The sequence below is a fragment of the Leptospira sp. WS58.C1 genome (assembly GCF_040833995.1).
Taxonomy (GTDB): domain Bacteria; phylum Spirochaetota; class Leptospiria; order Leptospirales; family Leptospiraceae; genus Leptospira_B; species Leptospira_B cinconiae.
This window is the reverse complement of sequence record NZ_CP162137.1, coordinates 757,501-872,843: the sequence shown is the minus strand read 5'-3', so window position 1 is coordinate 872,843 and position 115,343 is coordinate 757,501. Positions and strand designations below refer to the sequence as shown.

General features: G+C 41.7%; 101 protein-coding genes and 2 tRNA genes (2 of these 103 only partly in view). 61 read left to right on the top strand and 42 right to left on the bottom strand.

Translation table 11 applies throughout. The annotated features are described in order from the left end of the window. The 4 genes in view from AB3N61_RS04035 to AB3N61_RS04020 are tightly spaced (at most 29 nt apart) and all read left to right on the top strand, a layout consistent with a single transcriptional unit that may run on beyond the window. A protein-coding gene (locus tag AB3N61_RS04035; RefSeq protein ID WP_367898538.1) for a protein kinase domain-containing protein crosses the window boundary here: on the top strand, nt 1-130 show its final stretch. It extends 5,246 nt beyond the left edge of the window; the window shows 130 of its 5,376 coding nt (coding positions 5,247-5,376); its start codon lies beyond the left edge, outside the window; it ends in the stop codon at nt 128-130. A gap of 29 nt (nt 131-159) precedes the next feature. Further along, the gene (locus AB3N61_RS04030; RefSeq protein ID WP_020771108.1) at nt 160-714 is read left to right on the top strand and encodes a SiaB family protein kinase; all 555 of its coding nucleotides are present in this window, start codon (nt 160-162) and stop codon (nt 712-714) included. A 2-nt stretch (nt 715-716) separates the two neighbouring features. Continuing rightward, nucleotides 717-1,091 carry a DUF1987 domain-containing protein gene (locus tag AB3N61_RS04025; protein ID WP_020771230.1) on the top strand — a complete coding sequence of 125 codons (375 nt, stop codon included), beginning with the start codon at nt 717-719 and terminating at the stop codon, nt 1,089-1,091. Nucleotides 1,092-1,111: 20 nt separating this feature from the next. Continuing rightward, nucleotides 1,112-2,584 carry an adenylate/guanylate cyclase domain-containing protein gene (locus AB3N61_RS04020; RefSeq protein WP_367898537.1) on the top strand — a complete coding sequence of 491 codons (1,473 nt, stop codon included), beginning with the start codon at nt 1,112-1,114 and terminating at the stop codon, nt 2,582-2,584. Between the two features lie 49 nt (nt 2,585-2,633). Here the strand turns inward: AB3N61_RS04020 and AB3N61_RS04015 are convergent, their stop codons facing one another. Beyond that, complete coding sequence (locus AB3N61_RS04015) at nt 2,634-3,092, bottom strand: VOC family protein (protein ID WP_020771485.1); 459 nt, start codon at nt 3,090-3,092, stop codon at nt 2,634-2,636. Between the two features lie 72 nt (nt 3,093-3,164). After that, nucleotides 3,165-4,250, bottom strand: a complete 1,086-nt coding sequence (locus AB3N61_RS04010; protein ID WP_367898536.1) for an endonuclease/exonuclease/phosphatase family protein — start codon at nt 4,248-4,250, stop codon at nt 3,165-3,167. 150 nt (nt 4,251-4,400) lie between these two features. Here AB3N61_RS04010 and AB3N61_RS04005 point away from each other — a divergent pair, with 150 nt between their 5' ends. Next, nucleotides 4,401-5,435, top strand: coding sequence for a hypothetical protein (locus AB3N61_RS04005; protein WP_367898535.1), 1,035 nt, complete (start codon nt 4,401-4,403; stop codon nt 5,433-5,435). Nucleotides 5,436-5,556: 121 nt separating this feature from the next. On the opposite strand, the gene AB3N61_RS04000 is transcribed toward AB3N61_RS04005, so the two are convergent. Continuing rightward, on the bottom strand, nt 5,557-6,507 hold the full coding sequence (locus AB3N61_RS04000; RefSeq protein WP_020771525.1) for an alpha/beta hydrolase: 951 nt from the start codon (nt 6,505-6,507) through the stop codon (nt 5,557-5,559). Between the two features lie 193 nt (nt 6,508-6,700). Here AB3N61_RS04000 and AB3N61_RS03995 point away from each other — a divergent pair, with 193 nt between their 5' ends. From AB3N61_RS03995 to AB3N61_RS03985, 3 genes are all read left to right on the top strand, one after another. Continuing rightward, entirely contained in the window at nt 6,701-8,095 is a 1,395-nt protein-coding gene (locus AB3N61_RS03995; protein WP_020771357.1) for an MFS transporter, read from the top strand. Further along, the gene (mtnC, locus tag AB3N61_RS03990) at nt 8,096-8,800 is read left to right on the top strand and encodes an acireductone synthase (RefSeq protein WP_367898534.1); all 705 of its coding nucleotides are present in this window, start codon (nt 8,096-8,098) and stop codon (nt 8,798-8,800) included. A 274-nt stretch (nt 8,801-9,074) separates the two neighbouring features. Next, nucleotides 9,075-10,352 carry a tetratricopeptide repeat protein gene (locus AB3N61_RS03985; protein WP_020771085.1) on the top strand — a complete coding sequence of 426 codons (1,278 nt, stop codon included), beginning with the start codon at nt 9,075-9,077 and terminating at the stop codon, nt 10,350-10,352. Between the two features lie 175 nt (nt 10,353-10,527). On the opposite strand, the gene AB3N61_RS03980 is transcribed toward AB3N61_RS03985, so the two are convergent. Then, nucleotides 10,528-11,664, bottom strand: coding sequence for a putative glycoside hydrolase (locus AB3N61_RS03980; protein ID WP_020771261.1), 1,137 nt, complete (start codon nt 11,662-11,664; stop codon nt 10,528-10,530). Nucleotides 11,665-11,756: 92 nt separating this feature from the next. On the opposite strand from AB3N61_RS03980, the gene AB3N61_RS03975 reads away from it, so the two are divergent. The 8 genes from AB3N61_RS03975 to zigA all read left to right on the top strand — a co-directional run bounded on the left by AB3N61_RS03975 (nt 11,757) and on the right by zigA (nt 22,563). After that, entirely contained in the window at nt 11,757-12,683 is a 927-nt protein-coding gene (locus AB3N61_RS03975; RefSeq protein WP_020771501.1) for a histone deacetylase, read from the top strand. Nucleotides 12,684-12,767: 84 nt separating this feature from the next. Next, entirely contained in the window at nt 12,768-12,998 is a 231-nt protein-coding gene (locus AB3N61_RS03970) for a hypothetical protein (protein WP_020771154.1), read from the top strand. A 353-nt stretch (nt 12,999-13,351) separates the two neighbouring features. Continuing rightward, a complete protein-coding gene (locus AB3N61_RS03965; protein WP_367898533.1) occupies nt 13,352-15,391 on the top strand; it encodes a 6-bladed beta-propeller in 2,040 nt (679 codons plus the stop codon). Then, a complete protein-coding gene (locus tag AB3N61_RS03960; protein WP_367898532.1) occupies nt 15,388-17,409 on the top strand; it encodes a tetratricopeptide repeat protein in 2,022 nt (673 codons plus the stop codon). Before AB3N61_RS03965 ends, AB3N61_RS03960 begins: the two co-directional genes overlap by 4 nt. Nucleotides 17,410-17,443: 34 nt before the next feature. After that, nucleotides 17,444-17,938: an SRPBCC family protein gene (locus AB3N61_RS03955; protein WP_020771325.1), complete on the top strand. Its 495-nt coding sequence runs from the start codon at nt 17,444-17,446 to the stop codon at nt 17,936-17,938. A 533-nt stretch (nt 17,939-18,471) separates the two neighbouring features. Beyond that, nucleotides 18,472-20,880 (top strand): TonB-dependent receptor, encoded by a 2,409-nt coding sequence (locus AB3N61_RS03950; protein ID WP_367898531.1) that lies wholly within the window; start codon nt 18,472-18,474, stop codon nt 20,878-20,880. 9 nt (nt 20,881-20,889) lie between these two features. Then, entirely contained in the window at nt 20,890-21,279 is a 390-nt protein-coding gene (locus tag AB3N61_RS03945) for a hypothetical protein (RefSeq protein WP_020771099.1), read from the top strand. Nucleotides 21,280-21,366: 87 nt separating this feature from the next. Then, nucleotides 21,367-22,563 (top strand): zinc metallochaperone GTPase ZigA, encoded by a 1,197-nt coding sequence (gene zigA / locus AB3N61_RS03940; protein WP_367898530.1) that lies wholly within the window; start codon nt 21,367-21,369, stop codon nt 22,561-22,563. A gap of 66 nt (nt 22,564-22,629) precedes the next feature. Here the strand turns inward: zigA and AB3N61_RS03935 are convergent, their stop codons facing one another. Further along, entirely contained in the window at nt 22,630-23,076 is a 447-nt protein-coding gene (locus AB3N61_RS03935; protein WP_020771240.1) for a methylglyoxal synthase, read from the bottom strand. A 93-nt stretch (nt 23,077-23,169) separates the two neighbouring features. Here AB3N61_RS03935 and AB3N61_RS03930 point away from each other — a divergent pair, with 93 nt between their 5' ends. Then, complete coding sequence (locus AB3N61_RS03930) at nt 23,170-23,976, top strand: FcpA-related putative periplasmic flagellar protein (protein WP_232421092.1); 807 nt, start codon at nt 23,170-23,172, stop codon at nt 23,974-23,976. Between the two features lie 171 nt (nt 23,977-24,147). Here the strand turns inward: AB3N61_RS03930 and AB3N61_RS03925 are convergent, their stop codons facing one another. The 3 genes from AB3N61_RS03925 to miaB all read right to left on the bottom strand — a co-directional run bounded on the left by AB3N61_RS03925 (nt 24,148) and on the right by miaB (nt 28,186). Then, entirely contained in the window at nt 24,148-24,984 is an 837-nt protein-coding gene (locus AB3N61_RS03925; RefSeq protein WP_036090808.1) for a hypothetical protein, read from the bottom strand. Nucleotides 24,985-25,070: 86 nt separating this feature from the next. Then, a complete protein-coding gene (locus AB3N61_RS03920) occupies nt 25,071-26,840 on the bottom strand; it encodes an LptF/LptG family permease (RefSeq protein WP_020771445.1) in 1,770 nt (589 codons plus the stop codon). Beyond that, the gene (gene miaB / locus AB3N61_RS03915) at nt 26,837-28,186 is read right to left on the bottom strand and encodes a tRNA (N6-isopentenyl adenosine(37)-C2)-methylthiotransferase MiaB (RefSeq protein WP_036090804.1); all 1,350 of its coding nucleotides are present in this window, start codon (nt 28,184-28,186) and stop codon (nt 26,837-26,839) included. Before miaB ends, AB3N61_RS03920 begins: the two co-directional genes overlap by 4 nt. 118 nt (nt 28,187-28,304) lie before the next feature. On the opposite strand from miaB, the gene AB3N61_RS03910 reads away from it, so the two are divergent. Continuing rightward, nucleotides 28,305-28,949 carry a hypothetical protein gene (locus AB3N61_RS03910; protein WP_020771254.1) on the top strand — a complete coding sequence of 215 codons (645 nt, stop codon included), beginning with the start codon at nt 28,305-28,307 and terminating at the stop codon, nt 28,947-28,949. Next, nucleotides 28,921-29,562 (top strand): hypothetical protein, encoded by a 642-nt coding sequence (locus AB3N61_RS03905; RefSeq protein ID WP_367898529.1) that lies wholly within the window; start codon nt 28,921-28,923, stop codon nt 29,560-29,562. Before AB3N61_RS03910 ends, AB3N61_RS03905 begins: the two co-directional genes overlap by 29 nt. Nucleotides 29,563-29,727: 165 nt before the next feature. Here the strand turns inward: AB3N61_RS03905 and AB3N61_RS03900 are convergent, their stop codons facing one another. From AB3N61_RS03900 to ribE, 5 genes are all read right to left on the bottom strand, one after another. After that, a complete protein-coding gene (locus AB3N61_RS03900) occupies nt 29,728-30,363 on the bottom strand; it encodes a hypothetical protein (RefSeq protein WP_367898528.1) in 636 nt (211 codons plus the stop codon). Nucleotides 30,364-30,434: 71 nt separating this feature from the next. Next, nucleotides 30,435-31,715, bottom strand: a complete 1,281-nt coding sequence (locus AB3N61_RS03895) for a HEAT repeat domain-containing protein (protein ID WP_412758403.1) — start codon at nt 31,713-31,715, stop codon at nt 30,435-30,437. Between the two features lie 56 nt (nt 31,716-31,771). Further along, nucleotides 31,772-33,841 carry a tetratricopeptide repeat protein gene (locus AB3N61_RS03890; protein WP_036090799.1) on the bottom strand — a complete coding sequence of 690 codons (2,070 nt, stop codon included), beginning with the start codon at nt 33,839-33,841 and terminating at the stop codon, nt 31,772-31,774. Continuing rightward, nucleotides 33,789-34,214: a transcription antitermination factor NusB gene (gene nusB / locus AB3N61_RS03885; RefSeq protein ID WP_036090993.1), complete on the bottom strand. Its 426-nt coding sequence runs from the start codon at nt 34,212-34,214 to the stop codon at nt 33,789-33,791. Before nusB ends, AB3N61_RS03890 begins: the two co-directional genes overlap by 53 nt. Nucleotides 34,215-34,255: 41 nt before the next feature. Continuing rightward, nucleotides 34,256-34,717 (bottom strand): 6,7-dimethyl-8-ribityllumazine synthase, encoded by a 462-nt coding sequence (gene ribE / locus AB3N61_RS03880; protein ID WP_020771361.1) that lies wholly within the window; start codon nt 34,715-34,717, stop codon nt 34,256-34,258. A 47-nt stretch (nt 34,718-34,764) separates the two neighbouring features. Here ribE and AB3N61_RS03875 point away from each other — a divergent pair, with 47 nt between their 5' ends. Both AB3N61_RS03875 and AB3N61_RS03870 read left to right on the top strand, forming a co-directional pair. Beyond that, nucleotides 34,765-35,568, top strand: coding sequence for a hypothetical protein (locus tag AB3N61_RS03875; protein ID WP_020771296.1), 804 nt, complete (start codon nt 34,765-34,767; stop codon nt 35,566-35,568). A gap of 95 nt (nt 35,569-35,663) precedes the next feature. After that, nucleotides 35,664-36,050: a GxxExxY protein gene (locus AB3N61_RS03870; RefSeq protein WP_367898527.1), complete on the top strand. Its 387-nt coding sequence runs from the start codon at nt 35,664-35,666 to the stop codon at nt 36,048-36,050. 82 nt (nt 36,051-36,132) lie between these two features. Here AB3N61_RS03870 and AB3N61_RS03865 read toward each other — a convergent pair whose 3' ends face one another. Further along, nucleotides 36,133-36,303 carry a hypothetical protein gene (locus AB3N61_RS03865; protein WP_157186931.1) on the bottom strand — a complete coding sequence of 57 codons (171 nt, stop codon included), beginning with the start codon at nt 36,301-36,303 and terminating at the stop codon, nt 36,133-36,135. A gap of 73 nt (nt 36,304-36,376) precedes the next feature. On the opposite strand from AB3N61_RS03865, the gene AB3N61_RS03860 reads away from it, so the two are divergent. Further along, nucleotides 36,377-36,955: a hypothetical protein gene (locus AB3N61_RS03860; RefSeq protein WP_367898526.1), complete on the top strand. Its 579-nt coding sequence runs from the start codon at nt 36,377-36,379 to the stop codon at nt 36,953-36,955. Beyond that, complete coding sequence (locus AB3N61_RS03855; protein ID WP_412758386.1) at nt 36,949-38,283, top strand: N-acetylmuramoyl-L-alanine amidase; 1,335 nt, start codon at nt 36,949-36,951, stop codon at nt 38,281-38,283. Before AB3N61_RS03860 ends, AB3N61_RS03855 begins: the two co-directional genes overlap by 7 nt. Here the strand turns inward: AB3N61_RS03855 and AB3N61_RS03850 are convergent. Continuing rightward, nucleotides 38,264-39,481, bottom strand: coding sequence for a helix-turn-helix domain-containing protein (locus tag AB3N61_RS03850; RefSeq protein ID WP_020771214.1), 1,218 nt, complete (start codon nt 39,479-39,481; stop codon nt 38,264-38,266). The genes AB3N61_RS03855 and AB3N61_RS03850 overlap by 20 nt on opposite strands. 324 nt (nt 39,482-39,805) lie before the next feature. On the opposite strand from AB3N61_RS03850, the gene AB3N61_RS03845 reads away from it, so the two are divergent. Then, on the top strand, nt 39,806-42,109 hold the full coding sequence (locus AB3N61_RS03845) for a hypothetical protein (protein WP_367898525.1): 2,304 nt from the start codon (nt 39,806-39,808) through the stop codon (nt 42,107-42,109). A 106-nt stretch (nt 42,110-42,215) separates the two neighbouring features. Here the strand turns inward: AB3N61_RS03845 and AB3N61_RS03840 are convergent, their stop codons facing one another. The 4 genes from AB3N61_RS03840 to lon form a co-directional block, all read right to left on the bottom strand. Further along, on the bottom strand, nt 42,216-42,683 hold the full coding sequence (locus AB3N61_RS03840) for a Dps family protein (protein ID WP_020771404.1): 468 nt from the start codon (nt 42,681-42,683) through the stop codon (nt 42,216-42,218). A gap of 256 nt (nt 42,684-42,939) precedes the next feature. Further along, complete coding sequence (locus AB3N61_RS03835) at nt 42,940-43,332, bottom strand: TIGR04452 family lipoprotein (RefSeq protein WP_367898524.1); 393 nt, start codon at nt 43,330-43,332, stop codon at nt 42,940-42,942. 225 nt (nt 43,333-43,557) lie between these two features. Further along, entirely contained in the window at nt 43,558-44,679 is a 1,122-nt protein-coding gene (locus AB3N61_RS03830) for a DegT/DnrJ/EryC1/StrS family aminotransferase (RefSeq protein ID WP_367898523.1), read from the bottom strand. A gap of 96 nt (nt 44,680-44,775) precedes the next feature. Then, nucleotides 44,776-47,217: an endopeptidase La gene (lon, locus tag AB3N61_RS03825; RefSeq protein WP_367899054.1), complete on the bottom strand. Its 2,442-nt coding sequence runs from the start codon at nt 47,215-47,217 to the stop codon at nt 44,776-44,778. Nucleotides 47,218-47,412: 195 nt separating this feature from the next. On the opposite strand from lon, the gene AB3N61_RS03820 reads away from it, so the two are divergent. Then, nucleotides 47,413-48,843 carry a pectin acetylesterase-family hydrolase gene (locus AB3N61_RS03820; protein ID WP_020771275.1) on the top strand — a complete coding sequence of 477 codons (1,431 nt, stop codon included), beginning with the start codon at nt 47,413-47,415 and terminating at the stop codon, nt 48,841-48,843. Nucleotides 48,844-48,974: 131 nt separating this feature from the next. After that, nucleotides 48,975-50,492 (top strand): pectin acetylesterase-family hydrolase, encoded by a 1,518-nt coding sequence (locus tag AB3N61_RS03815; protein ID WP_367898522.1) that lies wholly within the window; start codon nt 48,975-48,977, stop codon nt 50,490-50,492. 4 nt (nt 50,493-50,496) lie between these two features. Here AB3N61_RS03815 and AB3N61_RS03810 read toward each other — a convergent pair whose 3' ends face one another. Next, the gene (locus AB3N61_RS03810; protein ID WP_232421087.1) at nt 50,497-51,048 is read right to left on the bottom strand and encodes an O-acetyl-ADP-ribose deacetylase; all 552 of its coding nucleotides are present in this window, start codon (nt 51,046-51,048) and stop codon (nt 50,497-50,499) included. A gap of 339 nt (nt 51,049-51,387) precedes the next feature. Between AB3N61_RS03810 and tmpT the strand changes: the two genes are divergently transcribed. Beyond that, the gene (tmpT, locus tag AB3N61_RS03805; RefSeq protein ID WP_367898521.1) at nt 51,388-52,017 is read left to right on the top strand and encodes a thiopurine S-methyltransferase; all 630 of its coding nucleotides are present in this window, start codon (nt 51,388-51,390) and stop codon (nt 52,015-52,017) included. Nucleotides 52,018-52,119: 102 nt separating this feature from the next. Here the strand turns inward: tmpT and AB3N61_RS03800 are convergent, their stop codons facing one another. Beyond that, a complete protein-coding gene (locus AB3N61_RS03800; protein ID WP_020771286.1) occupies nt 52,120-53,619 on the bottom strand; it encodes a hypothetical protein in 1,500 nt (499 codons plus the stop codon). Nucleotides 53,620-53,949: 330 nt separating this feature from the next. Between AB3N61_RS03800 and AB3N61_RS03795 the strand changes: the two genes are divergently transcribed. Then, nucleotides 53,950-55,662, top strand: coding sequence for a methyl-accepting chemotaxis protein (locus AB3N61_RS03795; protein WP_020771434.1), 1,713 nt, complete (start codon nt 53,950-53,952; stop codon nt 55,660-55,662). On the opposite strand, the gene AB3N61_RS03790 is transcribed toward AB3N61_RS03795, so the two are convergent. Then, complete coding sequence (locus AB3N61_RS03790) at nt 55,659-56,393, bottom strand: hypothetical protein (protein ID WP_020771120.1); 735 nt, start codon at nt 56,391-56,393, stop codon at nt 55,659-55,661. The two genes, AB3N61_RS03795 and AB3N61_RS03790, sit on opposite strands and share 4 nt — an antisense overlap. 63 nt (nt 56,394-56,456) lie before the next feature. Further along, nucleotides 56,457-57,494 (bottom strand): zinc-binding dehydrogenase, encoded by a 1,038-nt coding sequence (locus tag AB3N61_RS03785; protein WP_367898520.1) that lies wholly within the window; start codon nt 57,492-57,494, stop codon nt 56,457-56,459. A gap of 196 nt (nt 57,495-57,690) precedes the next feature. Here AB3N61_RS03785 and AB3N61_RS03780 point away from each other — a divergent pair, with 196 nt between their 5' ends. The 3 genes from AB3N61_RS03780 to AB3N61_RS03770 all read left to right on the top strand — a co-directional run bounded on the left by AB3N61_RS03780 (nt 57,691) and on the right by AB3N61_RS03770 (nt 59,514). Beyond that, complete coding sequence (locus AB3N61_RS03780) at nt 57,691-58,269, top strand: PaaI family thioesterase (protein WP_020771089.1); 579 nt, start codon at nt 57,691-57,693, stop codon at nt 58,267-58,269. 76 nt (nt 58,270-58,345) lie between these two features. Further along, nucleotides 58,346-58,777 (top strand): MAPEG family protein, encoded by a 432-nt coding sequence (locus AB3N61_RS03775; RefSeq protein ID WP_020771374.1) that lies wholly within the window; start codon nt 58,346-58,348, stop codon nt 58,775-58,777. A 119-nt stretch (nt 58,778-58,896) separates the two neighbouring features. After that, the gene (locus AB3N61_RS03770; protein ID WP_020771388.1) at nt 58,897-59,514 is read left to right on the top strand and encodes a glutathione S-transferase family protein; all 618 of its coding nucleotides are present in this window, start codon (nt 58,897-58,899) and stop codon (nt 59,512-59,514) included. Nucleotides 59,515-59,595: 81 nt separating this feature from the next. Here AB3N61_RS03770 and AB3N61_RS03765 read toward each other — a convergent pair whose 3' ends face one another. From AB3N61_RS03765 to AB3N61_RS03735, 7 genes are all read right to left on the bottom strand, one after another. Next, nucleotides 59,596-61,497, bottom strand: a complete 1,902-nt coding sequence (locus AB3N61_RS03765) for a PAS domain S-box protein (RefSeq protein ID WP_367898519.1) — start codon at nt 61,495-61,497, stop codon at nt 59,596-59,598. Nucleotides 61,498-61,562: 65 nt separating this feature from the next. Continuing rightward, nucleotides 61,563-63,674: an ATP-binding protein gene (locus tag AB3N61_RS03760; protein ID WP_020771246.1), complete on the bottom strand. Its 2,112-nt coding sequence runs from the start codon at nt 63,672-63,674 to the stop codon at nt 61,563-61,565. Nucleotides 63,675-63,824: 150 nt separating this feature from the next. After that, nucleotides 63,825-64,553 carry a histidine phosphatase family protein gene (locus AB3N61_RS03755; protein ID WP_367898518.1) on the bottom strand — a complete coding sequence of 243 codons (729 nt, stop codon included), beginning with the start codon at nt 64,551-64,553 and terminating at the stop codon, nt 63,825-63,827. Between the two features lie 2 nt (nt 64,554-64,555). Beyond that, a complete protein-coding gene (locus tag AB3N61_RS03750; protein WP_020771129.1) occupies nt 64,556-64,951 on the bottom strand; it encodes a DUF6285 domain-containing protein in 396 nt (131 codons plus the stop codon). Between the two features lie 10 nt (nt 64,952-64,961). Beyond that, nucleotides 64,962-66,005, bottom strand: a complete 1,044-nt coding sequence (locus AB3N61_RS03745) for a phosphotransferase family protein (RefSeq protein WP_367898517.1) — start codon at nt 66,003-66,005, stop codon at nt 64,962-64,964. A gap of 2 nt (nt 66,006-66,007) precedes the next feature. Next, entirely contained in the window at nt 66,008-67,183 is a 1,176-nt protein-coding gene (locus tag AB3N61_RS03740; RefSeq protein ID WP_367898516.1) for an acyl-CoA dehydrogenase family protein, read from the bottom strand. A 21-nt stretch (nt 67,184-67,204) separates the two neighbouring features. Beyond that, nucleotides 67,205-68,425 carry an SMP-30/gluconolactonase/LRE family protein gene (locus AB3N61_RS03735; protein WP_367898515.1) on the bottom strand — a complete coding sequence of 407 codons (1,221 nt, stop codon included), beginning with the start codon at nt 68,423-68,425 and terminating at the stop codon, nt 67,205-67,207. Nucleotides 68,426-68,457: 32 nt separating this feature from the next. Here AB3N61_RS03735 and AB3N61_RS03730 point away from each other — a divergent pair, with 32 nt between their 5' ends. From AB3N61_RS03730 to AB3N61_RS03715, 4 genes are all read left to right on the top strand, one after another. Then, nucleotides 68,458-69,090, top strand: a complete 633-nt coding sequence (locus tag AB3N61_RS03730) for a Crp/Fnr family transcriptional regulator (protein WP_020771226.1) — start codon at nt 68,458-68,460, stop codon at nt 69,088-69,090. A 3-nt stretch (nt 69,091-69,093) separates the two neighbouring features. After that, nucleotides 69,094-70,293, top strand: coding sequence for an acyltransferase family protein (locus AB3N61_RS03725; protein ID WP_367898514.1), 1,200 nt, complete (start codon nt 69,094-69,096; stop codon nt 70,291-70,293). 320 nt (nt 70,294-70,613) lie between these two features. Next, nucleotides 70,614-71,600: a hypothetical protein gene (locus AB3N61_RS03720; protein ID WP_020771235.1), complete on the top strand. Its 987-nt coding sequence runs from the start codon at nt 70,614-70,616 to the stop codon at nt 71,598-71,600. A gap of 91 nt (nt 71,601-71,691) precedes the next feature. After that, complete coding sequence (locus AB3N61_RS03715) at nt 71,692-72,345, top strand: response regulator (protein WP_306819251.1); 654 nt, start codon at nt 71,692-71,694, stop codon at nt 72,343-72,345. On the opposite strand, the gene AB3N61_RS03710 is transcribed toward AB3N61_RS03715, so the two are convergent. Next, the gene (locus AB3N61_RS03710; protein ID WP_367898513.1) at nt 72,342-74,603 is read right to left on the bottom strand and encodes a sensor histidine kinase; all 2,262 of its coding nucleotides are present in this window, start codon (nt 74,601-74,603) and stop codon (nt 72,342-72,344) included. The genes AB3N61_RS03715 and AB3N61_RS03710 overlap by 4 nt on opposite strands. A 173-nt stretch (nt 74,604-74,776) precedes the next feature. Between AB3N61_RS03710 and AB3N61_RS03705 the strand changes: the two genes are divergently transcribed. The 4 genes from AB3N61_RS03705 (at nt 74,777) to AB3N61_RS03690 (ending at nt 76,940) form a co-directional block, all read left to right on the top strand. Continuing rightward, nucleotides 74,777-74,850 (top strand) — tRNA-Ile (locus AB3N61_RS03705). An 84-nt stretch (nt 74,851-74,934) separates the two neighbouring features. Continuing rightward, nucleotides 74,935-75,007: transfer RNA gene (locus AB3N61_RS03700), tRNA-Ala, on the top strand. 65 nt (nt 75,008-75,072) lie between these two features. Next, nucleotides 75,073-76,329, top strand: a complete 1,257-nt coding sequence (locus tag AB3N61_RS03695) for a PQQ-dependent sugar dehydrogenase (protein WP_367898512.1) — start codon at nt 75,073-75,075, stop codon at nt 76,327-76,329. Further along, nucleotides 76,329-76,940, top strand: a complete 612-nt coding sequence (locus AB3N61_RS03690) for an FMN-binding negative transcriptional regulator (protein ID WP_367898511.1) — start codon at nt 76,329-76,331, stop codon at nt 76,938-76,940. The genes AB3N61_RS03695 and AB3N61_RS03690 overlap by 1 nt, the downstream gene beginning before the upstream one ends. On the opposite strand, the gene AB3N61_RS03685 is transcribed toward AB3N61_RS03690, so the two are convergent. Further along, nucleotides 76,937-78,292, bottom strand: coding sequence for a hypothetical protein (locus AB3N61_RS03685; RefSeq protein WP_367898510.1), 1,356 nt, complete (start codon nt 78,290-78,292; stop codon nt 76,937-76,939). The two genes, AB3N61_RS03690 and AB3N61_RS03685, sit on opposite strands and share 4 nt — an antisense overlap. 348 nt (nt 78,293-78,640) lie before the next feature. On the opposite strand from AB3N61_RS03685, the gene AB3N61_RS03680 reads away from it, so the two are divergent. The 5 genes from AB3N61_RS03680 (at nt 78,641) to AB3N61_RS03660 (ending at nt 86,365) form a co-directional block, all read left to right on the top strand. After that, the gene (locus AB3N61_RS03680; RefSeq protein ID WP_367898509.1) at nt 78,641-80,905 is read left to right on the top strand and encodes an NAD(P)-binding domain-containing protein; all 2,265 of its coding nucleotides are present in this window, start codon (nt 78,641-78,643) and stop codon (nt 80,903-80,905) included. Nucleotides 80,906-80,989: 84 nt separating this feature from the next. Beyond that, on the top strand, nt 80,990-81,505 hold the full coding sequence (locus AB3N61_RS03675) for a TfoX/Sxy family protein (protein ID WP_367898508.1): 516 nt from the start codon (nt 80,990-80,992) through the stop codon (nt 81,503-81,505). A 95-nt stretch (nt 81,506-81,600) separates the two neighbouring features. Then, nucleotides 81,601-81,960 carry a hypothetical protein gene (locus AB3N61_RS03670; protein WP_232421081.1) on the top strand — a complete coding sequence of 120 codons (360 nt, stop codon included), beginning with the start codon at nt 81,601-81,603 and terminating at the stop codon, nt 81,958-81,960. A gap of 147 nt (nt 81,961-82,107) precedes the next feature. Then, a complete protein-coding gene (locus AB3N61_RS03665; RefSeq protein ID WP_412758402.1) occupies nt 82,108-83,292 on the top strand; it encodes a TolC family protein in 1,185 nt (394 codons plus the stop codon). Then, nucleotides 83,258-86,365, top strand: coding sequence for an efflux RND transporter permease subunit (locus AB3N61_RS03660; RefSeq protein ID WP_367898506.1), 3,108 nt, complete (start codon nt 83,258-83,260; stop codon nt 86,363-86,365). Before AB3N61_RS03665 ends, AB3N61_RS03660 begins: the two co-directional genes overlap by 35 nt. Before the next feature lie 6 nt (nt 86,366-86,371). Here the strand turns inward: AB3N61_RS03660 and AB3N61_RS03655 are convergent, their stop codons facing one another. After that, the gene (locus tag AB3N61_RS03655) at nt 86,372-87,568 is read right to left on the bottom strand and encodes a DUF3095 domain-containing protein (protein ID WP_367898505.1); all 1,197 of its coding nucleotides are present in this window, start codon (nt 87,566-87,568) and stop codon (nt 86,372-86,374) included. Nucleotides 87,569-87,744: 176 nt separating this feature from the next. Between AB3N61_RS03655 and AB3N61_RS03650 the strand changes: the two genes are divergently transcribed. The 4 genes from AB3N61_RS03650 (at nt 87,745) to AB3N61_RS03635 (ending at nt 92,470) form a co-directional block, all read left to right on the top strand. Beyond that, nucleotides 87,745-89,133, top strand: a complete 1,389-nt coding sequence (locus tag AB3N61_RS03650) for a proline dehydrogenase family protein (RefSeq protein WP_367898504.1) — start codon at nt 87,745-87,747, stop codon at nt 89,131-89,133. Then, nucleotides 89,130-90,710, top strand: a complete 1,581-nt coding sequence (locus AB3N61_RS03645; RefSeq protein ID WP_367898503.1) for an aldehyde dehydrogenase family protein — start codon at nt 89,130-89,132, stop codon at nt 90,708-90,710. The genes AB3N61_RS03650 and AB3N61_RS03645 overlap by 4 nt, the downstream gene beginning before the upstream one ends. Before the next feature lie 99 nt (nt 90,711-90,809). After that, the gene (locus AB3N61_RS03640; RefSeq protein ID WP_367898502.1) at nt 90,810-91,544 is read left to right on the top strand and encodes a hypothetical protein; all 735 of its coding nucleotides are present in this window, start codon (nt 90,810-90,812) and stop codon (nt 91,542-91,544) included. 71 nt (nt 91,545-91,615) lie between these two features. Next, complete coding sequence (locus AB3N61_RS03635) at nt 91,616-92,470, top strand: alpha/beta fold hydrolase (protein ID WP_367898501.1); 855 nt, start codon at nt 91,616-91,618, stop codon at nt 92,468-92,470. Nucleotide 92,471: 1 nt separating this feature from the next. Here AB3N61_RS03635 and AB3N61_RS03630 read toward each other — a convergent pair whose 3' ends face one another. Next, nucleotides 92,472-93,545, bottom strand: coding sequence for a winged helix DNA-binding domain-containing protein (locus tag AB3N61_RS03630; RefSeq protein WP_367898500.1), 1,074 nt, complete (start codon nt 93,543-93,545; stop codon nt 92,472-92,474). 173 nt (nt 93,546-93,718) lie between these two features. Between AB3N61_RS03630 and AB3N61_RS03625 the strand changes: the two genes are divergently transcribed. Together AB3N61_RS03625 and AB3N61_RS03620 are read left to right on the top strand one after the other, a co-directional pair. Beyond that, nucleotides 93,719-94,852 (top strand): DNA alkylation repair protein, encoded by a 1,134-nt coding sequence (locus tag AB3N61_RS03625; protein ID WP_367898499.1) that lies wholly within the window; start codon nt 93,719-93,721, stop codon nt 94,850-94,852. Between the two features lie 62 nt (nt 94,853-94,914). Then, on the top strand, nt 94,915-95,370 hold the full coding sequence (locus AB3N61_RS03620; protein ID WP_367898498.1) for a DMT family transporter: 456 nt from the start codon (nt 94,915-94,917) through the stop codon (nt 95,368-95,370). A gap of 381 nt (nt 95,371-95,751) precedes the next feature. Here the strand turns inward: AB3N61_RS03620 and AB3N61_RS03615 are convergent, their stop codons facing one another. After that, nucleotides 95,752-97,248 (bottom strand): ABC-F family ATP-binding cassette domain-containing protein, encoded by a 1,497-nt coding sequence (locus AB3N61_RS03615; protein ID WP_020771290.1) that lies wholly within the window; start codon nt 97,246-97,248, stop codon nt 95,752-95,754. A gap of 501 nt (nt 97,249-97,749) precedes the next feature. On the opposite strand from AB3N61_RS03615, the gene AB3N61_RS03610 reads away from it, so the two are divergent. The 3 genes from AB3N61_RS03610 (at nt 97,750) to AB3N61_RS03600 (ending at nt 99,535) form a co-directional block, all read left to right on the top strand. Beyond that, nucleotides 97,750-98,361, top strand: a complete 612-nt coding sequence (locus AB3N61_RS03610) for a hypothetical protein (protein WP_020771338.1) — start codon at nt 97,750-97,752, stop codon at nt 98,359-98,361. A gap of 108 nt (nt 98,362-98,469) precedes the next feature. Further along, on the top strand, nt 98,470-98,913 hold the full coding sequence (locus AB3N61_RS03605; RefSeq protein WP_020771228.1) for a hypothetical protein: 444 nt from the start codon (nt 98,470-98,472) through the stop codon (nt 98,911-98,913). A gap of 13 nt (nt 98,914-98,926) precedes the next feature. Further along, nucleotides 98,927-99,535, top strand: a complete 609-nt coding sequence (locus tag AB3N61_RS03600) for a TetR/AcrR family transcriptional regulator (protein ID WP_367898497.1) — start codon at nt 98,927-98,929, stop codon at nt 99,533-99,535. Nucleotides 99,536-99,556: 21 nt separating this feature from the next. On the opposite strand, the gene AB3N61_RS03595 is transcribed toward AB3N61_RS03600, so the two are convergent. Together AB3N61_RS03595 and AB3N61_RS03590 are read right to left on the bottom strand one after the other, a co-directional pair. After that, the gene (locus AB3N61_RS03595; protein ID WP_036090779.1) at nt 99,557-99,964 is read right to left on the bottom strand and encodes a GFA family protein; all 408 of its coding nucleotides are present in this window, start codon (nt 99,962-99,964) and stop codon (nt 99,557-99,559) included. A gap of 185 nt (nt 99,965-100,149) precedes the next feature. After that, nucleotides 100,150-100,818 carry a TetR/AcrR family transcriptional regulator gene (locus tag AB3N61_RS03590; RefSeq protein ID WP_085988922.1) on the bottom strand — a complete coding sequence of 223 codons (669 nt, stop codon included), beginning with the start codon at nt 100,816-100,818 and terminating at the stop codon, nt 100,150-100,152. Between the two features lie 135 nt (nt 100,819-100,953). On the opposite strand from AB3N61_RS03590, the gene AB3N61_RS03585 reads away from it, so the two are divergent. From AB3N61_RS03585 to AB3N61_RS03575, 3 genes are all read left to right on the top strand, one after another. Then, on the top strand, nt 100,954-101,883 hold the full coding sequence (locus AB3N61_RS03585; RefSeq protein ID WP_367898496.1) for an NmrA/HSCARG family protein: 930 nt from the start codon (nt 100,954-100,956) through the stop codon (nt 101,881-101,883). 182 nt (nt 101,884-102,065) lie between these two features. Then, complete coding sequence (locus AB3N61_RS03580; protein ID WP_020771285.1) at nt 102,066-102,215, top strand: hypothetical protein; 150 nt, start codon at nt 102,066-102,068, stop codon at nt 102,213-102,215. Between the two features lie 13 nt (nt 102,216-102,228). Further along, nucleotides 102,229-103,023 (top strand): metal-dependent hydrolase, encoded by a 795-nt coding sequence (locus tag AB3N61_RS03575; RefSeq protein ID WP_367898495.1) that lies wholly within the window; start codon nt 102,229-102,231, stop codon nt 103,021-103,023. A gap of 73 nt (nt 103,024-103,096) precedes the next feature. Here AB3N61_RS03575 and AB3N61_RS03570 read toward each other — a convergent pair whose 3' ends face one another. Then, nucleotides 103,097-103,846 carry a sterol desaturase family protein gene (locus AB3N61_RS03570; RefSeq protein ID WP_367898494.1) on the bottom strand — a complete coding sequence of 250 codons (750 nt, stop codon included), beginning with the start codon at nt 103,844-103,846 and terminating at the stop codon, nt 103,097-103,099. 79 nt (nt 103,847-103,925) lie between these two features. On the opposite strand from AB3N61_RS03570, the gene AB3N61_RS03565 reads away from it, so the two are divergent. After that, nucleotides 103,926-104,474, top strand: coding sequence for a hypothetical protein (locus AB3N61_RS03565; protein WP_367898493.1), 549 nt, complete (start codon nt 103,926-103,928; stop codon nt 104,472-104,474). Nucleotides 104,475-104,495: 21 nt separating this feature from the next. On the opposite strand, the gene AB3N61_RS03560 is transcribed toward AB3N61_RS03565, so the two are convergent. From AB3N61_RS03560 to AB3N61_RS03545, 4 genes are all read right to left on the bottom strand, one after another. Then, on the bottom strand, nt 104,496-105,920 hold the full coding sequence (locus AB3N61_RS03560; protein ID WP_020771364.1) for an MATE family efflux transporter: 1,425 nt from the start codon (nt 105,918-105,920) through the stop codon (nt 104,496-104,498). A 573-nt stretch (nt 105,921-106,493) separates the two neighbouring features. Next, nucleotides 106,494-106,919: a protein-export chaperone SecB gene (locus tag AB3N61_RS03555; RefSeq protein WP_020771491.1), complete on the bottom strand. Its 426-nt coding sequence runs from the start codon at nt 106,917-106,919 to the stop codon at nt 106,494-106,496. Beyond that, complete coding sequence (locus AB3N61_RS03550) at nt 106,906-107,376, bottom strand: helix-turn-helix domain-containing protein (protein ID WP_020771094.1); 471 nt, start codon at nt 107,374-107,376, stop codon at nt 106,906-106,908. The genes AB3N61_RS03555 and AB3N61_RS03550 overlap by 14 nt, the downstream gene beginning before the upstream one ends. After that, the gene (locus tag AB3N61_RS03545) at nt 107,369-107,812 is read right to left on the bottom strand and encodes a type II toxin-antitoxin system RelE/ParE family toxin (protein ID WP_020771245.1); all 444 of its coding nucleotides are present in this window, start codon (nt 107,810-107,812) and stop codon (nt 107,369-107,371) included. The genes AB3N61_RS03550 and AB3N61_RS03545 overlap by 8 nt, the downstream gene beginning before the upstream one ends. A 287-nt stretch (nt 107,813-108,099) precedes the next feature. Here AB3N61_RS03545 and AB3N61_RS03540 point away from each other — a divergent pair, with 287 nt between their 5' ends. The 4 genes in view from AB3N61_RS03540 to AB3N61_RS03525 are tightly spaced (at most 1 nt apart) and all read left to right on the top strand, a layout consistent with a single transcriptional unit that may run on beyond the window. Beyond that, on the top strand, nt 108,100-110,505 hold the full coding sequence (locus AB3N61_RS03540) for a type I restriction-modification system subunit M (RefSeq protein WP_020771389.1): 2,406 nt from the start codon (nt 108,100-108,102) through the stop codon (nt 110,503-110,505). Next, the gene (locus tag AB3N61_RS03535; RefSeq protein ID WP_052005247.1) at nt 110,496-111,680 is read left to right on the top strand and encodes a restriction endonuclease subunit S; all 1,185 of its coding nucleotides are present in this window, start codon (nt 110,496-110,498) and stop codon (nt 111,678-111,680) included. The genes AB3N61_RS03540 and AB3N61_RS03535 overlap by 10 nt, the downstream gene beginning before the upstream one ends. Then, nucleotides 111,677-112,603, top strand: coding sequence for an endonuclease NucS domain-containing protein (locus AB3N61_RS03530; RefSeq protein ID WP_020771252.1), 927 nt, complete (start codon nt 111,677-111,679; stop codon nt 112,601-112,603). The genes AB3N61_RS03535 and AB3N61_RS03530 overlap by 4 nt, the downstream gene beginning before the upstream one ends. 1 nt (nt 112,604) lies before the next feature. After that, a protein-coding gene (locus AB3N61_RS03525) for a type I restriction endonuclease subunit R (protein WP_020771401.1) crosses the window boundary here: on the top strand, nt 112,605-115,343 show its 5' portion. It continues 297 nt past the right edge of the window; only the first 2,739 of its 3,036 coding nucleotides appear in the window; the start codon lies at nt 112,605-112,607; its stop codon lies beyond the right edge, outside the window.

Below are 115,343 nucleotides of genomic sequence, written 5' to 3'. Positions count from 1 at the left end.
AAGCGGAATCGAACATCTTTCCGGCGAAGAACAAAAAGAACGTTTAGAATCCTTCCTGTTAGCCCATCAAAACGGAGAGGCACAGCGGGACGACATAACACTAGTCGGTGTAATATTGGGGGGAAGATAAGGAGATGTTTCTGAAAAAGGAAGATGCTGATGATGGAAAATGAAGTCATAAATCTATTTAAGACTTATCAGGAAACCAGCGAATACAACCTGCTCGTATCCTTTAAGGGCAGACTGTCCCAGGAAGTTCTGACCGAGTTGGGATCAATGATCCGGACTTCTTTAAGCACGGAATCTAAAATTAAGAAAATTTTCGCCGTTTTTATTGAACTAGCGCAAAATATGCTGCACTACTCCGCCGAGCGAAAAATTAATGAAGAGCAGAAAGATGCAGGCGTAGGGATCCTCATAGTTAGGGAAAATTCGGTTGGCTACCATGTTGCTTCGGGAAATTTGGTACTAAACGAGAAGATCGAGTTTTTGACCGAAAGGATACAAAAAATCAACTCCATGAGTAAGGACGAATTAAAGTCCTTCTACCAACAGCAACTTAGATCGGAGAGGCCGGAAGATAGCAAAGGAGCAGGTGTGGGATTAATCGATATTGCCAGGAAGTCGGACGGGCCTCTGGTATTTCGTTTCGACAAATTGGATGGCAAACTATCCTTTTTTACAATCTCCGCATTCTTTACGAAGGAAAACTAATCATGGAATCCTTACATATACAACAGACTAAAACTTCACCGGAAATCATCTTAGAATCGGACAAGGGGCTCGCGGAAATTATCGGAGAATCCTATCCGGAAAACGCAATGGCGTTTTACAAACCTGTCTTTGACTGGTTGACCGCAATCCAGACGACAGGCAAACAGATCCAGTTCCGTTTTCAAATGGATTATTTTAACACCAGCTCTTCCAAAGTGATCATGGATATTTTGGACAATCTCCAGAAGTATCATGACAAAGGCGGAAAGGTGGAAGTCGAGTGGCTCTATAAAGAAGACGACGAAGACATGCAGGAAACCGGAGAGGAATTCTCTTCCGATTTGTCCCTACCTTTCAAAATGAAATCTTATAAATAAGATTTCTTTCGTGCGGAAAAGTGGAAAAGAGCGAAACTTCGAATTCAAAAGAGCAGAATACTTTTTTCGAGCAGGAATTTAAACTTCTCTCGGACGTTCAGTCTTTTTTAGAAGATCCGAATACCAAAGAGGATCCGAAACAAAAATTAAAAACCCTAGTAGGATCCTACGAGTCCCTTCTCAAACAATCTTCAAAGATCATGAAGATCGGGGACTCCACTCAGCATAGGCTTCTTAAAACCCAAGAAGCATTAACCGATTCTAATATAATGTTAGAGGCCGCCTATATGGACCTCAAACTCGTGACTGAGATCGGAAAGATCATTACTTCTTCCCTCGAACCTAAAATTATCATACAATCCGTTTACGAGAATACCAAGTCCATCGTTCCTATGGACGTTCTCGCCTTCGGTATTTACGACGAAGAGAAAAAAGAGATCAAATATAAGTTTTGCGTAATAGACGGTAGGTATGTTCCCGCTCCGTCCGTGGATTCTTTGGAAGAGGATAACCCTTCTTCTTATTGTGTTAAACAACAAAAAGAACTGATCACTCTGGATATCGAAAAGGATTTTCCGAATTATTTGGCGGACATCCGAAAACATTTCGGAGAAAATTCACAGTCGGCATTATACTTCCCACTACATGTGGAAGAACGTCTAATCGGAATACTCACCGTTCACAGTTATTCCAAAAACGCATTCCAGCCCAACCAGCTGAATATTCTCAGAACATTGGCAAACTATGTAGCGATCGGTGTGGATAATGCGGATGCTTATAGGACACTTTCCAAAAGAAACAAAGAATTAAAGGATTCTTTGGAAAAGATCGAGGTTCTGAACAAAAGTATAGAAGAAGAAAGACAAAAGTCCGAAAATTTACTTTTGAACATTTTACCAAGAAGTATTGCGGACCGTTTAAAAGGAGGAGAAGGAGTGATCGCGGATTATTTCCCTTCTTCTACCGTACTTTTTGCAGATATTGTAGGTTTTTCCAAGCTTACGACTAAGATACAAACTCCAACCAGGCTTGTAGAGATCTTAAATCGTATTTTTACGGAATTCGACGTGATTGCCGACAAATATAAATTAGAAAAAATTAAAACGATCGGCGATTGTTATATGCTCGCAGGCGGTATTCCAGTCCCGACGGAAGATCACGCTCATAAGGCAGCCCAAGCGGCATTAGATATGTTACATCGTTTGGATGAATTAAAACCCGAGCTTGAATTCGAGTTTAATGTCAGGATTGGCCTTCATACCGGCGAGGTTGTAGCCGGAGTGATCGGTAAGAATAAATTCGTATACGATCTATGGGGTGATTCGGTAAACACGGCATCTAGGATGGAATCGCACGGCGCAACGGGAAGGATCCATGTTTCAGAGTCCGTTTTTCTTGCCTTAAAAGATAAATATAATTTCGAAGATAGGAGTGTGATCGAGGTTAAAGGAAAAGGCCCGATGCACACTTACTTTCTGCAAGGCGTTAAATAATCCTAATATACAAAAAAGGATCTCCGAAAAGATCCTTTTTTAATTCTTATTAACCTAAAGCTTCGATCACTTCTTTGGGTGCCTGGACAAGTTCTACAAGAACCCCTTCTCCGCAGATCGGAAATTCCTCATTCCCTTTAGGATGGATAAAAGTCACTTCGTGACCTCCGGCTCCTTTGCGAATACCGCCGGGGGTAAAACGAACTCCTTGTGCAGTCAGCCATTCCACTGCCTTATGGATATCGTCCACCCAAAGTCCGATATGATTTAACTTCGGATCGTTGACTCTTGGACTTTTGTTCGGATCCACTGGTTCCATGATATCGACTTCTACAGCATAGGGGCCTTTGCCCATCTGTAGGATATCTTCGTCTACGTTCTCTTTTTCACTTCTAAAAGAACCAATGTTCTGCAATCCGAGAGTATCCACCCAAAATTTTTTGAGCTTATCCTTACTGTCTCCGCCGACTGCGATTTGTTGTACGCCCAGAATTTTAAACGGTCTCATAATGCCCTATCTTTCGTTTTTTTCCAAATTCTTGTCCTCTAAGAAAAGAGCAAGGATTTGTCCGATCAAAAATTAACGAGATTCCAAGGAGAATACCGCCTCTAAGGGAAGATGATCACTGGATTCGGAGGCTTCTCCTTCCCGTAACACTAAGTATTCTTTTTTAGTTATTCCCTTTGAATAGAAGATATAATCGATCGTTCTATCCGGCTTTGCGATCTGAGGATCATTCGGCACATGAGTATAGAATTTTTCCCGATTTGGTCCGTTCAATTCTTCCACACTTGCGGTCGAATCCCATTTTTTGAATAAGGGTGCAATTTCCTCATCGTCACTGTAAAAGAATGCTCCATTAGGATGTAATTGTTTTCTGGAAAAACCGGGAGGAAGAAGATTGAAATCCCCCGCTAATATCCATTCTAATTTTTCGGAATCCAATTTATCCAGTAAGTTCTCAATAAATGCAACCTGCCTTTGCATCGTATCGGTTCCCATGGAGAACGCATCCAGATGTGTGTTTAAAAGGATCAGAGGTTTTTTATCTTTTACGTCTATCGAAGCTTCCAAGATCGCACGTTTTAATTGCAGCTGTTTGGTAATAGGATCGGCGGGAGGTGTCGGAAGCTGGTGCCGAGTCGCGGAAAGTATTTTATATTTACTGAATATAGTCAGCTTCATCCCCACAGAGCCCATGATCTTTGGATGAGGAACAAAACCCGCCTTCCAATAGAACGCTTCCGTTTGGCATGGATATCGATCGGAGAGTAAGGGCATAATTCTTTCGGATTGATTTTCCGAGTACGTTTTTTTAGCTCCGTCATCCACCTCTTGGAATAAAACGAAATCCGGATCTCTTTCTAAGATCACACTCGCCACTTTTTTAAGAGTAGATTTAATCTCTTCTTTAGAAGGTCCTGTATCCGGTCCGGTCTCGTCCGGAACATCGTACCAAAATACTCTATTCCTTCCTGCGAAATATTGCACGTTCCAAGATAATACTTTGATCGGTTCGGAAGATTCTAGGCTCGGCGCACCTTCTTCACATTTTACTTGTACCGATTCCAAGTCCGAAGGATGGAATGTGGAAAAATAAACCAGCAGAAGTAATATAGTGAAAACACTCAGCAAAACGATAAGGATTCTTTTGAATAATTTCAAGGCGACCTCTTTCTATTTGTATCGATTCTTGGGCATCCTTTCTAACGAAATTCCCCACATTCGTCCACAATTTTAGAGATTTCGATTACAAGAATCAGAACGGAAAGACTTTCCCTTTTTCAGGGGATAAGAAACATTGGAATCGATCCCATGCAGAATAAATTCCTAATCCTATTCTTTTCTCTTTTTATATGTTTTAGCCTATCTCCCTTGTTCGGGGAGGAACTGGAACTTCAGATAGTCCTCAAAAACGGAAGCACGGGCGGCCCGGGTTCCGCGGAAAGTATTCGTTTATTCGCATTGGAAAGACAGATGATGCCCTTACCTCTTCCTGACCAAGGGCCTGTACGAGGAAGTTTTAAACTTCCTAAGATCAATGCTCCGGATGGGCTTCCTATTCTGTTGCAAGTGACTTATAATGGAGTAAATTATAATAAGATGATCCCTCCGGTGCCTATGATGAGGTCTCGGCCGCAAGAGGTAACAGTTTACGATAAGACTCTAGATCGTTCCGTAGTTAAAACCAAATCCTTACTCCAGGTAGTGAGAGAAAAAGACGCATTAGTAATTTCTAAAGTATCGATCCTTACAAATAATACGATTCCGCCTAAAAGTTTTCAGAACCCGAACGATCCTTTGGAAGTGTATGTGCCCGAGGAAGCTTTGGAAGTCAGCGCCCAATTGACCCAAAGTACGAATAAGATGGCGATCCCGATCCAATTGACCAAAGGGAAAAACGGTTGGGTCATCGATAGGGCAATCCTTCCGGGGACTTCTCAGTTATTTGTAAGTTACGTGATCCCTTCGACCAATCTGTCCCCTACCCAATTCAAGGACAGATTATTATTCGAGAGTCAAGAAGGAGAGAAGGTGATCTTTTCCAAGCCCAAGGATATGCAGGTTTCTTTTATCGGGCAGAAGGGTACACGTCCCGTTTCTGTGGACGCTCCTCCTGATGTGAATTCGAATATAGTCAGTTATGCGGGACCTCAGTATGAGATCACTCTTTCCGTGATCGGAGGAGAACCGATCAACGAATCTGCAAACCAAGAGCGAGAGATCAATAACGGAAGTATATTCGTATCTACCGAAAAGACGATCTATGGAGTGATCGGAATACTTTCTTTCTTATTCTTTCTTTCCTTTACGATTACTTATAGTTCGTTCCGAAAATCAAAATTATAAATAACTATTTGGTTTCCGGGCTTGAGGAGCTGGACCTCTTAGGCACAGCTCCAACGGATTTTGGGACTCCAGCGTCCGATTTGTCCGACCAATTTTACTATTTCCGGATTTTAATAAGGACTTACTTCTTCTTTGCTAAAGTTTTCTTTTTAGGAGAAGGTTTTGACTTTGTAACTTTCTTAACACTCCGCTTCTTGGCGGAAGACTTTGCCCTTTCCGGGACCAAAGAATCCATAAATTCTTTGATATCTTTTAAGACCTTATCTCTCTCTCCTACCGGTTCGTTCATAAGTTCGTGATAGAATCCTTTATAGGTCTTCATTCTTTTGTTCTTATAAACTAAATGATTATAAAATTCTAAACTCCCCGCAGGGTCCGCAATCCCGTCTGCCAAACCGTGCAAGATCAGGATAGGAGTCCTTAAGATACCCGCCTTTCTATTCGCTAAGGCTCCTTGTTGGAATAATTCGTAACCCATGGAGAATGAAATTTTGCCGTGAACCAAAGGATCTTCGATATAACTCTTCACCACTTCGGGGTCCCTACTGACCAAACTTGTATCCAGGTTCGCGTCCAAAGTGGTGGAAGGTGCGATCTTACGCAAGAAACCCGCTACAGAGATCTGAAATCTTTGGAATGCAGTGGTAGGGATCTTTAATGCGGAAGAACAAGCTACAAGTCCGTAGATATAATCCTGATTGATTCCTTCCAAAGCGTAGCGAATGACCACCACTCCTCCCATAGAATGTCCTAAAAGTAAGATCTTGTCTTTCTGTTCTTTTTTGCGAACCTCATGTACGAAGTCCGCCAGATCATCCACAAACGCTTCGAAACCGGAAGCATGCCCTCTTTTACCTTCCGATTTGCCGTGCCCCCTTAGATCCAATCCGTAAAAACTGACATCACTATCCTTAAAATATTGGATGAGGTTGGAATACCTACCACTATGTTCTCCGAATCCATGACAAAAAACAATTACACGATTGGCACCCGACTTGGTCCAAGCTTGACCGTATAATTTGGTATTGTCTCTGGAAGATTGAAAGAAGAACTCTTTATGTTGGTAGGCCATGCTGTTTGGCTCCAGTTAGGTTTGGGCGGTATCCCTTGTAGTCGGACCGAAGCTATAGATAAGTAAACGTCGGGTCAAGTATTTATTCCAAAACGGATTTTCGTTGCCGATTCCTTTTCCCTTCACCAATCTGTCGCTTTACGTGCTTCTTAAAGAAGCCGACATCAAACAGAAACAATTTGGAGAGAATTGGATGTCTCAACCGACCTCGGAAAAAAGCCTGCTTCGATATTTCGGATTAGGTGAACTCGCAAGCCACGGAGGAAACGCGATCCTCGCCTTCTGGATGATCATGGGAATGGCTTTCTTTCTATTCGCGGACCAAAACCTGATCGCCCCCAACCTTAGAAATATCGCGGGCTCTTTCGGGATCACAGACCAAAAAGAGATCGATTGGAAATTGGGGGGACTGATCCCGATTTGTTTCTTCGTTTTGGGAGGGTTAGTCTCGGTTTACATGGGTTACCTTACGCAAAGATTTCCCAGAAAACCTTTGGTCATCGGAACGGTATTATTAGGAGAGATCCCTTGTCTTCTTTCCGGATTCGCAAGAAACTACGAAGAATTTTTGATCCTCAGAACCCTTACAGGTTTCGGTTTGGGAGGAAGTTTCCCTCTTCTATTCTCTCTAGTCGGGGATTATTTCTCGGACAAGTCCCGCTCCACAGCAGCAGGTTATCTTTCTCTAGCCATCGGGCTCGGAGTCGGAGTCGGGCAATTGGTCGGAGGGACCTTAGGCACCGAGGACCCGATCAATGGATGGAGACAAAGTTTTATTTATATGGCTACCCCTTCTTTCCTATTCATGCTTGTTTACGGATTATTCTGTAAGGAGCCGGTGCGAGGCGGAAGTGAGAAGGAATTGGCAAGCCTATCTCCGGATTCTCTGGATGTAAACTCGGAAGCAGTTCGTTTAACCTGGAAGGATATCAAAAATATCTTCCAGAGCAAAACAAACGTAGGGATCTTTATGCAAGGAATTCCAGGCTGCGTGCCTTGGGGTGTGTTCTTCGTGTTTTTGAACGACTATTACGAATTCAGTTACGGTCTACCTAAAGACCAAGCCTCCGCTTTGGTCATCTTCGCAGCCTTAGGGATCTTCGCAGGTACGTTTTTCGGTGGGGTCATCGGGCAGAAACTATACGATACCAATAAAAAGTTCCTTCCTATATTCTGCGGAAGTTCCATATTATTAGGGATCATCCCTACGCTATATCTATTATACGCAAAGAATATTGCAGGTAGCCCATTATTCATTTTTATTAATATTCTTGCAGGTATTATTATTTCCGTAACAGGCCCGAATGTAAGAGCGTTGATCATAAACGTCAACCCGCCTAAAAGTAGATCTTCTATGTTCGCTTTATACAATCTGACGGACAATCTTGGGAACGGACTTGGACCTGCAATGGCTGCATTGATCCTCACAGTATTGCCGGACAGGACTCAGGCTTTCACAATCGCGATCCTTTTCTGGATACCTTGCGGACTTGCTTGGTTCTATATCTTGAAAAATTTCAAACATGACGAACAAAAGATGCATGAAGAATTGGCAGCCGAAGCAGGCAGGATCAAAAGGACAGCTTAATTGGAAGAACAAAACACCGAGTTATATTTATTCGATATAGAAGGGACAACTACGCCGATAGAATTCGTGCACAAAGTCTTATTCCCTTACTCGGTCCAAAACTTTCAGACATTCTTCTCCGAGACCTCGGCGGAAACCGGCTTCGCCGAGGAACTCATCCTTGCCGCCAAAAACGAAACCGATTACGCGGAAGAAGTTACCGATTCTCCCGAATCACTTACCGGATTCTGCAAATACCTTGTATCCAAAGATCGTAAATTAGGAATTTTGAAAGAAATCCAAGGAAGAATCTGGAAAAAAGGATATGAGTCGGGAGAATTGAAAAGTACGATCTTTTCGGATGTTCCTCCCTTTTTGGAAAGGATCAAAAACTCAGGCAAACGTGCCGCAGTATATTCTTCCGGGAGTGTGGAAGCCCAAATCCTGATCTATAGATATTGTGAGGCAGGAGATCTTACTGTATATTTTGAAAGTTATTTCGATACCGCAGTAGGCGGAAAAAAAGAATCTTCAAGTTATACCAAGATCGCCGAGAAACTTTCTTTATCTCCGAACTCTATCGTATTCTTCACGGACATAAAAGAAGAAGCAGACGCCGCTTCCGAAGCAGGGATCCGGCCGATTTTACTCTCCCGTCCTGGCAACCATCCCCAAGCGGAACATAAGTACCAGGTGATCGAGAACTTTAACAAGATCTTGGTCTAGGTTGGCTCGTACAGAGACCACTGAGATCGCAGAGGGTTTTGCAAATACAATGCGACAGCGATGCGTAGACCTTTAGTCCGGGCTCTGCCCGGATGAGCGCGAATGCGCGAAGTCGTAGCAGCGCGGTCCGAGCGATCGCAGTTAGTTTGGAGTGCCCTCGATCGCGCCTCCGGCTATCTCGGGCTCGCTCACTCCCTACGGGTCGTTTGCGAGGAGTCGCCCAAAGTTCTAAAATTTCTATTGGCAAAGCCTCAATCCGGCCGAATATAAAAGTATGGCCCTAACCCGACCTGTAATCATACTATTCCTTTGCGCTTTTTCCTCCTCCTTATTCTCCAGAGAATTCGTGTATGCGTTCCGAGATGTGGGAATGCCTAAAAACGGCGGAAAAGACGGAATGCCTAGAAAGGAAAAAATGGTCTTAGTCGGGGAGACCATTATGTTCGATAAGGTTAAACCGATCGAATACGAAGGAAAATACAAAAACTTCGAATTAGGATACGATACTAGACCGGATATAGTCACAGTCAAAGTACATTACGATCCGGGTATTCGTCCGGGACAGATACTCTATTTGATCGAAAAAGATTTCGACCACGTAACATTCAAAGACGGAAGTATCGTGGGCCAAATAGAAGTGAAATCCATCTTCCAGACCGCGTTTACCGGAAAACAATTAAGAGGTGTCGGATATTTAGGGATGGCAAAAGAGAAGGTATTAACCGTAGCCTATCCGGTCTCTTCCGAACTCAGCGGACCTGCATTAGTAGAGCGTAAAACCGGTGATTATCATTTTACAAGAGACGAGGTCCCGGAAGCGATCCAATCCTACCGCAAGGCAATTCGTCTTGATCCGATGTCTCCGGTACCACATTACAGATTAGGAATATTGTATTTAAACGAGGCGGGAGTGGATTCCAAAGAACCGATTTGTTCCGGGATCCTACCGATGAGTGCGGGAGCAGAGTTTTCGTCGGCATGGAAGAAGAGATCCAGATTCGATTCCGACCAGGACTTAATCCGATTCTCCAGAGAATATGTTTCCTTTTTAAATTGTAAGGCGGACCAGGCTCCCAGTTTTTCCAAGAACAGTTTTATCCCGGAAGAATTAGAAAGAGCGCAGGAAGTTGCCAGAGAAGGATTCCGACTTTCTAAAACGGATTACGAACTTTTGATCAGAAGCGCCGAGACCTATTATAAATTATATCTTTCCTATTCTTCAGGAAAACGACCTAAAGGAAGTGTTTTACCGGAAGAGGAGCCTAAACTCAGAAATCGTCAGGAAAAATCCTGGGAAATCGCCCAAAAACTCCTAAAAGAAGCGGGACTGGATAATATCACCGACTATAGGCTTCATAGACTGACTTCACTTCTCTACGGGAAGAGACATTTGGAACTTTCAGGTGGGATAAAATCCACTACGATCAGTGAAGAAGCGAACTTCTTAAGAACGAAGGCAATCGAATCCATTCAAGCGTATAAGCTTCATAGACCGAAGAATGTTCCGGGAGATAAGGATCTTCTAATATTAGAAAAAGATCTTGGACTCTAATAGTCATGTAGGAGTTCCTACATGTCAGAAGGCGGCCCCCGCCCGAATTTTTTGGGTGGTGGGGAGTGGCCCGTGGGAGCGCCACGTCCCTATATCATAAAATCCTAATTATTGCAACAGGTTTTTACGTAAAATTCGTGTTGGAACTCCAACATCGGGGTCATATTACAAAACCTCAATCTTCTATTTTTAACTTCCCGCTCCGAATACTTTCCTCGATGGCTCTAAAAGTATCTCCGTATTTTCCCAATATATTCCAGACAATAAAACCGTCACTCTCGCTATCCACACTTGCTTCGATCTGGGCCTTGATATAATCTTTCAAGGACTTACCGGAAGGTCCAAGGCTCATCCCGAAACCTTGGATCCAACCGACCACTCTAGTGGTGGATAAGGATCTTTTCCTGGTGTTCTTTAAACCATCATAAACGGTTTGGTACGGATTTGCGATACGACCGGGTTGACCGTAAAAATGAGAAGGATACAACATTGGATAGATCACATCCACAAGTTGTGCGAAGTTCTCCACCTTCTGACCGATCTGGTCGTCTTTATTAAAAGGGATCCTACCGAATATATCCGCGCTCAAATAGGGAAGTTTCTCGCATTGATTGGCTTCTCCGCGGATCCGATTCACGATCTGGTTGATATTGTTATACTTTTCCTTTAAAGAAAGAGGTATATCGGTAACATCCGCATAACGTATATAGTCCAACTGAACTTCCGGAAATCCGGAAATACATGCCTTTCTCACATAACCTAAAATAGAATTCAATCTTTCCGGGCTAGGAAATTTGGTTTTAAGTCCTCCGTCAAAATTCACAAGTCTTGCGACCGGATAAAAACCCATTTCTTTAATACGAGAGATCTCTTCCGGAGGAGGAGTTTTAGGTTGAAGATCGATCACCAAAACGTTTATCCCATAATCAGAAGCGTCTTTTAATAAAGACTCCCATTCGTTCCTTCGAGATTTATCCGATATCAAAGCATTATTCACATAAAGACCGCGATAGAATGTAGGACGATCGGCATAAGTAACCTTGTCCGCAGATCTTGTAAAAAACTTTTTAATCTTATCTTTAGGAGCTTCCTTTTCGCTTTCCATCGGAGTGTTCCTGGAAGAAAGTCGTATCTCACCTTTCTTCTCCTTTTCTTTGGATAAAGACTGTGGTTTGGTTTTAATGTCCCCGGACGATTCTAAAACAGGGATCTCTTTCTTATTGGAATTCTCAGGATAAGGGATAGTGAACTCTGCACAGACCGGAAAAGCGGTAAGAACTAAGATAGGAAAAAGGGAAAACGGTTTGCGCACAAATTTACTCCGGATCTACATTATAATATCGAACCGAAAACCTCGGTACTTGTCCTCTTTGTTGGAGTTCCGATAAAAAACGGGAGCGGAAAATGAAACTAGGTTACGCCTATGACGATACATTCTTATTGCATGATACCGGGACATTCCACCCGGAATCCCCACAAAGACTGGAGGCCATACTCGATCGCCTGCATAAGACATCCTATTTTAAGGACATGCAATGGATCAAGCCCAACAAACTTCCATTCGAACTAATCGAGTCCGTACATAATCAGCGACATAGGGAGCGATTCTCCCATATCCAAGGCAAAAGAGGAAGTTTCGACGGAGACACTCCTTATTCCGAATCCAGTTTTGATGCGGCGATCTTGGCGGCAGGAAGCGGAGTGGACTTAGTGAATAAGATCAGATCCGATGAAATCGAATCAGGGATCGCACTCGTAAGACCGCCAGGACATCATGCGGAAACCGGAAGATCCATGGGCTTTTGTTTATTAAATAATATAGCGATTACCGCGACCCATCTACTCGCCCAAGGAGTAGAAAAAGTTTATATACTGGATTGGGATGTACATCATGGGAACGGGACCCAGGAAATATTTTACGAATCGGATAAAGTATACTTCACGTCGCTCCACCAATATCCGTACTACCCCGGAACAGGTTCAGCCCAAGAAAGAGGGAAAGGAAGAGGGCAAAACTTTACATTAAACATCCCTTTGCCTATGGGATCAGGAGATAAAGAATACCTGCATTATTTTCAAGAAACAGTGATACCTTCCCTATTGGAATTCCAACCGGAGTATGTATTGATTTCCGCAGGATTTGACGGACATAAAAGAGATCCGTTAGCAGGCATGAACCTTAGCACCAACGCATTTGCAGAATTCACACGATTGGTATTATCTGCAACAAAACAGATCGGGGCTAAAACGGTATCCTTCCTAGAAGGAGGTTACGACCTAGACGCCTTGGCTGAAAGTGTGGAGGCGCATATAGCAGTCCTCGCAGGGTAATTATGCCCCGATTTCTTGTCGATTCCCGCCGAAAATTCCGGGAAAAAATGCCTCTTCCCACCGGCTTGAACCGATATGTAAACCATGCAGGAATTTTCCTCAAATACCGACCTAGCCCTGCGATTCAGAAACTACGTGATCCTATTGGACCGACTGATGAGAGAGGTCGAAGAGGAACTCCAACAGAACCAATCCGTTCGAAACGAATGGTCCGAATGGCATTCCAACTGGAAAAACGTATGGCTCTCCCCCACAGGAAACTCCCACTCCTCCCATCTTAAGGAAAGATTTTCAGTCAAAAGAAGACTCGGATAATTTTCTGGGCGGCTCCTCGCTTCGCTCCGACCGGGATTTGCCCGAAGACGCCCTCCATTAATCCCTGCCGTGAGAACCTTAAAGAGTAGATTTTTCCCATGTGGGAACTCCAACTTGCGTGGGAATCGGCCCCGCCCGATTCGGGTGGGGGCCGGAGCGTAGCGGTGGAGAAAAAAGGATATTTTCACAAAAAGCCCGTTTCGACAAACAATTTATCACCGCTCGGTTTGTAGGAGCTCCAACAAAAGCGCCTCTCAATAATACTTGCTTAGATGAGAAAACCCATGTAGAAGCCCTGAAAAATAGGTTGAAATTATGTCTCTTAAGATGTTCTATCGACTAAGAGGATTAGAATGGGGAGACGTACGCAAACAAAACTTTTCGTTTTAATTCTACTCTTAGGAATTCTCAGCCAATCAGGATGGTCCGAACCCCTACCCAATTTCGGATTAAAAGAAAAAGAAGCCAAGACATTCTTCAAACGAGGTCTTGCTTACTATAACAAGGGAGAATTCTCGGCAGCTAGAGAGAATTTTATTCGCTCCCTTTCTATAAAACCGGATTTCGTTCATCCAAAATTCTTTCTTTCCGAAGCTTATTATCTAAGCGGAGATTGGCAGGAAAGTCTTTCCGAATTGGAACAATTGGAATCTTCCAATAAACTCGATCTGATCAGTAAGAACCGTTTAGACGCACTAAGATATAGGCTCGGTGGCGGGAATAGAAAAGATAATTTAGAATATTATAAATCGATTTTCGGGGATGATCTAAGAAGATTCCGTTTTAGGAACCCGGCCGATCTCGGAGTCGACGATGAAGGATATCTTTACGTAGTAAGTTTCGATACTGCTAACGTGGTTAAATTCGATGCCAACGGTTTTGCTGTCGAGAATTTTAAAGGTTCCTTCGGCCGAAATTTAGAAGGCCCCGTCGGAATTAGTATTCGAGGCAAATCCATCTTCGTTGCAGATTATGCAGGAGATAAAATTTACGAATTCGATACCAGAGGATCTTACGTGAATCGTTTCGGTTCCACAGGAAAAGATCCCGGAAGTTTTCATGGACCGGCAGGTCTTTATTTTACGAAAGAAGGTTTTTTGTATGTTTCCGATATGGGTAATAATCGGATCCAAAAACTTTCCAGAACGGGGGAGCCACTCCAAGAGATCGGAGTCGGTATCTTAAAACAACCTGCCGGGATTAAGGTCAATAACCGTGGAGAAATTTTTGTAGCGGATCGGGGAAACAAAAGACTAGTCGTTTTCGATCATGAGGGAAATTTTCTAAAAGAAATAAACAATCCTTCTTTTAAAAGACCCAGAAATCTTGCGATCAAAGATAATAAGGTTGTCGTGGCCGACGAGACCGCAGGTCTTTTTATCTACGATTCCGTATCTAAAACTTGGTCAAGTTTCGATAACTTTAAGGATTCCAAAAATACTGTTCGAAATTTCGACCAGGCATACTCGGTAACTTTCGATTACACCGGTTCCATGTTTGTTGCGGATTTTAACAGACATAGGATCGAATCCTTTTCTCCCAAAGGCCAACTTTCTTCCAACTTAGATCTGATCGTAGAAAGAACGATCAGTTCGGATTATCCAGATATTTCCTTAGTTCTTCATGCGAAAGATAGACACGGGGTTCCGGTGAAGGCTATTCCCCGAAACTCTTTCCGAATCTACGAGATGGATAATCTTTCGCCTTTGATCGGTCTGACCGATATGAAAAAATATAATAATAGAGTTAGTGTTTCCATCGTCGCGGAAAATTCTCAGATAGTATCCGATTCGTATGCGACAATCGAGAAGGCAATCCGCCCATTTTTGTCCGAGATCAGAGTAGAAGATAAAATCCAACTGTTACGTTCCGGCAAAGATACCCAAACCGCCTACCCTTTCGGAAAAAGTATGTACGATATCCTGAAAGCGTTACGCTCTTTCACACCGGAAGAAGAATCTCAAATCGGGAAATCGCTCCAAAAAGGGATCACGGACCTATTAGATAGTTTAGGACCACGAGCCATCATCGCAATCGTATCCGGAAAAGATTCCAAAGCTGCATTCACTCAATTCTCACCGACAAAGATCATCCGTTTTGCGATGGCCCACGATATTCCTATCTACTTCTTATGTTTAGGAGAAAGCGGAGAATCGGTTTCCGTATATAAAGAGATCGCTGAAAAAACGGGAGGGAAATTCTTAACGATCCCGTCCGGTGGAACGGAGAAAAATCTAAGAAGTTGGATAGATTCTAAAAAGGATAGAAGATATCTTCTTTCTTTTAAAAGTAGGATCAACCACGAAGGAATGGATGTCTACGTCCCGGTGGTCGTAGAAGCTATATTCAGAAATTCGAATGGAAAAGCGGAGACCGGATTTTTTACGCCATGATATTCGGATTAAAAACCCCATATAAGCTGCGAGTCTTAAAATTTCTTTTCGGGAGTTTTACGGTTCTTTTCGTTTCATCCTTCTCTTATCCCCTTTCGTCTAAACAAACAATAGACTGGATCAAAGAGGGAGAAGGCGCATTAGCTTCCAGAAATTATCCGGCTGCTTACGATTCGTTTAGGGAAGCTGTAAACCTAAACCCGCTCTCCGTTCGCTCGAGATTGGGGCTTGCGGATGCCGCATTAAAACTTCATAAAGAAAAAGAAGCGTTACAATCTTTGGATAAGGTCCTCGAGTTAGAACCGAAAAACAAAAAAGCTGTCCGAGAAAAAGCAGTCACTTTAGCGAAATTAAGACGTTATGAAGAAGCTTTTTCGATCCTTAAGCCGTTTTTGGAAGAAGATAAGTACGATTCCGATCTATTTCCGATCTATATAGAAGTACAACTTGCCTCCGGAAAGACCCAAAGAGCAAGTTTCGAATTTCATTCTGCTTATTCCAGAATTCCAAAAAACAAAGAAGTCAGAGCTTTGGAAGCGAAAGTAGAGGCTTTTGACGGTAACTTTACGAAAGCGGCCTCTCTCAGAAATCAATTGGAAGCCGAAGCATCCGACGATCCATCCATCTTTTTAGAATCCGGTAAGTTTTTACTTATCTGGGCTGAAAAATCCCAAGGAAACAAACGGGATTCCAAAATTGCGGAAGCCGCTGAAAAATTCGAAAGGTCCATTTCCCTACATCCGAACGAAGAAGAAGCCCTCAAACTTTTAACTAAGGCAAGAATATATTTCGGAAGATACCAAGAAGCTGAGGAATATCTAAACCGCTTATTAAGCTTATTCCCGAATTCCACCGAGTATTTATACTTACGTTCTTATGCAAGACTGAGAAAGGACCCTGCTTCCAAGGACGCAAAGGCGGATCTAGAAAAATTGATCTCTTTGGATGATCTGGATCCGATTGCGAGAAACCGTTCGGAGTTGTACGTATTGGAGAATCTACCCGAAGGAAATTCATTAAGAAGGACCTTAGGAGAATATAGGCTTCAGCGATATAGAGCGAATAAGAATGCTTTCTTATATGATCTAGCCTGGTATCATTTGATCAGAGCGAAAGAACTCCTTCCGAACCGTCCGGAAATCCTAGTACTAACGTTAGAAGAATATAAAAGAAGGGGATTTTTTCCTAGTTACTTCAACCTACTCCTGCTTTTGAGAAATAAATTTCCGGATAATAAAAAATACGGATATTCCGTGGAGAATAATCTGGAAGGTTTTAAAACTTCCTTAAGCTATCGAGAAGGTTTAGTCAAGATCGGAGAGTTCGGTATTCAGGAAGACTATGGCAGAACTCCTCCCGAGGTCCTTGTTTTCGATCCGGATGGAGAGGATTTCCTAGCCAAACATACCGATCTTCCTGCCTTATCAGGTAAAGTTCTTCGACATTTTTTGAATTCGGACCCAAGGGTCCGAAATATCGATCTAGATAATATTAGAAAATCGGAAAGTTTAGAATCCGAGCCGTATTCCGGCGCAATTCATAAAACGGAAAAAAACTATTCTTCTATTAAGAATTCCAAAGGTGAAAATATCAGATTCGTTGTGAGCGGAAAAATTTCCTTCCAAGAAAATAATTTACGTCTGGAATGGAGCCTTCGAGATCATAAGGAAGAGAAAATTTTAGGTAAATTTAGGATATATGCGAAAGGAAGAGATGCTCTCGCAGAAGCGACCTTAAGAGCACGAGACAAGATCTTAGCTTTAATTCCTGCCAGCGGAAAAGTACATAGGGTAAAAGAAGACTCACTTATCGTAAATGCAGGTATTATAGACGGACTTAAAAAAGGGACCACCGTTTACTTCTTTAATTCGGCAAATCTACTTGGAGAGGGAACGGTAACGGAAGCCGATCTTTATACGGCAAAAGTGGTCCCAAAAAATCAGGATGTCGTTTTAAGGAATATCGCGGTAGGAAACAAAGCTTATTGGAAAAAAACGGAAAATTCCCGTATGAATTAAATATATTTAGTTTTCTTAATGTTATGGTTTTCTCTTGATATTCGTTTGCCGTTCTGAATTCGATTGTAAGGTTTCCGAATTATTCGGATTTCATGCCGGACCGGACGGTTTTTCCGCCTTGGTAGGTTCTTCCAAAAAAGCAAAAGTGATTCTACCGCCTTCGTCTTTGGAACCCGGCTCAAAAGCAGTCGTAAGAGTAAAAGTTTTTCCCGGAATTTCTTTCCGCTGGGTTGCTTTGCATACCGAATTAGATCCTGGCAAACGTTTTGTCGATATCCAAGAATCGGGGCCATTTGCAAAATTTAAACATGAACATATTTTTATCCAAACCGGTGAAAACTCTTCGGTGTTAGAGGATAGGATCACCTGCACTCCACCTTGGTATTCAAATCACTTCTTGTTTGAGTTCCTCCTTGAAAGAATGATGAAGAATGAATTCCACATTCGGCATAAAATTACAGCCAAAGAGATCGGTTGTAATTTCAGGAACCAGTTCTGCGGAAAGGTAAAGCGGCCGCCTCAAGGTTGAGAATTCCCTATTCCTCAGAAACAGCCAGGTCCATTGACAGCGGAGGTGAGCAAAAAATTGCTTGCTTATTAATAACGATTTATCATTATTGAAAAAAATGGGATTCTTCGTAAAAAAACGAAAAAACGGACTTAGGTCCTTCTTTGCGTTATTCGCTTTTTGCGGCGGACTTCTGCTTACAAGCGTGCATTCCCACGCTGATATTTCCGAAAAGGGAATATTTTCCAAACATTCACCGAAAATTTCCTCGGAATCCTGTTTTCTTTGTATTCATATCCAAATCAATTCGGGTGCAAACCTTATCCAAGGATCTGCAACTGAACAACCTATTCGGGAATATAAGAAATTTATAATTCTCGCTTCTATTCCCGTTCAAATCTCCATACCGGGGATCTTGAAAGGCCGAGCTCCTCCTTTTTTCTCCTAATCAACGCGCATCTATCGCTTTCGGCGGTTTTGGCGTTCGCCATCCGTTTCGAAATTTACTTTGTATGTTGAAAACCCGACCTTAATAGGTCCGGAGTTTAGGAAGAATGAAAAGTACTTTATATAAATTTAATATATTAACCGTTTTTATCGCCTTGATTTTACCTTTCTCGGAAGTTTTTTCCCTGGATGTGAACGTCAAAGGGTTTCTTAAAGACCCGGAGGGTCGTCCAATTTCCGGCGCAAAATTGCTCCTTACGGAGAACAAGTTCATATCCAGGTCCGGAAAGGACGGAAGTTTCGAATTCCAACACGTTTCGCCGGGTAATTACACGTTAGTTGTTTCCGCACCGAACTATGAATTAAAAACGGAAAGATTCGAAATAAAGGATTTGGACAAGGTTTTGGATATCGTTCTAAAACCTTCTCTCTTGGAAGGTGTGGCAATCAACATCACTGCCAAAACTTTAGCTTCGGATTTTTTATCCACCCCACAACCCACCACGGTTCTTGAAGGAAGACAATTAGAAAGGTTACGCGGACAGAATGTTATGTCTGCTCTGGAAAATACTCCAGGTGCTTCGACTTTAACTACGGGAGCTGGGACTTCTAAGCCGGTAATCCGAGGTTTGACCGGCCAGAGAGTTCTTGTTATGACCGACGGTGTCCGACAAGAAGAACAACAATTTGGAGACGACCATACTGTCGATCTAGATGCATTTAACATTGATAAGATGGAGGTCGTTAGAGGTCCGGCTTCCGTTCTTTATGGTTCGGATGCGTTAGGAGGTGTGATTAACGTTATCCGTTCCAAGGCACCGACTGCAAAAGACGGCGCTCCTCGTTTGGGAGGAACTATATCCACGAATAGTTTTTCGAATAATAAACAAGACGCAGGTGCCATTTCCCTATTCGGTTATCATAAAGAGACCAACTTCGGCTACCGAGTACAAACGGATACAAGAAAGGCGGGCAGGATAACCACACCAAGGGGAACTCTTCCTAATACCGGCTTTAATGAAAGAAACGTAAACGCGTCTTTGGGAACGGATGGTTCCTGGGGGAATTTTTATGTGGATTCATTCCAGAGATACCAAGAACAAGATTTATATGATAACCCGAACGAGTCTCCCGGGGCAAGTGCATACCAAACAGTCTTTCATCAGAAAACTCATATGCATGCATTCTTCATCCTTCCCTTTGTGAACGTCGAATTGGATGCGGCTTATCAACGAAACAATCGAAGAGAGATTGAAGATAAGAATAGATATATGCCGATCAAGGATACTTTGTTGGATCCGTCTATCGATTCGTTCACAAAGGTAGCTTCCGCGTATCAAGTGAATAAATACGATTATAAGCAGGGTTTAAATCTCTCCTTAGACACCACAACGGCGGATGCGAAAGTCCATCATAAAGAATGGAAGGGTTTGAAAGGTACTGTCGGTATTTCCGGAATGCAGCAAAGAAGTAATACTATCGGGACGGAACCTTTGATCCCGGGTTACGGCCTGAGTAATATTGGATTTTTCTTATTCGAAGAGTGGAAGCTCGGGGATTTCAGTTTTTCCGCAGGGGCTCGAACTGATAAAAGAAGTATGGACGTTCGTGCGAATGCGGATTTAGGGAATTTGGAGCAAACCAGAAATTTTTCCGCGAGCACAGGAACTCTCGGGACTGTTTGGAGATTTGCAAAAGATTTCTCTTTGGCCTTAAATGCAGGTAGAGGTTTTAGGGCTCCCACTCCTTTTGAGTTATTCGCTAATGGAGTTCACGAAGGAAGCGGCAGATTCGAGATAGGTAAAGAAACTTTAAGACCGGAAACATCCTTGAACTACGATGCGTCCGTCCGTTTTGCGAACGATAAATTCCAAGCTGAGCTTAGTGTTTTTAGGAACAAGATCGATAATTACATTTATTCGGTAAGTGCAGGAGCCACCGACTTGGATTCCGGTTTACCGGTTTATAGATACCGACAAGACGCCGCTAAATTAGAAGGTGGAGAATTCAGTTTTCAAGCCCAGGCAACTTCTTGGTTAGTACTAACGGGAGGTATCGATATCCTAAGAGCTACCATACAGAAGAATATTCCACCTGAAATCATTCTGAATCCTGCGGGCACCGATCCTAATTCGGTATATACGGACGTTAACAATAAGTATCTTCCGAGGATGACACCGAACAGGGCCCGTTTAGGTTTACGATTTACAACCGACAAACTTTTCGGGATCTCCAAACCTTACTTCTCTGTAAACGGCACTTTCGTTCAGTCCCAATATAAAGTCGATAACAGGGAAACTCCCACCCAAGGTTATAATTTATACGATCTCGGCTTCGGTGGAGAGATTCCCGGCTTAACGAACGGAACCGAATCTGCAACTTTCGATGTGGCAGTTCTGAACGTTTTCGATAAGGAATACGTGAACCATCTAAGCCGTTACAAAGAATACGCTCTAAACCCCGGGACTAACGTTACCTTCAAGACAACGATCCCGTTTACTCTGATCTCAGAATGAGGAATTTTTATGGATTTTAGATCATTTACACTTTCTATCTTTATAATATTATTATTTTCCTACTGCACCTCCGATCCACAAACACAAAAGGAGAAGGAAGATTATCAAAATCAGTCTTTGATCTCGGCTGCATTAAACGGAGACCAAAGGTCCGATTGTGTCTACTGTTCAGACACTAGAGCCTTCGAAGGAAATTGTTCCTGCTATAAACAGATCCCCGTCTTTTCCTGTGCAGGTATTCCTTCCGGCAAAGGTAAATCTAATTCTTATAAGATCTCTTGCGACGAGTTGGTGGAATTAGGGACTTGGACTCAGGTATCTTCCGATTCTTATTCTTGCAGTTATCTGACCTGCCCTCCGGAAGCGTATAGGGCAGCGTTTACAGAAGAAGGTAAATAATAAGCTCCCCAAGCTTATCGAATCCAACCTTTTAAAATTGAATTAGTTCCGGAGGAAAAGCTCCGGGACATTGATAGGACTATTCATATGAAATTGGAGAAAAAACTCCCTACTACCGTATTGTCCGGCTTTTTAGGAGCAGGAAAAACTACCGTTTTAAATCACATACTAAAAAACCGAGAAGGGTTGAAAGTAGCGGTGATCGTAAACGATATGAGCGAAATCAACATCGATTCCTCTTTGATTAAGAACGGTGGAGCCGATCTGGTCAGGACCGAAGAAAAACTGGTAGAGATGTCTAACGGATGTATTTGTTGCACCTTGCGAGAGGACCTTCTGCTCGAGATCCGTCGCTTGGCTTTAGAGAAAAGATTCGACTATTTACTCATCGAATCGACAGGTATCTCGGAACCGTTACCTATTGCAGAAACTTTCACATTTAGCGATGAAGGAGGAGCTAGCCTTTCAGATTTCGCCAAATTGGATACTATGGTCACAGTAGTGGATGCATATCATTTCCTGAAAGATTACGGATCTTCCGATGGATTGGCGGATAGAAACCTGGCCTTAGACGCTACGGACGATAGAAATATCGTGGATCTTTTGGTTGATCAGGTGGAATTCGCAGATGTGGTCCTTTTGAATAAAACGGATCTAATCACTGACGAGGAACTAAAAAAACTTCTACTTATATTAAGAAAACTGAACGCTACTGCAAAATTGATTCCTATCTCGGAAGGCCGTGTCCCTGTTTCTGGAATTCTGAACACGGGGTTGTTCGATTTTCAAAAAGCCTCGGAAAGTCCCGGTTGGCTACAGGAACTCAGGGGAACTCACAATCCTGAAACCGAAGAATACGGGATTTCCAGTTTCGTCTATCGCGCCAGAAAACCTTTTCATCCGGAAAGATTCTATCAAGCTATAGAATTCGAATGGGAAGGTGTGATCCGATCCAAAGGATTTTTCTGGCTGGCAACAAGGATGCAATATGCCGGGATCTGGTCCCAAGCAGGGATTTCCTGCCGAACGGAAATCGCCGGCCAATGGTGGTCTTCAACGGACTCTTCCTTATGGCCTAAAGACAAAGAGTCCAGAGAAGAAATCGAATCCGTATGGGAAGAACCTTATGGAGATAGAAGACAAGAGTTGGTGTTGATCGGGCAAAATTTAGATCGGGAAAAGATGACTAGAGTTTTGGACTCCTGTTTGGTGTCAGAGGAAGAATATGCAGGCGGACCGAAACTTTGGAAAACTTTTTCGGATCCCTTCGGATCTTGGGAATAAGTGTTTTACGATTTAGTTCCGTTTCGATCCGTTTGAACGTACCATATCGAAAAATAAAAGTGATTCCTAATAGATAGGAAGACCTGTATTGTAATCGATCGTCGTTTTTTTATAAGAACTGGAGAGAAGGTCGGAAGAGATCAAGTAATCAGCGGACCTTCTATTATTTGCAATTGGAATATTATAAAGAACTGCGATCCTCAAAAGGGCCTTAACGTCGGGATCATGCGGTTGTGCGGTTAACGGATCCCAGAAGAAAATGACCACATCTATTTCTCCGTCTACGATCTTTGCACCGATCTGTTGATCCCCACCGAGCGGTCCGGATAAAAATCTATGAACCGGTAGATCCGTTTTTTCATGAACGATCTTTCCTGTGGTCCCCGTCGCATAAAGATGATGTTTGGAAAGTATGTCCTTATGAAGTTGTACCCATTCCACTAAATCCTCTTTTTTATTATCATGTGCAATGAGTACGATACGTTTCGTTTTCGGGACTTCGGGGCTTTGCATATTGTGCTCCTAAATCAAATTCATCGGAAGCCTTTCCTAATGAAACCATTTTTATGGTTTATCTCTCGGAGTGGTTTCCCGATCCTAGTGTTAATGAAACTCGGCAAGCTTTCATTCTTAAGATATTTGTTCTTATTCTCATTGATCGCCCCCACTTCCTATCTATTTCCCCAAGAAGATCCGCATGATCGGCCTAAAAGGCTGGAGATCCTGATTCCTGAATCGGTGAAAGACGGCCCGTGGAGCGATGATCCCAACGAATTCAAGGATATAGATCTATTAGGAGATTTTTCTGAGGGTAATTCCAAACAGGCTTTGGAGAGAACGGAAGGTTACTTCTCCGCTGCATTGGACGGTTTCAAAAAAGTATCGGATAGTATCAAATCCAAGAGAGAAAAAGAAGAAGGCAAAGTCCTTGATTCGGAAAGATTTCCCTGGCAAAGAAAGACCAGGTTAGAGAACGCGGAAAGGCTTTGGAATAGGGAACTAACCAGAGCAAGATTAGATTCGGTCAAAAATTTATCTCTTGCTATGAAAAACCTGGATAAAATAGCGAACCCAAATATTAGAAAATCTGAATCTTTTCTTGAATTGCAAGCCGGCATCTATCGCGAATTCATTAAACACCAATATGCTTTAAAAAACTTCAATCAGTCTGCTGAATTTCTGGAGAAGTATATTTCCTTAGATCCTAAGTTTAACGACGAAGCGGAACCTCATCGTATTTTATCTCATTGCTACGAAAGGCTCTATCTTTCCGCTAAAAAGTCGGGTCATCCGGAAGGTATGGAATATTATAAGGATAGGAGAAAAAAACACGGGATATTATATGCAGAAAAAGCATACGGTAGGAACTCCTACGAATTCAAAAAAGTTTTGGAATTATTTGCAAGAGATTAAGTAAGCGCGTTTGTTGGAATTCCAACAAGGTTTATCAGAAGATAATTCTATTGCACGTTTTAAGAAAATGTGGTAAGGCGTATGCGATCTCCCACGAACCACTCCCCCCAAATCCCAATGCAGGGCGGGGGCGCCCCTTTGCCCGTATAGTAGGAGTTCCGACACTCAGATCTAATAATTTTCAGGAAGTCCTAGTTCTTTTCTAAGGCGTTTGTTTTCCTCGACCAGATCTTTGATTTCTTGTTCTGTATACTCGAACAATTTAGTATGAGCCTCGAGGATATTTTTCATCTCGATCTCTTCAATGCTGGAATATTCCAAGGCTCTTTCGGTTGCCTTTTTCAGCTCAAGCGCATGTTTTAATTCCATAGTTTTAAGGTTGTCTATGATCTCGGAAACTTTCAGCCTTTCGTGAAGTGTTAGAAGCTCTTGGTTCTTGAGTTCATTCACCCTTTCGATCGCTTTGTTGATATCTTCATTGTTCTTTTTGATCTTAGCTTCGAACTCAAGGATTGCATGAAGAGCTGCGTTTGCTTTATGAGCATCTTTGTATTCTTTATTGGCGAGTTCAAAAACACCTTCGAAAAACCCTACGTTTGCCAGGCAACTATTCCCGATCTCGTTGGCCACCATCTTGAAAAACTCTGTTTGGATCACTCTATCCAAGATGATCCTTAAAGACCTAGGCTGGACCGGATTTTCTAAAACTTCGGTTTTACCTTTAGGTGAAAGTTTATTATATATTTCTTCCGCGTCCGGAGAAGAGATGATGGTAAGCGCTACAAACGGATGAAGTTCAAAACGTTTTAGGAAATCTTCCTTAATTTCTGCCCATTCTTTCAAATTAGTATTCACATAGAATACATTAATATCCTGAGCATCCAACTCTATCGATCTATAATCCTTTAACTGGACCTTACGCAGTTCGATATTAATTCTCGGATGTTTCCATATATGTACGGGGAATTCAGCTCCGGAAGTTATGTGCCAAATATTCGCGGTTTTCAAAGCCGACTCTCCCCCTTACTCGACGCCATAAATGAGACGCCGAAAGCCGATCCCGTCCTTCTAAAAAACGGAAATCAGTAACGATTTTATCGATTTCTCCATAAGGATAATTTTTTGAGTCCCTCTGTCAATTTTGTTTTTAGGAAAGAAAGGGGTCCTTCCATCCGGGCGAAAACGAGGGCAACCGGGGAAAAGAACTTAGCTAGGATCTGAAAGAAATTTACTACAGCGGGCGGAAAACGCATATCGGTTCGTTTTAACATAACAACAGAACCAATGATCGCGATCGCTATATTCCCACTCCATGGTCCTAGCCAAACCGGGAACTTGGAATTTTCGGAAATATTCGATCCGAATGTGAAAAGCGCCCAATACACAATGATCAAAACCACCGCCATTGTAAAACTCATCCCTTTTCCGGACCGTTTCACTACAAGGCCTAAAGGTAACGAGACTAAGGAAAAAATAATACAAGAAACAGGGATTGCGTATCTTCTCTGGATCTCCACATCGAATTGAGAGACTCTTTTTTTGGCCTCTTTTAATAAAGTAGTCAACTGAAGAACGATCGTAACACTCTGGGATTTTTGAGCATCCGAGATCGTTGGATCGTTCATGATATTTGGCAATTCCAATTGAAGCCGCAATACTCTATCTTTTAGATTTTCCGATCCATCCGAAGGAATTCCCATCTCTTGTAAAATTTCAAGTCCTGGGATCCTTTCCAATCTTCCCGCTTTGATATTATTTCTGATATCGATCAATGTCCATAAAGTGAATGAACCCGGATCCACATTGATGACTAGACTTTTTTTCTCTTCGGTTTTCGGAATATTATAATCCATCTCCCCTTTGCGGAGATCTCCCACCGAAAATTGTTGTTTAGCCCTATCCCATTCCAAGATCCAAGCGTCCTTCAAGCGGATGGATTTTTCGAATTCGCCATCAGGTCCCATTTTTTCCACCAAGGTACCCTTTTTAGCGGAAATAATTTGTGTAATATAAGATTCTCCTAATTGAATAGGACGGTTAGCTGCTCCCATGGAAAGAAGAAAGGGATCTTGGTTTTGCGGAATAAAAACAGTCCATTCACGGATCTGAACTCCGGAAAGTTCTCCCGTTTTCGCGTTCACACCTTCCGTATACATCGCAATCGCTTTTTCAGAACCTGCATTCTGCACCTGATCACCGGCAAACTGTCCCGGAGTTAATGCAAGAAGAGGGTTATAAGCCAAAACCCATTTATTGAACTCCGTCATTTTTCGGGTATTGATCGGAGAAAGATAGAAGCACAAGTAGGCAACGATAGCAGCTAAGAATATGCCGAACCCCACAAACACCACGTAAATCCGAGAGAATCCAATCCCCGCGGAACGTATCGCGGTAATTTCCGAGTCACCTGATAGCCTCCCCGCAGCCATCACCCCGCTCATCAAACAAGCCAATGGGGCAGTTGTAGGGAGAATGTTCCCCAACAGATAGCCGAAATAATCCAGAAGCCGGAAAGGATCCACACCCTTCCCCACAAAAAGACCGATCATACTTTTAAGTGCGATAGCCATATAGATGCTTGTGAAAAATAAAAGTGCGACTAAGAAAGAAGGAATAATTTCGGATAGAATATACCGGTCCAAGATCGGGATCCATCTCCAGAATTTTTCCCTGTCCGTATGAACAAAAAATCCGGGAGGAAGATCCGCAACGTTATGCACCCTTACGGAACGTAAATCTTTTCCTTCCGCTACTTTTCCGGCAGCTTCCGTTCCGAAACCTGTGGTATCAGTCCGATGAACTGCCTCGGACTTCTTTTTTTTTGGAGAGGAATCGCCTCCCGAAGTACGGGAGATCTTTTTCACTCGATCACCTCTCCTTTAAGAGTGGCACTAGTGGCAAAATTGATTTTTACGGAGACGGTTTTTCCGATCAGAGATTCAACGCTAACATTCTCCGGAATTTTAAAAACCGTCATTCTTCCGCAAGGTGTACGACCGCAAGCTTCCTTGGATGATTTTTTCGAAGCACCTTCCACCAAGATCGGGAACGTTTTTCCGATCCTGGCTTTGTTCTGTTCCAAAGAAATCGAGGTTTGAAGATCGACTAACTTGGTAAGACGTTCTCCCTTAACTTCTTCAGGTACGTCGTCCGGATATCTTTTCTGGGCAATAGTACCTTCTCTCTCCGAATACTTGAACATAAATGCCATGTCGAATCCGACCTTGCGAACCATATCCAATGTATCTTCGAATTGTTCTTCCGTTTCGCCGGGAAAACCTACGATAATGTCAGTAGTAAGACCGACGTTCGGAACGATCGTTTTGATCCGATCCACCACTTCCAAAAATTCCTCTTTGGAATAAGTTCTTTTCATATTTTCCAATACATCCGTATTTCCGGACTGTAATGGAAGGTGAATATTAGGACAGAACCTTGGATTCTCAGCCATAAGTTCTAAAAGATGAGTCGGAAAATCTTTAGGGTGAGGAGAAGTAAAACGGATTCTTTCTATATCAGTTTCTTCTAATAGAAGACGAACAAGGCCTGTAAAGTCCACACCTTCCGACTTATAAGAGTTCACATTTTGCCCAAGCAAAGTAAGTTGTTTTACGCCTTGGGCTACAAGATCCCGGGTCTCTCTTACGATAGAATGAGGATCTCTGCTTCTTTCTCTTCCTCTTGTATAAGGAACCACGCAGAATGTGCAGAAATTATTACAACCCCTCATGATGGTTACGAATGCCTGAATGCCGTTAACAACTCTTGGCTCTATTTCGTCATAAGTTTCGATCTTAGAAAGACGGGTCAGAGAAACGGGTTGTTTATCAGAGCGAATTGTTTGGATAAGTTCGGGAAGTGTTCTATAATTATCCGGACCGACCACCAGATCCAAAGGAAGTTCCTGATGGAATAGATCGTCTCCCAAATTCTGGGCCATACATCCCAAGACTCCGATGACCAAGTCCGGATTTCTTTTTTTCAGATAACCGAGACTTTGGAGCCTTCCGTAAATTTTTGCATGAGCATTTTCACGGATCGCACAAGTATTTAAAAAAATAACGTCAGAAAGTTCAGGATCGGAAACCGTCTCGAACTGAGCGCCTTGCATCAAACTGGACACGATACCCGAATCGTACTCGTTCATCTGGCAGCCATAAGTTTCTATATAAACCTTACCGGCCTTTTTTTCTACTTCTAGAACGCTCATAGGTCCAGTTTTGGAGAAGTAAAGACCCTGTCAACCCGCTCGAAACCTTAAAAAAAAGTTTCCTTTCCTGCTGGAATCGGATCATAATCAGAATCAGAATCCTCTTAAGACGAATCAGATGAATCGATCAGGAACAGGACTCAGCCGCAAAACGGACTATTATGTATTATTGGGCCTTTCCAGAGACGCCTCTCCCCAAGCTGTGGATGAAGGTTTTTATCGATATGTACAAGGTCTAAAGGAACATTCCTGGGTACCCTGGAAGGACTCGGAATTGAGAGAAGGTGCGGAAGCATACTATCATCTGTCGGATCCCACTCGGCGCAAACGTTACGATTCTTCCTTAGATTATGAATTAGTGCTTCCGGATCCGGAAGGAGTGCCGGAAGAATTTGAAAGATACTTCGAGGTCCAAAAAATTTCCACGCCTAAGGAATACGAAAGATTATACAAACAATTCCTAATGCTAAAATATGAAAGAGAAGATAAACTCTGGATCTTTAGGGCTACGGTATATTTTATACTGGCTTGTTTTGCAATATTGGTGCTTTCCTCTCTCGTTTTTGTAGTATTCCAAAAAAACGGCTGGCTCTCCACGAGCGCAGACCTTTTCTATCGTAGATGGGGACTCTTATTTTCCTGCACGTTTCTGGGAACGGCATATATGCTATTTCGAGTATTCTATCTGGAAAAAGTGATCACAATAAGAGAGAAAAAAAGAGAAATAGAGCAGAATGAAGAAGTCTCGGACATCGGATCCTAAAGCATTAACGGAAGACGAAATACAATACTATTATACCTTACTTCAAGAAGAAGTAACCGAGTACAACTGCGGAAGTTTATGTGCTCCTTCCAACGGAGGGATTCCCGTATGTTGCCAGGCGGACAACGCACTCCCTGCATTGTATAAAGCGGAATACGAAATGTTATCCAAAAGAACGGACTTATGGAAAGCGTATGTTCCGATGACTAGGGAAGAAAAAAAGGATTTTGCCGTATATGATCACAGGAAAATTACGTTTTGTGAATGTAAAGGAGTGGCTCATTGTGAAAGAGAAAACCGCTCCATCAGCTGTAGGACTTTTCCCTTAGAGCCATATTTAGACACAAGAGGAGTTCTGGTGGGATTGGTTTTTATGCAGGAATTCCAAACTAAATGTCCTCTAACCTCTAGGGCAAAGGACATCAGACAAGAATTCATAGACAATCACTTCCTATTTTGGGAAAAACTTCTGTTTAGAGTGGAATCAGAATACGAAGTTTATACTGAATCCAGTAAAGCGTATCGTAGAAAAAGAAAACGTACAGGTGTGGAATTTCCTATCTTATATCCAAGCCATCTCAAAGGGAAAGAATATCTGAAGCAGTATATTTAGAGAGAAACTTTGTTGGAATTCCTACACGGAGTAGCGGTAGGAAATATTGTTGTAAGTTTTAGTGAAATATGATAGAGGGGAACGAGCTCTCCCACAGGCCACTCCCCCCAATCCCAACGCAGGGTGGGGGCGCGCCATCACACGTTGGAATTCCAACATCCCACTCTAATACTCGAACAAAAATCTAAAAGTAAAAAGTTCATAACCCAGGATCTGAACTTCCAACGGATTCGGACCTTTTTGAAAACAGGACTCCGGAAATGCCGCTAACACCTTTTTGGTTTCTTCTTCATAAGAATTTTTAGGTCTCACTTTTGTAGTCGAGGAAGAAGATTTAGAATTTTCGAATTTGTATTTGGTGATCTGATTCTTACCGTCTTTTCCTCCGCCTTTTTCTACCGGGAAAAAATAGTATGTGTAAGGAAATTCTATCTTATTTTTTCCGTCGCAGTCTCCTAAACGAATACCGATCTCTCCCAAAATATCGACGGGACGATAAATCGTATTTGAACGAATATCTATCATGAATACCCGCATTCCTTTCGGATCCCAACCCAAATCGGAACCCAAAATGCTCTCTTTGGAATTAGATGGGGTCGTATTATTATTAGGATCTTCTAATATATTTCTTAAAAGTTCGCCCCGAACTTCCCATACCCGAACATCATAGGCGCCTCTTTCTCTTTCAGAACGTTCCGCTCTTCCTTCTTTCCTTTCCCAGGAATCGTTCTGAATATATTTGCGCTCTAAAGTAGTTTTGCAGGAAGCGATTAATAATAAAAGAAGAAGTACAACTCGCATTCCCTAAACTCTCCGTGACTTCGTGTCTCGGTGTGAGAACACCTTGTGTCTCAACTCCCCCTCCGCGCCTCTTATTTGGAGACCTTAATGGAAATAATCTCTCTAATCGCTTTTTCCATTTCGGATTTCACTTCAGGAGTTTTTTCAATCACATACGCATCAAATAACGCAGGCAAACATTCCGGATCACCGATGATCCGAACAGTATCGACAGCTTGCAAACGAAGAGGAAGGTATTCTTTTTTATTATTTGAAGCAAATGAAATGAGAGCCGGAACGGAAGTTTTATCCTTGAGTTCCCCTAATGCTTTTAGAAGGGAAAGTTTTACATCGTTTACTTTTTCTTTCTCGAAGATACGTTTGAGTTCGTTCGTTCCAGGATTGAATCCTAATTTTCCCATCACTTCCGCAGCCCGAGAACGAAGACCAGGATCCTTATCTCCGTCCAAAACAGTCAGTAACCCCTGACCGCCGCCGTGAGCACCAAGTTCCAAAAGTAAATCGATCAATCGAGCTTTGAGTCCTGGCACAGTTTCTTTCACTAACTGTTCCGAAACCGATTTGGCTCCTTGTTTATCGTTCAGGTAAAACAAAGCTTCCGTGCAGATCTTTCTCAAATCCGGGTTCGGCTCTGTAATCCCTTTATAAAAAAGTGAAATATACTGCCTGCTTTTTCTATTCTTGAGGATTTCCAATCCGTGAAGACGAACATCTTCATCCGGATCGGAGGCAGCCATTCTCGGAATATTTCCGCGGTTATCCGGAGTATTTGTTTTATTTAATACTGTAAAAAATCTTCTACGAAGAGCCGGAATATCGTCCGTTGCAAATTTACCGATCAAATTCTGGACCCTCTCGTCTTTGATCCAGATAGCGGACTCTAAAAAATATTCCCTATATACCGGATTAGTGGAAACTGCAAGATCCAAAACATGAGGCATCGCCCTATCGTCTTTGATCCCTTGCACATATCTGTAAGAGGATTGTCTCACTTCAAAATCAGTATGAGTGAGTCCCGCAATTACTGCATAGATCAGTCTTTTTTCCTTTTTTCGGTCTGCGAGTTCTAAGATCCTAGTTTGGATCTCCGTGTTTCGAGTGGTTTTAAAAACCGTGTCAAGTTCGTTTGCCCAACTGGGAGCTAGAGAATCCAAATCTTCCAATTCTACAAAAAGCGCTATCGATGCGAAGATACTATCTTCTCTTGCATCCGGTTCTGAAATAATTTTAGGAAGTTCTTTTACCAAATCCAAACGGTTCTTGGATTTGATCTCGGAGATTGCTTTAGCCTGGGATCTTCCTTTGGAAAGAACGGATTCCTTAAACGGATCCTTTTGTTCTTCGGCGAAAATATTCCCGCCGAAATTGAAAGTGAAGATTAGAACCAGAAAAAAGAATGGAATTCTTTTCAGAAAAGACCGTCCCTCTTGGAGGAATCCTCCAACGCGGCCGTTGCGGCACGCTTATTATCGTAAGCTTCCGTATTTGATGGATCTAAGTCTATTGCATTTTGGAAGGAACGAACCGCCTTTTTATATTCTCCGTTCTTATAAAATGCGACTCCCAGATAATTATAGGCAGTAGATGCAGTCTTAGGTTTTACTTCCGATCTTACGATCGCGGTCAACTCTTCGATCGCCTTTTCACGATCCAGAACGGAATTCGAATCTAATAGGATTTTAGAAAGAACTAAGCGCCCTTCGTAATCTTCCGGATCCATATGAGCGGAACGATATGCTTCGTCCTTCGCTCTATTTTTCATATCCGGGTCCTTGGACTTGTTATATAGAAGTGCCAATTTTTTATGAGCCTGCTTGAGCTCACCTGCGTTCCTAGATCTATTCAAGACTTGTAACAGGATCTTTTCCGCGCTGGAAGATTCTCCCGTGCCCATGTATGCTTCCGCAAGTTTTAGGGCTACCTTGTAGTAATCTTCTTTTTGTTTAAAAAGTGCGGAATATTCTTCTATCGCTTCCCTATAAAATTTGTTTTCCAGATAATAATCACCCAAGGCTTCCTTAGGTTTGATATCATCCGGATCCAAATAGGATGCCTTACGGAAATTTTCGATGGCTTGGGTTCCGTTGCCCGTGTGTTTATAAACCAGGCCTAAATTATAATACGCCTTAGCATTTTTAGGATTTAGATCCAAGACTCGGTTCAGATAGGTAATCGCTTCTCCGTATCTTTCCATTTGGTCTAATACGACGCCTAAATTTAATAATGCAGTTTCTGTAAAACTATCTCCTGGTGTGGAGTCCACGATCCTTCGGTACGTTTCCTCCGCGGAAAGAAGGTCTCCCTTATTATAATAGGTTTCCGCAAGTTGGAAGAGAAGATCCAAATTGTTCGGATTATACTTCAGACCTTTTTGGAGCGCATTGATGGATTGCTCACCTTGGTTCAATTGCTCGAAACCTTCCGCAATAGAACGAAATAATTCAGGATCGTTAGAGCCGGCTTGGTTGGCAAGTTCCAGATATTTTACGGACTCTTCCAATTTACCGTTCTTTTTCAAAACGATAGAAAGATTGTACAATGCCTTTGCATCGTTCGGAGTTATGGTTGCCGCTTCTCTAAAATAATGTTCCGCAGAAACATAATCTCCTCGATTATAAGAAATATTTCCCAGATAAGAATTGGAAAGAGCTGCGAGTTTTCCGCCTCTTGCTCTCATCACCACAAGTTTGAAATGTTCTTCCGCTTGCGGGATCTCTCCTTTCTTAAAATAACTTAATGCAAGGTTATAGGTCAGATAAGGATCGTCCGGAGAAGAAGAAAGTCCTTGTTTATACGCATCTATCGCCGCGTCGGGATCATTGATCTCGTTGAAAAGATTTCCCGCCATAAGGGCGATCCGCGGATCGTTAGGCGCAATCTCCCTTGCTTTTAAAGCGGTGCTTCTTGCTGCGGAATTTTGACCGCTATGAGCATAAGCTAACGTTAAATTATAATACGCATATACGTTATTGCCGTCGAGAGTAATGGCTTTCTGCAACGAATCGATTGCTTGCGGAAATCTTCCATCTTCGTCATAGATCACTCCGAGAACCGTTAAGGCCAATGACTTCTCCTGGCTTGTGGCCGGCCCCGTCAAAAATTCAGTGCAATAATCGAAGGACTGCTTTCTATAATTCTGTTTATATAAAGTAACACATTTAGTTAGAAGAGGATTATTTGTGCCGTCAGGAAGATAAGGTCTTTGTAATTCTTGGGCAAGACTTCCCTTAGGCATAAGAGGTGATTTACCGTCTGCAACACCGGTTCCGAAACCCGGTTTACCTTCTCTGAAAAAAGAATACCAAATCGCAAGACCGATCAAAAGAAGAAGGGACGCTGCGAGTGCCCCCCAAGCAAATGCTGTCGGATTATAATGTCGTCTGGGACGAAACTCTTCCGGTTCGTCTCCGTAATAATAAGAAGGTTTAGGTTCTTCCGTCTCCAGGAAGATTCGGTTCTTGCGGATCGGGTTTTCCATGTCGGTTCGTCTCGTACTGAAGGATGGAGTCCAGGATCCCATTTATAAAAGGGACCGAATTCTCACTTTCAAATTCCTTAGTCAACTCGACCGCCTCGTCGATGGTGACCCTTGGCGGAATTTCCTTGGAATGCAATAACCCATAAATGGACAAACGTAGAATACATTTGTTCACCGGGGAAATTCTGGCAAAATCCCAATTTCTCGAGTACTTCTTGATGAGAGTATCGATTGTTTCCTCGTTTTTCACAACACCATTTATGATAGAAACGGCAAAATCCCTTTCTTCCGTTTCGATCTTTTTGTCGTACCAACGGAACTTCAGGACTTCCGACAATGCGGAATCTACCAGTTCCAACTGGTACAATGCCATTAACGCGATCTCTCTGGACTTCCTTCTGGAAGAAGACATGATTAAAGAAGTTTCAGTAGATTTGTCATTTCCACCGCAGTTAAAGCCGCCTCGTAGCCCTTATTACCTGCCTTGGTACCGGCTCTTTCGATGGCTTGCTCAATTGTATCCGTAGTTAAAACCCCGAAAATTACAGGCACGGAATATTGCACTCCGATGGAACCCACTTTGGCGGATTCTCCGGCCACAAAATCAAAATGAGCGGTAGCTCCTCGGATCACTGCGCCTAAACAAATGATAGAATCGTATTTTTTACTTTGAGCGGCTTTGGAGACCACGATCGGAAGTTCGTAAGCTCCCGGGATCCGTACCACTGTGATATCTTTATCTTCGACCCCTGTCGCTTGGAGTCCGTCTAGAGAACCTTTCAAAAGGCTTTCGACTATGAATTCGTTAAAACGGGAGACAACAATGCAATGTTTTTGTCCCTTTCCGTCCAGCTTGGCTTTCAATTCTTGAGGCATCTGTTTCCTGGTTGCTTCTTATATCGAGAAAACACAAGTTACCCTGAGTGGCAACCGGAAAAGAAGCTTCCAAATCCAAATTCTGCATATTCCTGATCCTTGTCGGAATCCAGGTTTTCACCCTTTCTTCTTGTGAGACAATCCGATCTTTTTGGAAACCCAAAGACGCATTTTTAAAAAGTTTAGATCTACCGGATTGGGTCTTAGAATCCTCCATCAAGCTTCGAATATTCAACGATTCTCCCAATGTGATCAACCCGGAAGACGCAATGCCCGAAGACGATATCGCATCTTACGCAAACCAACTGAGAGTATTACTCGCAGTTTCACCTGCCGCCATGAGAGATATATACGAGATGGCAGGATGTTTGGACGGAAGCGATCTAATCAAAGTCCGCGGGAACAAAATGACGGATAGCGGAGAAGATATCTGGTTCGGAGTCTGTAAGAGCGGAGCCCAAGACGCAATCGTATTCCGAGTATTGGAGATGGGAAATAACCAACTCTATTATTTATACGAAGAAGAGTTGATCAAAACCTGGGACGAAGCCAAGAAGAATGCAAAAACAAATCCGGACAAGTCTATGAGACTCGCCACCAAGATCATAGAACATGAGCCTGCTCATCCGGGAGCCAGAAGATTATTGGGAAGTTTATATCTAAAGACAGGATATTGTCCGGGAGCGGTCCGCAATTATAGGATTTATCTTAGGATCCTTCCCCACTCACTTGAAAAATCTAAAATTGATTCTCTACTCAAAAAAAGCTGTGGGGATACTTTGGTCCCGAAAAAACCGGAACCGAAAGAATTTTCGGATGAATTGCCTACGTTAGAGGAATCCGGCTCTTAGTCTTTTTTTCGCACAGAGACCACAAAGATCACGGAGATACTAGAAAAAATACAATCAGAATAAACGTGTGAAGACCTGCATTTTTGGAGGTTCATATGCAAGGTCTAAAAATCGACGACATCACAGAGATTATCATCGGCTCTGCCTTAAAAATACATAAAGACATAGGTCCAGGTTTATTTGAATCTGTTTATGAATTCATTTTAGAGAAAGAATTACAAAAGCAAAATCTCCAGGTCGATCGGCAGAAAAATATAACATTTCGGTATGAAGATACTATTTTAGAGAATGCCTTTCGCGTAGATTTGCTTGTAGAAAATCGGATTATAGTAGAAGTGAAGTCCGTGGAAAATATCCTTCCGATTCATGCAAAACAAACACTTACATACCTGCGATTGATGAATTTACGATATGGATTGCTTATTAATTTTAATGAGAAATTGCTAAAAAACGGGATTACTAGATTAGTGAATGGTTATTAATAAAAGCTGTCTGTGATCTCCGTGTCCTCTGTGCGAAACACCTCAGAGCCTCTTAATATCTCTCCGCGTCCTTTTCTGTGACTCAGTCTTTCACTCTAAGCACTAAAGTGATCTTGCCGTCCGCTTTTTCCACTACTTCGAAACCTTCTTCCCTTAGAGTTTTTTTGATCCGATAAAATCCAAGGTTCACGACTTTAGGAGGGTCGGATTTGCGGGAAGAAGAAGGGAAACGATTCGCAGAGGCATCCATCACTATTTAGTTTCGGCTCCAAGAAGCTTCGTCTTGACCTTGACAGAAAGAAAACCTTTTCCTAAATGAGAAAGAGATGAGGCGAATTTTTGCTCTCGTATTATTTTTAATCCTATTGGCCTTGGGGATCTCCGCCTTTTATTTACAGGAATGGTTCGATTCTCCCGGATTCCGTTGGATAATTTCCAAGTTTTCCTTTTGGGTCTTTCTGTCGGTTCTCATACTTTCCTCCTTGGCAATGTTTCGGATTTTCAGAAGGGCCAAAAAGGCTATTCACACCCAAAGACAGGCTCTCGAAAAACATTTAAGCGGAATTTTAGAAGAACTGGTCCAGGACTCCCAGGCTTTAAGCGAATTTCTAAAGATAGACCTTCCTCAAATGGAAGAACGTATCAAGGTTTCCAAGGACAAACTTCCTAAAGAGATCTATTCTTCTTACACTTCAAATTGGACCAAGATCAGAACGGATGCAGAATCAGCACTTAGAGATCTGGAAACACTTCCTTTAGAGCCCGACTTCGGAGAGGAAAAAAACCGCGCAGTTCCGGAATATAAGGATCTTCTAAACAAACATACTAAAGCGAAATCCATTTTAGAAAGAGTCAGATCCGACCTTTCTTTATTAAAAGAAAAACTAACGGAGAAAGGATGTTGAGAACTGTCCTTATCATATTCGCAGCCTGTATAATATCCGCTTGCACCTCTATTCCGGAAACGAACTTTTCCATCGCAGAGTTAGCCTCTCCTATTCATCCGCTCTCTCCGTTATTACCTAAGGACAAAAGTGTAATTTCTCTATCCACACTTCGCAAAAAAACGAAAGTGAGCGGAATATTGCTCCACCATACCAAGGGACTTTCCAGTGAAGAATATATTACAAAAAGCGCAAATTCGGGATGGCTCGTACATTATATCGTAGATAAAAAAGGAAAAATCTACGGGGTAGAAGATCCCGGAACCTCGCTCATCAAAGCGGCTCCAAAAATGGACGCAAGTATGATCCATATTTCCTGGGAAGGAGATAAGGAGGACATACTCAAACGCCCGGCTCAGAAAAAATCTTTGCTCTATACGATCGCAAGAACTGCCCAAGAATTCGGGATCCCTGTTACAAATTTCGATGTGGGCTCGCGATCCGGAATATTTACGCATAGCCAGGCCAAAAAAAAATTCGGCGGCTTCTTAAACGGAAGCGATTGCGGAAACGAAAATGTATTAAAAGCTCTCCTGGAAGAACTAAAGGGCTCCTACTTTTCCGAAATGGAATGGAAGGATCGATACGGAGAATGGGTGCTCCGAAAAGAAAAACCTTTCGTCGGACAAAACGGAGAGATAAAAGAACCGAGTTACGATAAAGGCAGAGGTATCACCCCTACTCCCAGGGCGGAACTGGACAGTATCGAAAAAACAACAGACGGACTTCTTCCGGAAGAAAGAAGACTAAAATACAATTATAGAGGTGCAATTACCGCCGATTGTATCGTATTACACTTCACTGCAATCAACGATTATGAAGGCACTCTAAGAGTATTAGAAAAACGGAATTTGGCTGCCACCTTCCTGGCGGATAAAGACGGAAAAATGTATCAATTACTGGATTCTCCGCTTCATATGGCTGCTGCCGCTACCGGCACTAACCGAAATTGTTTCCAAATAGAGATCGTTGGCAAGGATACCGAGATGTTACTTGCAAATCCCGCTCAAACTACGGCAGTCTCAAAACTTGTACATGAGCTTTGTCAAAAATACCAGATCCCTTTGAATAACCAAAGAATTGAATCCCTAAAAGGTGTATTCTCCCATACCCAGGCCAAGAAAAAATGGGGAGGATCCATCTTTTTGGATGCCCAGGACTTTGATCCAGGCGAACCGTATATGAAAAAAGTAATAGAGACCTTGGGTGGGACGTATTATCCGGAAAAAGATTGGTACGATAGAAATGGAGAAGATTGGATCCTTCTATTCACCGATTTTCAGCCTTGATCGGTCGATTTTTTACGGATATTCGATCCGAATTTCCCAATTCCACCATACCGCCTAGTCCCTTTCCTAAAGGAATTCCCGCGCGAGTGGTATGGTACTTTTGTTTTTCAGGAGCCTCCGACTTTTTCTGACGAAGTTGAGTAGGAGTTTTGCCCGTTACCTTTCGGAATGCGTCGTTAAAAGATGATTTGGAATTGAATCCCACAAAATAGCATATAGAAAGAATGTCCTGATCCGGCTTATCTTCCAGAAGTTTGACGGCTTCCTCTATTCTAAAACCGTTGATATAATTATGAAATCCAGTTTGCAGATGTTCATTTAAAAATTCGGTTAACTGGTACGGTTTTATCCCCAAATCCTCGGATAAAGAGTGAAGAGTAAGTTCCGGATCTCGATACAGTTTATCTTCTCTCATCAACTCTTGGATCCTAAGTTCCAATAAGTTCAGATCCAAACCGATCAGAAGAGATTTTTCATATTTCTTCTTTCGTACTTCTCTGGTCAATGGAGCAAAAAAGTCCGGATATCTAGAAGGGGCCAAAAACAGAAGGGTAACGATGCAGGTCACAAGAAGTCCACCGATCCTAAACAATACATCCAACCCGAACATAAATCCGAAAACCAATGAATACATTGCAAACATTGTGATGGTTGCCAGAATGAAGATAAATCTGATCTGAGACTTTAACTCCGGAACCGAGATCACTGTTAATAACATCCTATATCTAAATCCGAAGTAGGCGGTAGTGAGCGCTGTCGTTAGGAAAAATCCCCAGGAAAGATAATGTCTATATCTAATATTTCTAAAATCTCCCAGGTCGGAAATGATGGAATCCCAAGGCCTTCCGAAAAAAAGTATTTCACCTAATAAAAAAAGACCAGGCACAAGAAAGTGGAGCCGGATATCCCGATACAAAGTTTGGTTCGGATATATCAAAGAATGTGTATATAGCAAAGATAAGGGCCCGATAGCCGAAAAAGAAGTGAGTAATAAGAAGATCGCATGCGGATAAGTCCTGTCAATTTCCAAGACTGCATTCGCAACCGTAAATAGTATGATCCCCAACGAAAGAAACAGAAGGGCTCCAATCCTGTCTTCTCTGCGTTTTATAGGTGGAATTAATTTTTGGACCACCAATAAAAAGGATAGGCCGCTTCCGAAGTAGAATAGAGGAGTGACCACTTCGGGATTTAACATAAGCGGTATATTAAGAAAATACCTAGGCTTGTCAAGTGTTCTCATCCGAAATGAATGATAGAACGATTTGGGACCCAATAAAATAAGTGGAAAATTTTTATTTCGAACACTTGCATTTATCTTAAATTATCAAAACCAAATCTTCCTCTCTCTTATATTTTACTTATTTTATAAGTTTCGATTTTTACACAACTGTTCGAATAATGAAACTCGAACGTTCGAATTTCATGTCTCGGACGACCCGATTTTTTTTATGGAGTATTCTTCTCTGCCAGAACTTGATCCGGGATTTCCAATTCCGGACTAAGGAGCGGAAAAATGGAAATGCAAAGAATACGTGCCGCAAAACGTTATTTGCGGTACGCCTTGTTAGGGATGGCTGTGTTAGCTGCGGGTTGCCCCGTAGGAATTTTTACCGAATTCCCCAACCAGGAAGAAGTATGTAAATTTGATCCGATCCGAGAAGGAATTCGCGCAGTATCCGCATCTTCTTTCCCGGAGCCGGTACTACAATCGGTGTTGGTGAATGGAAATCTTGTATGGCAGGAAGTAACGGATGGGCCGGCGTACCCTACCCCTACTTTCAGCCCTGGCCAAACCATCACACTTAGAGGAACAGGTTTCGGAGCCGGACCTGAGATCGATTTTTCTAAAATTATGATCGGGAATACCAGGATTTTGGAAACCGACCTAAGAATGTTCGAACAGAGACTGGACATCACCAAACAGGTGAACTTCGAAGTGGACGAACCTTTGGATAGTTGGAGCAAGTATATTCTTGCTTGGACGGACAATCAGATCCAATTCAAGGTCCCGGAACACACAACCTCGGGTCCTCTGGTAGTTCAGATCCAAAAAAGAGTCGGATATAACGATTCTTTACTTCATCCGGGACAACCACATAACGTGATCGATGCCCAGACTCGAAGGGTCACCGACGAAGATTTCAAACATAAATGTGATGTTGTTTCTATCTTAAGCGATGCGAAAGGAACAGTTCCTTTACAAGTAAACGTAAATAATCCCGGATTTTCTTCCATCATCGCTTTAGGTGAAAAGATATTCTGGTCTTACGACTTTAATATCGGAGTGGCTCATGCCGTCCGAAATCTGGATTGGAAGAAAATTTTCGCATACCAGGCGAAAGATCCAGTTACTGGATATACTGCTGACCCCCTTCTTCTATTCGGAGCGTACCAAACGGTCGCGGGCCAAGTCCCTTCCGTAGCTATCGACAATGTGTATTTCGATCGTTATCCGCAGCCTACTCCTATCCCAGGGCTTTTAGGCGGGGAACAAAAATTTAAAGGGAATACTAAAAATAGCGGTTGGGCAGGTTATAGATATGCGGAAGCATCTCATCCATACACCGGTAACGGAGAATGGATCGGATTCAACTGCGCTTCCTGCCACGGTTATAAGATCTCGTATGAGGCTTCTCCAGGTAACACAGTAACCAAAGTGATCCCTGGACTTCCGAATCCAAAATGGTCCATGAAATGGGCTTTATTAGGGGAATTTAAAGGAATTAAAGAGAAAGAGCCGGGACCAAGTTTCGATTCTTCCTCTAAAGACGTGGATAAAACCATGATTGTCTACGTTATGCCTCAAGGAGCCGGAGAACATTCCTTGATCCGTATAAAAGGAGAAGGTAGCGAAACTGATAACGATTACGAGTTCTCTCCGATTGCTATTCCGAACGTTACCAACTATATGGGGATCAGAAGATCTCTTTCTCACACGGAATCCTATGTTGGATTCGAAGGATCGTATATCCATTCCGAAGAGCCTGACGGAGCTACCGGTGCAATGTATGCCAAAGAACTTCAAGCTCTTACCGCTTACATGACCAAGCTAGACCAAAATGATAAGGCCCTAAGACAAGTTGGAATGTATCGTTGGTTGAAATCCAAAGGCAAACTGATTGCTCAGACCGGCTCAGATCCTGGAGAAGGAGCTTTCGTCCAAGCCGGATGGGAAAGCCAACCCGGTATTGCTGCGGCAGTTGCCAGAGGAAAGGCTACCTTCCAAAGAGATTGCGGATCTTGTCATAATGATAAAGTAGGACTGAACTCGAACGAAAAGATGTTCAAGCTGAACGAAGTGGGAAGATTTTTCGCACCCACCATCTATCATAAGCATCAACAATCCATTCGGGCCACATTCTTAAGGGACATGTATTGGGTTCAGCACAGAGGTTTATTGAGCGACGGTCACGTTCGTAATTTGGAAGACCTGGTCAATCCTGCTCGATGCACGGAAGGGTCCGCTTTATACAACCAGTACTATACCTTACACGCGCCTGTTTCTCCTGCTTTAGGTGGACCGGACCATCCGGAACCTTATCCTCCTCAAAACAGAAAGTCAGACGTGTTCCGAGTTTTCAAATCACCTAATAATGACACGGGTATTAAGAGAAACAGATTCATCGAAAGACATAAATATTTTGTAACTGTTCCTTGGGATCCGGATTGGTATTATTGGGATTACCAAAAGATGAGAAGAGAGTACGGCCCTCAAGAGTTGGGAACTTCCCAGCCTATCGGGATGCCTGCAGCTCCTCACCCATGGTGTTCCGCCTCTGCAACCGAGGTGGATGATCTAGTGGAGTATATCCTCACTCTCTAACTCTCTACGACCCGGAGAGAAAGATCGAATACCAGGTCGATCTCTCCGGGTTTTTATTTATGGGATTACACCCCAAAATATTCGATTTTCAGAATATACTAAAATTCTACTCCAGCATGCTCCTAAGCATCCAAGCGGTTTTTTCGTGGATCTCTAATCTTTGAGTAAGAAGATCCGTAGTCACCTCGTCTCCTCCCGAATCTGCCGAAGGAAGAATGGCTCTTGCCGTACGAATAACGGCCTCATGTCCATCCACAAGATTTTTAAGCATGTCTTCCGCTTTAGGAACTCCGTCTTCCTCTTTTAAAGACGTTAGAGAAGAGAATGCTTTATAGGTCCCCGGAGCCGGGTAACCAAGAGAACGAATTCTTTCCGCCACAAGATCCAAAGCATTCCAAAGCTCCGTATACTGGGTCATGAACATCAAATGTAATGTATTAAATAAGGGACCGGTTACGTTCCAGTGATAGTTATGGGTTTTTAAATATAAAAAATACGTGTCTGCTAAAAGTTTTTGCAGGCCCTGGTTGATGGCCTCTCTATCCTTCTCCGGGATTCCTATATTCGGTTTCATACATTTCTCCTTTCAGTTTATCTAGTTTAGAATCATTCTAAACTTAAATCTTAGACAGTGGCAACCTAATTTCTTTCGGGATAATGATGATTTTTTGCAGATTTTGGCGAGAGAGAAAATGAATCGGTAGCAAAAGAAATTCTGAGAAAGTTAAAAGAACAAATTTATATTCAGATCGAATGATCAATTCGCAGGTTTTGCATTTAATTTCTGAAGGTTTTCAGGTCGCGGTTTGTGGATTAGGTCAATTCTGTTATTATTTAGGAAAAAACCCAACTTCTTCGAAGTTACGGCAATTCTCGCTCAGCTTAAAGGTTGTAATAGCATCAAGACGGTTTAGATAAGAAAACTGTTCCATGTCAGAAACACAATCATTCACTTTATTCTTTTTATAATATTTTGAGTCGTCCAAATCTAGTAATAATGAGATAATGAGCGCGTTCTCGAAAGACCGAGTAGTAATCATTCCATTATAGCCGCCGAACTTTTTTTCATAATAGATGCCATCCGCATTAAATGCGGCATTTCGGATTTTCTCTCTTGCTTCCCCGCCAGAATACGCGTCGTTTACAAAACCGGTAGATTCGATAATATTGCAACCAGTAATGAGAACAATAAGAAGATATAATATACTAATAATCCTTTTCATAAAGACGAACCCCTCTGCAGTTTCTAATCCTTTATTTTAACACACTATTAACGAGGCACTATATAAAGTAAAAAATCATAATCATATTATCGAAAACTTTCGAAATATTCCTTTCTATCTCCCAATCAGGATATAGAAAGGTTTTAAGTATTTATTTATAGTCCGATAAACCATTAGAAAATTATATAAATCTACATTAGCTCAGGGACCTCAAGAGCCCGGCCTTTAGGACAGGCTCTTATATTCCTTGATCGCGGCAAAAACCTCTTCCAGCTCGGAATCGGTCATGTATGGAAATAAAGGAAAATTTAATACTGAATCGCAGATCCTTCCGGTCCTATGTTCTTTTCCGAATTTACCTACGATATACGGTTTTGCTCCGGGTTGATCGCTCATCGCTCCGGGATAAATAACACCGAAACCGATCCCCTTTGTTTTTAGGACTTCTTGGATCTTAGGTCTTTCTGCAGGATCAAAAAGAGTAACGTTGCAATATCCGTTTTCTTGAAAGTCTTTTGGAGGATGGATCACATTCACTCCTAAACTAGGAAGAACTTGATAATATTTTTCGGCGGCCTTTCTGCGAGAAACAAGTCTTGCTTCCAAATGAGGAAGATTCAAATTTAAGAATGCGGCTTGCAATGTATCCATTCTGGAATTCCAACCTACATCCCCGTAACCGTAATGAGAAGTTCTTCCGTGGTTTCCAAGCATTCTGACTTTATTCGCAAGCTCTTCGTCGTTTGTGAAAACCGCTCCACCATCTCCTGCTCCACCTAAAACTTTTGCAGGATAGAAAGAAGTAGTGGTGATCAACGCATCTTGGTAGATAGGTTTTCCTTTATACAAGACTCCGAAAGACTGGGCTCCGTCTTCTAGTAGGAAAACTCCCTTTTCCTTACAAAGTTTGCGGTAGTCTTCTAACTTAGCGCTTCCCCAACCATACAGGTGAACTATGATCGCAGCTTTTGGTTTTAGTTCTTCGAGTGCTTTTTTAAATTCTTCGAAATCCATTTGTAGATCGTCCGGATTCGTATCTACTGTAGCAGGGTCAGCTCCTACGTTTACCACGGATTCGAATGTTGCCCAGAAGGTGGAATCGGGAACTAATACCTTATCACCCTTTCCGACCCCCAAGGCTCTCAACGCCAATTGGAGTGCGTCCGTTCCGTTCGCACATGCGATCGAGTATTGAGTCCCGGCGGTTGTTGCTAGATTTTTTTCTAATAATGCGACTTCTTCTCCTCCGATAAAGGAGGCGTTCTTGCTGAGGGTTTTTACTTTATCTTCCCAAGCTTCCAGTAATCCCGGCTCGAATCTTTTGATATCTATGAAAGGTACGCCCATTATGGTCTCCTCCGAACAGCGTCCGAAAAGGGTCCTAAAAAGCAAATTATTTTGAGCCGCTTAAGGACCTCCATATTTGGGCGAAACCTTGGAGATTTATTTTTTCTTACGAGAAACTGTCTTCTTTTTAGGAGAAGGTTTCGGCTTCTTCCCAGCAACTACTTGTTCCGTCTTAGGTTTCAAAACTCCATCGATCATTTTCGGTTCGAATAAAATTTTGGCAATCTCCTCGAATTTAGAGACAGGAAAGAATTCCATCCCCTTCTTCACATAATCAGGTATTTCGTCTAACTGAGGTCGATTGTCCGAAGGAAAAATGATCTTATGAACTCCCACCCTTTTAGCTGCCACGATCTTTTCTCTTAGGCCACCGATGGCTAAAACTTCTCCCGTAAGGGTCAATTCTCCGGTCATACCGAACCCGAGTTTGATCCTTTTGTTCAATGCCAAGGAAAGAATGGCGGTTGCCATCGTGATCCCCGCACTTGGACCGTCTTTTGGAGTCGCACCGTCAGGGACATGAAGGTGAATGGTTTTTTCGCTGAATAATTCCTCACTACCTAAGAAATTTTTAATATAGCTAAGAGCTATACTGGAAGATTCTTCCATAGATTTTCCGATCATTCCCGTAAGAAGTATGCCGCCTTTTCCTTTTACAAATACCGCTTCTATGAGTAATGTTGCTCCTCCAACGGAAGTCCAAGCAAGTCCCAAAGCGGTTCCAGGAACGGTAGGCTTAGTCATCCTATCATCCACGTATTTTGGAACTCCTAACAGTTTTTCCACATCGTTAGGAAGGATATGTTTCGGATAAGATTCTCCCTTCACGATCTGAAGAGCGAGCTTTCTAGCCAGTTTGTCGGATTGTTTTTCAAGACCTCTCACTCCGGACTCTCTGGAATAATGATCTATCAGAGTGACTACGGCTTTTTTATCTATCTGTATGCCGTAAGGTTCGATCCCGTTTTTCTCCAGTACCTTTTTCCATAAATGTTTATTGAAGATCTGGACTTTTTCATCCGTAATATATCCGGAAAGATTGATCACTTCCATACGATCCAAAAGTATCCTACTGATGGAATCTAACGTATTTGCCGTAGCGATAAAGAAGACCGAAGAAAGATCGAAAGGAAGATCCAGATAATGATCCCTAAATGTTTTATTCTGTTCCGGATCCAATACTTCCAAAAGAGCGGCGGCAGGATCTCCCTGCATTCCTAACCCAAGCTTGTCAATTTCGTCCAAAAGAATAACGGAATCTTTTTCTTTAGTAATTCTTAATGCAGTAATGATCTTACCTGGCATCGCACCGATATAAGTTCTTCGATGACCTTTGATCTCCGCCTCGTCTCTCATCCCGCCTACTGAAAATCTAAAAAACTTTCTGCCCATGGCTTCCGCGATAGATTTGGCAATGGAAGTTTTACCCACCCCCGGAGGTCCTACCAAAAGAATAATGGAACCTTTTTCCGTAGGTTTGAGTTTCTTCACGGCCAAAAATTCCAGGATCCGCTCCTTTACATCATCCAACTTATAATGATCACGATCCAAAGTTTTTCTGGCTTTATCCAGATCAATTTCCCGAGAAGGGGCAGCTTCCCAAGGAAGACTTTCCATTATATCTAAGTAATTCCGCACAACGTTATAATCCGCGGTATTTTGATCGGTATAGAAGAACTTATCCATTTCTCGTTCCACTTCTTCGACCACTTCCGGATCTGCAGGAATGGCTTTTAGTCTTTCCAGGAATTTTTCGTACTTCTTCTCGTATTTCCCTTCTTTCTGACCGAGTTCCGCTTGGATGGCCTTCAATTGTTCTCTTAAGAAAAACTGTCTCTGTTGTTTATCGATCTTATCCTGGATATTTTCCTGGATCTCCCTCTGAAGACTTACAAGATCGATTTCCTTTTTCAAATACAGAAGGACTTTTTCGATCCGATCCTTCAGGTTCACGGACTCTATTACGGATTGATAATCTTCCTTCTCAATATTCAAAATACTGCATACAAAATCCGCCATCTTACCAGGCTCGTTCACATTCAGCATGGTCAGCTTCATTTCTTCCGTAAAAAGCGGATTATTCTGAGCAAGTTCCCTGGTCATAATAAGCAGGGTTCTCATCATAGCTTTGATCGTATTTTTAGAAGCGCCCGGCTCTTCTTCCGGATAATTCACCTTCGCGATCAACAAAGGTTCCACGGAAGAAAAAGATTCCACCTTAAACCTGCGCACGGTATTGATGAGAATATTCACCGCGCCGTCCGGAAGATTTACCTTCTTCAAGATCTTGGCAACGACGCCGAAATCGTAAATATTCTCTTCCGTTTTCTTTTCATTCTCCTCATCTTTGAGAAGAACCAGTCCGATGAAAGAATTCCCTTTTAAGACCTCGTCAACGGCCTTTGCAAACTTTCCCCCAGGAACAATAAGAGGGGTGATGATCCCGGGAAATACCGGTCTGGTCTTGATCGGAACCAGAAATAATTCGGGAGGAAGAATGGAGTCTACCGGTACGATATTGCCTTCCGCTTCACCCATATTATCAAAAAGATCCACGTTTCACCTTCGGTTTAAAAAATAATAGGACCGATTCCAATTTCTGGGTTCGCTCTTATTACTCAAATCTTTCTTTTTCTTCGATGTTGAAAAGAACTTGAATCTTTAGCGATATGCGTCAGTCTAAAATGGAAAAATATAAACATTTCAACTGTTTTCTAGAGCGGGGAAAAACGAATGCAGGTCAGAAACCTATCTCTTCTCTTTTTGATTCCGATGTTATTTTCTATCGGCTGTCAAAAAGACGAACCGGACAATACAAAAGCCCTTACAGGATTGGTCTTAGCCGAAATTCTTTATAATCCTTACGAAAGGATCACCCCTCCTGCAGAAGATACGATCCAAATCCCGCTCACAAATTCCGATTATCAAACCGGTAGGCAATATTTCCCGAAATGTTTCGGAAACTCGGGAAACACCAACTTTTATTTCTTCCGGAAGGCAGTTTCCTCGAATAATAAAAAATTACTGATCAATTTTATGGGAGGAGGAGCTTGTTGGAGTAATAACAACTGTTTCGGAAAGAATACCACAACATTCTTCAATTTCCTAAATGATGTGCCTGATCTTTTTATCAAGGTCGCTTTTCAGGGGATCCTGGATGCGGAAAACCCATCCAATCCATTAAAGAATTATGATGTTCTTTTTATTCCGTACTGCACGGGGGATCTTCATATCGGTTCCAATGATGTAACTACTTATGATGACCCGTACGTTTCATCCGACCCTTCCGCATATAGTCACAGAGGACACGATAACGTTCTTTCTGTCCTAAAATATATCCAATCGAATTACACTCAGGTGACCGACGTAGTGGTCGCAGGGCAAAGTGCCGGAGGGTATGGAGCAATATTAAATTATCCTCATATTCGCCAAGTATTCGCAGAAAGCGCTCGATTCCCAAACTTCAATAAGATCAGCTTAGTGGCGGATGCTTCTAACGGGGCGGTAATCGACGGATTTTTTACGAATATAGTAAAAAATCAATGGGGAAGCGCTCAGAATATTCCGGATTGGGTGGTGGGTTCCAATTATCTGGACGGAACTCCTTCCATAAGAGATTATCTCAGCAAGATCACTACTGAATACCCGAACGATGTAGTAGGACAATACACTTCCGCATTCGATTCTACGCAAAGATGGTTCTTTAATGTAATGGGGATCATAGATTCAGGATCTCCTTCTTATTCGGATTCCAGTTCGTATTTTGGACCGGGGGATGCCAAAGATGTGCCTGATCTTCCCGACAACGGCTCCAATACTCCTTCTAACTGTAACTGGGCAATTAACGCGAATACTGCGATGAGCAATACGACCGGGTCTAAATATTATTTTTATCGAGCTCCCGGAGATATTCATACAATCACTACGAGTGATACGATGTATGGGCTTTCCAGTAACGGAGTGAACTTCAATACCTGGTTAAAGTCGATCGTATCGAATGTGGGAACTCCAACGGACGTAGATTGTTCAGCCGGTGCCGGCTCTCATCCTTGCACGGATAGGAATTTCGGGGCAAATTCATTGAACAATAGTTTAGGAAGGGCGACCTCTCAGGACTCATTTGACAACGATAAAGATCTGTACGAGACCTGCTTCGGTCCTTGACATTCTATAAACCGGGAATAAACTATAATCGGAAGGCAATTGGTGCAACGTTTATCTTTATATGTCCTAATGCGGCAAGTTTGGGAACGCTGTAGTGAAAGTTTCCATTGGTTTAGGCGGTACATTTCGTTATGAAAATCCGGTATTTTATCATTGCACTATTATTCACTCAAATCTATTGCACGAAAGAGAAAGATAATACCCAGGAACTTCTTGCTACCGCATTCATTATAGATCTGGTCACAACCCCGTTCGCGAGGATCACTCCGGAACCTGGGACCTTTACTACACAAGTGGATCACGGCGCAACACCATATACATACACTGCGACTTTTGATCCGAAATGCAGCGGCACGGAAGGGAATGTAAACTTTTATTTTTTCAGAAAGACCGTTGCTGCGAATAACAAAAAACTTCTGATCAACTTCATGGGTGGAGGAGCCTGTTGGGACAATGCAAACTGTTTCGGAAGTAATACGGTCACTTATTTCAATCAATTGAATGTGATCCCGGATTTTGCCTTAGACCTTTTATTCAAAGGGATCATCGATCAATCCGTGGCTGCGAACCCGTTCAAAGATTATGATATCATTTTTGTCCCGTATTGCACAGGTGATCTTCATATCGGAAGTAAGGACAAAACGTATACAAGCGGGACCATCCAACATCATGGGTATGATAATGTAATTTCCGTTCTGAAATTTATCCAAAATTCCTATCCGCAATTGGACCGGGTTTTTGTGACCGGTCAAAGCGCCGGAGGTTACGGAGCGATCTTAAATTATCCTATTATTCGAGAGACTGTAACCACAATTGATCCGAGTGCTAAGGTCAGAATGTTATCCGATGCATCTAATGCCGTAGTGCCTACTTCCGCTCATACAATCGGTCCTGCATTTTTTCCACTGCTAGAAAGTTCCTGGGGCGTAGAAACGAACGGCATCGGAAATGGGACCGGCTTTTCTTCTTCCAATCTTCCGATTTGGGTGAATGGCATCGGGGCAAATTACGCCACTACAGGTTCACCTTCTATCAATGACTTTTTCAAAAAGGTGGCGACCGAATATTCGGGAGATGTACTCGGACAATATACCGCCTTGTTCGATGGGAACCAAAGATTCTTTTATCATGTGATGGGCCAGATCAACAAGATCAATAATACCAGTTTAACCTATTCCAATGCGACAACTGCCGACCCTTACCAAGCGGGAAAATTTTATTCTGTCATCTACGGGGACAGCGACGGAAGTTCAGTACCGGACGGAAATTCTTCCAGCTCTAACGATTATACTACTTGTGATTGGTCTAAACAGGCAGTTTCCAAAATGAAGGACGCTAGTTCCCAGTCCAATTTCAGATACTATATAGGTCCCGGTGACGTTCATACGATCACCACGTATAACGATATGTATTCTTTAAATAGCGGAGGAATTAAGTTCTCCTCTTGGTTGAATACTTTGGCAAATGGAGCAAGTCCACCCGCAAATGTTCAATGTAATGATGCTTCCGGATCTTGTGTGAATACGAATCTGTTCGATAGCACGATCAATGGAAATTTAGGAAAGGCGACTTCCGATGAATCTTATACGTTAAATCCGAAACAAGATTTGTATACTACCTGCGGAGGAGCGGCAGGCATAGGCTTGTAATATATTAAAAATAAGAAATTCCTTCCTTAAAATTGACTCCGGACTGGTTTAGAATTTCCTCATATATCTCCTTTGTTTCCTGATCGAAACATACAAATATCAACTTTCTAGGAAACTGATCCTTATGTTCTAGAATGGTCCGTATCGCAATTGGAGTCGCTAATTCTTTTGGATAAGCATAAATCCCTGTGCTGATACTAGGGACCGCAATCGATTCGAACGCACGATCCGACGATAACTGCAAAATATTCCTATAACAGGTTTCTAATAGAGAAGCTTCTTGATAATCTCCTCCCTTCCAAACAGGACCCACAGCATGGATCACATACTTAGCAGGAAGTTGCCCTCCGGAAGTAAGAATACATTGACCGGTAGGAAGACCATTCGGATATTTTTTGATCTTTAATATCCTACATTCCTCCATAATCTTCGGCCCACCTACCCTATGAATGGCCCCATCCACACCGCCTCCCCCAGATAAGGAAGAATTGGCAGCGTTTACCACAACATCCGTTTGAACGGACGTAATATCGCCTTTCCAAACAAAAATTTCCATCGTCATTTAAAGAGACCAAAAAAGGATCTCTTGCAAGGAAAATTTATATTTTATTTTCATAATTCGTTTAATAATGACTTTGGATTATATCGGCTGTTTGGCGAAAGATAAGGTCAGAATGCCAGGATCTGCGAAATATTTAGAATAAAATAATAGGTATTTTATAAAAAAGAGAGAATACGGACTGTTATAAAATGAAAAAGGGGGGAGCTACCAATTTAAACAGTCCGTGCTCTCCGCCTTCTTTTCCATCTGAAAGTCTTGCCAGGTTCTCAAGAACGAATATTATGGATAGGAGCGCTTACAAATTTACGGAGTTCAAACCAGAGGGGATTACAAATGGAAAAAGACTTTTGGTTAAGCAGATGGAAAGAGAATAATATCCCCTTCCACGAAGCCGAGACAAACCCGCTTCTACTTAAATATTTCAAAGAACTTTCTTTGGCAAAAGATAGCCGTATCTTTATTCCATTATGCGGAAAAACATTGGATATAACCTGGCTTCTTTCCAACGGATATAGGATCGCCGGCGCGGAACTCGTCGAGATGGCGGTCCAGCAACTATTCCAAGAGTTAGGAGTGGAACCTGAAATTTCTAAAGTGGACAAACTCACTCTTTACAGTGCCAAGGGTATAGATATTTTCGTGGGGGACATATTCGATTTATCCAAAGAGACCTTAGGTCCTGTGGATGCAGTTTATGATAGAGCAGCCTTAGTAGCCCTCCCCCGAGAGACGAGGGTTCGTTATTCCGCTCATTTAGCAAAGATTACCAATCAAGCGCCTCAACTTTTGATCACTTTTGAATACGACCAATCCAAAATGGCCGGTCCTCCTTTTTCCATTTCAGCGGAAGAAGTAAGCCAACACTATAAAGACACTTTCAATTTAGTTAATCTTCTAAGCCGGGAAATGGCAGGAGGATTAAAGGGACAAGCTGCAAAAGAAAACGTTTGGAAATTGTATTAAAACAGGAAAACCAAAGCTCACATAACTGTGAGCCTTAAAAAGTTGATCTTTTATGATTTTATTTCGACCATTTGGGTCTGATTTGTTTCGATCATTAAATTGTTAAATTCCTTTTAACAATAGATCGATTGTTTTGGAAAGTACAGCTCTGATATCGTCTTTAGCATCTTCATCAGGAAGAACCTTATGATTCCAGATCTTTAAACCGAATCGGATGAAAAAATTATCCAAAAATTCCGTTTCGATATGGGTCCTCATAGCTGTTTTAGAAGAGTCTCGATCCCATCTCAATACGATGCTTGTCCCTTTCCCATTATTCGCCTTTACCAAAGTTTCGGTAAACTCGTAGATAATTGACTGAAGATTACCGGGAATAAATAGATTGATCGCCCAAGAAGGTGCAAAGTAACCAAAAGCACCACTCACGTCAAATTCTTCTATTTTAGTTATTTTTAAATTTAGAACTCCGGAAGTTGCCGTATTGGTGAATCTGCCAAGCAATTGAACGTCGTTGTTCTCCAAAACCAGACCGTATAAATTAGCTTCTAAACTTGCTTTTACTACAAAAGGAAACTCGGAAAGAGAATTAAGAGTGAAAGCCTCTTGGGGATAAAAATTACCCTTAGTATCGTAAGGGATTACTTTTCCGTTCAACGTGAAAAACTTGAAACGGATCTCCCTGGTTTTAGATTCTATCGCAAATTCCGCCAATGATCTTCCGGAAACATTCGTAATTCTTAATTTAATAAAACCTAAATATTTGATATCGTCCAGATAATCGCCTAGATCCGGATAATCCCTCATCAAGGTCTGTTCTATGTTTCCCTCGAATGTAAACGCCGTAACACCGGGGAGTTTTCCATCCTGTTGGACCTTTAACAAAGAATCCAAACCGAAATAGTAACCCATAAACTTTGCAAGGGCGGGAAATGATTCCGTAAAATCGTTAATTGCCTTTCTTGCATCCGGGTCCTTAATTTTTTTGAAAGAAGTTGTCTCCGGTGCAGTGATGGATTTCAGATTATTCGAATCTAAAAAGTGTAATCCCGAGTCCATTGCACTCAATCCATGTTTATGAGTGAATGGTCCCATATGCGTAAGAACGTCCAAATTTCCGGAGTAAGAGTTCCCGCCATACGTTGGATTCGGATTATGTTTTAACGAAAACTCGGCGGTAAAATCACCGAAATTTGGAATTGGAACCTCCTTCATTCTTACGTTTTCTAGACTTACCTTATAACCGTCGTTGGCGAATCGTCCCCGATAAGTAACGTAATGTTGCCCGTTATTATCCTTTGTCATATATTCGGAATTAAACAGGTTTTTTAATTCGAATCTTTCCAAGGAACGATCCAGGTATTTATGAAAACCTTCCGCTCTTCCGTCATATTTATTTTTGATGATTGCAGTTTTCAAAAATTGGAAGAACTGCCTGGAGATATTACGTCCATCAGGACCTATAGAATCCGGGATCTGTTTTAAGGAAAACGCAGCGGATAAGGACAGAGCAGATCCGCAAATAACAAATGCTAGGATTAGCAAACGGAGCAGCAGTTTCCCGGATTTTCTTTCTCTTTCTATTTTTTGTTTCAAAAGGCTCATTTACCGCCTCTCCCTTTTTATAACGTTCGTATTATATAAAGCCAGGGGGCTTGATCTCCGATATTAGTGGTTAATCCGAACCTGTCAAGCCTATAGCAAGCGCTACAGAGACACCAGCAATCCCAATTCAGTGAACATAAAGTTGTCTCTATGTGGTACATTCTATTTCGTATACTAAAATGGATTTTGTCTAAATTCGAAAAATGACATGCCCCGTGTGAAATAAATTCTTCCCTAAAAAATCATTTCTTTGATTTAGTTGGTGAAAGTGTTCTAATTTGCTCGATTAATATTCCATTCTGTGCTATACTCCCCGCCCGGAGGGTTTTCATGAAATGGTATTCACGACTAAGTTTAAATTTAAAATTAGCGATCTTATTCTCTTCAGTATTAATTCCTTTTTTAATCATACTGGCTCTATCTCTTATCAATTCAGCTTCTCGGATCGCTGATATAGAAACGATCCGCAACGATAGATTAATTCCGTTACAACAGCTAAAAACGATCTCGGATCATTACGCGATCTCGATTGTGGATTGTGTTCACAAAACTCGCAGCGGTGCATTCACGTATGAAGAAGGTGTCGAAAAACTAGATACTGCGATGAAGGAGATCAAATTGCAGTGGAATATCTATCTTCAAACACATTTAGTGGAGGAAGAAAAAGTCCTTATCGAAAAATTGAAACCTTTATTTGACGAAGCCGACAAGAGTGTGGAAGAAGTTCGAGCGCTTATGGTCGCTAAAGATAAGGAAGGTTTGGGAAATTTTGCGGACAATAAAATGTATTCGAAAATAGACCCCGTTGCGGGTAATATCGAAAAGCTGATCTCTGTGCAGTTGTTTATCTCGGAAAAGATCTACCAAAAAGCGGAGACGGAATATACGTTTAGTCTTACGGTTTTTCTTTCTATTTCGGCGCTGACACTCGTTTATATTCTTTACGCTTCGATTAAATTTTCGATCCGACTTGTGCAAGGTTTAAATCGAGTCAGAATTTCCATCCGGGACGCTGATTTTAGTCATCCAATAGAAGTGGAAGAGGACGAACGAAATTTAGACGAACTCTACCTTCTATCATTAGTGTTCCGTAATTTTCAGTCCAAGGTGAAGGAGATGTTGTCCTCTATCCTTACTTTTTCGGAATCTATCTTGGTAGCGGCTGAACAACTTTCCAAATCCAGCGAATATCTTTCGGAGAATGCGCAAAGTGAATCCGCTTCCGTCGAAGAAATTTCCGCTTCCGTCGAAGAGATCAGTGCCGGTATGGAACAGGTCACCATGAATGCGGAAGGACAGTATAAACTTATTCTTTCGTTTTCCGGAGAAATGAAAGAGTTGGATAGTTTGATCACGAAAGTCGGGGATTCAGTTTCCGATTCTTTGGGAAAAATTTCGGATATGTATACCAAAACGGAGGCCGGTAAAAAAAATATGGGCAGCCTCTCCGAAAGTATGATAAAAATTGAATCTAGTTCCGGAGAGATGAGATCGATTACTGCGATCATCCAGGAAATTTCCGAAAAAGTGAACCTTCTCGCGTTGAATGCGGCTATAGAAGCTGCAAGAGCGGGAGAACATGGAAAAGGTTTCGCGGTAGTCGCGACGGAGATCACAAGACTCGCCGAACAAACGGATCAAAGTACGAAAACTATCGAAAGCCTGATCCGCACGAGTAACCAAGAAATTGAATCGGGTAAAAATTTTGTGGATAGTTGTGTGAGAGTTTATGCGGAAATCCTGGAGGGTCTTTCCTTTATCAAACTTTCTTCGGACAATATAGTCTCAACGATGCAAGTCCAGCAGGAGAAAAAGGCAACGATTATCACAGCGGTCAACGAAGTGGATACCAAATCGGAAGAGATCCGAACTTCAGTTAAAGAACAAAAAGTGGCGATCTCCGAGACTGCAAACGCAGTTTCGAATATCTCCGTTACGGTCCAGAATAGCGCTGCAAACTCGGAAGAGATCGCAGGAAGTGCAACGGCACTTTTAAATATCGCTAAAAGTTTAAGAGATACGATGAGCTTCCTGAAAGCTTAAACGTTATCCGGACCTTCTGCGATCTTCTTCTCTGTGCGAACCAAATAATACGTCGGGTATTGCAAAAAAATATCCGATGTAAGCATAAAGAAGAAGATAACAATCAGTAATATTTGTCCAAACATTGAAACCATCATTTCTTCCGAATTGGAGATAAGAGAAACCAGTAGATCCGGAACAAACATGATCACGAAAGGTGTCCAGGCCGCCACAATATAGTCGGAACGTTTGATACAACTTGGTAATTCTTTTATTCCTTGGATCAAACTTAGCTTTGAAAAGAGCACCGGAAGGATCAGATGAAGAACAAGCCCCAATACAAATGCAAATATCAGATAAAATCGAACAAATTCCGCGGGAAGTGGAGTGCCCGGTTCAGTACTTTGTTTTTTTAAGAACTCTTGCAATTGTGTCCCTAAAAAAGGTTCCACCAATCTAGCTACGATCAAAAAGAATAAAATCAAGAACAAGGCTAAAGTAAGCAAGAATATAAAGTATTTGGAAAATTCCACCGGTCTTGCAGGGTCCATTCCCGATCGGATCACGTATCCGTTCACTACATATGTTCCTAGTAACCCTAAGACGATCAGTATCCCGCCCAAAGCGACCGCGCCTCCCGCTTGTATCGCAGGAATTGCGCTAAATACTAGTAAAAATAAAACGGATCTAACGAGTACGATGAATCGGATCTGTCCTCTGGAAAGTATGTACTGTAAGTATTCTTTAAACATCAGCTATCTATCCGTTAGGATTTAAGAAGCGGATACGATAGCAAGCAAAGTTCGTCTTCGGAATCATTCGGGAGAGATCACAAATCGGATCGGATTTCCTTTTCTGTCTTCTAAATCTTGTAAACTTTCGTTGATGTCCTCTAATTTTCTTATATCCGTAATCGATCTGCTTAGATTCAATTTTCCTTGCACATAAAGATCTATCAATTCCGGGATGGCCCTTCGATCCGAACCGTAAGAGCCCGCAATAGTGATCTGTTTTTCGATAATGGAGAACGGGATTGCAAATTTTAAAGGCTCTCTTCCAATCCCGACGAGTACCATTCTTCCTCCGGGGTTCATGGCCCGAAGTGATTCTTCTATATTTGTCATTCTTCCGGAAAAATCAGCAAGAAGGTCCACTCCACCTTTGGAAATTTCCTTTAGGGTCTTGCCCGGATTTTTTACTTCTCTCAAATTTACTATTTCATCAGCCCCATAAGCGGCGGCGTTTTCCAAGGCTCCCCTATCCACATCCAAGGCGATCACTTTACCTTTTGTCAATGCTCTTGCAATCACCACTCCATGGATCCCGAGACCACCACAACCGAAAACAGCAACCGTATCTCCGTCTTGAATCTTTCCTCTGAACTTAATCGCATTATAAGGGGTGGAAACCGCATCGGCTAAGATCGCACCTTGTTCGAAGGGAACGGAATCAGGCAGGGGATAGAGATAACGTTCTTCGACTATATTATATTCTGCGAAACTACCTTCTCGATCAAATCCGAATACTCCGATCTCCTTGCAAAGATTTTCTCTTCCTGCGAGACAATGAGAACATACTCCGCAACTGGTTCCTGCGGCGATCACGACTCGATCCCCTTTTTTGAAACGAGTGACTTTTTCTCCCACTTCTTCCACTACACCGGAAGCTTCATGTCCTGGGATCTGAGGATAATGTTTACACTTTAAGGTTCCATGTAATACTAAATGTAGATCGGAACCGCAGATGCCACAGGCTTTGATCCTTACCTTCGCTTGTTCCGGACCGAGATCAGGGATTGGAACCTCTTTGATGATCAAATTTCTTTTTCCGGACTCTAATACAGCGGCTTTCATCGTATTCTCCTCGACGTAGTGAGATTATAAACTGCCAAGAATCGGTCAAGGGATTTGAATAGGAGTTTTAGCCTTCTCCTCATGTCAGTTCGGGAGCAAAACAAATACGCTGTTCGTTATAGTCCGATCTCGAATTTCGTTCTTGTTCGCGCGCTTTCGGATTTTTCCATGGTAGATAGAAAGAAACTAGATACAGATGACTGCGGAAGACATTTATAAACATATCAAGGCCAGCCAAAACGGACAAGATTGGCATCATAAGAATTGTTTCGGTTGCGGGCCGGAAAATAAAAGAGGCTTACACGCCAGCTTTCCTTTTCACGAACCAAGCGGAGAAGTCCGTTTTGCTTGGACCATAGAGAAAGATTTTGAGGGAGCGCCCGGTTTCGCTCATGGTGGAGCGCTCGCTACTTTATTGGACGAGGCACAAGGGGTATTATGTTTTCACTTAGGTCATTTTGTGATGACCGATCAATTATATATGCGTTATTATAAGGCCTGTCCATTAGGCGAAGAATTAGAAGTCCGCTGTTGGGTCACCATGGTCAGACGCAGAAGACTTTACACTAAAGGGACCGTTCATCTGAAAAAGACGGGAGAACTTCTTCTTTCCTCCAAGGCTCGCTGGTATGATATGCCTGATCGTGTTTTTTCCAGAATGTTCCAAGGTACTGCATTTCCCGTGGATACTATTTTGAAAGTCTTGGAAGAGAACCAAAAAAGAGGAAAAGAAATCAGGAAACGACTCAAAAAAGAAAAACTGAGGCCCGAGTAAGCTCGTTTTTTGCTCGCATTAATCCTACTCAAGTCCGATCCTGTGCTCCGTCAATCTTTGCACCTAGGAGTGTAGAATGGAATCTTCTTGGCAGGTCTTTGCGATTGTCTCAGTAATTTTATTCCTAAAATTACTTTCCACTTCCATCGTTCAAGGTTTGGTCCGGATAAAAACCAAAACATTCCGCTGGAAAGAAGACGCGGAATTTTTCACTAATTCATTCCCAGCAACGGACGATCATACGATAGTCGCCACTGCAAACGGGGTCTTCCGAAACGACTTGGAGAATATTCCAATTTTCTTATTCTTACTGATAGGGTATATTCATACCTATAACTGGCATGAAGGGACCATCATCTATTCCGGAATATTCATAATTTCCAGGATACTGCATGCCATTTTCTATTTTTTTCATAAACAACCTTGGAGGAATATCGCTTACGATTTGGGGATCTTGAGTATGTTAGCCCTATCGGGACATATTGTACATTCCGTATTTTTTGCCTGATCACCACAGTTCTTTTTATAAAAATAAAAAGGATTTGTTCCAAAAGATTTCCACGGAGAGTCTAAAAACAAAGCCTAGATCATATCCGGACCATTCCGGCCGAATCAAAGGAGAATCATTTGATCGAGTTATACACCGCAGGGACGCCTAACGGAAAAAAAGCTTCCATCATGCTGGAAGAATTAGGGATCCCTTATACAGTACATCCAATCGACTTTAGTAAATTAGAGCAAAAAGAAGAATGGTATCTTAAGATCAACCCGAACGGAAGGATACCTGCCATCGTAGACAAAGACAACGGTGACTTTCCTGTTTTCGAATCGGGAGCGATCCTGATCTATCTAGCGGAAAAATACGGAAAATTCCTACCGAAAGATCCTAAAGAACGATCCATCGCGATCCAATGGCTCATGTTCCAAATGGGCGGGGTCGGTCCTATGCAAGGTCAGGCGAACCATTTTGTGAAGTTTGCCCCGGAAAAAATTCCATACGCAATGAATCGTTACGTGGATGAAACAAAACGCCTTTATTCCGTTTTGGAAAGACGTTTGAAAGAATCCGAATATCTCGCAGGAAAGGAATTGAGTATTGCGGATATAGCGACTTGGCCCTGGGTAAAAGCTAGATCTTATATCGATCTCTCCTTGGATGATTATCCAAAGCTCAAAGCTTGGGAAGAAAAATTAGGAGCAAGACCCGCATTCATTAAAGGAAGCGAAATTCCTAAAAAATCCTAAATAATAAAAGCCGCTTTCTAAAAAGAGTGGCTTTAATATTACACAAGCTTGTTTTTCTATAATTTCGGACGAGGATTCCGACTAAATCGGGACTTTTTCCGCTAATGGTAGATAGACCCTGAATGTAGTCCTTCCCGGCACGGAATCAAAATCTATTTTTCCTTGATGTTTCTCTACGATCTTTCTGCAAATATCCAGGCCCAAACCGCTTCCCTCCCCTTTTTCTTTTGTGGTGAAGAATGGTTCGAAAATTTTATCTTGGATCTCTTTCGGAACACCGGGACCATCGTCCGTGACGGAAACGATTAAAAAATCATCTTCGATATAAGATTCAAGATCCAAGCTACCTTCGAAAGAAATAGCCTGGAAAGCGTTATTAATCAAATTAGCCCAAACCTGGGTCAATTGATCAGCTTGCCCTTTCACAAGGGAATTCTCCGCAAAATTCCTTCGGATTTCCACTCCTTGTTTTACTTTATTATAATATAATGTTAAGACCAGATCTATCTGTTCCCGAATGTCGATCAGACTAAATCCAGCATGATCCTGGTATACGTATGTCTTTAACGCACGGATCACTCGGGCTGCCTTGGACGCGGCCTCTCTAACTACATTGCTGTATCTCAAAATACCGGAAAGATTGTAAGCATTCGAAACTAAAGTCGGAAGTTTTTCTTTTTGGATCCCTTTGACCATATCGGGGATATCTTCCACATTTATACTCAATTCAGCCAGATTTTCCGACAAGAACTCGGAAGAAGGAAATCCAAGATTTTGTAACGTTTCCCGGATGATCTTTCTATTTTTTCTTTCTTCCGAGGAATCATAAAAGTCCGGAAAAATACTTCCTTTCGTAAAAATTTTCTTCCAAGTTTCTCTTTCTTGCGGATCCAATTCCGCAAATTCGCAGAGCAATTTTTCCCAATCCTGGCGAAACACACTTTGGATCCCTTCGTTGGAAGAAATGATCGCACCTAAAGGTGTATTTACTTCATGAGCGATCCCTGCGATTAATTGTCCGAGCACAGCCATCTTTTCGGATTGGATCAGTTGCGCCTGAGTGGATTTTAATTCTTCCAATGCTAATAGCAGGTCTCTATTCGTATTTTCTAAATAAGTATTGATTGCCTTTAGCTCTTCAGTTCTGAGAACAACTTTTTGTTCCAGATCTTCGTTCAACTTTCGGATCTCTTCTTCGGCTCTTTTTCTCTCCGAAATATCCCTTACGATCGCTTGTAATAAAGCCTTTCCGTTCAGAGTAACGGAAGTGAGCGTTACCTCCGCATCAAAATTAGTTCTATCTTTTTTACAATGTAACCAATCGAAAGTCTGGGGTTTTCCGGCAAGAGCCGCTTGTATCTTTTGAAACGCCTTTTGAGAGGAAGTTGCTCCATCCGGCTGGAACTCCGGAGAAAAATCCACAGGTGAAGCACCTATTATATCTTCTCTTTTACATCCGAACATCTCTTCCGTTTTAGGATTACATTCCAAAAAAACCCGATCGTCCATGAGAAAGATTGCCTCTCCTGCGCATTCGAATAATGCCTTAAATTTGAACTCCTGCTCTTCCAATGCTTTTTGGGCGATACGAATATCCGAGAGTGTTACGGCTAATTTTTCCTCCGTCTTTTTTCTTTCCGTCAGATCCTCGAAGATCAAAGAGGCACCAAAAATACCCGAATCGTCAAAAAGTGGATTTACTCTGATACGTACTTGTAGCAACATTCCGCTGATCGTAGTGTTATAAGGCCCTTCGTAGTCGGAAGCTTCTCCTTGTAGCCCCTTGCCGATCAATGTGGAAACTGTTTTGTCTTTAAGATTGGAATAAGAAAGTCCGATGATCTTATTTCTTTCGGCCCTTAAAAAATTCAAAGAAGAATTGTTTGCTTCTATTATTCTCCCCTGCCTGTCGAAGATCATGAGTCCGATAGGAGATTGTTCGAATATATCACGATATACGTTTTCACTCTTCGGTCCGTTCATAAGGATATTGAAAAATGGAAGCTCGCACAACTCTGTAAGGTCGAATTTTCAAATCAACCTAATAATTACGGCGCAACAGGGAGGGTAACGTAGAATGTTGTACCTTCTTCAGAACTGACGAATCGAATAGACCCACCATGTTCTTCCGCTACATTTTTGCATATATCTAGTCCGAGCCCCGTACCTTCTCCGGGAGACTTGGTAGTGAAGAACGGATCGAAGATCCGGTCTCTGATCTCTATGGGAACTCCGCTGCCGGTGTCTTGGACAGAAATTTCCCAGAACCCTCCTTTTTGTTCCGCATCCAAAAATATCCTTCCGGAATAATTCATGGCGTGTAAAGCATTTGTGATCAAATTAGTCCAGATCAAGTATAATCTTTCCGGATCTCCGAGTACTCTTGCGGTTTCCGGTATATTAATATCCACAATCACTTTGTTTTTCATTTTAGAATAATATAATGTAATAATGTTCTCTATCTGCTCTTTTGGAGAAACGGACTCCGAGTGAGGTTTCCAATCACCTTCTCCGGATGCATAACTTTTTAAAGCCTGGATCACCCTGGACGCTTTGATAGAGGCATCGAGGATCAGTTGACTGGATCTGGAAATACTGGAAAGAGCCGAGGCATTATTGACGATCATCCATCCTCTTTCTCCTTTTGGGATCTTCTCCGCCAATTCCGATACCTGCTCTGGAGAAATCCCCAAATCGGTTAAGGCATCCGCCATTACTAAGGAGTTTTCTATTCCGAATTCTCTTAGTATAACTTCCGATCTTTTCCTTTTGGTTCTTTCTTCCTTGGAGTCGAAATCCGAATTAACAGTTCCTCCCTTCTTGAATAAGATCCCCCAAAATTCCCTTTCTTCCTTATTAAAGCTGGAATAATCCTTTAAAAGTTTTTCCCAAGGTTCGCTCAGGATAGAACGGATCCCTTCCGTGGAAGAGCGAATTGCGCCTAACGGAGTATTCAATTCGTGAGCAATACCTGCCATCAATCTTCCCAAAACGGCCATCTTTTCCGATCGGACCAGATTCTCTTGGGTTTTTTTGAGTTCGTCCATGGCGGTCCTGAGTTTATCGTTCGCAGCAACCAAATATGTATTAGTAGATCTTAATTCTTCCGTTCTTTCCGCAACAGTGTTCTCCAATTCTTTGTTTGCGTTCCGGATCACAAACTCGGCATTCGCCAGATCCGTCACTAGTAAACTTTGCCTAAGACTCGCAATCACTACCATGACGCCGGCACAAAACCAAATGACCAATCGGATAATCTCAGGCAGACCAGGCAGTGTTAAGGAAAGGACGATTGCGGCTGAACAAACTACTACCTCCAATAACGGAAGGATCCGTAAAAGTCCACTTTCTGTTCCGGCTTCTTTTTCACCTTCCCCGGAAGAACTAGGGACCCAAGTCAAGGATCCGTATCCTAATAATAAGAGACTGGCGGAAAATCCCGCGTTCGTTAAAGTACCGTCTTCCGGAACTTCGATCAGAAAAATGGAATTCCATTGTAACCAGCTAATTCCCATTCCAGCGAGCCCAAACACCAAACATAAAAAGGAAAAGTCAGCCTTTAAACGTAAGGAAGGTTTCATCAGCACACCGATACAAGCCGCGGAAAGTGTGAACACAGGATAAACCGACAAGGTCAATAACTGGAACCAAGGCCTATCTTCTTTTTTAGAAAGATATAATACTAAGGTAACCGCAAGGACCGCGATCGCAAGTCCCAAGGCATCCATTACGGCCACCTTCATTCTATTAGGTGGAACTCTATCTTTTAGAAATTGAGCAAAACCTATGGCAAAGAACGGTCCTATCCAAGGATAAAACAGGTCGCTAGGCGCAGGAAAACTGTAAAACTTAGAGATCGCTTGGATATCCCAAACCACCTGCCCGAAAAAATAAGAAAGCAGCCCCAAGAAAAACCAGAATCTGAATCTTTTGGTTTTTCCTTCCGCAGACTTGTAACCGAACCAAGCAGTGATCGTAGCGATCGCGATAGACGATGTCCAATGTATATTATCGTAAATCCGTAATAATTCCGTTTCATCCGTGAAATATATAAGAACAAACAGGATTAAAACGAATGCAGATCCTAGGTATATGGAGAGAAACCCTAAATTTCTATCCTTTGAGGAACGAATTTCTAGTGTGGATACCAAAGAATTCATGCGGACTAGCGGGGCAAAATCCTACACCTTCGAATATCGAAGTCCACACTTTTTTATTTCCAAAAGTCTTCCGATCTTATGATATCTCCGTTGTTGAAGATCCTAGAAGCGCATTAAGATAAGGCCCTCGGCTTTAGAACAAGTTTAGATTTAGTATAGCGTCCTTGAACTTTTATCCGGAATATGAGGAAGGAAATTTAAGCTTACCGGAATATATCTTCCTCTTACCCAACGAAACATACTGACGGAGCTATTCCAGATCCAAGGCATCCAGGTAAAAACGTCCTCATCTTGTTTGAGTATCCTCTTTAAGGTTAAAGAGATAGGTGTACCTGAAGTAAAAATAAAAAGCCTCTCCGCATCGGAAGGTTGAAAATATGTATCGCAGGCCAGATCCACTCTGGATTGAAAGTTTGCAAACGTTTCAATGCCGGGAGGAGTGAATTCTCCCGTTCGCCAAACGGATAATATCTCCTCGGTTAGTTTGAAAAATAATGCGGCCGATCGAATTCCGCCCTTCAATCGAACTTTAGAAAACTGTAATAAGGATCTTTGGAATTCAGGCCTGATCCCGGATAGATGTTCCGCATATTTTTTCCACAACTCGGGAGGGAATTCATTCCAATTCGGATCGAAAGAATGAAAATCGGATCCCGATTTTAGATCGGAGTGTAAAGAAGAAACTCCCTTCATAAAGAACTCCGCTGTTTCTTTATGCCTTCTCATTGTTCCGGAAACGATCTTATCGGGAAAATCTCCATTGGAAGCCATATACTTTCCTAGGGCAAAGGCTTGTTCCTTTCCCTTATCGGTCAACAGATCGTAATCTTCTCCTGTGGAATTCGCCTGTCCATGGCGAATCAGATATATTACGGACATATTTAGGATTCCGTGGTGAATCTTGGATTTACGATCTCTACTTTTTCGATCACGGACTCTTTTATATGTTTCCAGTATTCCGTATCTTCCAATGATTTTTTTTCCTTTCGAATAATATCCCGCAGCTCTTCGTTCCAAGAAGAAGTCAGATTTTTTTTCTCATTCCACGTTTTAGGAAACTCCGATTTTTTACCCAGCAAGGAAGCGAGCCTAGAGAGTTCTTTGTCCAAGGACTCTTCTCCCGAACGTATTTCCCGCGAGATCACTCCAAGCATATTCCAACTTACTAATGTTTTATATGCGAGAAGGTCCTTATCCCTAAACTCCGGTAAAACTTCCTTCATTAGAAAATCCTGGATTGCTTCCAATAATTCCGTGGCGCTTGGTTTATCCTGCATAATGATTTCCTTATTTTATGGACTCTTCTACGAGTCTCATGGCCTCGTATTCCATTTCACAGGCCCTTCTTCCTATGGACGCAAGCTCTATTCCTTTATCCTTTCCGGAAAGGTGACGTTCCGCCTGACCGATACAACCGATAGCCCAACGAAGATTTCCCATTACTTCCCAATATCTGATCTTAATCGGATCCAGTTTTACTCCGGAAGCCTTCTCATAGATCTCGTAAAACTCGGAACGATCCGCAAAACCGCCCGCTTCCTTATTCAGTTTTCCGAATCTCCAATCCCTCATACATAACCAAGTCAGATCCTCGTGACGATCTCCCCAATGCGCAAATTCCCAATCCACAATTCCTTGCAGACCCTCCGAATTCACCATGAAGTTTCCGGTTCTAAAATCTCCGTGGATCAGAACCACAGCATCACTTTCCGGAGCATTCTTCTCTAACCAATTCAAGATGATTTCCATGGCAGGATAAGCTCCGTCCATGGATTCCAATTGGGAACGTAAAGCTTGGACGGAACCTTGGGCGATTGTTTTACCGCCTACATGTTGTCCTAGATTCAAAACTTCTTTGAGTTTTTCGTCCTTACATTTTTCGGGAGTAACCGAATGGATACGCGCAAGATTTTCAGCAAGTTCCTGAGTGATCCGTTTACGGACCTTATTTAAACTTGGATCTTTTACTACGAATCTTCCGGTGGCCTTCCCTTGGATCCTTTTCATAAAGTAGAATGGATTGCCGGTGACGGACTGATCTGATTCCAACCAAAACGGTTCAGGAGTTTTGACTCCTGCCTCAAATGCCATTCTACAAACCTTGAATTCGTTTATTCTGGACAAGGAAGCAAGTAAAGAAGCCCCCTTGTCGGTTCGGTAAACCGTTTGGTATTGGCCGGACTCAGGGCCGCCATTTACCTTAATGTCTGCGGAAAAATTTTCCTGGCAGGCTCCTCCAGAAAGGGAAACCATATTAGCGATCTCTACTGTTCCTTGAAGCCTTTTTCCTAAATATGATTCCAGCCTTTCCTTCAATTCGGAATCTTTCACGATTAGAAGTTCTCCTTTCCGGACATTAAATTCCTGCCGATCACCATCTTATGGGTTTCGGTAGGACCGTCGGCAATCCTTGCGGCTCTCGCATCTCTATAAAATAATTCTAATTTAAGATAACGGCTAAAACCGTGAGAACCGCAGATCTGAATGGCTCTATCTATACATTTGTTCAATGTCTCGCTCACCTGCCATTTAGCCAAAGAGACTGCTTGTCTAGCGTCCCCGTTTTTTCGAAGAATGTCCGCCGCTTTTAATGTAAGTAGAAAACCCGACTCTATTTCCAAAGCGGATTCCGCAAACATCCATTGGATCCCTTGGTGATCGGATAATTTTCCTCCGAACAATTCTCTTTTGATCGCATATTCTCTTGCGATCTCCATCGATCTTCTGGCAAGACCGATCCATCTCATACAATGAGTAAGCCTTGCAGGTCCCAATCTTTCTTGGGAAAGACGAAAACCTTCTCCAATTTTTCCTAATACTTGGGATTCATGTACTTTTACGTTTTCGAATTTTAACTCACAATGTCCACCCGGACCATGCGAACCTAAAACTCCGATCTCCTGCACCATCGTGTATCCGGGAGCATCCGTCGGTACTAGGAACATGGTAGTGCGTCTAAAACTATCGTTTACCTTGGACATCACGATCAAAAAAGAAGCACCGTTTGCACCCGTGCAGTACCATTTATGACCGTTCAGGATATAATAATCCCCATCCTTCTCCGCGTTAGTCAAAAGAGAAGTTGGATCCGAACCTGCACCCGGAGGAGGTTCCGTCATTGCGAATCCGGAGCGGATCTTTCCTTCTACAAGCGGATGGTAATACTTCTTCTTTTGTTCCGCGTTAGCTGCCAAGTGAAGAAGGTGCATATTTCCTTCGTCGGGAGCATCACAATTACAAAGATAAGGAGCGATCGGAGAACGTCCCAGCTCGCTGAATACGAGTGCTGTGCCGACTAGATCCAGACCTAAACCACCTTCCGACTTGGGAAGATGGGCGGTCCATAATCCTCTTTTTTTGGCTTCTTCTCGTCCTTTTTGAACGATCGGTTCGGGCATTCTGCCATGATCGTAATCGTAATGATCCTCGGCAGGAATGGCGACTTCTTCCACGAATGCCTTGGCTTTTGCCCTGATTTCTTCGACTTCCTTTGGTATGGATAAATCCATGATATATTCAATTTTCCTTATTTATTCTTTTATTAATTCAGGAGGCAGCTTAAATTTGCCTATCCTGTCGTTATGAAGACTTCCTAAATAGATATACTCCCCTTTTCTTTTTACCGAAGTAATCTCTTTCAGATGTTTTCCCTTTGGCTCCTGGAAACTGGCCTCTACGACACCGTTTTCGTCCAGAATCACTGCAAAACCGTACGGTTGCGGTTTGGGCCATAGGAATTTAGGGAGTTTAGCCACGATCGATTTTGCCCAGGGGCGTGGATGCAGGATCTTATCCACCATACTGTTGCGAACGGTGAATAACGCTAAGTAGAAGTGACCCTTTCTATCCGAAGAAATATTATCCGGAAAACCGGGAAGATTCTCCGCCCAGATCTCGCTTGTTCCGGCTTTCGGCCCTTTGATCCAATATCTATGAATTCTATACTTATATGTTTCGTTTAATACTAGGAAATCCTCGTTTTTGGAAAGAGCCACTCCGTTTGGGAAAAAAAGATCTTTCATGAGAGTTGTGGTCTTTTTTGTACGAGGATCGTATTTTAACAAACGACCGTGAGGAACAGACTCCATTAGATCATATAAATATTCTGCGGAGCCGTATTTATCGCTCGCATCCGAAAAATAGATCGTGCCGTCCTTAGCAACGTCCAAATCGTCCGTGAATTTGAAAGGTACACCTTCCGATTCCGTGCTGAGTACTTCTACTTTTCCATCCTTACCGATCTTCAAAAGACCTTTAATCGCATCCGCAACTATGATGGAACCGTCTCCTAATAATTTCATTCCAAGAGGTCGCCCACCGGTGAATGCGTGCGCCTTCATTTCTCCGTCTTTGGAAATGAGATACACTTTCCCGTCTTCACTTGCAGAGTAGGTATTGCCGTCTTCATCCGGTTCGATATCTTCCGGACCATGTATCTTTCCGAGTGCGATCAATTCTGCGGATTCTAATGTATTGTTTTCCTGGAAGGCTCCGATCAAACCGGTATCGATAGGCGGTTGGTAGGCGATGGGTTGGATTGGAGAAGGTTTGAGTGCAAAACCTATTATAAAGATGATAATGAACGCTGCGGAGAGCAGGAGGATTTTTTTCGTGTTCACGATTCCCTCCTTAGGGAAAACGAATGAGACGCTACTTGCGAAGGTCGGACAGTCAACGTAAAATTCTAAGGTTCTCGCCTTCCTACCAGAATAATTGATTGCGGCTCCCAACCAATCGCCGATATCGTACATGAGGACTAAAATCTTTCCCGGTCCGTTTTGGCATGAAGATCTCCGAAGATATGGTAAATAAACACGGCCTCCGCTTTAAGGAATCCGCCGTAATTTTCGATGAGAACGAACCTGCAGATCAAATGTATCTGATCCTTTCCGGAAAAGTAGGGATCCATAAAAAAGTAAAAGAAGCGTTCAAACTTCTTATAGAACTGAAAGAAGGGGATATGTTCGGAGAGATGGCGCTCGTGGACCGTAAACCAAGAAGCGCAAGAGCTATCGCAAAAACCGACGTATTATTATTCGCGATCACCGAAAGTGTGTTCTATAACCTAATTCAGACCAATCCGTCTTTCTCCTTAAAAATGGTAAAAATGCTTTCTTCCAGATTAAGAGAGACCAACCAAACGATAGCCAGTCTTTTAAAGGGAGACAGAAAGAACATCGTAACTTCCGCATTGATCACTTTCGCACAAACAAGAGGAGAACAAGAAGAAGGACAATACAAGGTTCATTTGGCTGCGTTTATGAAATGGGCCATCTTAAGAGTAGGACTGGAACATGCGGATCTAGTATCCGCGATCAATCTTTTGGTAAAAGATAAGTTGATCGAACAACCTAAAAACGATCCCAGCCATATATTGATACGGGAAACGTTTTTCAAATATACATTGGACCAGTAATTCTTGGTTGAACAAAGCTCACCGGCAAAACAAGGCAGGCTGGATTATTTAGACAATCTCAGATCGTTTGCCTTATTATTAGGATTAGCATTTCATGTGGCGATCGTATATGCCGCTATTATCATATATCCGTTAAGAAATAATGATAGATCGATCGCGTTCGATGTGTTCGGAGAATGGGTACATCTTTTCAGAATGCCCATGTTCTTTGTACTTTCAGGATATTTTACGGAAAGGATCTATCTTTCCAAAACATTAAAAGAATTCCTAAAATTAAGAGCGTTACGTATCATTCTTCCGTTGATCCCAGGGATCATATTATTCGCACCGATGCAATATTATGTGAACGCATTACAAGAAGGTTACCAAGAAAATTATTTCAAGTTTTTATGGGAAGAATTCCTGCTCAAAAATCCGGCCCCTTCCCACCTTTGGTTTATATTATATCTGGCATTCTACACATTCCTATATTTGGGGATACGTCCCGTTATTCATAGGATCGGGACCTTTATACTCCCCCCTTCCAGATACGGAGAAGAAGAGCCGGAAAAAAGACCTAGTGTAAAATGGGAAACATTATTGATCGCGGGGATATGGTGCACTATCTGGACTTGCAGCATTAATTATTTTTTCCTAAAGGACGAAAAATATCTGAATATAGAGCCGGTCCAATTCGTTTACGATTTCAGCTTTTTCCTATTCGGTAGCTTTTTGATCGGAAAAGAAAGTACCATCTTAAAGGGAAAAACAAATCATTTTGAGATCGTTTTACTTGGATTTTTAGCTTTTTCATTTTTCGGATTATTTTATTGGGTCAGCACAATAGATCCTTTTTGGTCTTATTTCGGATATGCCGGATTCGGGATGAGAATACTTCACATTTTTCTAAAATGTTTAGGCGGATGGATCTGGATCGCGTTTTTTATCCGACTTTTTCAGTTATTCTTCAATAAAGCGGGCAAACTTAATTCTTATTTGAGAGAATCCAGTTTGCCTGTGTATTTGATCCACCATCCGATCTCTCTTGGGATCGGATTTTTAGTGGTAAGCACCGGCCTTTCCATTTGGATCAAATTTTCACTTCATATTCTCTTGGTATACGCCATCACATTCTTAACGTATCACTTTATCATCAGAGATTCTGACTTCTGGCTTACCGTTTTAGGAAATAAAGGGATCAGCTTTAAGCGGAATAAGGGTTAAAAATCGATTATTCGATTTTTTATATTACCTTTAAGTGACGGAGTATTTTCCCAAAGGTAAGGTTTACCAGGTTATCCGGTTTAGGTCTTTCCGACACGATCCTTACGTCCGGCAAACGAAAGTATAATTCACCATTTTTAGAATACACATTTGGAAGACCAAGTCTGCGATTTTTTTCCTGGGCCTTCTGAGTGACCCTCTCAAAGATCCGAGTAAACTTTTCGGCTTCTACCTAAAATGCAAACCTAACCTAGTATTTCTACGAATAGAAATTTATTTACTTAGAGGTCATAATTTTCCAGCAAAAAGGCAAGGAAATCATGAACCCTAATCGAAAAACTTGGATCTATATTCTTCTATTCTACACGATCGGACTGGTTGGGTGTAAAAAAGACAATAGTGGAACGGATCCGTTATTGTATTTGGTCGCACTCAATAGCCTTCCTGTTGCGGATATCGTATTCGAAAAAGGTTTTCCGGGTTCCGACAATACAGTTGCCGTAACGAATTTCACCGGGGTTGCGGGAGATTATACCGTTACGATAGGAGGGGAAGCTGCCACAGGGATCAATCTTCCGGGAGACGGAAGTTTAGAATTTATAATGCCTATCGTCTCCGGGATCAATGAGAACACCACACTTCCAATGGTGATCACTAAAAACGGAAATCCATTCCTTTCAAAAACGGTACGTTATAGGCCTATCGTAGATATAACTTTTGGGGCACCGAATAGTCACAACAGACTTGTCAGCGCTTCCGATCAAAATAGTTATCTCAGGATCACGTTAGGAAGCACAGGAGATGTTTTATTCAATATATTCGGATATTTCGGCGCAAATCTGAATTTATACTACTATAGTACTCCGACCGGTTCGAAAACCACTATCGTAGAAAACGGAAAAGTAGGAGCCCAATTCAAAAAGGTAAATCTAACCAACGGGACCTATATTATAGAAGTTCGATATACTAGCGGATTATTTCCTGCAAGTTATAGAACCAATATCGCAAACGGTCAAATTCAGGCGACCTCGGTTTCCAACCAAATGGACTATGCCAGATGTTACGACACCTTGGGAGGCGGAACCACATACGTAGGCGCTTCGAACGATTGTAACGGCTTAAATGGGGGCGCATTTACTCGCAGCGGAAGATGTACTTATCCTACTGACGGTGGAATTACAACTAGAAGTTATTATACCAGCGGAACTGGGTTTGGCGGTTTCGACCCTTGGTATGCGGAAACCACCTGCACTCAACCAGGCTACGGATCTTATAACGAATCAGAAGCAATTTACGAATTTAACTAAGGTGAAGTCCTTCATAATTTTATAATATTTCTCCGGGTTCGGAAAATTTTAAGGATTGCCATCGGCGTTATATGTTCTAAAATCCGAAAAAATGTCCGTCCGAAGCCGTCCTAAAATATTCTTAATAGACGATCATCCGATCGTTCGTTCCGGGTTGGAATCCGAGATCAAGGCTTCCGGAGATTACGAATATTGTGGCTCGGCTTCTTCCGTAAAAGAAGGCACTAAAATGATGGGTTTCGCCCGACCGGATCTCCTTATCTGCGATGTTTCGCTCCAAGAGGAGAACGGGATCAAGGAACTGGACTCTATCCGCAAAAAATTTCCGGACATGAAGATCGTATTTCTCACAATGCATAGGGATTGGTCCTATCTGCAAGAAGCGATTTCGGCAGGAGCGGACGGTTATATTCTTAAAAGCGATTCTATGGAATCCATTATGGCTTCCATTAAGAAAGTATTAAATAGAGGTCGTGTCTTCCCCGGAGAGATAGCGAACTTCAGCCATGACGAAAGACACATCAGGGAAGTGTCTGAGATCGTAAAAAAACTTACCAAAAGGGAAAGTCAGATCCTAAATTTCTTATCCAAAGGAAAATTAAACCGGGAAATCGCCGAAGAATTAAAACTTAGCGTGAGGACGGTCGAGGCACATAGGGCATCCATATTCAAAAAATTGGAAGTGGATAATATGGTAGAATTGACAAGGATCTTAGTTCAACTCAAGTCTTTGGACCAAAATTAAGAACGAAGTAAAATAGTGAACCTGGTTCCTTTACCTTCTTCGGAAGAAACGAGTATCTCGCCTCCGTGAGCGGATACGATCTTACGGATTATGGAAAGTCCAAGTCCAGTTCCATAAGGTTTCTTACTTCCTAAACCCGAATCGAAAATATATCTTTCCATTTCCTTGCTGAAACCTTCTCCATTATCTTCAAAGATCAGATAAACAACATTCTCCTCCCTTTCGATACGTATAGAAAATATCCCCTTCTCATCCGTAGCCTCCGCTGCGTTTTTTGCCAAATTAAAGATCAATCTGCGGATACGAAGAGGGTCTAGACGAATATTTCCTTTTGCATTTATCTTAAAAACAAGTTTCATCTTAGTGGATTGAAAGAAGGTCCCCAAATCCTCGAATATTTCCTTAAAGTATGTTTTAATATCTACGTCCTGTAGATCCAGGATGATCCTATTTTTAGAAAAATCTAATATATCTAAGGTAAGATTAGTGAGCGCGTCCACTTCTTTCTCCGCCTGAAAAAGAAGTTCCGTTTTGGATTTACCCTTTTGAGATCCAAGATTTCTTAGATTATGACGGATCATCGCGATCGGATGTCCCAGGTCATGGACGATCTCAGCGGAAAGTTCTCCGATGATAGCAAGTTTTTCCCGATCTTGCCTTGCTATATTATGAACGGAAAACGCAAGTGCATCTGCGATCCCTCGTACCCAATCCACTTGAGAATCGTCCGAATACCTCCCAAAAGGTAGATCGAAAATCAATTTATGTAGCTGTTCATCTTGGACGGATACGATCAATCTATTATTCTGGACCATCGGTCCCGTAAGCGAAGAAGGGTCCAAACCCAAAAGATCCTGCACATCGTATTTATATACCTCTACTATTTCCAAATCTCCCGAGGACGAGATAGAGTATCTTTTCCATACGGAAGAATTCGGTTCTTCCAGATACACGTAGATCGTTTGCTCTTCACCGACTTTATGCAATATCCTTAATGCTGTGTCCGCTGCCTTATCATACGAGTATGATCGCATGATCTCTCTTGTGGAAAATACGAGAGATTTCATTTTGGTTGCTAACGTATCGGAACGCTGGAATGATTCCGAGAAAATTTTGGAGATCAAAATGGAATAACCGAGTATCAGAACAACTTCTCCATATTGAATGAGATAGATACTCTTCCAAAATCCGAAAAATAAGCCGATATCATTCAAAGTGCATAAACTGAGCACTACATATCCCGCGAATAGACTAAATCCACCTTCTATTCCTCTTTTCAGGCCTACCGCAAGCAAGACGAACCAAATTGGCATTGTGACAAAAGGCATGTATAACGCGATTGGGAGAAGTGTGAGAGTGTAATATGCATTCGGAAAAAATAATACGATAAAACATGCCAAGTAATATGGGACAACAAAGTAAACGCCGAATCTTCTCCAAAAATCAGTCTTACAATATCGATACAAGAATGCATATAAAGTAGGACCGGAAACATATACGCTAATATATTCCAAACGATTCGGAAGTTCCCATGAGATCCCTTGCAATAACTCGTAAGCTATCCTTGAATCGCCGATCGTCAAAGAACGGACCATTATCAGAAAACAATGAAATGCGAATAATAAGTGAGCGGATTCGTTCCTTCTAAAAAAATAAAAGAATACATTATAAAAAGACATTGTAGCCGCGATCAAGACTAAGGCCCATTCTAAGTCCCGTTTTTTTCGAACATTCTCCAGAACGTTTTCCAATTCTCCCAACTGAATAGAATTCCAGACCCCTCCCCACCTATTTTGAAAATTGGAAACATGAAACACCAATTCCAGATCTTCGGAATCCGGGACTAAGGAAATTTTTAGCTCATACTTTGCTCTTGCATCTTCCTTGGTCTTTCCAATAGAGCCCACACTTGCGATCTTCTTCCCGTTCGCGTAAAGTATATAAGAAGTTCCTAAGTCGGGGATTTTAAGAGCAAGTGCCTGCCTTCTTTTTCCCAACTTTACTTTAAGTCGATAAGTTGCGTAACCATGACCTACAGCTCCGGGATCTTTAGAAAAACTTTCCGTCCAGACCGAAGGAACTGTTACGAATTTTTTTTTGGATATAAATTTCGGATCTGAAAAGTCACCGGGAGCGATCAATTCTTCCCGATAAAATTCCCATTCTCCATCCAATGGAATGATCTTACCGTTTTCGAAAGAATGTCTGTGTAAGTCCAAAGTCCCATTCTTCGCGAAAGAATGTTCGGAGTCCGACAAGATAAAACCGCAGTGAGAAAGAAAAAAAGAGATCAGCAGGGCAAAGAAGGTTGATTTTCCGAATCTCACGCGGCAAATCTAAGTGGAATCTTGAAATCCGTAAATGCAAAACCTGTCTGTTATCCTAAAAATCCCTTGCCAGAGAATCTCGAATAAAAATCATGTCTCTTACCGGGCCTGTAGCTCAGTTGGTTAGAGCACGCGCTTGATAAGCGCGGGGTCATAAGTTCAAGTCTTATCAGGCCCAGGTACAAACGGTTTAGAAAGAGTGGATTGTTGGATTTCCGACAAACTTCCAAGCCGTTACAATTTCCACTCATCCCTGATAAAAGGGGCGTTAGCTCAGCTGGGAGAGCATCTGATTTGCATTCAGAAGGTCATCGGTTCGATCCCGATACGCTCCAATCTTCTTTCTTTTTCCTCCTGAAAAAAGCTGGATCTGTCCTGATTCGAAGTAAGAATTCGAACCATGAAACTTTCCCTTTATAAAGCTTTTCTACTTCCGTCGATCTTCTTAATATTTTTTACCATTTCCTGCGACGATATACGACGCTTATTGGTCGCCAATGTAGACGATATGGCAAAATATAAAGTGGAAGGAAAAGAATCCGGTTTGGTTGCAGTCTTCAATCAAAACGACGAAAAAAGAAAGAAGATCAAGATCAGTCTGACTACGATCGGAACAGGTTTCGAACAACCTGTGGATTTACTAATGATCCCGGGACCGGATATCTTCTTGGTCGCCGAAAAGACCGGCGCTCTAAAGTGGTTGGACCCTAAAGACGGAAGTTCAGGTATATTATTAAAACTAGATGGAATCTCCACTGACTCCGAACAAGGGCTTTTGGGAGTAGTTCTCCACCCGGAATATCCTGAAAAACCGCTTCTGTATCTGAATTACGTTGCAAAGAAGAATGGAGAAACAAGCAGAGTTTCAGAATGGACAATAGATCTTCCGAAAGATCCTAAAAAAGCGAAATTGTCTAAAGAAAGGATTTTGATGGAGGTCAAACAACCTTACGGAAATCATAACGCAGGACAATTGGCATTCGGAAAAGACGGTAAATTATACATCGCCTGGGGTGATGGAGGATGGATGGGGGATCCAAAGGGCAATGGGCAGAATCCTTCCACATTTTTAGGTTCGGTTCTTAGAATCGACGTGAACTCAAAGGATCCAGGCAAAGAATATTCCGTTCCAAAAGATAATCCTTTCTTAAATGATCCTTCCGTTAAGCCGGAAACGTTCGCTTACGGTTTTAGGAATCCATGGAGATATTCTTTCGATCCATCCGGAAGATTGATCATTGCCGATGTGGGCCAGGATCTATTCGAAGAAATTGATATAGTAGAAGCTGGAAAAAATTACGGTTGGAACAAAATGGAAGCCACTCATTGTTTCGAACCTAAAACGAACTGCGACAAAAAAGGTTTAACCGATCCGATCTACGAATATGGGAGAGAGGACGGAAGTTCCATCACCGGAGGTTACGTGGTAACTAATGATCGTATTTCGGATCTACATGGCAAATATGTTTTCGGAGATTTTGTATCCGGAAGGATCTGGGCGATAGATCTGCCTAAAGACGGAAACCCGGTCAAAGAAGCCTACTCGTTAGGCAAATGGCCAGTGTTAATTTCCAGTTTTGGAAAAGATGCAAGAGGCTCCGTTTACGTTGCGGACTTCGGAGCAGGACAGATCCTAAGAATTGATCCCGGTAAATAATGTATACTCCGGAACATTTTAAATTAGAAAATCTTGATATAATCCGCGAGATCATCGGTAAATATCCGTTTGCCGTTCTAATCTCTACAATTGGAGAAGGGCCGGAGGCCGCTCATATTCCTGTACTTCTTTCCAAAGACGGATCCGGATTGGTCGGCCACATGGCGTCGGGTAATCCACTCTTACGAGAGAATTCCAATGTATTATGCGTATTCCATGGTCCTCATGCCTATATTTCTCCAAGTTGGTATGAATCCGTACAAACCGTTCCGACATGGAATTATATCTCCGTTCATGTAAAAGGTACATTACATCTTCTGGATAAAGATCAAACCGAGAAAGTTTTACAAGATTCCATTCTATATTTCGAACCCGAAAATTCAGGATATAGTTACCTTACCCCCAAACCGGAGGTTAGGAATTCTCTTTTAGGGAAAATACAAGGATTTGAGATCCGCAATTTAACGTACGAAGCAAAATTAAAACTCAGCCAAAATCATTCTTTAGAAAGAAGAAAAAAAGTGATCGATAGTTTAGAACTTTCCGAACGGGACGGAGACTTAAAATTAGCGGAATGGATGAGAAGGATCAACGATATTCAGAAATCTTAATATCTGGAAGTCGAAAATTTCCAGATATCGATCTTACCCCGGTTTTCCTTAACGAATTCCAGACTTTTTTCCGGATTCGTGAAGGTATAGACCGGGATCTGGTCACAATGAGAAACTGAAATCGGTTCTCCCAATTTTTTTCTTACGATCTTTTCATCTATACCGTCTATGATAGCAAAAGTATAAGGAGGATCTTCTCTTTCGAACCAATTTAGATTATTCTGCCAATAGAACAACATTAGATCAAATAGGTAATCGTCGGGTTCTAAACCTGTTTTAGAAAAGATCCTCATCGGTCTTACATACCAAAAACTGGCAATTCCTCTCTTCCAATTATTCTTTTCCGTCAGCTTATCCAAGCAGGCAACCTTCGCCGGATAATAGACTATACCCAAACCTTTAGAATAAGAAGAATAGATCCCAAAAAGGATTCCAAGAGAGAACAAAACGCCCAATGCAGATCTCACGATTGGAATATCCGATATCCTTAAAATACAAACGGCTCCCGTACCTAAAAATCCCAAAAGAATCTCGCCGAAATACCTATCTATTCCCTGGATCCCGGACTTCCCGGTAAGGCCAAAAATGAATCCGTATATTAGAAAAATGAAAGGAACCAAAATCCCAAGAATGAAGAAGAGATGGACCGGTTTGTTTAATTTTCTTCCTTCTTCTTTTTGGGGCATAAACTTTACGATACAAAAGAATAAAACGATCAGAAGAATGTAGATCCAATTCTCCTTGCACAAGTAAGACAGAGAATGAAAGAAACTTTCCCATTTCCAAGCTGCGATCGCTTCTCCTAATTTTTTTGGCACAGCCGTCCCTGGGAAAAATACAAAATTGTTTTTACGTAAAACTTCAAAAACGATCCGTGAGAGCACGATCCCTAAAAATACCGGAAAGTAAAGATATATGATCCTCTTGATCTTATGGATCGATCTCTCCTGGACCAACCAATGGTATAGATGCAAACCTATAGCGGGGATCAGAAAATAAGGAATAAAAAGTAGATCGCTTAGAGAAAATAAAAACACCGTCCCGAAAACCAGAACGAAATCCTTTTTAGAATTCGATCTTTCCCATCGGTAAAAAAATCCCCAGGCCCAACATAAGACCGCTAAATTTCCCCCATGGAATCCGGGCAAAAACACAAAGAGATCTTGTTTAAATAAAATTAATACAATTCCGACTAAAAAACCGAAAGTTAATACAAGACTTAATTTTTCGTAAGAAATTTTTTCGTCCGTTAAGTTCCGTAAAAGGAATAAGATCCCTGACAGAAGAAAGATCCATTGAAATATCGAGTAAGATAAATGGGTCAGTTCCCAACCTCCATTCTCGACGGACAAAAAAATGGTCCTAAGTGCAACATACTGAACTAAATCGGGGAAAAAATATAAGGCAGGGGTCCAACCGAAACCATGCAGAGAATTTAAAAAGTTTGCTCCGGGTTTTAGAAAAAGTTCCTGGTAAATTATAGGAAAGAAAAGAGAATCAGAGTTATAAAAGAAATCAGCAAGCTTCGGATCTACTGTAACTCTTCCTAAAGAAACACAAAATCCGAAAAGGCCGAGTGTCGCAGTTATAAAAAAGAAACTCCGGTTTTTTGTATAGAACCCTTGCAAAAAATCCACCTAGCAGGAGTTTTCTTTTTAGATCCTAAGAGGCAAGCCGATTTCTAAACATCTGTCAAAGTTATGAAAGGCCTATTATCCTTTATCCCTAAATATATCGATTGGTTGAATAATAACGCTCCTACAGGAGACGCCGAAAAATATCCGGAAACGAATTCCGAATTCGAGAGTTCTATACCCGGCATCTATATCTCCGGTGATCTGACAGGTATTCCACTTTTAAAATATTCCGTACAAAGCGGGGTTTCTGCGATCCGTAATATCCTCCAAAAACCCAGAAAGAAAATCAAAGGGCACTTGGATGTTTTGATCGTAGGAGCAGGTCCTTCTGGGATCGCCGCAGGGATAGAAGCCAAGAAGAATGGTCTGGACTTTCTGATCTTAGAAGCAAACCAACCCTTTCATACAATCACAAGTTATCCAAAAGGAAAACCTATCTTTGCGGAACCTTTCGAACTGGAAGTGGAGTCTCCGATCCAGATCAAAAACACGACCAAAGAGGGTCTTTTAAAAGACCTGGAATCAGTATTAAAAAAACATAAACTCCCCATCTTAAACGGAGAGAAGGTGGATACGATCCGTCCTACTAAAGACTCGGGATTTACGATACTAACTGAGTCTGGGAAAAAATTTCATACGTCCTATGTTTTACTTGCAATCGGAAAATCAGGAGACAGTAGGCGCTTAGGAATTCCCGGAGAAGAACAAGAAAACGTTTTTCATAGACTGATCGATCCGCAAGACTTTCAAGGAGAAAACGTTTTAGTGGTCGGCGGAGGAGACAGCGCAATAGAAGCCGCGTTATCTTTAGTGGACGTTTCATCCTCCATCACTTTATCTTATAGAGAGTCCGAAATTTCCAGACCAAAAGAAGAAAATAAGCTCAAATTCAAAAAAGCGGTCCAAGAGAATCAGATCCGATTTTTACCCAATTCAGTCCTAGAAAAATTCGGATCCAAACAAGTTCGGCTAAAACAAGGGTCTAAAACAAGAACCGAAAAAATAGATTCTTCTTTGGTTCTCATCGGTTCGGAACCCCCCATCCCATTTTTAAAAAAAATAGGGATCAAGATCCGAAACTCATTCAACTCTAAGGAAATTCTCGGATTTGTTTCCTTATTCTCCTTTGCATTATTTTTATATTTCGGCAAAGCCTCCTTTTATGCCTCATACTGGTATTCCTGGGTGGCCTTAGGTTCCGGGACAGTCTTTGCGGTGTCTTCCGTTCGATTTCTATTCTCTAAAGACGTATTCTTTGGTTGGAAATGGAGAACATTCAAAAATCTTTATTTACTCTCCGCTGCACTTTATTTTTCTTTCGTGTATCTAAGCGCCAAATATATAGGACTTTATTTATTCGGAAAATATCCTAGTTTCCATTATACCGTTCTATATTCCGCGACGATTTTATTTTTCGGGATTAGAAGGATCTGGGTTAGGCCCACACAATATATAAAATTACAAACGATTACTTTAATATTGATCCAGGTTTTCCCTCTTTTCCTATTACCCGAGATCATTCTTCCTTTTTTAGGAGAGAAATCTTTATTAGGACCTTCTAATGGATTTTTGCTGACGCAGGTTTTCCCGGATGGCGCCTATTGGAAGGCCTACGGATTTATCCTAGCTTGGCCTTTGAATATGGGAGTGTTATACGACGGAGGGATCACCACCTTCTGGTTAGTTTACGGATTCCTAATGAGTTTCGGGCTTATTCCATATTTAGTTTATAAATTCGGAAAAGGTGCCTATTGCGGATGGATCTGTTCCTGCGGCGGTTTGGCGGAAACCTTAGGCGACGAGTACAGGAACAAAATGCCTCATGGAAAATTGGCTTACAAACTAGAACATTCAGGCCAATGGATATTATTCATAGCGGCTATTCTCACAGTCGCCAAACTTATCGGAAGTTCAGGACAATTTTTCCGGCCTTTGGAATTCGGAGCGGATTCTGTAAAAGTATATTACGATTTAATTGTGGACCTAGGCCTAGGAGGAGTTGTAGGCGTCGGTGCATATTTTATGTTTTCCGGACGGATCTGGTGCAGAATGTTCTGTCCACTTTCAGCGCTCATGCATATCTACGCTAGGTTCAGTAAGTTCCGGATCTTCTCCGAGAAAAAAAGGTGTATCTCTTGCAATATTTGCACTTCTGTTTGCCACCAAGGGATCGATGTGATGAATTATGCTAACAAAGGAAGACCTATGGACAGTGTTCAATGTGTCAGATGTTCCGCTTGTGTGGTGAATTGTCCGACCCAAGTCCTTTCGTTCGGAAAATTAGAAAAGAACAAACAAGTATCGGATAGGCTAAAAGCAGTATTATAGATATTAGCGGATTTTTATTCCCAAGGCTTCTTTAGTTGGATTTTTTCTTGTCAATTTATTGTACCGGGAGACAATCCCCTGCCTATGAGTTCTTTCCTTACACATGTCCAAGATAGATTAAAAGTCTGCGGTCCCTTATCTTATAAAAATATGTTCGGAGGTTTCGGGATCTATTCCGGATCACAGATCTTTGCGATGGTCATTAAGGATCGATTGTATTTCAGAGTGGGAGAATCCAACCAAGCTGAGTACGAATCTTCGGGAATGACCCCATTCACTTACACGGGTAAAGACGGAAAAATGGTCCGCGTTTCCTATTGGGAGGTTCCGGAAGAAGTTTTAGAAGACGACGAAGATCTGATTTTCTGGTTCAGAAAATCTTTGGCGGAAGCAAATAAAGCTTCTTCTTTAAAAAAGAGAACAATTCCCAAAAAGAAAAGTATTCCAAAGAAGAAGGCGACAAAATCGAAAGTCTCCTCCTCCAAGAGATCGATTACAAAGAAAAAAGCGGCTCGCAAAAAGTCAGTCAAACGTCTTGTTAAGAAGACTTCAGTTAAACGTAAAGTTGCGGCAAAAAAGAAGAAGGTCCGCTCCCGCTAAATTCTACAGATACTGATAAAAATCAAACAGGCCCGATGGGGCCTATATACGGTTTTTTCAATTTACTTTCTCGGGCCGACTGTTACTCTGGAAGAATGAAATCGAGATCCTTGAAAGTCCTGGTGGCTTGCGCCTTACTTTCTATTCTCGTGCCTGCGTTCAATTGCGGCCCTTTTTGCGAGATCGAAGCCGGTACTTCCGACTCCTCCCCTTGCCATCAGGACCAAAACCGGGACAGTGGTCCCGTATGTGATTGGGATCTTGTTTCCATCAAAAAGGAAATAGAGGACTCCCGCTCCATTCTATCCTTTCCTGTCCAAGTTTTCGAACATTTCAGAATGAGTTTAGGGGCTCTGGTGCGTATTTGGTCGTTCTTCCCCTTTCAAATCAAATTCGAAAAACTTTCCAACTCGGAAACACTTACCCATCTCTCTTACGTCAGAATTTTAATCTAGATCTCACATTATAATATTTTGTTTTTATAATGTGAGGTTATCGTGCGCTTTTCTTATATACCCGTATTTTTATCTATTTTTTGGATATTATTCCTCCCAGTTCAGGCATCGGAGAATGATCCCGGAAAAGAATTAGACTTAAATTCTATTATGACAATCGCGGAGAAAAATTCTCCTTTGCTCACCGCGATCCATTCCGATTTAGAAAGCCTTTTTTATAAAAGGAAACAGGAAGGTAGGACACAAAACCCTTCCGTGTATCTCGACTACGGTCAGAGAAAGGCAGCAGACGAATCCGGTGCGGAATATGCCGTACAAATCGAGCAGCCTATTTATTTTCCAGGGAGGAAAGAGCTCAAACAACTTTTGGTGGATAATGATTCCAAGATCAAAGAGATCCAACAAATAGAAGCCTATAATTCCATCCGACTCAGCTCGATCAAATTCGCCTATCGTTACTTAGTGGCAGCGGATAAGAAAAATCACGTAAAAGAAAGACTTAAGAGACTTTCCTTGATAGAAAGTTATATCAAAGCGAGGCCCTTCTTCACTCCTCAGGCAAAAACGGACCTATTCATCATAGAAACCAAAATCCTAGCTCTGCGGAAACATTTTAACGATCTTGAATTGGGAGCCGCAAAAGATTACGAATCCTTAAACTTGTATTTAAGACAAGAATCCGTACCGAACCTGAAAATCCCATATTTTCGATCCGGAGTAAAATTCGATCGAAAGGAACTGGAAAAGAAGGCGGTTTCTCAAAATCCGTCTATTCTTGCCGCAAGAGGAGAATTGGATAAGGCCAGAACGGAACTCAGATTAGCAAACTTGGAAAAATATCCGGATTATTCCATAACCAGCCAGATCGGAGAGGATAAATCCGGTGTTGCCAACCGATTTTACGATTTCGGATTGAAATTCAGGATCCCTGTTTGGGACCAATTTCAAAATAAAGTGGCATCTGCCGAGACCAACATGAGGTCAAAGCAGGATCGACTAATATATCAGGAAAACTTAATACAAACTTCCTTTAATCAATCGTTTTTGGACTATGAACAATCCAAGATCAACTTGAGACTTTATGATCTGGCCCAATTGGATCGTATCGACCGTGATCTGAACTTCGCGGATATGGAGTTCAAAAGAGGAAGAATTCAACTTATCAGCTACTTGGAACTAGAAAACCAGTTACACGAAACACATCATGCGGTTCTGGACGCTCAAATTTCCCATTTAGAAAGCCTTCTCAACCTGCTTTATATCACGAACGAAAAAGACATTTTAGGAGTAATGGGCAATGCTAGCCAGACTTTTGAATACCAGCCTAAATAACCCATTCTTATCAGTAGGACTGGTTTCGTTTTTATTAATATTCTCCTTCTATACATTAAACGAAGTGCCGATAGACGCAGTGCCGGATATCACAAATGTGCAAGTGATCGTCACTACGGATACCGGCTCCTTGGATCCGGAACAAGTGGAGAAGGTGATCACTTTTCCCCTAGAAACGGAACTTTTAGGGCTACCGAATCTGATCGACGTTCGGTCCGTATCTAAATTCGGTTTATCTAATATATCTCTGATCTTTAAGGAAACTACGGATATTTATCAAGCAAGAGCAATGGTAGCGGAAAGGATATCCAGCGCTAAGGAAAAACTTCCTCCCGGTGTAACCCCCACAATCGTTCCGAATACTACAGGGCTTGGAGAAATATTTTTTTACTCGGTAGAAGCGGTTCCGAACTCCGAACTAGACAGACTTCCCGAAGAGAAAAAACTTTTATTTTTAAGGACGGTCCAGGATTACGTGGTTCGCCCCCAGATCAAAGCGATGGTTCCCGGGATCGTGGAAGTGGATTCCAACGGTGGTTACGAAAAAGAGATCCATATAGATCTAGATCCGAACCGTATGAAACGTTGGGGACTTTCTATCGATCAGATCATACGAGACATTGCCACCATTGGAGAAAGTTTCGGCGGTGGATTTATAGAGAACTCAGGAAAGATCTCCATCGTAAGAGCTTACGGTCTTAAAAAAAATCTAAATGAAATTTCCGCCATTTCAGTCAGAAGGACTCTGACAGGCGGATCCGTAAGAGTCTCGGATATAGCTGATGTAAACGAACACGGCACACCGAGATTGGGAGGGGCAAGTTCCAACGGAAAAGAGATCGTACTCGGTACAGCCTTAATGCTAAAAGGAGAAAACAGTTATAAAGTAAACGAAGATCTCCATAAGGCAGTCTCAAATCTCAGCCTGCCGGAAAATGTGAAAGTGAGGATCCTATTGGAAAGATCCTTCTTAATCCAGTCCACCATCAAAACGGTCCTAAAAAACCTGGGAGAAGGTGCGATCTTAGTAATACTTACACTTTTTCTAATATTATTCAACTTGAGAGCGTCCTTGATCGTAGCATTCATCATTCCGGGTTCTATGTTACTCGCTTCCGTTTGTATGAGATTTTTCGGGATCTCTGCCAACCTAATGAGCCTGGGAGCGATCGATTTTGGACTTTTGGTGGATGCGTCCATAGTAATTACGGAGAATGTTCTCTCCAAATTTGAGACCGGAAAATTCTCAAACAAAGAAGAAAAGAGAAAGATGATCTTAGATTCTTCTTTGGAAGTACTAAAGCCCGTATCTTTCGGGATCTTGGTGATCATGTTGGTCTATGTCCCGATCCTAACCTTGGATGGGATCCCCGGAAGAATGTTCCGGCCTATGGCGGAGACAGTCCTTCTCGCTTTAGGTTTTAGTTTATTCTTAGCAGTTTTCCTTCTTCCTCCTCTATTATACTTCTTCCTATCGCCCAAAAATTTAGGAACGCATAGTCGGAAAAAAGACAGCAAGATAGTAAATTGGTATGCGGAAAAATTACCGAAGATCTTAGACCAACCTCGTAAGATCATTCTATATTCCCTAATTTTTTTCGCTGCGACACTTCTGATGTATTTCAGAATGGGAACAGTATTCCTTCCTAAATTAACGGAAGGTGATCTGATGTTGGTCATAGTCAGAAATGGGAACACGGGATTGGAAGAAAGTTTACGAGAGCAAAAAGAACTAGAACTTTTCCTAGGGAAAATGCCGGAAGTCGAAAGTGTATTTTCTAGGATCGGAACTAGTTCGGTCGCGAACGATCCGATGGGACCATTTAATGCGGATACATTCATCATTCTAAAAAAGGATATACTACCGGATCTTTTAGAAAAAAGAACTTGGGAAAAATTTTTGGATAAGATCGAAGCATCGGTAAAAGAAAAATTCCCGGAATCGGAACTGACGTTAAGCCAACCGTTAGAAGCCAGATTTAACGAATTATTGGAAGGAAGCAGAGCTGATATAAGTGTTAGGATCTTAGGAAAGGATCTGAACGTTTTACTCAGACTCCAAGAAGAATTGAAAAATACCCTAGAAAAGATCCCCGGTGCGGTGGAAGTCGAGTTAGATCCGATCATGGCATTAAGAAAATCGAACGTAATCGATGTAATCCCGGATAGCACAAAACTAAAATATTATAATATCTCCTTACCTTTATTTAACTCAGTGTTGGAAAGTTCCATGAGCGGATTCGAGTTAGGCGGATTTTACGAGGAAGAAGTCAGATTCCCCATTAAGATCCGGCTCTCGGAAGAATTTCGGAACAGAGAATCTGAAATAGGAGATATCACCGTCGGAACGGAAGACGGAGGAACTGTGCCGATCCGACTATTGGCTTCCATCCAAAAAAAAGAGAAGGTCATGACCATTTCCAGGAATAGATCCAGAAGATTCGTGGCTGTTTCCGTAAACTTAAGAGGTAGGGACTTGGAAGGATTTTATAAGGAAGCGGTCACTCAGGTCTCAAAATTACAGATCCCTAATGGATATTCCATTTTCTGGGGAGGGCAGATAGAAAATCTTTCCCATGCAAAAGAAAAATTATCGGTAATCATTCCTGCCACATTATTCATGATCTTCACCGTTCTTTACTTGGGGCTCAGATCGATCAAGCAGGCACTGCTGGTGTTTTTCTGCGTTCCTTTTGCCTTGACCGGAGGGATCTGGTTCCTATTTCTACGGGGTATGGACTTAAGCGTATCCGCATTCGTAGGGTGTATCGCTCTTTCCGGAATTGCAGTCTTAAATGGACTCGTAAAATTATACACGATCGATCGGATCCGAGAAGAAAGTAAACTCGGAGTAAAAGAAGCGGTACTAGAAGGTGCAGTCAGTCGGATACGCCCGGTAGTCATGACTGCGTTAGTCGCTTCTTTCGGTTTTATTCCAATGGCGTTCGGAACAGGGTTAGGGGCGGAAGTCCAGAAACCTCTGGCCACAGTTGTGATAGGAGGGATTTTTTCTTCCACGATCCTAACCCTGGTATTATTACCCGCATTCTACTATTGGTTGGAAAAGGATTAAAAATGACTATACGCCGACTGCTTGCAATTTTTTCTTAAGGACTGTGGCAGCCAAGGCGTAACCTCCGCCTGCCCCATCGATAAAATGGACTTCTCTTTCCGTTCCCGCGTGTAATAGACAGGTCATCAAGGCTCTATCCGAGATATGGATCCCAAAATGTAATTTTCCCGCCTTCTCCGCCTCCGCTAAACTTGACTCTAATTTTTTTCTATCCGCGGTATCCGTAGCAAATACCATTTTGAACGTTCCGTCGAATTTCCTAAAATCGGAAGAGATAATCTGATAATTTTTCAACTTATTGAGTTTATAGTGAAACGCTTTTAAAGGGAGATTCCAACGTATCGCAAGTTCCGCACCGTACGTTTCGAATTTAATTTTCCAGAGATACAATTTTTTTAATATACTGTTTCCTTTGGAAGAAGCGATAGCTTCCTTATTCAAAACCGAAGAAGAATGTTCTATGATCAGATTTTCTTCTCTCAAGGGATGATATTCCCTCTCGGAACCGTACAAAGAATCGATCAAGGAAAGTAAACCGGAGAGAGTTTTTGCAGCTTCCGAATCGGAAGTCGAATCGATCTTAACGATAAGAGCGACCATTTCCCCTTTTGGACTTTGGATATCTTTCCATCTACACGTAAATCCTGAAAAATCAGCGCGAATATTCGGAATATAAGAATTATCTGTTAAATACTGGGAGTCCGGTTCTTTGATCTTAATCTCAGCGTAAGCCACACCTGTTCCCCCTAAAACAGCCTGTGTATAATGTTTAGAGATCCTAAGTTTGGCCATAGTCAGACTATAACCCGCTTCGTAAATATCGGAAACAGGCACAAACCCGATACGAAGATCCATCTTAAAATAATCTCTTACGAATTCTCTCGTATCAGCAAGAATGTCCTGGATCTCCCTTAATCTAGAACCGGGAAGCAAGATGGTCACACCGTCCCCGCCGAAAAAGAACGGAAACTCCATGTCCTTGAGAAGATTCGTGATCCCCATCAAGGTCAGTCCCCCTGCCATATTCACATCCTTGTATCTGCCTTCTAAGATCGCTTCCGTGGATTTTACGATATCCGTAACGATCACGATCCAATCTTCGGGGACCTTTCTATAATGTTTACTGTCGGTAACTTCCGAAAATTGGGAAATCTCCGGAAGCTCCTTATAAAAGTTTGTGGTAGAATGTGATAGGATATTCATCGGGTTGGCCTACCGAACTTTGACTGATTTTCGTCGTAAAAGGTCGTCCTTTTTTCCAACTCGTAATATTTGATTTGGGAATAGTGGATGCAAAAGCTTTTCCGAAAGGTTCGCATGGCAAAAATCCGGAGAAGAAGTTTTTTCAACCGGAACCGTCGGGATCGGAATACATTAGAATGAAGGCGACAGAAGAAAACGAACACCAAACAATTCCTTCTTCCTTCGATCTGCAAGATAGGATCCTAGAAAAAGGAAGGGAATTATTTCGCCTAAGCGATGCCTACGAAGATGGTCTTTTTAGTGCATATAGACTATTCTCCAAAAGTCTTTTGTTCCTGGAAAATCGGCCATTATTAAAACTTCAGGCGTTTCGATTCGCAGATCTATTTCCGAGCCTCGGTTCTCTTTCTTCTATTGCACGTTATATCCGGATCTATTTTGTCGAAACTACTACGGAACTTCCTAAATGGATCATATTACTTCTTTCCATATTTTTATCCAATCGACTCAGTTCCGTATTCGTTGCGTTAGGCGCAAAGATCGGGATTCAATTAACCGCAAAATTTTTTATCTTAGGAAGGACCTACGGCTCGGATCGTAAAAAGATCATCGATAGATACAGAAAAGGGATCTCTTCCACTATAGATATATTGGGAGAAGCTGTACTTTCCGAAAAGGAAGCGGAACGATATATCTCCGAATACTTACTTTTATTGGAAGAAGTTTCCAAGGACAAAGAACTTTCAGAAATACGAAAAAAACAATTTCCCGGAGAGCCTACCGGAAACGTTTCCGTAAAATGTTCATCTCTTTATTCCCAATTAGACCCACTCGCGCATGAATCTTCCGTGACTCATTTAATGGAGAAGTTACGGCCGATCCTGCACTCAGCAGTTACCAAAAATGTTTTTATTAATCTGGATATGGAACAGTACGAGACCAAGGATATCATAATGGATACAGCTTTCCGCATCTTTGCAGAACCCGAGTTCCAAGAGTATCCACATTTCGGGATCGTGGTTCAAGCTTATCTGAAATCATCCCAGAAAGACCTGCAAAAAGTAATTGAATATTCCAAAAAAAGAAAATACCCGCTGACCGTTCGTTTGGTCAAAGGCGCTTATTGGGAATATGAGATGACACAGTCGGCTCAAAAAGGCTGGGAACCTCCCGTTTTTCTCATAAAATCGGATACGGATAAAAACTATGAAGAATGTTCGTTACTCTTATTGAAGTCCTACCCTCATATACGACCTGCATTCGGTTCTCATAATATAAGGAGTCTTTCATCCGCATTCGTAAGAGCGGCGGAATATTCCGTCCCGGAAAACTTTTTCGAAGTACAAATGTTATACGGAATGGGGGACTCATACAAGAAGGCGATTCGCAGTTTAGGGATCTCAGTCAGAGAATATTCCCCTATCGGAGAAGTGATCCCCGGTATGGCTTATTTGGTAAGAAGGTTACTGGAAAATTCCACTAACGAAGGTTTTTTGAAAAACATCAATGCGAACAGAAAAGATCGGGAACGATTATTGTATTTGGAGAGTCCGAGATCAAAATGAGCTTTCATCTTAATTCAAATTTTCAAAACGAGCCCCTTAGGGATTTTTCCAAAGAAGAAGAAAGAATCGTCCTAAACAAAGGATTTGTTTCTATCCGAAAAGAATTCCCGATACAAGTATTTCCGATTGTCTCCGGAAAAACAAAAAAAACTTCCGTTGTTGTTCCCGCTTTAAATCCTGCAAACACCGTTGAAAAAATCGCAGATATACATTATGCGTCTTTGACAGATGCGGAAGACGCCGTCAAAGACTCGGTCCGATTTTTTGAAACATGGAAAAATACAAAGGCCGAAATCCGGATCGGATTCCTGAAAAAAGCAGCCGATATTCTGCGCTCCCGAAAAGCGGAACTCACGGTACTAATCTCTTTAGAAGTAGGAAAAGGGATCAAAGACATTGATGCCGAAATCGCAGAGGCGATCGACTTCTGCGAATTTTATGCTAACGAAGCCGAAAATATTTTCCAGCCCAGAAAAAGAGATCTTTTAGGAGAGGAGAATATTTACACATACATACCAAGAGGTGTCACATTAGTAGTCGCTCCTTGGAATTTTCCTTTGGCTATCCTCTGCGGAATGACAGTGGCACCTTTGGTCGCGGGAAACCCGGTGATCATGAAACCTGCAGAACAATCTTCCGCAATCGCATTCAAACTTTTCAATATATTACTCGAAGCGGACATCCCTTCTTCCGCACTACATTTCTTACCCGGAAAAGGAGAAGAGATCGGCGCCTATTTAGTGAAACATCCTGAAGTTCACACGATTAATTTTACCGGTTCCAGAGCTGTAGGATTAGGAATGATCCGAGAAGCCGCCGCCCAAGATCTAAAATTCGTAAAGAAGGTCGTCGCGGAAATGGGAGGTAAAAACGCCATAATCGTGGATGAAGATGCGGATCTAGACGAAGCCGTGATCGCATCCTTACAATCCGCATTTGGATTCCAAGGACAAAAATGTAGTGCACTTTCACGCATTATACTTTTGGAATCCAATTACGACACGTTCAAAAGCAGATTTATAGACGCCTTACAATCCTTAAAACCAGGGTTACCCGAAGATCCTTCAGTAAAAGTCGGACCAGTGATAGATTCCGAATCCAAATCAAGGTTAGATAGTATAGCCGCTCAATTCTCTTCTAAGATCCTAAGTAAACTTAATATGGGAGAAAGCCAAAAACAAACCGGCCATTTTGTGGAGCCTATCATTTTTGAAAGTGAGGATCCTAGTTCGCCACTGGGACAAACGGAATTTTTTGGACCGTACGTTACCTTATTCAGAGCAAAAAACTTTGAAGATGCGATTAAAATTGCGAATAACGTGGATTATGCTCTTACAGGCGGAGTTTTTTCCAGAAATCCTAAGAATATACGATATGCAAAAGAGAAATTCGAAGTTGGAAATCTTTACATTAACAGAGGGATCACCGGAGCTGTAGTAGACAGGCAACCGTTCGGAGGATATAAACTCTCCGGAGTAGGCGCCAAAGCCGGTGGTCCGGATTATCTAAAACAATTTTTAGAACCAATTAGCATCACCGAGAATACGATGAGAAGAGGATTTATTCCGGAAACTTAGGACCCTCTTCTTTTTTTCTTGATTCTATTGCGAATATGTTCAAAAAGAACGGACATGATCCGTTATTAATAAGAAATACGTTTATCCGGAGAAATATTAATGAAAGAAGAAATTGGAACATTCGTAAAAACGGCAGTCAAAAGTTCCGCAAAAATATTTCTACTTTCCTCTATAGCGCTCTTTTTAGGATTTATTCTTAATCTATTTCTATTAGCATTTTGTTTTCCCGAAATGAAAAGTATCGCATCCGATCTTGGGCCGATGCCAATCGCAAGAGCGGGAGGGATCGGTGCAATACTTGCTTTAATCGTAATAGTCTTGGAATTATGGCCGATCGTTCTTTTAGTGATCGGGTTTGCCTTCGTGTTCCCTTTTCTTTATTTCATAGGGATCAAAACATTTCTTTTAGGTAGAGAATTAGGAAATCTAGTCTCAGCGAACAAAACCTGGTTCACGGAAAACGTTTCTAAAACACTTTCCGAAATGATCAAAAAGAAGGTCGGATCCGAAAAAATAGACAACTGGGGAATGTTTATCTCTTCTAAACTCAAAGATCTACCTACGTTTTTACAGGAGAAGGAAAACTGGCCCAAGGCTCTTCGTTTCATTTTGCAGACCTTCTTAAAAAAGATCCGAATCGCGGAATTCGCAGAAGAAGTCGCAACAGTTTACGAACAAAAGGGAACACAAGATATCTCCGTTCTAGAAGAAATTATCAAAACCAGCTTAAACAAGGCGATAGATAAACAGATGGAGCCTTCTCCTCCTTTATTTTTTTATACGGTTTTCGGAGCAAATTTCGGGATATTTTTGCTCATCAAAATTTTCGTATAAATATACAACTTATAGTAACAATTTTTGAATTAGGGCGAAGTATTTTCCGCTCCTTCTCAAATATCGCTTTTATGAAAAGGTTAAATCTTTCACTCTTATTATTACTATTTATTTCTTATTGCAGTAGTTACGAAGAAATGAATCTGGAAGAAGATAAAGCCTTCCGGAAACTCAAAGAATCCGACACATTCTACCAAGAACACTTCATCCAAAACAAAAAAGAAGAAGCTGTAGTCCATTGGATCAGCACAGGTTGTAAACCTGACAAAAGTAAAGTCCTCATTTTTATTCACGGCTCCCCTGGCAGTTGGTCGAATTATCTTAGATACTTAAAAGACCCTGAATTATTAAAAATATACTGTATGCTTGGAGTAGATAGGCCAGGTTTCGGAAAATCATCCGGGGCGATTGCGGATGTAAATCTCCAAGCAGAGAAAATTCTAAACACCATGACAAAACTTCCCGAAATACAAAGAGGCATAAAATCGATCAGTATATTAGGACATTCTTATGGAGGTCCGGTTGCCGCAAGAATGGCTACACTTTACCCCGAAAAATTCCAATTCCTTTTTTTACTAGCCGCCGCTATGGACCCGGAAGCGGAAGAGATAAAATGGTACAACAAAATTGCGGACACTTGGATTGTCGGTTGGATCTTACCGGAAGAATGGGCCTATAGTAATTCGGAAATGTTACCTTTGAAAAAACAGTTAAAAAGTCTGGTCCCTGAATGGAAAACGATCAAGGCTAAAACAATTGTAGTCCAGGGGGAAGAAGATACACTTGTAGATCCAAAAAATCCGGAATTTGTTCGGAAATATTTTTCCACAGAGGTAAAAACATATCTCCTTCCGAAGGAAGGACATTTTTTGCCTTGGAAAAATTACGATCTAATTCATAAATTGTTAATAGAGTTCTCGGAATAAACTAAGCTTCTAAGATAGGGTTTTTCCCGAGAAATTTCGCGTATTCTTCGACCGCTTTTTTCAGTTTCTTTTTAAAATTTGCATTTAGCGATTTGTAAGGATTTATTTTCAAGATAACGTCTTCTTTTTTTAATTCTCTTTGCCAAATCCCGCTTACCCAACCGTTGATTACCAGAGTCGGCCTAAAAAGATCATCTGCCGGAGTTAAAAGTTTTTTGGCAGGGGGGTCCATACAATCTTTACGATCGGTATAGGCCAGTAAAAACTCGTCAAACGCAGGCAGAAGGAATAAAGTATCGGATTTGTTGTCCACTACCTCCAACTTTTTCGGAATATAATAGGTCTGATCATCTTTTTGAATTCCGGTCAATTTAGGAGCGAGACTTTCTATACCGAGCTTTGCATCCTTTATATTCAACCCGGACCACCATACAAAGTCCGCCAAAGTAGCCGGAGCCCTAGTATCAAAATACTTTTTAGTGATTTCATAGAGGGCTTCTTCCTTCGGCTTTTTAGCTCTTTTGATCTTAGGGATCCATTCTTCGATCAATGTATAAGTAAAATCCTTGTCCCTTCTCGGACCGAAACAAATCAAACCTTCCAAGCCTGCTCTTTGTAGAATATGGGATAATCTGGTAGTGTTCGTGATAATTCCCGATTTTTCTAAAATGGAAGATATTTCCTTTCTAGTGAGAAAGTTTTGGTTCGATAGATTTTTAGAAAGAATGGAATAACATTTTTTTAATACTTTGGGATCTAACTCTATTTTTTTATAATGAGCTGCATATTTTGAAACGGTAGGAGGGCCCAATACGTCCAATAACCAATAAATATCTTTGGCGGAAACTACGTGTAATGTTCCTCTCAAAGGCCAAGACCTGATGATCTTTCTGTCTAAGAATGCGGACTCGACGTCTACTTCTTTCAAACCGGGAGCTCTAAGCCCAATAGCCCATTTAGAGGCAGCGTAGTCCTGGCCTTGGATAGCGCCCAAAGCTTCTACCACTTTTTCAGGAGTAGAATATTGGGGGGCTGAAACATGTAGATGTTTTAGTCTTGTTAATGCGATATTCACGTAAGAGAATTAAATATAGGAAATGACGATTTTCGGAAATCATTTTATTATTTCTTAAAACAGACCGACGCAAGTATTCTTATGAAATATTTACTGGATCATCGAAATTTTTCCCGATCAAATACGGAAAAATACTACCTATCCAAACCGAAAATAGGATCATAACAAAGTTTATGGCGGAAGCGCTTAAGAACTTTTACGATGACAAGGCTCTTTTAGAAATAGGGACCCAATTCTCTATAGTATTATCTCATAAACGACCGGAAGAATGGGTCCAAGAGATCAAACGTAAAGATTGGAAGAAGTTGGAACTCAAACAAAGGATCCATAGAATCGCAGAAGTACTATCAAAGTCTCTACCAAAACCATTCCCAAAAGCAGTTTCTCCTTTATTAAAAATTTCGAAAGTTCTGGAGAAAAAATTCCCGGGCACCCAAAGATTTTATATCATCTTCTTAGGTGAAACGGTTGAGATCTCAGGCGCAGATCATCCGGACGAATCCTTATACTGTATGGAAAGGATCACTCAAATCATCTCCTGCGAATTTTCCATCCGAGAATTTCTGATCCGATATCCTGATATCACTTGGAAAAAAATGTTAGAATGGTCCAAACATTCACACCCGGGAACCAGGAGATTAGCAAGTGAAGGTTCCCGCCCTAGATTGCCTTGGGGGAAAGGGATTCCAGGATTAAAAAATGATCCGGAAAAGACTCTTTCCATCTTGGAAAATTTAAAGAACGATCCGGATGAGGTAGTCCGCAGAAGTGTTGCCAATCATCTTAACGATATTTCTAAAGATCACCCCGACTTAGTGATTTCTATCGCGAAAAAATGGATGGGCAAATCCGAAAATACGGATCTTTTACTAAAACATGCGCTTAGAGGTTTATTAAAACAAGGCAACTCGGATACACTTTCTATCTTTGGATTTTCCAAGAGCAAATCCGCTAAAATTTCTAAATTGGAACTCCAGCCTAAAGAAGTAGAGATCGGAAAACATCTAACTTATCGATTTGAAATGAAGTCGGAAACGAAAGAACCTACACTTTACAGATTAGAATCCAAGATCCATTACCTGAAACCTTCCGGAAAATTTTCCGTAAAAGTGTTTCAGATAGAAGAAAAAGAATTTTCTCCTAAAGAAACAAAAGTATACGAAAGAAAACAATCTTTTCAGCAGATGACCACGAGAATACATTCTCCCGGACTCCACAAATTGGAAATCATTGTAAACGGAGAAACAAAGGCAAAAGCCGAATTTAAAGTTTCTCAGCCTAAATCGGCAAAACAACGGAAACGTTAAATTCTTTCGATTCGGATTTCCAAACGACTCGTAAAAAAATCCGGGTAAACCAAGATCAACGTATGAATCTATTCTTACCCATAATCTTTGCTCTTCTGTCCGGACTTGCGATGTCCATACAACCCGGTATCAATTCCATATTAGGAAAAAATATAGAAAGCCCTTGGCTTGCTTCCACTATTTCCTTTTTCCTAGGGACCATTGCATTGGGAATCATAACTATTGCCTTAGGAGAAATGAAGTCCACTTCGTTCTTAGTAGAAACAATCAAAGAACAACCTTGGTGGATCTGGATTGGAGGATTTTTAGGAGCAATCGTAGTCACCTCGTCTTTAGTTTTCGCACCGAAACTAGGAGCCACGAGTTGGATCGCATTATTTTTATTAGGCCAAGTAGTCACTTCTATCTTATTAGAAAAATGGGGAGCATTAGGATTTCCTGAAAAACCGATTTCAGCACAAAAGATGATCGGCTTGGGGTTGTTGGTTCTTAGTGCATGGTTGGTTCGAAGAGGGTGAGTGAATTTGGAAAAAATCGTGAGAACAAAAGGGACGATTGCGTAAAGCAACCTTAGGCCAAGATTTTGTAGGAGCTCCTACAAAATTTTTAAAGAAATAGTCATTGAGGAAAATGCGAAACTATGATAGAAGGCAATTGCTTCTCCCGCGGGACCCTCCTCCACCACCCGAACCAGGGTGGGGGCCGCCTTCCACCCCATGTAGGACCTCCAACAAATCCCCGATCCAGGCCAGCATTCGGCACTGCCGCGGTAGTGATGCGAAGGGCTTTAGTCCGGGCAAAAGCCCGGATGAGCGCGAATGCGCGAACCCGCAGCAGCACGACTCCCGCGAAGCGGGAGAACCGCCCAAATAAATTATAAAAAAGATAATTAGATTTTTCTAATAATCTTCGTCTGACCAGCCTACGTCCTTCAGGAAGTCGTCGTAAGTGCCGTCAAAGATCCTGATAGTGTCGTTATCAAAAACGATCAACTTGGTCGCGACGGCTCTAAGATGCATCTCGTTGTGAGTGACCATGATGACCGAACCTTCGAACTCGTCGATCGCTTCGATCAATGCATCGCAAGACTGCATATCCAAGTGGTTGGTGGGCTCATCCAAAAACAGAAGATGACAAGGGGTTACCAAAATTTTCCCAAGCATCACCCTACTTTTCTCGCCACCCGAAAGGACCTTGATCTTTTTCAAAGACATATCGTCGGAGAACATCAATCCGCCTGCGATCGTTCTCGCGAGCCACTCGGTGCAAGATTTATCCGCACTCATAATTTCTTCGGTGACGGTAGCGTTCTCGTTCAGATTTAATTTATTCGTCTGACCGAAATAACCTTCCTTCAACGCAGGATGTTTTTGGATCCTTCCGGAACTCGGTTGGAGTTCCCCGGCAAGAAGTTTCAGAAGAGTGGACTTACCCTTACCGTTTTTACCGATAATACAGATACGATCTCTCTTCCCAACACTGAGAGAAAAATCGGAGATCAAAAAAGGTTCCTGTCCCGAATAAGAGAAAGAAATATTTTCCGCAGACAACATTTGGCTCGCGGCGAAAGGTGCGGCGTTAAAATATAATTCCAAACTTTCGATCTCTTCTAAGGCTTTCATCTCGCCTTGTTTCTCCAGTTTTTTCACTCTGGATTGAGCGCGACTCGCAAAACTCGCCTTCGCTTTAAAACGTGCAATAAAGATCTCTTCTTGTTTTCTCTTTTTTGCCTCGTTCAAACGGGTCCTTTCGTAAATTTCTTCCGCCTGATTGATCTGATTATAAAGTTTATCCGTATCGCCTTGGACTTTAATCGCCTTCGTCCGATGGATCGCGGCAGTGTGAGTAACCACACTATCCATAAAACTTCTATCGTGAGTGACCAGAATGATCTCACCTTCCCACTCTCGTAAAAATTCCTCGAGCCAACGGATCGTTACGATATCTAAATAGTTATTCGGCTCGTCTAACATAAGTAAGTCGGGACTGGACACCAGAAGTTTCGCCAAATTCATCCGGATTTGATAACCACCCGAAAACTCCTCCGGACTTCTTTCCATATCCGCTTCCGAAAAACCCAGACCGGACAAAACTTTTTCAACCTGCCAAGTCTCGTATTCTTCTCCCTCAGGAAGACCAAGCGCACATTCTTCCAGCACTGTTGGCTTAGTAAATTTCAGATGTTGTTGCAAATGCCCGATCTTATAACCCTTCGGCACAGTGATAGAACCGGAATCAGGTTCCACATTCCCTATGATCATCTGGAACAAAGTGGACTTACCGTGACCGTTCCTTCCGACAAGCCCCAACTTTTCGCCCCGATTCAAACTCAGATTCAGATCATCGAATAACAAATTAGAAGTATAAGATTTATGAAGATTGGAAATTTTGATCATCTTTACGCGCGCTCTATATAAGAGCCTGTCCCAAAAGGTCCTGGCTCTTGAAGCCTGGAAATCTTTCCCTATAGGTAAGCCTAAGTTTTGGGACGGACTATAAGCCAAGGTTTTCCAAGGGTCCCAGATTTCACCTAAAATTGACTGTAGGAATTCCAACATGTATAAAGAACAGGGCGTTTCCCGCGAGCAGGACCTCCAACAACAGAAGTCTTTCGGAGAACCTCGCGGGCCGGGCTACTTCAGGCTTCGCTTACGCTTCGGCCCCCTCGCCTTCAGCTACGGGGTCCGCGTTCCGCGCCTTTCGTATCCCTAACGCGTCCTAATTGAGAAATTGATTTCCAAAGACAAAATACGGCAGAGGTCGTTTTGAAATGGAAACAGTGATTGATCGACTGAATAAAGTTTTTTCGATCTAAATACCTATTGACTTTACATATATAGACCGGTTTATATAGTTAGGCCCCTAAACGGATTTTATATCTCACAAATCGAGGTTATATGAAACATTTGAGTATGATCGGAGCAATCTTAGGACTTCTGGTTTCCTGTGTAACCTGGACGGTAAACTCGCCTGACAAAGTCACATTCCCCGAGGCAAATCAGAAAAAGTCGATACTACATTATAGTTTGGTTTCCACAAACGCCTTAGCCCCCGTTCATGAAAAATTAAAAAACGGATTCGCGAAGGGGATCGAAGATTCTAAATTGTTTGAAAGCGCAGTCCTCCACGAAAGTTTTGAGCGATACTACCAGATCGAAAAAGGAACCGCAGATATCTTCCTCGAGGTAAGGCAAGTTGAAAGACAAGTCGGAGGGTTCGCAGGAGGAAGCATGATAACAAATGCTTTCTTTTCCGGTATTACCTTATTCATAATCCCTTTATACGTACAAAGCAAATTCGACTATGAATTCACTATTTTTTTCTTTAATGCCAAGACCAAAGGTTATGATAAAGTTAGCACCAAAACTTACAGTTTGTCAGGCCACACTATAATGGGTTGGCTAACTCTACCCTTTATCTGGATCAACCTTTTACTAAAAGGCCCGGAAGATATATCGGAAGCAATGATGGACGATTTTTTGTACCAACATTTTCCACAAAAAAAATAAGTAGGAAATCGAATCTCGAACGGAGCTCATTCCGGATAGGAATGAGCTAAGAACACTATCTCTACGTCCAACAAAAACCCTATTTGATCTAACACAGGTAACCTTTACATGTCATTGTCCGAAAAATATTTACTTTCTGCTTCATTTATATTTCTTATAATCGGTTTATTAACGGGTGTCTGGAAATATTACCGTATCGCTCGCAGCAAAAACGCAACGGCCCCTATATACATAGATATCGCTCATCGAGCTTCTCTTTTGTATTCATTTGCTTGTTTGGTATTATCTAAATTTGCTTCTCTAAGCGTCTTTATGGAAGAAGTCAACGCTTGGTCTGCGTTGGTAACGATTTTTTTCTTTGGCTTTGCAATTTCCACATATCTGATTCACGGTATATTAGAAGATACCGAAAATCAATTCAAGTCCCCGCATCTATTGGGAAAATTCCGGATCCCGAAATGGATATTTCATTCGTCTATGTTTGCCTTAATTGTAGGAGAGCTCGGAGGGACAATGATATTGGGGATCGGAGCTCTTAGATCGATTTGGTGACCCCATAACCGGTATGCCTTCAAAAATTTTAACTAAACAAAAGAAGTCTGCAAGTAAGGTTTCAGGTCGTGATAAGCTATTATTGGCTACCGGAAATCTATTACGTAAATACGGCTATTTTGGTACCGGACTTTTGCAGATCGTAAAAGAAAGTAAAACGCCAAAGGGTTCCTTGTATTTCCATTTTCCCGGCGGAAAAGAAGAATTGGCCGGCGAGGCTTTGAAATTATCCGCTCGAGAATGGTTTATACATCTTTCCGTTCCGATCCAATCGGCCAAATCCGCTTCGGAAGCCGTGAAAAAAGTTTGCGAATGGATTGCCAGGGATATCGAAAGCTCCGGATACGAACATGGATGTCCGGTGGCAACGGTCGCATTAGAAGCGGCAAATACGATCGATAGTTTACATCTCATCGCAAAAGAAAATTACCAAGAATGGGAACGAACAATCGCGATGATATTACGGAAAGACAATATTCCAAATCCGACAGCATTATCCACTTTGATCCTTTCCTCTATCGAAGGGGCTATCCTATTAAGTGTATCTTATCGTAATTCAACTCCTTTAATCTCTGTAGGTAAGCTTCTATCAAAGATCATATCATCCGAAAGAGAGTCGTAAATAACCTATATTCTTTTAATATTATAGATGTCTAATTTCTGCTGGTTGATTTTGCCAATTATTATGTAAACCGTCCGCATACCAAACGGGTGCTTCGATTATATCCTTAAGATCCGCATTATCTAAAGTCGAAATAGCTACGCTTACGAAAGCACCCCCAATTTCTTCAATATATCCCTTTGAGAAAGTTCTCACTCCGCAATTCTTACAGAAATGGTGTTTACTACTTTTTGTGTTAAATTCGTAAAAGTTAAGACTCTCTTCTCCGCTCAATAAATGAAAAGATTCAGGTTTAACGATAATGGACCAGTTCCGGACCTTTCTGCAAAAAGAACAATTACATCTGCTTGTACCCGCACTCAAATCCAGATCCGCTTCGTAACGGACAGCGCCACAATGACAACTTCCAGTATATTTTTTAAGGCTCATAGATAACTCCTTTTGTGGTCTAGCGAATTAAGGACCCTCGATCCGTAGACGAAAGATAAGTATACGAATTAAACATGACAAATTCTGTCATATTTAGAAATGAAGTTTTGAAAAAAATGAAATTTGTCCTTTTATATCCCTTGTATCTTGTTCGTTTGAATTTGAACAAAAACGATTATTAAAGGTTAAAATTTCTTTCTAAGGATCTTCTTCTTAGGTCCGCCTGCTCCTTGTAAGAATAGGATCCATGCCTTCTCAAAATATTTGGAACGTTTGGATTGAGAACTGAATTCTTTACTTCCCAAAAGCACCTCGTTTAAAGGATAATAGGCGATAACTTGAAGCAATTGAGTGGTCAAAAACTTTGGATCTAACTGTGCCAGCTCCTTCGATCTTTGCGCTGAGATCACAAGATTAAAGATCTTAAGATAGGAGGGATTTCCTTCACATTGTAAGTTAGCTGCGATTTTCGGTATTTGTTCCGCTTCCGAAATTGTCATCCGATAGAAATCCACTATCTCGTCTAAAACGACTAATTCCAATAATCTTCTGCAAGATTCCTGTAAAGTCCTCAAAGGACTCTCCTTATCGCATTCGATCCGATTAAGTAGATCGAAAAATTTTCTCTTTTGAAATTCCATCACGGCCAAGAACAGATCCGATTTAGATTCAAATCGCCTATAAATCGTATGTTTACCCGAGCCGCAAACTAAAGCAACCTGCTCCATAGAAGTCGCATTAAATCCTTGGCTCGAAAAAAGTCCCAAGGCGGTAGTCAATATCCGATCGGATATACCGTCTGAGATTTCCTTGGGTGGGCGCCCTGTTCTGATCTGCCGGACCTTCTTTGCCATTTTCCTTTTCCGAATATTCCATTCGGATCGGCCATAAGATCTTGTTTCATTTTTTCGGGTCAAGAATTCTTCCGGGAAACCCATCAAAAGCCTTATTTATAAATAATTTGACACAGAAAAATCAATTCCGAACTAATGGAACGATACCGTGCCGTTCTATATTGGGAGAATACATACATGGATCCGAAAGATAAAATCATATTGGTGTTAGGAGCTACCGGGCAACAAGGAGGAGAAACCGCAAAGTATCTGCTTAAAAACCGATGGAAGGTAAGGGCTTTCACCCGAAATCCTTCTTCCGAGAACTCCTTAAGGTTGAAGGACCTTGGAGCGGAAATTTTCCAAGGTGATATGGAAGACCCTTATTCTTTGGACTTAGCAATGCAAGGGGTGTACGGTGTATTCAGTGTCCAACCGTCCGAATGGGAACCGAATGAATCGACTGATGCAAACGAAGTTAAAGTTGGAAAGTTAGTCGCAGATTCCGCTAAGAATGCAAAAGTTTCCCATTTAGTTTATTCTTCCGTAATTGGAGCGGAAAGGCAATCCGACTTTCGGAAACATAAATGGGAGATCGAAAAATATATACATAACTTAGGGATACCTTTCACGATACTAAGACCTACGGGTTTTATGGAAAACTTGATCCATTCCCGTTCGGGAATACCGGGAGGACGATTATACGAGACAGTCTCTCCGGACAGTCGTATTCACTTGGTTTCAGTGGAAGATATAGGAACCTTCGCCGGTTTAGCCTTCGAAAATCCTGGAAAATATTCAGGAAGGACCATCGATCTCGTAGGAGATAGCCTAACTCCATTACAAATTGTAGATATACTTTCGATAGCTTTAGATAGACGAATCGAATATATGCGGATCCCGCTCGAAACGGTTTACTCACATAACAAAATTTTAGGTCTTTCGACGGAATGGATCAATCGAGAAGGTTATCCGAAAGTGGATATAGATTCCCTTCGGATAGAAAATCCCGGTCTTTTGAACTTTTCGCAGTGGTTGGAAAAAACAGGAAAGGTAAAGATCGAAGAAGCTTCTATCGGATCTTAGAGAATTCAACTTCCGAGCAGCGTTTGCTTTCGTCTTCCGATCGGTTGATTCGCTCTTTAAATTCGGCTTTACCTATCTATTTTTCCCGGATTGGGATTGACCGAATATTGTAGCAATCGTTACAATGATTCAAAAGGTAACTATTCCTCGGAAGATCGGACGAAGCCCAAGGAATAGATAAAATGTCCGGAGCAATATATCTTTTAAATTCCCTAATGAGCGGTGAAAATCCAAAGGATGGAGAAAGAAAAATCGAAAATCCAAACGATTCTATATTAGGAGAATATTATGGGGCAAGCGACATCGACGAGAGTCCAGCCAAAAATACGTAAACCGAAATTTCCTTTGGAAGATATCGCCAAAGAAAGAGGTTTCGGCAAAAAGATCCCATTCTTTACGGCATTTCTTTCCAGCTTAAGCGTATTGTTTCCGGAAGGAGAACGTTTTTTTATACGTTCCGTCAAAGCGTTTAGCGAAGAAGTTGATCCGGCTTTAAGAAACGAGATTAAAGCTTTTGCCGGACAAGAGGCGGTACATGGAAACGTTCATGATAAAATGAACGAAAGATTCGTCGAGATCGGTTTAGATTTCCGAAGCCACGAAAAAATGTTCTGCTGGTTGTTCTTCGATATATTAGAAAAGAACATTTTGAAAATATTTCCCGTTTGGGGAAAAAGACTCGCTCTCTCCATCACCGCGGCAGCCGAACATTTCACTGCTACTCTCGGAAGATTTTTACTCTCTCTCCCCGAACAACGTGTCGCTTGGATCGATCCCATAAGCTGGAAAGTGATCGAATGGCATGCACTGGAAGAATTAGAGCACAAGGCTGTGGCGTATGACGTGTATCGTGCTTCCGGCGGCGGATATTTCACTCGTATTCTTGGAATGACGATTGCGGTTCAACTACTCGGTCTTTTAGCGATCGTCGGAACGATCAGGGCCTTATTCTATTTCGGCATTCCGAATCCAAGCCAGATCGTTAGAGATCTTCGCTTTTTCTTTGGCATCCCTGGTTTTGCTTGGGCAGTGATCTTCTATATTTTGGAATATTATATTCCGGGATTCCATCCGAACGATCAAGACGATCACTTACTTTTGGAAAAGTTCGAAAAAGTTATGACGGCTCACGGATATTAAGAATATACCAGATTCTTTTCATAGGTAGGAACTCCTACGACGATCAACCTCTACTCTGATCTCGCCGGCCAAGTTAGTCTTGGCTACGCGAGTTCTCCGGATAAAGGGTTCCAAAGAATCTGTCCCAAAGAGAAGTATAAAAACCGAAATTATAATCTTCTTCCAGATGATGTCTAGCGTGAAAAGTGCTCGTCGTAAGCACGTTGAATAAATGAGAACGAAGCCATTTTTCCGACAAAGGCTCCACTCCCAAATGCCCAATCATACCAAACACAACATTTACCCCGAGATAAAAACTCATCCCAAGCCAAGAGGAATCGTAAATACGAATCACTAATAACCAAAGAGCTCCAAAACCCAGGGCTTCGAAAGGATTCAGAACAAATAGAGTTAAAGGACGAGGATTATCATATCTATGGTGGGTTCTATGAGCGAATCTATATATAAACGGAATATGAGCGATCCTATGCAGTAAATACATACCGGCATCCATAACGAAAAGAAGGATCAAAATATCAACTAATGCAAATATCCCGGTATCGCTCCTAAAATGAATAGAACCTGTTCTCCAAAGCCAAAGTCCGAGTAACGTAATAAAAGTATTGAGAAGTATAGTAGAGATCGCTAATAAGATCTCCTTCGGTTCGATTTTCGGTGGAGGGACCGGAACAATACGACGATGAGCGTAACGTTTAGCCAGCAGATTTCCAATACACACCGAACAAGTGAAGATTAGAAGATTTTCAATCAAGAATAATAAAGCAGCCCAAGTATAAGAAATTTCTTGGAGAAATAGAATTACTTCGTTTCCAAAATCATACATAAGTTTTATTGAATTTAAAATTCCGCCTTGCACCAAATAGTCGAAAATGTTAAACTGTGCCGAATTCCGGAAATTAAAAGTGAAACACGTCTCTATCTTCTTCTATATTTTACTTATATTCTTACAAGTCCAATGCGGGACTTATTTACTTTTCGATTCATACGAAAAACATTACAAAAGCGACGAGACAAATCTGTCGTATCTGCTCGCATTATTAGGATCAGGTGACCTACCTCTATTAAACGTTCAGTCCGTCAGTTGGATAGTGTTCCCGGCTACTAGTCTAACATTCTCCCGAGGAGGTGGTGATAGTTTTTCGGTCGGAATGGCGAATCCTTTAGGTTGTGGCTCTTTAGGCTCAAATTTAAGCGTATTGCTAAACTCCGACGGAGTCCCTTTAAGCTTAGGTCCTACAGAGTTTGGCGGGGACGGATGCGGAGAGGATGCAGAAGGATTCGTTTCTTCAACTATAAATGTTACAGGAACAGTTCCCGGAAAAGGGCGGGTAATCGCTAAACTTGCTTCTTACAATATGTTTTCCAATTTCCCCGGTCTTTATGCAGGCCAGATTGTTGGAGTTGTGAACGTGACTGTCTTGCCAAGCGTCAGCAGTTCTTCAACTCCGTAACTCTCCAAGCGAAGGCGAAATTCAAACCTTCGTAGTCTTCCATCCGCCTTTTCTGAATAACCAAAGAGTAAACAATCCTACGGAAGTTTCCGTAATCATACTTGCCCAAAAAACTCCGGAATATCCGTACGAAAGAACCTTCGCTAAAACGTAAGCAAAAGGAATTTGCAATATCCAAAAGAATACAAGATTAATTAACGTAGGAGTAGTAGTATCTCCCGCTCCGTTAAAGGCCTGAACGCTGACCATCCACCAAGCATATACAAAATAGGAAAAGGAAACGATCCCCAACCACTCGGAACCGATAGAGATCACTTTTGCATCTTCGGTAAAGATCGACATAAGAGATTCTCTGAAAATAAAATAACAGATGGAAACTCCGATCAGAAAGACCATATTCCATACTCCAACAATCCAAACGGATCGCTCCGCGCGATCCGGCCTCCCTGCCCCTAAATTCTGACCGACAAGAGTCGCAACCGCGTTCGACATTCCCCAAGAAGGCATCAGAGTAAACATCATGATCCGAAGAGCGATCGTTGCTCCAGCCACCGCTTCGCTTCCGAATTCAGAAATAATCCTCACAAGAAAGATCCATGAGGTCATTCCGATAATCGTTTGTCCGATCCCACCTAAGGAAGTGCGAACGATATCCGAGATGATCTTCCAGTGAATACTGATCTGGGAACGAAGCACTCGAATATGTTTACCACCTTTCAGAAGCAGATAGAATTGGACAAGAACTCCGACCCCTCGACCGATATTCGTAGCAATTGCGGCACCTTCGATACCCATTGCCGGGACTGGACCGAAGCCGAAGATAAAGATCGGATCCAGGATCATATTGAGACCATTAGAAATCCATAAAACTCTCATTGCGATCGCCGCGTCTCCAGCGCCTCTAAAAACCGCATTGAGACCGAACAAAAGCATGATTACGATATTTCCGCCAAAGATCCACTGAGTGTAACGAGATCCATGCTCGACAACCCAAGGATCACCACCCATGAGTAAAAGAAGATCTTTTGCAAACCAAACTCCGAAGATCGCAAACGGTAAGGAAACAAGAATCGAAAGAAAAACGGATTGAACTGCTGCGATCCCTGCTTGCTCCTTATCCCCTTCTCCGATCCTTCTTGCAATGATCGCAGTCACGGCAGTGGATAAACCGATGGCGAGGGAATAAAGAAGAAACAAATACGTCTCCGTAAGCCCGACCGCAGCAACGGCCGAAGGACCTAAGGCGCCGACAAAATAAATATCAACGACAGCAAACGCCGACTCCATGACCAATTCCAAAACCATCGGAACGGAGAGTAAAAAAACGGCCTTGCCGAGTGAAATTTGGGTGTAATCCGCTTCCGTTCCCGTAAGCGCTTTTCTTAATTCCCCCCAAAGGGACGTCCCTTTAGATTCTAACTTTGGATCTTTTTGTATCGCTTCCATAAATATAGCCTGTGCCGATCATACTCATTACTCTCGCCGAAAAAGACAAAACATTTTGCACCTTACGACCAAAAAGCCGAAGTTTGCACCTTCGTTCAGCTTGGCATTTTAATAAATTCCAATATATGGGAGTTATCTGCTGGGCGTTCCCGCGAGTAAAAACACCAATAATAGCACTTTTATTGAAAACTCGCGGGCCGGGCTACTACGGACTACGCTTCGCTTCGGCCTACTCGCCTTCGGCTGCGTGGTCCGCTTACGCGTCCTGCGTATCCCTAACGCTGCGACACTAGGAGCGAGTTAACGACCGTGTAAGTGAGGCAGGGCCGTATTTTCATTATGAAGGAAATTTTCAGATCCCCCATTAAGGAATTCACATCCTGCAAAACGTCTTATTTTTCGGGTTCCACTTAAGACGAGTAATTATCTTAAAGAAGCTTAAATAAGCAAAAAGAATATTTAAGTTTACGGAGTTAAAGTTAAATAAGGACAGGGGTTTTGGAGAATAATTATTCCTCGTGAAAGGGAGCAGTGTCTAAAACTTTCATGGGTCTGATAAAAAATAAGTGAATACTATTTTTCCATTCCAGTTTTCTTTTCTAAGGAATCTACTAATTCGAAGACATTAAATAAAGGTAGAGGAGGAGCATGGACCCCTCCCTTTTGCAATAAAGATTGTATAGTTTCCCTAACATACGGTAAAATTGGAACTATCGAATTGTATTTGATAAATTTCTCCAAATCCATCTTGTCGGACTCTTTTAAATCGTATACGGCAACATATTCCACAAAACAACGAAGGCTCTCGTTTTTTGAACTTACAAGAATTCCTAAATGTTTGGCTAAAACGGTTTTATCATTATTTATCTCATCGGAAATGATCGGCTCATAAGCGATCGATTCGCCTTCCGGTAACACGGGAGTCCTGGAAAATTCGCAAACTGTCAATACGATATTCCGAAGTTGGATTTCCTTCGTTTCAATATTAGGCTGACTCATATAATTTATTCGTCCAAACTTTCTTCTCGCTTACGGATCTAGTGAGATCCTTTTCCTTTTCGGAGAAAAATTCTGCCCAGCCTAAATTCGGCTTATGATGAACGTTTGTTTCACGCTCGGAATTTTGGCGTACGGTTTCGTACCGAACGTAGTCACGGAAATAAGCAAAACCAAGCGGACAACTTTCCTGCACGTAACGTTTTCCCAATGCATACAAAACTTTGGCGACTTGTTTTACGGTCACATTTTCCGATCCTCCGAGAAGCCGAGAAATATAACCTGGAGTTACCTGTAAACGTTCTGCAAGTTCCTTTTGATTGATCCCAATCCCTTGCATTGCGTTAGAGATCAAATCTGCTGTCTTCATTACTGCATCCGTCTCGATACGCATTAACGCCAGTTTATCTAATGCCTGTTCCTCAAGACCTAACGTTAAAAAATCATAATGTTCACTCATCAATTTTCCTTCCTTTAATGAAAGAATTCTTAATCAGATTGGCTCTTTCTATTTCTTCTTTTCTTGTTCTCTGACTCTTCTTTATGAAGTGGTGAGTCAAAACGATCACACCTCTGATTTGCGGATCGTAGAAAAAAGTAACCCGTAAACCCGTCTCCTTTACCTTAAATTCAAAAATATCACCTTCCAAATACTTAAGCTGTGTTTCATTTCCCCAAGGCCCGGTTTCCGAGAAACGGCGAAAGAAATGGTCCAGTTTTGAAAAATTCGTTTTCTCTGCGGAAGTCAACGCTCCATTAATAAAACCAGCCTTTAGCACCTTAAAATACTCAAAGAATGAAGAATTTCCCGACTCTGTTAAAGCAGCAATAATACAAAACTTGCTACCCTTCTGGATTAGCCAGCCGCCATGTTCTTTTCTATTCTCGGATTCCACAATCTTGGACTTTACCTATAGGTAAACAAGCATTTTCAAGGAGGGTTTTCCCTGAATTATGTCAAGATTGCAAAATACCCTGTATTCTTGTCCCTAATTTTACCTGTACGAATTCCGGAATCTGCATTCAGAAATTTGTCCAGAGAGGGCTGATAATGCTAAATTGTATAAACCATCAACAGACAAAATGCTTTGTAAGGAAAACTTAATAAAGCCTTGCGGATGTATCGTATGAAGAAATTATAACTATTATAGAAAGAAACTCTCAGGAATCGAAGCTCAGGCTTATGGCAATTAAAAAATCGGAATTATATTCATCTCTTTGGGCAAGCTGCGACGAATTAAGAGGAGGAATGGATGCCTCCCAATACAAGGATTACGTTCTTGTAATGCTTTTCGTCAAATACATCAGTGACCGATATTCGGGCGAAAAATTCTCTCCTATTGTTATTCCAAAAGGAGCGAGTTTTCAGGATATGATCGCGCTCAAAGGCAAAAAGACCATTGGAGATGATATCAATAAAAAAATCCTTGGTCCAATTGGAGAAGCTAATCAAATCTCCGATTTTCCAGATTTTAATGATGTAAATAAACTGGGAAGCGGACAAGATATGGTAGATAAACTTACCAATCTAATCGGTATTTTCGAAAATCCAGATTTAAATTTTTCTAATAATCGAGCGGATGGGGACGATATCCTAGGGGATGCCTACGAATATCTGATGCGCCATTTTGCTACGGAGAGTGGAAAGAGCAAGGGCCAGTTCTATACTCCTTCCGAAGTGAGTCGCATTATGGCCAAAGTAATCGGAGTTTCCGCCAGCAATCGTTCCGATATTACTGCGTATGATCCGACTGCCGGGTCCGGTTCTTTACTTCTAAAGGTTGCCGATGAAGCAGGAAAAAAACTCACATTATATGGCCAAGAAATGGATGTCGCGACCGCTGCGTTAGCTCGGATGAATATGATTCTTCATGACAATCCATCTGCTCTAATCAGACAAGGGAACACACTTTCTAATCCGCTTTTTTTATCCGATAAAGGTTCTTTAAAACAATTCGACTATTTTGTATCCAATCCACCTTTTTCCTTTAAGTCTTGGAGTAATGGAGTAGATCCCGTTAATGATCCGTATGAAAGATTCAAAAACTTTGGAACTCCTCCTTCCAAAAACGGAGACTTTGCATTTTTACTCCATGCCATCCGGTCTTTGAAAAGTACAGGAAAAGGAGCAATCATTCTTCCGCATGGAGTTCTATTCAGAGGAAATACAGAAGCGGAGATTCGAAAAAATCTGATCCAAAAAGGATATATCAAAGGAATTATCGGGCTTCCAGCTAACTTATTTTACGGAACAGGAATCCCTGCCTGCATCTTAGTCATCGATAAAGAGAAAGCCGAAACAAGACAGGAACTCTTTATCATTGATGCCTCCAAAGGATTTATTAAAGACGGAAATAAAAACCGACTCCGGGAACAAGACATCCACAAGATTGTAGATATTTTTAATAAACAGATCGAACTCCCCAAATACAGCAGAAGGGTTCCCATATCCGAAATCCAAGAGAAGGAATACAATTTAAATATCCCAAGATACATTGATAGCCAGGAAGAAGAAGACATCCAAGATATAGAAGCACATCTCCAAGGAGGAATCCCAAAATCGGATATAGATGCTTTACATTCTTATTGGGAAATTTGTCCCGGACTCTCTTCTTCGTTATTTGCAAAAGACCGAAAAGGGTATATGAAATTAAAGATTCCGAAGGAAGAAATCAAAAAAACGATTTTCGCAAATCCTGAATTTTTGGCGTACGGGAAACGAGTGGGAACAATCTTTTCCAAATGGAAAGAAGAGCATCTGGAATTCTGCAAATCAATCGGGAAGACCACAAAACCGAAACTCTTTATCCAAGAACTTTCCGAATCTCTTTTAGAAGCTTTTAGCTCCATTCCTTTACTCGATAAATATGATGTTTACCAACACCTAATGACTCATTGGTTGGAATCCATGCAGGATGACGTGTATCTCATTGTAGAAGATGGCTGGAAGGTCGGCAGCGAAATAGAAACCGAGTTAGACAAGAAGGGTAAAATCCTCCGTCAGGATGGAAAGCTTATCCCAAAATCGATTATAGGCCGAATCTTTTTTCAAGAAGGACTTAACCAAATAGAAACTTTGGAGTCAGAACGCGATACTTTGGTTCAAAAATTGGAAGAACTGGAAGAAGAACATGGTGGTGAAGAAGGCCTATTGGCAGAATGCAAGTCTGAGAAAGACAGTCTTTCTGCTAAACTCGCCCTAGCCCGACTTAAAACGATACAGTCAGATCCGGATGCAAAGGAAGAAAAACAAGCGATAGAAACCTATTTGCAGTATGCGGAGAAAGAAAGTGAAACCAATCGTAAAATCAAAAATGCAGAAAAAGAATTAGAAACCAAGATCTTAGCAAAGTACAAATCCTTAAAAATCGAAGAAATCAAAACCTTGGTAGTGGAAGAAAAATGGTTCAGACAACTCTCCGAAGACATCCAGTCTGAACAAAATCGAATCAGCCAAAGACTTACCGGACGCATCCAAGAACTCGCAGAACGTTATGAAACTACTGTGAAAGAAATCCAATCAGAAGTGGAATCCTTAGAATCTAAAGTGAATTCTCATCTAGAGAAAATGGGGTTTGTATGGAAGTAAAGGAGGGATATAAGCAGACTGAAGTGGGAATCATTCCAGAGGATTGGGAGGTAGCAAGGCTTGGAAACCTCATAAATAATATCGAGTATGGGTCTTCGACCAAATCGAAATTCGTTGGTAAAATTCCAGTATTGCGAATGGGCAATATCCAAGACGGGAAGATCGATTGGGATAATCTTGTCTTCACAGACAATGAAACAGAGATTCAAAAGTATTTATTAAATAAAGGCAATGTACTTTTCAATAGGACCAATACAATCGACCTTGTAGGAAAAACAGCGATTTATAATGGCGAACGTCCCGCAATTTTCGCGGGATATCTAATTCGCATAAAAGTTTCAGATTCCCTACTTAATGCTGAATACTTAAATTATTTCCTTAATACAAAACCTGCAAAAAAACACGGTAGGTTAGTTTTAAGTATTGCGGTAGGCCAAGCAAATATCAATGGGCAAAAATTAAAAAATTATCCAATCCCCCTCCCTCCCAAGCTCGCCGAACAAGAAGCGATTGCCACAGTCCTCTCTGATACCGACGCTCTGATCTCTAGCTTAGAAACTCTTCTCTCTAAAAAACGACAGATCAAACTTGGAACAATGCAGGAACTTCTGACAGGAAAGCGAAGATTGCCTGGGTTTACTGGAGAATGGGAAACAAAAAATCTTGCTGAAGTATGCAATAAAATTACCACAGGAAAATTAGACGCAAATGCCATGTCAGAAACTGGCGAATATAGATTTTATACATGCGCGAAAGAATATTATTATATAGATTACTACGCTTTTAATACCGAGGCCTTGCTTATTTCTGGAAATGGCGCTAATGTGGGATATATTCATTATTTTAAAGGGAAGTTCAACGCTTATCAAAGAACTTATGTTTTAACCGATTTCACAGCAAATCCGATTTATTTAAAAATATATTTGGAATCAAACTTCAAAAATCGAATCAATACAGAAGTCAATGCTGGAAACACTCCGTACATTAAAATGAATACGATTTCAGAGATGGAAATATCCCTTCCGCCCACTCTCGCCGAACAAACCGCAATCGCCTCCGTCCTCTCCGATATGGATTCCGAAATCGAAGTCTTAGAAAAAAAAATCTCCAAATACAAACAGATAAAACAAGGAATGATGCAAAAGCTCCTTACAGGAGAAATTCGCCTGATATGAAACAATATATCCGTATCATGTTGGGAAGAAAGAGTATTTATGCAGATCAATGTATACGTGAAGGATTCATCGGCTGTGATTTCGATATCTATGAGGATCTGACAAGTAAACTTCCGGAAAACTGGAAAGAGTTCAATCGGAAATACATTCCAGTTTATCTAAAAGCCAATCCGGAAAAAGGAAAAGTTTCCGCCGGACTTGCCTGCGGAGCCTTGTATACAATTGCCAAAGGAATCCAGATTGGAGATATCGTTCTCTCTCCGAATGGCTTTGGAGGATATGCAATTGGGGAAGTAACGGAAAATTATTGGTATGAACCAGGAGCCATTCTCCCCCATCGTAGGAAAGTCCATTGGTACCAAAGAGTCATAGATCGAAGGGAAATGAGCCAGGAATTGCGAAATTCTTCCGGATCCATCGGAACTGTGAGCGATGTTTCTCGTTATGCGCCGGAAATCGAATCCTTTTTGGTCGGCTCTAAACTTCCCACCTTATATTCCACGGATGAAACAGTAGAGGATCCGAATGTTTTCGCATTAGAAAAACATTTAGAAGATTTTTTAGTAGCCAATTGGACTCAAACGGAACTGGGAAAGGAATATGATATTTTTGAAGATGAAGGAGAACCTGTTGGTCAACAATATCGGGTAGATAGTGGGAATATCGATATTTTAGCTATTAGCAAAGATAAAAAAGAACTCCTGGTCGTCGAACTCAAAAAGGGAAGAGCCAGTGACTCTGTAGTTGGACAAATCCAACGTTATATGGGCTTTGTCCTACAAGAATTAGCCGAAGAAAACCAAACCGTAAAAGGAATTATCATTGCTTTAGAAGATGATCCTAAAATAAAAAGAGCGCTTGCAGTAACTCAAAATATCGAGTTCTATCGTTACCAAATCCAATTCAAGTTGCTCAAAAGTTAATATGGACAAGATCGGACAATCGGAGAAAACCACCCAGGATAGGATCGTTCGCCTTTTCCAGGAAGAGTTAGGGTATTCTTTCCTAGGAAACTGGAAATCCCGAAGCAATTCCAATATCGAATCCGCTTTGTTGACCGCGTATTTGAAAAGATGCGAAATCCCGGACACTCAGATCGATCGCACTTTAGACGTTCTGAAAAGAACTGCAACAAATTACGAAAAGACTCTATATGAGAAAAACAAGGAATTCTATTCTTTACTTCGGTATGGGATCCCGGTCAAGGAAGAAGTGGGTGAGAATACGCTTACCATTCCAGTCATTGATTGGGAACATCCTACGCGGAACGATTTTGCCATTGCAGAAGAAGTGACAGTCTATGGCCGAGCAGAAAAAAGACCGGACTTAGTATTGTATGTAAATGGAATTGCATTGGCGGTCATCGAGCTTAAGAGCAGTACCCATTCCATCGGGGAAGGAATTCGCCAAAGCATCCTAAATCAAAGACCAGAATTCATTCAGGATTTTTTCTCTACAGTTCAGTTTATCTTTGCCGGAAACGACACCGAAGGATTGCGGTATGGAACGATCGAAACCAAGGAAAAATATTTTCTAAAATGGAAAGAGGATATCGAAGACGTATCCAGACTCCAAATCGATAAGTATTTTCTTAAACTATGCAATAAGGAAAGATTTTTAGAGATTATTCATAATTTCACCATATTCGACGGAGGTACTAGAAAGCTTCCTCGCCCTCATCAGTATTTCGCAATTAAAGCCGCCCAAAAATTTGTAGAACGAAAAGAAGGGGGGATTATCTGGCATACCCAAGGTAGTGGCAAAAGTATTTTGATGGTATTCCTCGCAAAATGGATCTTGGAACACAATCCGAAAGCAAGGGTCGCAATCATTACGGATCGCGAAGAGTTGGATAAGCAGATCAAAAAAGTGTTCGAGCAGGCTGGCGAAAAAATATATCGAACAAGTAGCGGTCAGGACTTATTAAAACAATTAAGCCAACCAATGTCAAGGCTCCTCTGCTCATTGATCCATAAATTTGGAAGAAGGGATGTGGATGATTTCAATGCCTTCTTAAACGAAATCAAAAATTCCACTGTTGTCCCTCAAGGTGAACTTTTCGTTTTTGTCGACGAAGCACACCGTACCCAATCTGGAAAACTCCAATTATTAATGAAAGCTATCTTAAAGACTGCTGTGTTTATCGGTTTTACAGGAACTCCGCTTCTTAAAAAAGATAAAAAGACTACCTTAGAAGTTTTCGGAAGATATATCCACACCTACAAATTCAACGAAGCAGTAGAAGACGAAGTCGTGTTAGATCTAATGTACGAAGCTCGTGATATCGACCAAAGACTTTCTTCTCCGGAAAAAGTGGACACTTGGTTCCAAGCAAAAACGAAAGGACTCAATAATTATCAAAAACATGAGTTAAAAAAGAAATGGGGAACGATGCAAAAAGTTCTGAGCTCCAAATCCAGAATGGAAAAGATCGTCCAAGATATCATTTTCGATTTTAGCACAAAACCTATCTTAAGTTCGGAGTACGGAAACGCAATTTTGGTTGCAGGCAGCATATATGAAGCCTGTAAATACTACGAGCTATTTCAGAACACAGAACTAAAGAATAAATCCGCTATCATCACTTCTTATAATCCATCGGCAGGAGATATCCGAACGGAAGATACCGGCGAGAATACCGAAACGGAAAAAGAATTTATCTATAAAACCTACAAAAATCTGTTAGGCACTAAGTCGACAGAAACGTATGAAGATGATGCCAAGCGGGTCTTTATCGATGAACCGGTGAAAATGAGATTGTTAATCGTAGTCGACAAACTTTTAACCGGCTTCGACGCGCCTTCTTGCTCCTATATTTATTTGGATAAATCAATGCAGGACCATGGGCTCTTCCAGGCAATTTGCAGAGTGAACCGACTGGATGGAGAGGAAAAACAATTCGGTTATATTGTAGATTATAAGGATTTATTCAAGAAAGTAGAAAATGCTGTCGCCGTGTATACGTCCGAAATGGATTTAACAAATGCCACAAGAGAAGATAGCGAAATCATTCTAAAAGACCGCTTAAAGACAGCCAAAGATAAATTAGAGAATGCATTAGAAGAAATAGAGATGCTCTGCGAATCAGTCGAACCCCCAAAATCCCTGCTTCATTATATTCAGTATTTTTGCGGAAATCCCGAAGTTTCTGAAGAATTAAGAGATACAGAATTTAGACGAGCCTCACTTTACAAATTAACTGCAAATTTAGTTCGATCTTTTTCAAATATTTGTAACGAACTCGAAGAAGCAAATTTTACAACAACCGAAATCGAAAGAATTCGCGAGCGAGTTGAATTCTATCGCGACTTGAGGGAAACAATCCGAAGAGCGAGCAATGAAATTATTGACCTCAAATCGTATGAAGCGGATATGCACTTCTTGATCGATCACTATATCCAGGCCGATGAATCGAGAAAAATATCCCGTTTCGATGATATGGCACTTTTGGATATTATAGAAAAATTAGGTATAGCAAAAGCCATCGAAACTCTACCACAGGCAATCCAAGTTGACCATGAAGCATCGGCGGAAACAATAGAAAACAATATTCGCCAGAAAATCATCCAAAATCATCTGTCAGATCCAGCATTCTATAGCGAGATGAGTGAATTACTATTTTCGCTGATTCAGAGAAGAAAATTTGAAGCTTTAAACTATGAA

Excerpts from the sequence above, each read along its gene's own strand:
- AB3N61_RS03535 (WP_052005247.1), top strand. The coding sequence starts at position 110,496 with ATGGAAGTAAAGGAGGGATATAAGCAGACTGAAGTGGGAATCATTCCA.
- AB3N61_RS03950 (WP_367898531.1), top strand. The coding sequence starts at position 18,472 with ATGAAAAGTACTTTATATAAATTTAATATATTAACCGTTTTTATCGCC.
- AB3N61_RS03820 (WP_020771275.1), top strand. The coding sequence starts at position 47,413 with ATGCAGGTCAGAAACCTATCTCTTCTCTTTTTGATTCCGATGTTATTT.
- AB3N61_RS03810 (WP_232421087.1), bottom strand. The coding sequence starts at position 51,048 with ATGGAAATTTTTGTTTGGAAAGGCGATATTACGTCCGTTCAAACGGAT.
- AB3N61_RS04005 (WP_367898535.1), top strand. The coding sequence starts at position 4,401 with ATGCAGAATAAATTCCTAATCCTATTCTTTTCTCTTTTTATATGTTTT.
- AB3N61_RS03675 (WP_367898508.1), top strand. The coding sequence starts at position 80,990 with ATGAGTTCTTTCCTTACACATGTCCAAGATAGATTAAAAGTCTGCGGT.
- AB3N61_RS03615 (WP_020771290.1), bottom strand. The coding sequence starts at position 97,248 with ATGATCAAAATTTCCAATCTTCATAAATCTTATACTTCTAATTTGTTA.
- AB3N61_RS03785 (WP_367898520.1), bottom strand. The coding sequence starts at position 57,494 with ATGAAAGCCGCTGTATTAGAGTCCGGAAAAAGAAATTTGATCATCAAA.
- AB3N61_RS03800 (WP_020771286.1), bottom strand. The coding sequence starts at position 53,619 with ATGAGCCTTTTGAAACAAAAAATAGAAAGAGAAAGAAAATCCGGGAAA.
- AB3N61_RS03760 (WP_020771246.1), bottom strand. The coding sequence starts at position 63,674 with ATGAATTCTTTGGTATCCACACTAGAAATTCGTTCCTCAAAGGATAGA.
- AB3N61_RS03855 (WP_412758386.1), top strand. The coding sequence starts at position 36,949 with ATGTTGAGAACTGTCCTTATCATATTCGCAGCCTGTATAATATCCGCT.
- AB3N61_RS03910 (WP_020771254.1), top strand. The coding sequence starts at position 28,305 with ATGAATCGATCAGGAACAGGACTCAGCCGCAAAACGGACTATTATGTA.
- AB3N61_RS03995 (WP_020771357.1), top strand. The coding sequence starts at position 6,701 with ATGTCTCAACCGACCTCGGAAAAAAGCCTGCTTCGATATTTCGGATTA.
- AB3N61_RS03600 (WP_367898497.1), top strand. The coding sequence starts at position 98,927 with ATGCCTTCAAAAATTTTAACTAAACAAAAGAAGTCTGCAAGTAAGGTT.
- AB3N61_RS03755 (WP_367898518.1), bottom strand. The coding sequence starts at position 64,553 with ATGTCCGTAATATATCTGATTCGCCATGGACAGGCGAATTCCACAGGA.
- AB3N61_RS03730 (WP_020771226.1), top strand. The coding sequence starts at position 68,458 with ATGAAGATCTCCGAAGATATGGTAAATAAACACGGCCTCCGCTTTAAG.
- AB3N61_RS03815 (WP_367898522.1), top strand. The coding sequence starts at position 48,975 with ATGAAAATCCGGTATTTTATCATTGCACTATTATTCACTCAAATCTAT.
- AB3N61_RS03985 (WP_020771085.1), top strand. The coding sequence starts at position 9,075 with ATGGCCCTAACCCGACCTGTAATCATACTATTCCTTTGCGCTTTTTCC.
- AB3N61_RS03835 (WP_367898524.1), bottom strand. The coding sequence starts at position 43,332 with ATGAAAAGGATTATTAGTATATTATATCTTCTTATTGTTCTCATTACT.
- AB3N61_RS03795 (WP_020771434.1), top strand. The coding sequence starts at position 53,950 with ATGAAATGGTATTCACGACTAAGTTTAAATTTAAAATTAGCGATCTTA.
- AB3N61_RS03945 (WP_020771099.1), top strand. The coding sequence starts at position 20,890 with ATGGATTTTAGATCATTTACACTTTCTATCTTTATAATATTATTATTT.
- AB3N61_RS03935 (WP_020771240.1), bottom strand. The coding sequence starts at position 23,076 with ATGCAAAGCCCCGAAGTCCCGAAAACGAAACGTATCGTACTCATTGCA.
- AB3N61_RS03790 (WP_020771120.1), bottom strand. The coding sequence starts at position 56,393 with ATGTTTAAAGAATACTTACAGTACATACTTTCCAGAGGACAGATCCGA.
- AB3N61_RS03960 (WP_367898532.1), top strand. The coding sequence starts at position 15,388 with ATGATATTCGGATTAAAAACCCCATATAAGCTGCGAGTCTTAAAATTT.
- AB3N61_RS03650 (WP_367898504.1), top strand. The coding sequence starts at position 87,745 with ATGAAGGCGACAGAAGAAAACGAACACCAAACAATTCCTTCTTCCTTC.
- AB3N61_RS03890 (WP_036090799.1), bottom strand. The coding sequence starts at position 33,841 with ATGGAAAACCCGATCCGCAAGAACCGAATCTTCCTGGAGACGGAAGAA.
- AB3N61_RS03585 (WP_367898496.1), top strand. The coding sequence starts at position 100,954 with ATGGAACGATACCGTGCCGTTCTATATTGGGAGAATACATACATGGAT.
- AB3N61_RS03660 (WP_367898506.1), top strand. The coding sequence starts at position 83,258 with ATGCTAGCCAGACTTTTGAATACCAGCCTAAATAACCCATTCTTATCA.
- AB3N61_RS03695 (WP_367898512.1), top strand. The coding sequence starts at position 75,073 with ATGAAACTTTCCCTTTATAAAGCTTTTCTACTTCCGTCGATCTTCTTA.
- nusB (WP_036090993.1), bottom strand. The coding sequence starts at position 34,214 with ATGGCATTGTACCAGTTGGAACTGGTAGATTCCGCATTGTCGGAAGTC.
- AB3N61_RS03715 (WP_306819251.1), top strand. The coding sequence starts at position 71,692 with ATGTCCGTCCGAAGCCGTCCTAAAATATTCTTAATAGACGATCATCCG.
- AB3N61_RS03645 (WP_367898503.1), top strand. The coding sequence starts at position 89,130 with ATGAGCTTTCATCTTAATTCAAATTTTCAAAACGAGCCCCTTAGGGAT.
- AB3N61_RS03555 (WP_020771491.1), bottom strand. The coding sequence starts at position 106,919 with ATGAGTCAGCCTAATATTGAAACGAAGGAAATCCAACTTCGGAATATC.
- AB3N61_RS03540 (WP_020771389.1), top strand. The coding sequence starts at position 108,100 with ATGGCAATTAAAAAATCGGAATTATATTCATCTCTTTGGGCAAGCTGC.
- tmpT (WP_367898521.1), top strand. The coding sequence starts at position 51,388 with ATGGAAAAAGACTTTTGGTTAAGCAGATGGAAAGAGAATAATATCCCC.
- AB3N61_RS03765 (WP_367898519.1), bottom strand. The coding sequence starts at position 61,497 with ATGAACGGACCGAAGAGTGAAAACGTATATCGTGATATATTCGAACAA.
- AB3N61_RS03690 (WP_367898511.1), top strand. The coding sequence starts at position 76,329 with ATGTATACTCCGGAACATTTTAAATTAGAAAATCTTGATATAATCCGC.
- AB3N61_RS03775 (WP_020771374.1), top strand. The coding sequence starts at position 58,346 with ATGGAATCTTCTTGGCAGGTCTTTGCGATTGTCTCAGTAATTTTATTC.
- AB3N61_RS03680 (WP_367898509.1), top strand. The coding sequence starts at position 78,641 with ATGAAAGGCCTATTATCCTTTATCCCTAAATATATCGATTGGTTGAAT.
- AB3N61_RS03640 (WP_367898502.1), top strand. The coding sequence starts at position 90,810 with ATGAAAGAAGAAATTGGAACATTCGTAAAAACGGCAGTCAAAAGTTCC.
- AB3N61_RS03970 (WP_020771154.1), top strand. The coding sequence starts at position 12,768 with ATGCAGGAATTTTCCTCAAATACCGACCTAGCCCTGCGATTCAGAAAC.
- AB3N61_RS03595 (WP_036090779.1), bottom strand. The coding sequence starts at position 99,964 with ATGAGCCTTAAAAAATATACTGGAAGTTGTCATTGTGGCGCTGTCCGT.
- AB3N61_RS03670 (WP_232421081.1), top strand. The coding sequence starts at position 81,601 with ATGAAATCGAGATCCTTGAAAGTCCTGGTGGCTTGCGCCTTACTTTCT.
- AB3N61_RS03735 (WP_367898515.1), bottom strand. The coding sequence starts at position 68,425 with ATGTACGATATCGGCGATTGGTTGGGAGCCGCAATCAATTATTCTGGT.
- zigA (WP_367898530.1), top strand. The coding sequence starts at position 21,367 with ATGAAATTGGAGAAAAAACTCCCTACTACCGTATTGTCCGGCTTTTTA.
- lon (WP_367899054.1), bottom strand. The coding sequence starts at position 47,217 with ATGGGTGAAGCGGAAGGCAATATCGTACCGGTAGACTCCATTCTTCCT.
- AB3N61_RS03860 (WP_367898526.1), top strand. The coding sequence starts at position 36,377 with ATGAGGCGAATTTTTGCTCTCGTATTATTTTTAATCCTATTGGCCTTG.
- AB3N61_RS03550 (WP_020771094.1), bottom strand. The coding sequence starts at position 107,376 with ATGAGTGAACATTATGATTTTTTAACGTTAGGTCTTGAGGAACAGGCA.
- AB3N61_RS03905 (WP_367898529.1), top strand. The coding sequence starts at position 28,921 with ATGAAGAAGTCTCGGACATCGGATCCTAAAGCATTAACGGAAGACGAA.
- AB3N61_RS03850 (WP_020771214.1), bottom strand. The coding sequence starts at position 39,481 with ATGTTAAATCCCGAAGTGGTCACTCCTCTATTCTACTTCGGAAGCGGC.
- AB3N61_RS03580 (WP_020771285.1), top strand. The coding sequence starts at position 102,066 with ATGTCCGGAGCAATATATCTTTTAAATTCCCTAATGAGCGGTGAAAAT.
- AB3N61_RS03590 (WP_085988922.1), bottom strand. The coding sequence starts at position 100,818 with ATGGCAAAGAAGGTCCGGCAGATCAGAACAGGGCGCCCACCCAAGGAA.
- AB3N61_RS03655 (WP_367898505.1), bottom strand. The coding sequence starts at position 87,568 with ATGAATATCCTATCACATTCTACCACAAACTTTTATAAGGAGCTTCCG.
- AB3N61_RS03605 (WP_020771228.1), top strand. The coding sequence starts at position 98,470 with ATGTCATTGTCCGAAAAATATTTACTTTCTGCTTCATTTATATTTCTT.
- AB3N61_RS03840 (WP_020771404.1), bottom strand. The coding sequence starts at position 42,683 with ATGAAACCGAATATAGGAATCCCGGAGAAGGATAGAGAGGCCATCAAC.
- AB3N61_RS03870 (WP_367898527.1), top strand. The coding sequence starts at position 35,664 with ATGCAAGGTCTAAAAATCGACGACATCACAGAGATTATCATCGGCTCT.
- AB3N61_RS03610 (WP_020771338.1), top strand. The coding sequence starts at position 97,750 with ATGAAACATTTGAGTATGATCGGAGCAATCTTAGGACTTCTGGTTTCC.
- ribE (WP_020771361.1), bottom strand. The coding sequence starts at position 34,717 with ATGCCTCAAGAATTGAAAGCCAAGCTGGACGGAAAGGGACAAAAACAT.
- AB3N61_RS03740 (WP_367898516.1), bottom strand. The coding sequence starts at position 67,183 with ATGGATTTATCCATACCAAAGGAAGTCGAAGAAATCAGGGCAAAAGCC.
- AB3N61_RS03635 (WP_367898501.1), top strand. The coding sequence starts at position 91,616 with ATGAAAAGGTTAAATCTTTCACTCTTATTATTACTATTTATTTCTTAT.
- AB3N61_RS03530 (WP_020771252.1), top strand. The coding sequence starts at position 111,677 with ATGAAACAATATATCCGTATCATGTTGGGAAGAAAGAGTATTTATGCA.
- miaB (WP_036090804.1), bottom strand. The coding sequence starts at position 28,186 with ATGAGCGTTCTAGAAGTAGAAAAAAAGGCCGGTAAGGTTTATATAGAA.
- AB3N61_RS03720 (WP_020771235.1), top strand. The coding sequence starts at position 70,614 with ATGAACCCTAATCGAAAAACTTGGATCTATATTCTTCTATTCTACACG.
- AB3N61_RS04025 (WP_020771230.1), top strand. The coding sequence starts at position 717 with ATGGAATCCTTACATATACAACAGACTAAAACTTCACCGGAAATCATC.
- AB3N61_RS03975 (WP_020771501.1), top strand. The coding sequence starts at position 11,757 with ATGAAACTAGGTTACGCCTATGACGATACATTCTTATTGCATGATACC.
- AB3N61_RS03965 (WP_367898533.1), top strand. The coding sequence starts at position 13,352 with ATGGGGAGACGTACGCAAACAAAACTTTTCGTTTTAATTCTACTCTTA.
- AB3N61_RS04000 (WP_020771525.1), bottom strand. The coding sequence starts at position 6,507 with ATGGCCTACCAACATAAAGAGTTCTTCTTTCAATCTTCCAGAGACAAT.
- AB3N61_RS03830 (WP_367898523.1), bottom strand. The coding sequence starts at position 44,679 with ATGGGCGTACCTTTCATAGATATCAAAAGATTCGAGCCGGGATTACTG.
- AB3N61_RS03620 (WP_367898498.1), top strand. The coding sequence starts at position 94,915 with ATGAATCTATTCTTACCCATAATCTTTGCTCTTCTGTCCGGACTTGCG.
- AB3N61_RS03780 (WP_020771089.1), top strand. The coding sequence starts at position 57,691 with ATGACTGCGGAAGACATTTATAAACATATCAAGGCCAGCCAAAACGGA.
- AB3N61_RS03900 (WP_367898528.1), bottom strand. The coding sequence starts at position 30,363 with ATGCGAGTTGTACTTCTTCTTTTATTATTAATCGCTTCCTGCAAAACT.
- AB3N61_RS04030 (WP_020771108.1), top strand. The coding sequence starts at position 160 with ATGATGGAAAATGAAGTCATAAATCTATTTAAGACTTATCAGGAAACC.
- AB3N61_RS03570 (WP_367898494.1), bottom strand. The coding sequence starts at position 103,846 with ATGTATGATTTTGGAAACGAAGTAATTCTATTTCTCCAAGAAATTTCT.
- AB3N61_RS03750 (WP_020771129.1), bottom strand. The coding sequence starts at position 64,951 with ATGCAGGATAAACCAAGCGCCACGGAATTATTGGAAGCAATCCAGGAT.
- AB3N61_RS03560 (WP_020771364.1), bottom strand. The coding sequence starts at position 105,920 with ATGGAAGCGATACAAAAAGATCCAAAGTTAGAATCTAAAGGGACGTCC.
- AB3N61_RS04015 (WP_020771485.1), bottom strand. The coding sequence starts at position 3,092 with ATGAGACCGTTTAAAATTCTGGGCGTACAACAAATCGCAGTCGGCGGA.
- AB3N61_RS03625 (WP_367898499.1), top strand. The coding sequence starts at position 93,719 with ATGGCGGAAGCGCTTAAGAACTTTTACGATGACAAGGCTCTTTTAGAA.
- AB3N61_RS03845 (WP_367898525.1), top strand. The coding sequence starts at position 39,806 with ATGCAAAGAATACGTGCCGCAAAACGTTATTTGCGGTACGCCTTGTTA.
- AB3N61_RS03930 (WP_232421092.1), top strand. The coding sequence starts at position 23,170 with ATGAAACTCGGCAAGCTTTCATTCTTAAGATATTTGTTCTTATTCTCA.